We start from the raw sequence: 115,343 nt of genomic DNA on the forward strand, positions 1-115,343 counted from the left end.
ATTCCTGAATCCAGATTGCGCGGTGCCCCTCATAGCGCGGCGTCTCATCCGGCCCGCGATTGTTGACGATATAGGCTTTGTCGCCTTCCCAATAGATCGACGGGTCGATCCCCTCGAACGGTAGCCAGATGGGGTCGGACCAGGGGCCGGCGGGGTTCTTGGCGGTGATGACGAAATTGTCCCGGCACCCCACGCAGGTGTTGACGATGTAGAAGGTGCCATCATGAAAGCTGATGTCCGGCGCGAACACGGCTTCTGACACGCCCCGGCCGGCGAGGTTGAGCTGATCGGGCCGGTCGATCGCATTGCCGATCTGCGTCCAGTTCACCAGATCCTTGGAATGCCAGACCGGAAGCCCCGGAAAATGCGCGAAGGATGAGGTGACGAGATAATAATCCTCCCCCACCCGCGTAATGGAGGGATCGGGATAATAGCCTGAGAGGATTGGGTTGCGGTAGGCGCCGGGCTTGACCGTCACCTGCTCGATGGACTGCCCATCATAATCGAAGCTGGCAAAGCGGGCCTCCGGCCCCGCCCATGCCGCTGCAGGCATCAAGGCCAGCGCTGCGGCCATCCATCCACGCGCCCACAGTCCCGCCGCGATCTTCATCGTCCCTCTCCTTTTGGCGGCACGCTGATCCTGTGCGGATTCGCTGCCCGAGTCATATTGGTAGCGCTCCCATTTCTCCTTGCCCAGCCTGTTTTATGCGCGCGAGCGCGTATCTTGCTCCAAACAGGGCAAATTCATGCCCGAGCGGAATCCATTTGACCGCCCCGCATCCATAATGGTAGCGCTACCTTAACAACGCCGCACAACCATAAGCGGCGCGCAAGATAAACGAAGGAGAGCCCCCTTGTCGAAAGTCCCGATGCTCCGGACCAGCCTTGTCGTGCTTGGTCTCGCCACCGCCCTTTCCGCCTGCTCCTCGGATGAACCGGCCGCTGCAAACAATGGCGCGACTGGCGCGGCGCATGAATCGGATGGCATCTCGGCTGACGGCAAGCGCTTTCTCGCCCAGCCGCTCGTGACGGAGATTTTCACCGCCGATCCTTCGGCCCATGTCTTCAACGGCAAGATCTACGTCTATCCCAGCCATGATGTCGACGCCGGCATCCTGGACGATGACCTGGGCAACCAATATGCCATGCACGACTATCGGGTGCTTGAGATGGACAAGATCGGCGGCCCGGTAAAGATCGGCCCAGTGGCGCTGGACGTGAAGGATGTGCCCTGGGCAGCCAAGCAGATGTGGGCACCCGACGCCGCGTTCAAGAATGGCACCTACTATCTGTACTTCCCGGCCAAGGACAAGGACGGCATCTTCCACATCGGCGTGGCGACCAGCAGCACGCCCATGGGTCCGTTCAAGGCCGAGCCCAAGCCGATCGCCGGCAGCTTCTCCATGGACCCCAATGTGTTCACGGACACGGATGGGACCAGCTACATGTATTTCGGCGGCATCTGGGGCGGCCAGCTCCAGAACTGGGCCAAGGGCAAATATGATGCCTCGATCGGCGTGACCGACCTCAAGGCCGACGATCAGCCCGCGCTCATGCCCAAGGTCGCCAAAATGGCTCCGGACATGAAGAGCTATGCCGAAGCGCCCCGCGACGCGGTGATCCTCGATGAGAAAGGCAAGCCGCTCCTCGGTGGCGATCATGATCGCCGCTTCTTCGAGGGCACCTGGATGTACAAGCGCGGCGACACTTACTACCTGACCTACTCGACCGGCGACACGCACTTCCTCGTCTACGCCACGGGCAAGACGCCTTATGGTCCGTTCACCTATCGCGGCAAAATCATGGAGCCGGTGCAGGGCTGGACCACCCACCACTCGATTGTGGACTGGGGCGGCAAGACCTGGCTCTTCTATCATGACACGCAGCTGAGCGGCAAAAACCACCTGCGCAACGTGAAGGTCACCGAGCTGACCTTCAACGCCGACGGCACGATCCAGACGATCAATCCGTTCCGCGACTGACCGGCATGTTCCTCGGCATCGACATCGGCACCTCCGGCGTGAAAGCGGTCGTCATCGACCAGCATGGCGCCGTTGTCGGCCAGGGAACGGCAGCGCTCACCGTGCAGCGGCCGCAACCGCTCTGGTCCGAACAGGACCCGGCGGCGTGGTGGGCCGCCACCACCGCAGCCGTGCAGGCCATCGACCCCGCCGTGCGGCGCGCCGTGCTGGGCGTCGGGCTCGCCGGCCAGATGCACGGGGCCACGCTGCTCGGCGCCGACGACCAGCCGCTGCGGCCGGCAATCCTGTGGAATGACGGGCGCAGCCACGCCGAATGCATCGCGCTGGAAGACAAGACCGACGCCTTCCGCACAATCGGCGGCAACATCGTCATGCCCGGCTTCACCGCACCAAAGCTCGCCTGGGTGGCCCGGCACGAGCCGGAAATCTTCGCCGCGACGCGCACCGTGCTGCTGCCCAAGGACTATATCCGCCTGCAAATGACCGGCGACAAAGCCACGGACATGTCCGACGCCGCCGGCACCTTGTGGCTGGATGTCGCCGGGCGGCGCTGGGCGGAAGCACTGCTGGACGCGACCGGCCTCAGCCTTGCGCACATGCCGGCGCTGTACGAGGGCACAGAGCTGACCGGCACGTTGCGGGCGGAGGTCGCTCAGCTCTGGGGCATGTCTCCCGTTCCGGTCGCCGCCGGGGGGAGCGACAATGCCGCCGGCGCTGCGGGCATCGGCATCGTCAGCGATGGCGACGGGCTGCTCTCCCTTGGCACATCGGGCGTGATCTTCATCGCCAACGATCAGTTCAAACCCAATCCAGACCGAACCGTGCACGCCTTCTGTCACTGCCTGCCTGCACACTGGCATCAGATGGCCGTGCACCTGTCGGCGGCGTCGTGCATAGACTTTGCTGCACGCCTCTCCGGTGCAGCCGGCGCCGCCGACCTCTTTTCCCGCGCGGAGTCCGTTGGCGCCGCGTGCGGTCCGGAACTGTTCCTCCCCTATCTCTCGGGCGAGCGTACACCGCATAACGACCCGCAGGTGCGTGGCGCCTTCCTCAATCTCGATCATGATAGCGGGCCGGAGCGGCTGGCGCAGGCGGTGCTGGAAGGCGTCGCTTTCGCCTTCGCCGACGGGTTGGATGCGCTGCGCGACGCCGGCAGCGATGTGCAGGAACTGGCCGTGATCGGCGGTGGCGCGCGGTCGCGCTATTGGGGCCAGATCATCGCCGCTGCGCTCGGCACGCGCCTCAACTACCTCAAGGGCGGAGAGGTCGGTCCGGCGATGGGCGCGGCCCGCTTGGCCCAGATCGGCGTAACCGGCGGCGCACCCGCCGACATCTGCACAACGCCGCCGGTCGCCCATGTGATCGAGCCCGACCCGCTGACCGCCGAACGACTGGCCCCCAAGCGCGAGGCCTTCCGCCGCGCCTACCCCGCCATTCGCGCCGCACAGAGCTGACATTCTTGAAACCGACAGGGAGCGCCTGATGGCCACCGACTATTTCGCAGACATTGCCCCCATCGCCTATAAAGGCCCGGATACCGACGACGAGCTGGCCTATCGCTGGTATGACAAGGATCGCGTCGTGCTCGGCAAGCGGATGGAGGATCACCTCCGCTTTGCCGTGTGCTTCTGGCACACATTCTGCTGGCCGGGCTCGGACGTGTTCGGCGCAGGCACCTTCAACCGCCCCTGGCATGCTGGCGCCAATAACAGCGCCGCTGCGGCCCAGAAGCGCGAAGTCGCCTTCGATTTCTTCAAGAAGCTAGATGTCCCCTTCTACTGCTTCCACGATGTCGACGTGATGGCGCAGGCCGAAGGCGTGGCCGAGCATCGCCGCCACATGGCCGAAGCCGTCGATCATCTGGAAGAGCTGCAGGCCGCAAGCGGGCGCAAGCTGCTGTGGGGCACCGCCAATCTGTTCGGCCATCCCCGCTTCGCGGCTGGCGCTGCGACAAATCCGGACCCGGAAGTCTATGCCTTCGCCGCCATGCAGGTGCGCGATGCGCTGGAGGCCACGCATCGCCTGGGCGGCGTCAACTATGTGCTGTGGGGCGGCCGCGAGGGTTATGAGACGCTGCACAACACCAACTTGAAGCGCGAGCTCGACAATTTCGGGCGCTTTCTCACGCTCGTGGTCGAGCACAAGCACAAGATCGGCTTTACGGGCACGGTCCTCATCGAGCCCAAGCCGCACGAGCCGACCAAGCATCAATATGATTTCGATACGGCCACCGTCTACGGCTTCCTCAAGCGCTATGGCCTCGAAAATGAGGTGAAGGTGAACATTGAGGCCAACCACGCCACGCTCGCCGGCCATACCTTCGAGCATGAGCTGGCCACGGCGGCGGCACTGGGCATTTTCGGATCGATCGATGCCAATCGCGGCGACCCTCAGAATGGCTGGGATACCGACCAGTTTCCCAATTCCGTGGAAGAACTCACCGTCGCGATGATCGAGGTGATCCGCGCCGGCGGGTTCACCACGGGCGGGTTCAACTTCGATTCCAAGGTCCGGCGCCAGTCGATGGACCCGGTGGACCTGTTCTACGGGCATATCGGCGGCATCGACACGGTGGCGCGTGGCCTGCTGAATGCCGCCGCGATCATCGAGGATGGCCGCATCGATGCCCTGCGCAACCAGCGTTATGCCGGCTGGGATGGTCCGCTCGGCAAAGAGCTCGCTGCGCTCGACCTCGCCGGGATCGCCGACCTCGCCGTAACCCGCGCGCTCGACCCCAAGCCTGCCTCCGGAAGGCAGGAGCGGATCGAAAATCTCGTCAATCGCTTCATCTAAGCCATGCCGGACCCGGGCGCTTCCTCTTCGCCGGGTCAGGTCACTGATGAGGTGGTCGCTACGGCGGCCACCTCTTTTTTTGCTATCTTCTCGCCCAGGCGCTAACGAAACCGAAATTGCCGTGCCCCATAGGATCGGCACGAACAGACGATAACGACGCGGAGCCAAAGCAAGATCGCCCCCTCATCTTATCTGTTGCGGTGACCGCACGATATTGGGAGAGGTCTCGCCCGGTTCCGGATAGGAAGGCGAACAAGTCAGGCGATGGTCACCAACCGCAGTTCCCGCTCGTCCCGTCGGCAGAGCTCTGGCCCCAAGATCGAGGATGTCGCCCGCTTGGCCGGCGTTTCGCCGATGACCGTGAGCCGCGTGATCAACAAGGGCACCAATGTCCGTGAGGACAAGCGCCTTGCGGTCGAGGCCGCGATTGCCGAGCTGAACTACGCGCCCAACATCGCCGCTCGCACGCTTGCCGGCGGGGAGGACACACGCATCGGCCTGCTCCACTCCAACCCGAGCTTTGCCTATCTCAGCGAGTTTCTGGTGGGCATATTGGCGGAGACCAGCCGCACCGGCGCGCAGCTCATCGTCAAGGAGTGCAATGAGGAAGGCGCAGAGGACAAGGCGATCGAAGCGCTGCTCAAGGGCCGAGTGGACGGGATCGTCCTGCCCCCGCCGCTGAGCGATTCCCCCTCTGTGCTCGCCGTGCTGGAAGGCGCCGGCGTGCCGGTCGTCGCGGTCGCCACCGGGCGCGCGCCGGACTGGGCGCTCTCGGTGAGCATCGATGACAAGGCGGCGGCCCACGCCATGACCGATCACCTGATCCTGCTCGGGCATCACCGCATCGGCTTCATCACCGGCCACCCCAACCAGACGGCCAGCGCCGAACGGCTGGAGGGCTATCGCTCCGCGCTGGAGAAGCACGGCATCGAGCCGCAGCCCGAGCTGATCGAGCAGGGCTTCTTCACCTTCCGCTCGGGGCTGGAGGCAGCCACGCGCCTGCTCGACCTGCCCGAGCCGCCAACGGCGATCTTCGCCTCCAACGACGATATGGCCGCAGCTGCGCTGACCGTCGCGCACCGGCGTGGTATCGATGTGCCGCAAATGCTGACCATCTGCGGCTTCGACGATACCGCTCTGGCGCTCACCAGTTGGCCGGAGCTGACCACGATCCGCCAGCCTATCACCGATATGGCGCAGCAGGCGGTGGCGCTGCTGACGCGGGAAATCCGCATGCGCAACGCCTCATCGAAGGGCGTGGACCACCCGCATGTCGTGACGCCCTACACGCTGATCGCGCGCGAGAGTGACGGACCCCCGCCCCAGCCCTGAAAAGCGAACGGCCCGGCGACGCATAAGCGTGACCGGGCCGAGCGTATGATTGGGTGAGCGATCAGCCTTCCATCTGCTCCAGTTCCCGCCCCTTGGTCTCGCGCACCATGGCGCGGACGAAGAAGAAGGAGACGGCGGCAAAGAAGGCATAGCCGAAATAGGCCACCGCAAGGCCGGGGCTGATCACCAGCGAGGGGAAGCTGACGGAGACCAAGGCGTTGGCCAGCCACTGCGCCAGCCCCGCCACCGCCAGACCCGAGCCGCGGATCTGGTTGGGGAACATCTCGCCCAGCATCACCCACATGATCGGCCCCCAGCTCAGGTTGAAGAAGATCACGTAGAGATTGGCCGAAATCAGCGCGATGATGCCATTGCTGCCCGGCAGCACCACGCCGCCATCGGCGCCCGTGACCGCCGTGGAGAAGGCATAGGCCACGATCGCCAGCGTGACGGCCATGCCCGCCGATCCGAACAGCAGCAGCGGCTTGCGGCCGATCTTGTCCACCAGGAACATGGTGGCGATGCAGGCGCCAATGGAGAGAACGCCCGAGAGGATGTTGGTCTGCAGCGCATAATCCTCCGAGAAGCCGACGGCCTCCCACAAGGTGGCGCCATAATAGAAGACCACATTGATGCCGACGAACTGCTGGAAGATCGCAAGGCCGATGCCGGTCCACACGATCGGCCGGATGCGCCCGGTCGTCTTGTCGATGAGATCGGAGAGACGCGGGCGATGGTGATCGGCGGCGAGGCTGTCGCGGATCTCACCAACCTTGCGCGTCGCTTCCTCCGGCCCGAACAGCCGCGAGAGAACGGCGTGGGCGCGCTCTTCCTTGCCCTTGACCACCAGATAGCGCGGGCTTTCGGGAATGATCAGCAGCGCCAGGATATAGATGGCCGCAGGGATCGCCTGCAGCAGGAACATCCAGCGCCAGGCCGGCAGATCGAACCACAAGGTCGCCGTCGAGCCGCCGGCATAGCGCGCCAGCACGAAGTTGGCGACGAACGCTCCGGTAAGGCCGGTGATGATCATCACCTGCTGGATGCTGGAGAGGCGCCCCCGGATCGAGGCGGGCGTCACCTCGGAAATATAGACCGGCGAAATCACGCTGGCCGCGCCGACGCCGAGGCCGCCGATGATCCGCGCCATGATGAACATCGCCGAAGACCCGGCCGCACCGGCCAGCAGCGCGCTGATGAGGAAGAGCAGGCCGGCCAGCATCATCACGCCGCGACGGCCAATGAGGTCGGACATGCGCCCGGCGAGAAACGCGCCCAGTGCGGAGCCGACCAGAATGGCGCCGACATTGATACCGATGCCCAGCGCGCCCAGGTCAAACGCGGATTCCAGCCCCTTCTGGGTGCCGTTGATCACGCCGGAATCATAGCCGAACATGAAGCCACCGATGGTGGCGATGGCCACGATGGCGAATATGAACCCGATGTTGGTTCGCCCGATGGCGTGCGTTTCAGCGCTCATGCCGAGCCCCTCCTCTCTCTCAAAAACTCTGCCGACTCCAGCCGAGGCCGGGACGGCGTTTCTTCTGTCAAATATCTGCCGGGGTAACCGGCAATCCTGAAACCTTGGGATCGAATGCGAAGACGTGGCCGGCCAACGGCTGTGCCTCACGCGCGGCGGCATCCAGCCCCTTTTGCGCGGTGGTGGCATAGGCGGTGCGCAAATCCGGCCCACCAAAGGCGATCTTGGTGACATTGGCGACCGGGAAGGAGATGGTCTGCATCAGCGAGCCCTGCGGATCATAGCGCCGCACGCCCCAGCCGCCAAACAAAGCGACCCACAGGCAACCTTCGCTATCCAGCACGGAGCCGTCGGGCCAGCCCGCGCCATCCTCGATAGTGATGAACAGCTCGCCCGCGCCGACCGTGCCGTTCTCATCGACGGGGACTTTCCAGATTTTCCGGCCAAGCGTGTCGGTGTGATAAAGCGTGCGCCCATCTGCGCTGATGGCAGGGCCATTGGTGATCTCGACAGCAGGCACGGCCGTGGCGGCGCACTGCCCGCCGGCGAGGCAATAGAGGCGCCCGGTATGGGCGGCTTCGCTGTCGTCCATGCTGCCGAACCACAGCCGCCCTTGAGTATCGGTGGCGGCGTCGTTCAGCCGATTGCCAGGCAGATGCGGCTCGGGATCGTGGAACAGCGAAAATGCCCCGCTTTGCGGATCGAACCGATGCAGGCCGGTGCGCACGCCGGTCATCATGTCGCCGCTGCGCGTAGGCAGCGCCCAGCCGATCTGGTCCGGCGCATCCCATACCGCCAGCGCGCCGGTGGTCGGCACATGGCGGTAGAGCCTGTGCGCCTTGATGTCGACGAACCACAGAGCATCGCCCCACCAGACCGGCCCTTCGCCGAGCGTCATGCCCAGGGGAAGGATCGGCTCGGGCTGCATCTCAGCGCCAGCCTGCGTCGACGAAATATTCGTGCCCGCTGCACAGCGCTCCGTCATCGGAGGCGAGGAACAGCGCCAGCGCGGCGACATCGCGCGGCTGGATGCGGCGCGGGAGGCACTGGGCCTGCAGGATCTCCGCCTCACCTTCCGGCGTGTACCACTGCTTCTGGCGGGGGGTATCGACATTGCCCGGCACGATGGCGGTCACGCGGATATTGTCGCCGCCCAGATCGCGGGCCAGCGCCCGGGTCATGCCTTCCACGCCGGCCTTGGCCGTCTGGTAAAGAACCAGTTCCGACATGCCGAGATGCCAGCTCACCGACCCCAGATTGATGACCGCACCGCCGCCCCGCGCGCGCATCGCCGGAACTACAGCCTGCGCGGCGAAGAACTGATGGCGCAGGTTCGTCGCCATGCGCTCGTCCCAATAATCGGCGGTCACCTCGTCATAGCGATGGCGGTCGTCATTGGCGGCATTGTTGACCAGCACGTCGAACCCGCCCATTTCGCTCTCCAGCGCTCGGACGGTCCGCTCCAGATCGGCAACATTGCGAAGGTCGCAATGGCGAAAGCGCGCGCCGGCGAGATCCCGCGCCAGATCGGCGCCGGCAATGTCGTTGAAATCGAGGAAGGCGACATGCGCGCCCTGCCCCGCAAACGCCGCGACAATGGCCGCCCCGATCCCGGTCGCCCCGCCAGTGACCAGCACGTTCTTGCCCGCCAGGCTGGGATAAACAGCGTATTGTGTTTGCTCAGACTTGTTCATGCCGATTCCAGAAGACCGCGCCGCTGCAGATTTGCGTAGAAGGCGCCAATACCCAGCTGCCAGGGCGGTGCATCGCGCGAGGTGACGACCCGATTGACCAGACGCCCGAGCTTGTCGGAGGCGATGGTGACAACATCGCCCACCTTGTGGGTGAAGCCGCGCCCCGGCTCGTCGCGGTCCTGCACGGGCGCGAACAGCGTGCCGAGGAACAGCGCGAAGCCATCGGGATATTGATGCTCGCTCACCGTCTGGCGCACCAGATCAAGCGGATCGCGGCTGATCTCCGCCATGTTGCTCACGCCCTCCAGCACGAACCCATCCTCACCGGCGATGGTCAGCCGCACTTCGGCACGGCGCACATCATCGATGCTGAAGCTGTCATCGAACAGCCGCACCAGCGGGCCGATGGAACAGGAGGCGTTATTGTCCTTGGCCTTGCCGAGCAGCAGGGCCGAGCGGCCCTCGAAATCGCGCAGATTGACGTCATTGCCGAGCGTCGCACCCACGACGGCGCCGAGGCTGTCCGCCAGCAGCACGATCTCCGGCTCGGGGTTGTTCCACGCAGAATCCGAACGGATGCCGATCGCGGCGCCGGGCCCCACGGTGGAGAGCACCGGCGACTTGGTGAATACCTCCGCATCCGGGCCGATGGCGACCTCCAGATATTGCGACCACAGCCCGTCCTCGATCAGCGCCTCCTTGAGAGAGGCGGCTTCCGGCGTACCGGGCTGGACGGAGCGGATTTGTCCGCCAATGCGCGACTCAAGCCGCTCGCGGATCGAGGCGGCCCGGCTCCAGTCGCCCCGCGCCCGCTCCTCGATCACCCGCTCGATGGCGGACAAAGCGAAGGTGACGCCGCAAGCCTTGATGCATTGCAAATCGACGGGGCTGAGCAAGCGCGTGGATGCAGGATCGAAACGGCCCAGCGACGTGCCGCCAGCGCCTGAAAAATCGCCGCTTTCTACAAGGGCCGAGACGGTCGGCCAGACGTGCGCCATATCAAGCAGCTCACCCTGCCGGACGAGCACGGGGCTCGGGCCATCGCCAAAATCGGCTCGCCCCAGAAACATGCTCTCTTCCCAATCGACGGGCAGCATCGGGCCGGACTCGTCTGGATGTATCACTTCCTCTCCCTCGCCCCCGAGGGCGCCCCTGTGTGTTAGCGCTATCAAGAGCTATTGCGCTTGTTTGTCAAGAGGGGCTACTCCTGCGCCTCTAATGCATTGACAAGAGAGACGATGACACCCGGCCCGATCCTCTGTTTCGGCGAAATGCTGCTCCGCCTCTCCGCCGTCCCCGGCGAGAGCCTGTTCCAGAGCGAGCGGCTGGATGCGCGATTCGTCGGTGCGGAGGCCAATGTGGCGGTGGCGCTGGCGCGGCTGGGCATTCCGAGCGCCTTGATTACCGCGCTCCCGCCAGGCGCGGTTGGCGATGCGGCGCTGGACGCCCTGCGCCGGCCCGGCGTGGACGTGCGGCATGTGCAGCGCCAGCCGGGGCGGATGGGGCTGTTCTATCTCATGCCGGGCAGCGGCCTGCGCGCCCCTGCGATCAGCTATGATCGCGCCGGCAGCAGCTTCGCGATCACCCCGGCCGAACGTTATGACTGGGCCGCGGCGCTGGAGGGCGTGGCCATGCTGCATCTTTCCGGCATCATCCCCGCCCTCTCGCCTGACGCTCCCAAATTGTCCCTCGCGGCGATGGAAGCGGCGAAGGCCGCCGGCATTCCGATCTCCTTCGACGGGAATTTCCGCGCGACGCTCTGGGAAAGCTGGTGCGACAATCCCGCGCCGATCCTCGCCCGCCATGTCGAGATGGCCGATCTGTTCTTCGGCAGCGCGCGGGACATTGCGATGCTGCTCGGCCAGTCCTTCGATGCGCAGGACGCGGACGGACGCCGCGCCGCAGCCGAGGCAGCCTTCGCGCGCTTCCCCAATCTGCGCCAAATCGCCTCCACCCATCGCGTGGTCACCCATGCCGGGCTCCATCACCTTTGCGCCCGCCTCGATACACTGGATGACAGCTTCGAGACGCAAGTTATTGAAGTCGCTTGGATCGTCGACCGAATCGGCACCGGTGACGCATTCGCCGCCGGGGTCATCGCGCATATCGATGCCGGCATCGCCACCGCAGCCGAGCGCGGTCTGGCGCTCTGTGTGCTCAATCATTTCGTTCATGGCGATTTCAGCCCGATCAGCGCGGAGGAACTCGCCGCATTCCGCCCCGGCCAAACCGGCGACGTCCGCCGATGAGAAAGCGAGCATCCCTGTGACACAGTGGTTCGATCAGATCGCCGACATGCCGCTGGTGGCGATCCTGCGCGGCCTCACCCCCGAGGAGGCCCCCGCGGTCGGGGCTGCGCTCATCGAGGCGGGCCTGCGCTGCATCGAGGTGCCGCTCAATTCGCCCCGCCCGCTGGAGAGCATCGCCGCCCTCGCCAGCCTGCCCGGCGGCGCGCTGATCGGGGCCGGCACCGTGCTGCGCGTGGACGCGGTCGATCAGGTCGCACAGGCGGGCGGGCGCATCATCGTCTCGCCCAATATGGACCCACCCGTAATCCGCCGCACGAAGGCGCTCGGCCTGCTTTCCATGCCCGGCATCGCAACCCCGAGCGAGGCCTTCGCTGCTATCGATGCCGGGGCCGATGCGCTCAAGCTCTTTCCCGCCGAGATGCACAGCCCGGCGGTGCTCAAGGCGATGAAGGCGGTGCTGCCCGCCGACATTCCTGTGCTGGTGGTGGGCGGCATCGGGCCGGACAATATGGCCGCATGGCGCAGCGCCGGCGCGGCTGGGTTCGGCATTGGATCATCGATTTATCAGCCGGGGCTGGATGCGGCGCAGGTCCGCCAGCGGGCCGATGCCATGGTCACGGCGTGGCGCGCCCTTGAGAACTGAGCGCCTGAGGTGGCGTGTTCGGCAAAACCCTGCCCCACCCCCGCCGTCACCCCGGGCTTGATCCGGGGTCCAGCTTCCTTCCGGACCGACTTCTCGCCAGGGTCTGCCAGACGAAATGCGCCGAAACAGGTTAGCTGGACCCCGGGTCAAGCCCGGGGTGACGGTTGGAGGGGTGGTTAGTCTCACCCCTGCTTACCGCTCCGCGTTCGCCAACTCATGCGCAGCGTTCGCCAGTTCGATAAATCCCGCGCCGGCCGAGATCACATATTCATTCTGCCCCCAGAAGAACGGCCAATCCTCATGGTTCTCCGGGAAATCGGGCTTGATAATCAGCGCACCCGGCACAACCCCGCCAGCGATAAAGCTGAAGTCCGCACGATTGGTCCCATAGGCCACTTCCTTCGACCGCGCGCCAACCGCCGAGACGAAAGAAATATCCGAGCCAGGATGGTTGCCGAGCAGATAGTCGATGCTGCGAAACACCGCATCGCTCTTCACAATCTCCGGGAAAGCCTTGTGCAGTGCATAAGCGGCGAGGCCATAGTCGATCACCCCTTCGTTCCCCGCCCAGCCGCCTTCCGAGATCGGCACGCCATAGGGATTGGCGGCGGCGATCTTGTCGCTCTGCGCGGCCCATTGCCGCACGAGCGGCTCCATCGCCGTGCGGTAGGAAGGCGGCATGAACGGCAGGGCTTCGGTCGCCAGCGCAGCCTGAAACCCGAAGAATTTTGAGACGGATGGCCACAACGCCTCGATCTGTGCCGCGTAGCGCTTGTCCCGCGTGGTCTTGAGCAACTGCACGGCGGCCGCGAACTGCTCGACTTCGAGCGGCCCGCCGGTCGTATTGCCATGCTGGAAGACATAGGGCGGATGGCTCTGTTCCTCGGCCCACACCCGCGTCGCAATGGCCAATGCCTTGTCGGAGAGCGCCGGGTCCAGCGTCTTGAGGGCGCGACTGGCCGCAGCCAGCGCCGCGATCGAACCGTAATTGAGCGCCGAGGACCGACTGGTGAAAGCCCAGCGATCATCGGGCGTGCCGCTGCGGTCCCCCTTCACCTCATAAGGCTTGAGCGCCGGATCGTAGATCTTGCCGTCGGTCTTGGTCACGGCGTCGCCGAGATGCGTGTACTGCCCCACGTCGGGCTCCACGATGCCGTGGATCGCATGGCCGACCGCATCGAATTGCGCGGCGAGCTGGAGCGTGCCGTGGCGGATTTGCTGGAGCAGGTCGGGCTGACCATCCGGCACATGGATTTCCACGCGCCGTGTGGCACCATCCACGCTGGTCGTGTCGCGATCCAGCCCGAAGCCCTCCCAGCTCCGCACCATGGAGCGTATCACGGCATATTGCGTCTGCGTGCGGATGTCATAGTCGCCGGCATCGTACCATCCGCCGATGTTGAGGCCGGGAATATGCTCGCCGGGCTTGAACCGCGTATCGGTGGTCGGACCCTGCGCATACAGGTCGATATGCTCATGATTGAGCGGCGCCTGCCGGGCATCGTCCTGGTGGGACTCGCCGTGCCAGATCCGATAGGCCTCGTTGACGGTCACATGGTCCATCGCCACCGGGAAGTAGACGTCCAGTGTCGGATGCCAGGCATCTGCAAACAGATCCTGCGCGATGCGAAACGGCGCGGTCTTACTGTCGCCATAGGCCAGCCGATAGAGGCCCGGCGCGCGCACGGTGCTGAAGTCGAAACGCAGATAGCGATAGCGCAGATAATCCCCCGCTTCAGTCGGCGTGCCGCTGAGAACGGGCACCTCCTGCCCCGAAGGCTCGACGCGCAGAAGGGTCGCTTGCGCGCGCCGGGTGTCGGCGCGGTCGATCTCGATCGTCGCGACCTTCGCCTGCCCCGGCGTGTAGCCAAGCTGCGAATGGCCGATGGACGGCGGCCGCAGCCAGCCGGGCGTGCAGGTCGGCGAGAGAGTCCACTGCACCACAACGCCCGTCTTGCCTGCCGGCAGCAGCGACCGAAGGACGAACCAGCCATTCTGCGCCTGATTGCGCCCGTCATACAGCGCGATGGGCGTCTGCGAGCGCAGGCGGACCCGGCGCGCGGCATCCGACGGGGCAAGGACGATGTCGCTGCCTTGCGCCAGAGGGAGCGCTTCGGCACCGGGGCCATCGCTGCGTCCGCTGGCGGGATTACGCTCCGGCGTCCGCGCCATCGCGCTGGCCGGATAACGCGGGAAGGCACCGGCCTTGCCATCCACCATGAAGGCATTGTGGTAATAAGCCGTGGGCAGGAACTCCAAATTCAGCCCCGCCTTGCCCACCAGCGCCGCCGGCAAGGCGCGCGGCAGTTCGACCGTCAGGAGAAGGTCCGCGCCGCGCGGAACGGCGCGGATGATGTAGCGAAAATCATGCTCGGGATATTCCAGCACCGCCTCGATGGTGCCGGTCCGCGCATCGACCTTGCGTTCGATCATCCGCCCGATGGCATCCCACTGGCCCGGTGTGGCGGAGAGGCGGACATCGCCATTGGTGGCGATGCGCCGATCCTGCTGGATGATCTCCACACCGCTGATCTTCGAATCGGCGAAAAGCCCGTCATACCAGTTGCTGAACACCAGCACATTGGCGGCAGGCGCCTCAAAATAGCCCGAGTCACCAAGCTGCAGGGCCGGTTCCTCGCCATGCGCAGCGGGCATCACCGAAGCCATAAAAACTACGACAAAAGATCCAAGCAAAGCCCCGCGCCGCATCCATCCCTCCTGATTTTGTTAACGCTAACATAGCCTCGTGATCTTCTGATTTGCAACAAAATTGTGCGATAACGCTGACTTACGGACTGTTGGGCAACGCTCAACGATTGAAACTGCTCGCTATTTTTGTCTGACAAGTTGACGTTTGAAGAAATCAACGATTATCCTGCAGCCATCGCATCGGGGGACTCGCAGGTCCGCCGCAATGTCGTATCGAGGAGCAGGCAGTCGGCCTATCGACCGCCGCTGAACCGGGGAGGAAAGTCTTGAACATCTCGATTCGTCATGCGTCCGTTCACGCCGTGCTGTCTGCGATGGCCCTGGCCGTCGTGTTTCCTGCCGCCCTGTCACCTGCCGCCGCGCAGGATGCGACCGTTACCGCCATTCCCGCGCCGGCCGAGCCGGGCGCCATTCCGCTCGGCACCGGCCCGGTCAAGGGCGCCACGGCGCCCGAAAGCTGGTTCCGGCAATATGGCGTGCCGATGGCCCGCAATGTCTCCTCCGCCACGCTTACACCGGTGCTGCCGGCACCGGGCAAGGCCAATGGCACCGCGGTCATCGTCGCACCAGGCGGCGCCTTCCTGCTGCTCTCCATGGAGAATGAAGGCTGGCGGGTTGCCCGGGCGCTGGCAGACCGGGGCATCACGGCTTTCGTGCTCAAATATCGCCTGCGGCCCACGCCGCCCGCGCTTGCCGATTTCGATAGCCAGTTGCGCGCTGCCTTCGCCAATGTCGGCCGGGCGGAGACGCGCTCCAGCCCGGACGAAGCCGTGGCCGGCCTGCCGGAGCAGATTGCCGATGCCGTCGCCGCGATCACATTGGTGCGCGCGCGGTCCGCCGAGTGGGGGATCGATCCCAAGCGCGTCGGCATGATGGGCTTTTCCGCCGGGGCCATGACGACGATGGTCACGACCCTCGCCCGCCCCGATCTCGACCTGGCGTTCATCGCGCCCATCTACGGCTCGATGGAGCGGGTGACCGTTCCGGCCAACGCGCCGCCGCTGTTCGGCGTCATCGCCTCGGATGATCCCCTGTTCGCCAAAAAGGGCTTCGGCCTGCTCGATGCCTGGCAGGAGGCCGGCAAACCGGTTGAATTCCACCTCTACGAGCGCGGCGGCCATGGCTTTGGCCTCGGCAAGGACGGCACGACCAGCACCGGCTGGCTGGATGCCTTTGTAGCGTGGCTGGACATGCACGGGCTGCTGAAACCGTCCTGACCTGCCCCGCAGGTCTCTTGCGGGCTGCGCACGCCGCAGCCCGCCCTTGAAGGAATGACCATGATCGCGTCCAAGGCCATATCCCATGTGCGTTGCTGCCTCGCCCCGCTGGTCCTGCTGGGCACCATGCAGGGTGTCGCAAGTGCGGCGGAGAGCGCCGGCACGCTCGCGCCCTATTTCACGCCTGCCGGACGCGCCCCGGCCAGGCCGGATGCGGACGGGTTCATCCGCCGCTGGCTCATCCTGGAGCCGATCACCAAGCCCAACCGCACCAACACGGTGTTTACCGGCAGCTATGTACGCAAGACGCTGACCGCCTATCCCTTCCCCACCCAGACCAACGGCCTGCCACGCGCGGGTGAGACTGTGACCGTGGGAGGGCAGACGCTCGCCTGGCATGCACTCGATTCAAGCGCGTTCGACGTGAAGCTGTTCAATTTCGCCCAGTCGCTGGGCAAGACCAAATATGGCGTGATCTTCCATGTCGCGACCGTCGTGGACAGCCCGCGCGACATGGAGGTGCGCATGGCCGTCGGCTCAAACTCGGCCTCCATGTGGTGGGTCAATGGAGTCGAGACGGTCGTTCTGTTCAACGATCGCCGCATGGTGATGGACGATGTGGTCTCGCGCCGCATCACCCTGAAAAAGGGGCGCAACACCATTCGCGGCGCGATCATCAACGGGCCGGGCCTGAGCGATTACTGCGTCCGCTTCATCGATGAAGCCGGGCGAGGCATCACCGATCTCGCCGTGACCACGCTTTGAACGAGCCAAGCGCTCCAGCCCCGCTGCCCTTCCTCCTCCTCCCCTTCGCCCGACGAGGTGATCGTATGAACCGCACCATCGCAGCCACCGGCCTCGCCCTTGCCCTCCTGTTCCAGAGCCCCGCCAGCGCGCAGCTTGCAGGCGAGCCCTATATCCACGATCCGTCCACCATCACCTATTCGGACGGCAAATATTACACCTTCGGCACCGGTCAGGGCGGCCTCGTGTCCGAAGATGGCTGGACGTGGCACAGCGGCGGCAATCGGCCGGGCGGCGGCGTGGCGCCGGATGTCATCAAGATCGGCGATCGCTATTATGTCTCCTACGCCGTTGGCGGCGGCGGCATGTCCGGCGGCCATGCCAGCGACGTGAAGATCATGTGGACCAAATCCCTCGATCCCGCCTCGCCGGACTTTGGCTATCATGAGGTGGGCACGGTCGCCTCCAGCGATGGCAAGGAGAATCTCGACGCCATCGATCCGGCCTTCCTCTATGTCGATGGCCGCCTATGGCTGAGTTACGGCACCTATTTCGGCGCGATCCAGATGATCGAGCTGGACCCGGCCACCGGCGCGCGCAAGGCCGGCAACAAGGCGGTGGATATCGCCATCGACATGGAAGCGACTGCCCTGCTTCATCGCGATGGCTGGTATTATCTGCTCGGCACGCACGGCACCTGCTGTGACGGCCCCAATTCCACCTACCACATCCGCGTCGGCCGCTCGCGCGATCCGCTTGGGCCTTATGTGGATCATATGGGCATTCCCCTGCTCAAGGGCGGCGGCAAGATGGTCGTCAACGCGCGCGGGCGGGACATCGGCCCCGGCCACTTCGGGCAGATCGACCTGGGCGAAGGGGTCGAGAAGTTCTCGATGCACTATGAGATCGACATGAACCGGGGCCGCAGCGTGCTCGGCATCCGCCCCTTGCTATGGAAAGATGGCTGGCCGGTCGCGGGCGACAATATCGCCGAGGGCACCTATGAGATCGAGGCCGAGCGTAGCGGCTATGCCCTCCAACTTGCCGCCGACTTCGTGCGGATCGATTTTGACGCCCGCCGCAGCTTCTTCGCCCCGCCCGGCACACCGCCTGTCAACGTACCCGACCAGACCTTGGGGCAGGTCGAACCCGGCTGGCCGGACGGAGCCGTGCCCGTAGATATGGGCGACTATATGGTCCGCCCCCAGCAGCTTTGGACGGTCGCCCCCGTGCCGGGCGCCGGCGGCGTGATGGGCGCGCCTTATTACAAGATCGTCATCGCAGGCACGCAACGGGCGCTGGCGGCGACGGCCACAGGTGAGGTGGAAGCGGTGCCGGCCTTCACCGGCGCGCCCGAGCAGCTCTGGCGGATCGACCAGCTCACCGACGGCACTTACCGGATCATGCCGAAGGCGACGCCCGGCACGGGCGAAGCACGTGCGCTCGTTGCCATCGGCGGTACTACGCCGGCGCTGGTCAAGTTCGATCCCGAGAGTCCGGCCGGCCGCTGGACGTTCAAGAAGCCCTGAAGATCGGCGTCAGGCGACCCGACGCAACCTTAAGCCATCATGATCCGTTGGAGGAGACCGGACGCTCTCGTCCGGCTTCTTCAGGAGGCCCCAATGGCTGACATGACGCTCGATGACCTGTCCGAGAAGATGGGCAAGATCGATTTCGGGATGCTCTCCACGCGCACGGAGGGCGGCGCGCTGGCCAGCCGGCCGATGAGCAACAATGGCGAAGTCGCCTGGCGCGGCGACAGCTTCTTCTTCACCTATGAGGCGGCGCGCACCATCGCCGATATCGAGCGCGATCCCGAGGTCGGCCTCACCTTCACCGGCGCGGTCGGGCTGCTGGGCGGACCCCCGCTGTTCATCGCCGTCGAGGGTCGCGCGGAGCTGATCCGCGACAAGGCGCGCTTTGCCGAACATTGGAACAAGGATCTCGAACGCTGGTTCGAGCAGGGCATCGACACGCCGGATCTCGTCATGATCCATGTCCGCGCCCGTCGCATCCATTATTGGAACGGCAGCGACGAGGGGGAAGTCCCCCTCTGATCTGAGTGGGCGCCGCGGTCTGCCCGCGACGCCCGTTGTCGCTGCGTTTAACTGAAAGCGAGAGCCACCTTGCGCCGCCGCATGGTGCTGCCGATCAGCGCGAAGCCGCCCAGCATCATCGCCCAGGTCGCCGGCTCCGGCACCGATCCGGCATAGCTGAGCTTGACCAGATAGGACTGGTTCGGCCCGTCGCCATCGTCGCTCACGAGGTAGATGTTACCGGCATCGTCGAGGGTCAGGCCCTCGAACTTGCCGCCTTGGTTGGCCGGGTCGACCAGCGACTTGAAGCCGGAGAGATCATAGCTGCTCACGATCTGGCCGGCCTGCGTCACCTCGAGCAGGTTGAACGAGCGGCCGCTGAGGATCAGCAGATTGTCGCCGAACGGCGTCGCGGAGAAGATGCCATTGGAAAGCACCGCGATGTCAGACAGCCGATCGAGGCCCGGCAGCGCCGCAATATCGAACAGCTCGGTGACCGTCGCCGTCTCAGTGCCGAAATTGGCGCCGGAGATCTTCCAGATCGTCTCGGGGCTGCGTTCCTTCACGCCGAAAAAGTCCCCAGTCACCTTGTTGTAGGCAATGCCCTCCAGGCCGCTATTGCCCGCATCGGAGCCGACGCTGATCGTCGGCGCATCCGGATAGGCGGTGTAGGTGCGGGTCGTGCCGTCCACGCCAGTCTGGCTGAGCAGCGCGATATCCTGATAGCGCTCCTCGGCGACGACATATTGGCCATTGCCCACATAAGTAAGACCCTCGGCGTCGCATTGGGAAGAGCCGAGCGAGAGGCAGCCGGAGAGGATGATGGTGGCGGTCTTGTTGCCATTCACATCATATTCGCCCCAGATGTTCGTACCGTCATCCTCTTCCTCGTCATTGGTGACCATCAGCGTGCGCGTGTCCCAATTATAGGCAACGGCGCTGGCTTCCTTGGTGTCGATCGCTTTGCTGAAGCCGACGACATAGTTGTCGAGCAGGCCAGCCGCGTGGGAAGACGCAGCAGAAAAGGCGAACATCGCAATGCCCGCACGCAGGAACATCATCTTCATGGCAACCTCCGAATCATGCCCTCCCCCATGGAGGTCGCCCGCCTATCGGAGGCGCGAATGACAGCATGATTACATTTGAATAACCATGATGCCGGCTGCGGAGAGGACCGCACCAGATCGGGACATGCGCCTGCGCCACATCAAAGAGCGAATGCAGCAAGCAGCCTAGATGCAACCTCGCAACGTTCCCAATGCAGGATCTCAACTCATGCCCGACCGCCTCACCCAAGCATCAACGGTGCCGGAGATCGTGACCCCCATGCAAAGCATGGCCTCCGGGCCAGTGCTTGCCGGCATGGAGCGGGTCGGCATTCGTACCGATAATGCGTTGGGGCTGAGCAACCCGGTTTTGCGGGGCATCGCCAAACAGATCGGCCCTAACCATGAACGCGCGATGGCCTTGTGGCAGACTGGCATTCGCGATGTGCGGGTGCTGGCGATCTATACCGCCGAGCCGGCGCGGCTGACGGCGGGGCAAGCCCGCGCATGGGCGGACGATTTCGAGTCCTGGGAGATCGTGGACATTGCCGCCGACCTGTTCGTGGAGGCCGGGCTTGACGCGCTCATTCCCGTGTTCGCGGCCGACGAGCGCGAATTCGTCCGCCGCGCTGCCTTTGCCATGATCGCCGGCATGGCGGTCCATCGCAAGGCCGAACCGGATGCAACCTTCATGGAAGCGCTGTCCCTGATCGCGCACCACGCACAGGATGCGCGAAACTATGTGCGCAAGGCGGTGAACTGGGCGCTGCGCAACATCGGCAAACGCAACCTCGCCTGCCACCAGCCCGCCCTGGCGCTCGCGGAGCAGCTCGCCGCATCGGACGACAAGACCGCACGCTGGATCGGCAGCGACGCACGCCGCGAACTCTCAAGTGAGAAGGTGATCGGAAGGCTGCATCACAAGCAGCGATCAAAATTGTGAGATTTTGGTGCACCCGACTGGATTCGAACCAGTGGCCTTTGCCTTCGGAGGGCAACGCTCTATCCAGCTGAGCTACGGGTGCGTGGAAAGGTCCGCTATCAGTTTTGATGCAGCCGGCCAAGAGCAAAGGTAGGCCGCCCTCCGATTATTGGCGGGCGATGATTGGGGCGCGATTATTGGTCGCTCGGCGCTGCCTCTTTCTCCATCAGCCACCGGGCAGCGACGGCGGGGGCAACCGGGCGATCCGGGCGGTCGACCATCAGATTGGCCGCGCGCATCCGCTCGACCGGAATGGCGCCGATCAGCGGTTTGAGCGCCGCCATCAGCCGCGCATCCGTCTCGCGGCCAGGCGCCACCATCACGATCGCGTCATAGGGCGGGATGCGCTCCAGCGGGTCTGCGAGCACCAGCAGATTGTCCGCTGCGATGCGCCCGTCGCTTGAAAAGGCGGAGATCACATCGACATCCCCATCCTTCACCGCGCGATATAGGAAGGTGGATTGATACTCACGCGTCCGTGCGAAGCGCAGGCCGTAGCCCTCGGTCAGCGACGTCCAGTCCGGCCGCGTGAAGAACTCGAAATCGCCGCCCATGACAAAGCGCGGGGCGTAGGGCGCGAGGTCGGCAATCGAGCGGATGCCGAGTTGCTGCGCCTTGTCGGCCCGCATCGCCAGCGCATAGGCATTCTCAAAGCCAAGCGGACCGACCAGCGTCACGCCATGTTCGCGCTTCAGCCATTCCGCCATCTGGGCCAGCATCGCGGCGCGCCCGGGCTGATCGGTACGGCCCATCACATTGGCCCAGACCGTGCCGGAATAATCGACATAGACGTCCACATCGCCCTGCGCGAGCGCCCGGAAGACCACGGCCGATCCCAGCCCGCTGCGCACGGTGGCCGTGCCGCCCTCATCCGCCAGCCGCTGGCCGATAAGATCGGCGAGGATGTATTGCTCGGTGAAGTTCTTGGCGCCGATCACATAGCCGCCTTTCCCGGCGGGAGCGAACACACTGGCCGCCGCCGTGGCGATGCCGAGGCAGAGGATCAGCCCGCCGGCCCAGATGCGCCTGCGCGTGCGCCGGGCGATCCCCGTCTCGATCAGACCGAGGAGTTGATCCACGGCCAGCGCCAGCGCCGCAGAGACGCCGCAGCCGAACAGCACCCACACCCAATTCTCGGTCTGGAGGCCGGAGAAGATATAATTGCCGAGGCTCGTCTGCCCGACCGGCGTCGCCAACGTGGCGGTGCCGATCACCCAGACGGCGGCGGTCCGCACCCCGGCCATGACGACCGGGGCGACCAGCGGCATCTCGACCTGCCACAGGCGCTGCCGGTCGGTCATGCCCACGCCATGCGCCGCCTCGACCAGCGCCGGATCGAGCGTGGTGATGCCGGTGACGATGTTCCGCACGATCGGCAGCATGGAATAGAGCGTCAACGCCAGCAGCGCAGGCAGGAAGCCGAGCGCCGAGAAGCCCTGCCCGGTCAGTCGCAGAGAGAGCAGCGAGAGCGCTAGCAATAGGGGGTAGAACAGCGCCATCAGCGCCAGCCCCGGAATGGTCTGCACGAGGCTGACGAAGGAAAGGACCGGCCAGCGCAGTCGCGCGCTCCGGCTTGCGGCGATGGCGAGCGGGAGGCTGAGCAGAATGCCAAGCCCTAGCGCGGCCGCACTCAGCAGCACATGAAAGCCCAGATATTCCGGCAGGACGCGCAGCGCGCTGGAGAGGGAGCTGTCCATCGCTCAGTCGGTCCCCTCCGGCCCGGTCGCGATCAGGCGCCGGACCTGTTCGGCCTGCCGCATCGGCATCGCCATCAGCGCGCGCACGGCCTCATTGGGCGGATCGGTCAGCAGCCGGTGCGGGGTATCGTCGGCAATGATCCGGCCGCCCTCCAGCATGACGATCCGGTCGGCGAGCAGCACGGCCTCGAAGACGTCATGGGTCACCAGCACGGTGGTGAGGCCCAGCGTCTCGTGCAGGCGGCGGCAGGCGCGGCCGAGCGTGTCGCGGGTGATCGGGTCGAGCGCCCCGAACGGCTCGTCCATCAGCAAGATGCCGGGCCTTGCCGCCAGCGCTCGCGCGATCCCGACCCGCTGCCGCTGACCGCCCGAGAGCGCATCCGGCATGCGCGCGCCATAATCCTCGGGCAGTTCGACCAGCGCCAGCAGCTCGCCTACGCGGCGGGCGATATCCTGCGCCGGCCAGCCGAGCAGGCGCGGCGTCAGGCCGATATTCTCGGCGACGCTCAGATGCGGAAACAGGCCGATGCCTTGAAACACATAGCCGATCTCCCGCCGCACTTCATAAGCGGGCCGGTCATTCACCGGCTCGCCGTGGATGCGGACGATACCGCGGTCCGGCTCGATCAGCCGGTTGATGCACTTGAGCAGCGTCGTCTTGCCCGAGCCGGAGGCGCCCACGAGCGCCACGAAGCTGCCCGCTGTAATGTGCAGATCGACATCATGGGTGGCGAAGGTCCGACCGCCATCGAAACTCTTGGCAACGCTCTCCAGCGCGATCGCATCGGCTTGGCTCATCGGGGCATGATGGCGGCGCCAGGCGACAATAGAAAGCGAACTTTCCCCGGCCCGCCGCAAATGCGGCGCGATGCCAGCATCCCACAAACGAAAACGGAGGCCCTTGGGCCTCCGCTCACATCATCCCGCGGGATGATCGCTCGCCATCGCCTGATGGCTTTGGGCGCGTCACCGCACCCATAAGGCTTATGCCTCTTCGCGAGTGTCGCGACGCTCGGCGATACGCGCACGCTTGCCGGTGCGGCCACGCAGATAATAGAGCTTGGCACGACGCACGACGCCCTTGCGGACGACCGTGACGCTGTCCACGTTCGGCGAGTAGAGCGGGAACACGCGCTCAACGCCCTCACCGAAGCTGATCTTGCGCACGGTGAAGTTGGAGCCCATGCCCTTGTTCGAACGCGCGATGCACACGCCCTCGAAGTTCTGGACGCGGGTGCGGTCGCCTTCGACGACCTTCACGCCCACGCGCAGCGTGTCGCCCGGACGGAAATCCGGAATATCCTTGGAGATGGCGGCAATGTTTTCCGCCTCAATGGTCTGCAGCAGGTTCATCTGTCCTGTCTTCCTTCGTCTGCGTCGCGCGCCAGAGGCAGGTCAGTCCCGAGCGTTCCTGTAACGCTCCCAGAGGTCCGGCCTGCGTAACCGTGTGTCATCCTCCGCCCGTTGTTTCCGCCAGGCGGCGATCTTCGCATGATCCCCCGATCGCAACACTTCAGGGATCATACGCCCTTCCCACTCCTGGGGTCGGGTATACTGCGGATATTCAAGGAGGCCGTTCTCAAACGACTCCTCGACACCGCTAGAAGCCGCGCCCATTACGCCGGGAAGCAGGCGAATGCAAGCATCCAGCAGCATGAAAGCGCCGATTTCTCCGCCCGAGAGGATGATGTCGCCCATCGACACCTGTTCGATCGGCCGCCCTTCGAACAGCCGCTCGTCAAAGCCCTCGAAGCGCCCGCATAGAATCGTGGCGCCCGGCCCCTCGGCCAGCGTGCGAACCCGCGCCTGCGTGATCGGCGTGCCGCGCGGCGTCATTGCCAGCACCGGCAGGTCAGCGCGCGCATCCAGCGCATGATCGACCGCCCGGGCCAGCACATCGGCGCGCAGCACCATGCCTGCCCCGCCGCCTGCCGGCGTATCGTCCACGCTCTTGTGCTTGTCCGTCGCGAAGTCGCGGATCTGGATGGGTGCGCAGGACCACGCCCCCTCCCCCAATGCCCGACCGGCAAGCGAAATGCCGAGCGGCCCGGGAAACATCTCCGGATACAAGGTGAGAATCTGTGCAGTGAAGGTCATGATTTAAAGGCGATCAGCGGGATTGCGGACGTGCGGGACGATCGGCGATGCACACCAAAAATTCGGCCTCCCCGCCGCCCAGAAGCGCCGAGAGGAGAGACTTGACCCGCAGGAGACGCTTCGCGACCGGCCAGCGCCTCGTGCGCAGCCCGCGCGTCCGCATGATCTCTTCCGAAGCGCCCACCATGAAATTGAACTGCCGCGAGCTGGGCTTGGCAAAAACCTTGGCGGACCGCAGGCCATTGCTGACCGCCAGCTTTCTCAGGGCGCGCCTGGTGAACAGATGCAGATGCCGGGGCGTTTCCAGCCCCCGCCAATGTTCCCCAAAATGGCGGTGCCCCAGCGCATCGACGTTCGGCGTGATCATCACTAGCCGCCCGCCTGGTGCGAGCAGTTCACCGCACCGCGCAATCGTGCGACCGGGCTCGGGGACATGCTCGATGACATTGTCGAGCAGGATGCCGTCGAACCTCTTCCCATCAAATCGCGGATCAAAAATATCGGTCGCGAAGACCTGTGCGCCGCGCACCTGCGACGCCACGGCTACCGCCTGTTCATCGAAGTCGATCCCGACGGCGCTCCAGCCCGCCTCGACAATCGACCGCAGGAACCCGCCGGACCCGCAGCCGACATCCAGCATGACGCCGGGCTTGCGGTGCCCGAAGTAATTGAGGCCCGACTGGTAATGATGCTTCCACCAGGGCAGCAGGCCCAGAAGCCGATAGCGCAAAGCCGGCGCATGCGAGGCGGCCCCCTCCGGCGCCACGATTACCGGTGCCTGGTCATGGGTATGGTAGGATTGATAGAGCGTCGCCAGGCTCTGCCGCGTGGGCATGGGGTCGATCCACCCAGAGCCGCAGTGCGGGTTGCGACAGATCCTCAGCCCCCAGCGTCCCGGCGCGCCGAACATCGGATCGCGCAGATCGCGATAGTGCTGAGTGCCCGATTCGCCGCACAACGGACAATCCGGCGCGGGCAGGCAGCCAATACCCTCATTGTCCAAAACAATCGCGTTCATGCGGCCCTGCGCTCTTGGAGGTGATCGATCGAGACCGATCCATGTGGGCAAGCAAGAGGCCCGTCCTCATTCGCCGAAGCGGAATGCCCTGTCAGTCTGCAAGGAAAAGACTGCTCAGGACAAGTCTTTCCTCGTTCCAGTCGAGCACCGCTTCCGGCTGCATGGGGACCATGAACCGTTTTCCGCCGGGCTTCTCGATTTCGATGACGTCACCGGCCCCGAAATTCTCGACAGCCACGACCGTCCCCACCGCTTCAGCCGATTCGGCAACGCATGGCAGGCCGATCAAATCGACATGATAATATTCGCCGGGTTCGAGCGGGGGCAGCGCTGAGCGCGGAACGGTGAGTTCCACGCCGCGCAAGGCTTCGGCGGCATTGCGGTCGGCAATTTCCGCAAAGCGCGCGACGGCGCCATTCGGGCCATCGCGCACCGTCTTGAGCGTGAGGGTGCGACCGCCCGCCTCGAAGCTCTGGTAGCGCTTCAAGCTCTCCGGCCCATCGCCGAAGAGCTTGAGACGCACTTCTCCCGTCACGCCATGCGCGCCGATGACAGCCGCGAGCGTGACGGGACGATCCACGGGCAAGATCAGCCTTCGGCCTGCTCTTCAGCGGCAGCCTCGGCAGCGGGTGCTTCCTCGGCGGGTGCTTCAGCAGCCGGCTCTTCAGCCGGAGCATTGGCGGCTTCTTCCGCAGCCTTGCGGGCTTCCTCGGCCTCGGCCAGCTTGGTGGCCTTGTCCTCGGCGCGGTCCTTGGCCTTCTGGCCCGGCTCTGCCTTGTTGGGGTTGTTGCGCGCAGCGCGCTCCTTGACGCCTGCGGCATCGAGGAAGCGGGCGACACGGTCGGTCGGCTGGGCGCCCACGCTCACCCAGTGCTTGGCGCGCTCGGTGTCGAGCACGACGCGCTTCTCGTCATCCTTGGCGAGCAGCGGGTTGTAGCTGCCGATGCGCTCGATGAAGCGGCCATCGCGCGGCGAGCGGCTGTCCGTCACCACGATCTTGTAATAGGGGCGCTTCTTGGAGCCACCGCGCGACAGGCGAATGCTGGTTGCCATCTGTAACTTACCTTACCTTTCTTCTGAACTCTGAACCTGAAATTCGTTACGTTACTTCTTGAGAAAATTCTGAAAACCCGGCGGAAGCTTGGGCATGTCCGGCATCCCCGGAAGTCCCTTGAGGGCGCTGAGATCGCCCTGCCCCGCTCCCGGCGCACCGCCGCCACCGCCGAGCCCGCCGCCGCTACCGCCGCCCGCAAACATCTTGGCCAGTCCCTTGAGACCGCCCATTTTCTTGATCTTCTTCATCGCGGTTTCCATCTCCTTGTGCATCTTGAGGAGACGGTTGACGTCCTGCACCTGAAGACCGGCGCCCTTGGCCACGCGGATCTTGCGCTTGGCGTTGAGCAATTCCGGCTTCTCCCGTTCCTTGAGCGTCATCGAGCCGATGAGCGCATCGAGGTGAACGAGTGTCTTGTCGTTGACGCCGGCATTGGTCATCTGCGCCTGCGCCTTTTTGAGGCCGGGGATCATGCCCGCGAGCATGCCGAGGCCGCCCATGCGCTGCATCTGGCTGAGCTGCGCGCGCAGATCGTTGAGATCGAACTTGCCGGCGGCCATGCGCTTGGCCAGCTTGTCGGCATCTTCCTGCTGGATCGTCTCCGCCGCGCGCTCGACCAAGCTGACGACATCGCCCATACCAAGGATGCGCTGCGCGACCCGCGCGGGATGGAAGGGCTCGATGGCATCGAGCTTTTCGCCGGTGCCCGCGAACTTGATCGGCTGGCCGGTGACGGCACGCATCGAGAGCGCCGCACCGCCGCGCGCATCGCCATCCATGCGGGTGAGGACGACGCCGGTCAGCGGCACCTGCTCGGTGAAGCTCTTGGCGACGTTGACCGCGTCCTGGCCGGTCAGGCTGTCGACGACCAGCAGGATTTCAGCCGGCGTCGCGACATCCGCGACCGCCTTCATCTCGTCCATCAACGCCTGATCGACATGCAGGCGCCCGGCCGTGTCCAGCATCAGAACGTCGAAGCCCTGCAGCTTCGCCGACTGGAGCGCGCGACGGGCAATATCCACCGGCTGCTGACCGGGCACGATGGGCAACGTCGCGACATCGGTCTGCGTGCCGAGGACGGCCAGCTGCTCCTGCGCCGCTGGGCGATTGACGTCAAGCGACGCCATGAGCACCTTTTTGCGCTCTTTTTCCTTGAGGCGCTTGGCGAGCTTGGCCGTGCTCGTCGTCTTGCCCGAGCCCTGCAGGCCGACCATCATGATCACGGCCGGCGGCGTCACGTCGATCAGCAACTCGCTGGTCTCGGCGCCCAATGTTTCGGTCAGCGTGTCGGAGACGATCTTGACGACCATCTGTCCCGGCGTAACCGAACGCAGAACGTCCGATCCCACCGCCCGCTCGGTCGCCTTATCGACGAACGCGCGCACGACCGGCAAGGCGACGTCGGCTTCCAGCAGGGCGATTCGGACCTCGCGCATGGCGGCGCGCACGTCCGCCTCGGTCAGCGCGCCGCGCCCCCGAAGCTTCTCGAACACCCCACCGAGCCGATCGCTCAGACTATCGAACATCACCACCTCATTGCGGCCGAAGCCGCTGAAAAACCAACCAAAACGCCGCAACGCACAAAGCGCCGGTGGGCGAAACCTCGCCGACCAGCGTCTATCCTTGGACAGTGAAAATCCAGGACTGTCAGGGCGCCCGGGCAGTTGGACAACCGCGCCGGAACAGCGGCTCCTTAACGAAATCCGCCGGTTAAGACAAGAAGGCAGGCATCCGGGCCTGTGCTGGACGCACGGAGAGGCCGAGTCAGAAAGGCTTTGGCAGGAATTTGCCGCTATCGCGCTTGCAGTTTGGAAATCCGCTCTTAGCTGCTATTCTGCGCGACAGAGCCAAGGAATGAGGGTGCAGTGGCAGCGGACGACGTGAATTCAGTTGCGGTAGAGAGCGAGCCTACCCCGGGCACACTTAGCCGTCGCCATCTCCTCATGGGCGGCGCCATGCTGGCCGTCAGCGGCCTTGCCGTCGCGCGCGAGCCGCAACAGCGCTATCGTGATCTGTCCGACAAGCAGTTCGAGGCCCTGTTCCCCAAGGCGTTCGGCGATTGGAAGACGCTCCCGGTCAGCGAGCTCGTGTTGCCGCCCGAGAGCGACCTTGCCAACAAGCTCTATCAACACATTCTCACGCGTACCTACGTCAATTCCAAGGGCGTGGGCGTGATGTTCCTGGCGGCTTACAACAGCAAGCAGTTGAACAACGTCCAGCTCCACCGCCCCGAAATCTGCTATTATGCTGGGGGCTTCGCGATCGAGCATAGCGAACCCATCAGTCTTCCGGTCGATGTCGCCGGCCATCAGACAGTCATTCCGGCTCGGTCGGTGACAGCAGTGCTCGGCTCGCGCAACGAGAACATCCTGTACTGGACGCGCATCGGTTCCGACTTCCCGCAAAGCTGGCTGATGCAGCGCATCGCGATGACCAAGGCCAATATCGCCGGCTATCTTGCCGACGGGTTGCTTGTCCGCATGTCGGTGATCGACAAGAATTACGATGAGTCCCTGCACAACATGCAGAGCTTCATCGCAGACATGCTCAAGCATTCGGGCGAACCGACCCGGGACATGGTCGTCGGCGACGCCTGATCCCGACGTCGCTAGAGCCGGCCTTCCAGCTCGGCGATCCCGGCGACCAGCCCGGCCGCGAAAAGCCCGTTGCGAAACTGTGGCAGCATTAGAATGTCTATGATCGCCTGGCAGTCATCGTCCGGAATGGCGGCGGCAAGGCCCTGCCCGACCGCGATGCGGACCAGCTGTTCTCTCGGCGCGAGCAGGATCACGATCCCCTCCGCCCCCGGCGCACCCACGGCCCAGCGATCCCCAACCTCGCTCGCATAGCGGGCAATGTCTTGCCCATCGAGGGACGGCACCGTGACGACGATGGCTTCCCGCCCCGTCGCGGCCTGCAGCGCGACCAGACGGCGCTCGATCTGGTGACGCTGATCGGGCGTGAACAGCGCCGCAGCGTCGGTCACCCAGCCATCGCGCGCAATCGGCAGGCTGGATGGAAGAACGACCCGGGCGGTCTCGGTCGGTTCACCGGCCGCAGCCGACTCCGCCATCAGCCCCGCCGCCACGCACAGGGCCGCGATGCCAAGGGCGGAAAGCCGGCGTGTCAGGATCACCCAAGCACTTTCGCGAAGGCGGCAACACCGGCGCGCGGCCCATCAGGGTGGTTCCACACCGCGCCACTCACCGCGAGAAAATCGGCGCCAGCCTCGACCAGCGGCGCTGCATTGTCGGCAGTGATGCCGCCGATGGCGACGCAGGGAATTTCAAAGATGGACGACCACCAGCCCAGCAGGTCCGGTTCCGCATGGTGGCTGACCTCCTTGGTGGTAGTGGGATAGAAGGCGCCGAAGGCGACATAATCAGCCCCAGCTTCCCCGGCTTCCATCGCCATATGACGACTGTCATGACAGGTCACGCCAATCTGGGCCGAGGGGCCGAGCACGCGCCGGGCCTCGCGAGGATCCCCGTCCCCCTGCCCCAGATGAACGCCATCGGCGCCGAGGCGCTGGGCCAGCGCGATGCTGTCATTGACGATGAAGGCGACATCCCGCTCCGCGCACAGGCGCTGGAGCGGTTCGGCCAGCCGCGCGACTTCTTCCTCGCTCACGCCCTTGAGGCGAAGCTGAAACGCGGCGACACTGCCACCGTCGAGCGCCCCGGCAAGGCGAGCGGCGAAATCCTCTCCGATCACCGGCGGGGAGATCAGGTAGAGCTGGCAGGGCGGAAGGCTGAGCGCCTGTGTGGTCTCGGTCATTCCGCCCCCATAAGCCCGGTGGCCGCGCGGTCAACCAGCCGCAGCGGAACCCGACAAGGCTGCCTCGATCGCAGCGACGAGGTCGCCATCGTCCGGCTTGGTATCCGGCGAGAAGCGCGCGAGCACCGTGCCATCACGCCCGACGAGGAATTTCTCGAAATTCCAGAGCAGTTCCGGCGGATCATTCGGCGTGCGATTGCCGCTGCTGAGCCGCTCACGAAATGCGCCATCGTTTCGCGCTTCCGGCTGTGCCTGCGTCAGCGCGGCGAAGAGCGGATGCTTGTCCGGCCCGGTGACGACCACCTTCTCGAACATAGGGAAGTCCACACCGAAATTGGTTGTGCAGAAGCTCTCGATCTCCTCATTGGAGCCCGGCTCCTGCCCCGCAAAATCGTTGGCGGGAAAGCCCAGCACGACCAGCCCATCGTCCTTATATTTGCGATAGAGCGCTTCCAGCCCCTCATATTGCGGGGTGAGGCCGCATTTGGACGCCACGTTGACGATCAGCATCACCTTGCCGGCGTAATCGCCCAGCGACGCATCATCGCCCTTGATGGTCTTGAGCGGAATTTCGTCCAATGCAGTCGTCGTCGCGGTCATGGTCATCCTCCAGATGAAAAAGGGCAGCTCGCCCAAGATAGGGAGCCGCCCTTCATCTGTCATCGGGTGGAGACCGCAGGCGGCGCAATTGGGCGCCGCCCCGTCGTGTCGCGTCAGGCCGCGACCTTGTCCGTCGAGGCTTCGTAGATCTCGTCGATCGCGCTGGCGAGCGAGGCGTTGAATTCCTCATCGCTCATCTGATGACGCAGATCTTCCAGCAGAGCGCGGCTGAAGCTGGCAATCATGCCGCGATTCTTCGCCAGTTCGGCGCACGCCTCGGGACGCTTGTAGCCGCCCGAGAGCGCCACGACGCGCAGCACCTTGGGATGATCGACCAGCGGACCGAACAGGCCGGCCTTCTCGGGAATCGACAGCTTGAGCATAACCTGCTGACCCTCGGGGAGCGCATCGAGCGCCTTGAGGATTTCCTCCAGCAGGATCTGATCGGCCTGCGCGCGCTCGGCGCTCTTGATGTTCACTTCCGGCTCGATGATCGGCATCAGACCCGCCGCCAGCACCTGCTGGCCAATCTCGAACTGCTGCTTGACGATGGCGGCAATCCCCTCGCGGTTGGCGAGATTGACGACCGAGCGCTCCTTGGTGCCGAACACGCCGAGGCTCTTGGCACGCTTGAGCAGCGCGTCCAGTTCCGGCATCGGCTTCATCATCTGCACGCCATTGGCCTCGTTTTCCAGGCCCTTGTCGATCTTGATGAACGGCACGACGCCGCGTTCGATAAGCGCGGCCGGCGTCGGCTTGCCGTCCACGGTGCCGTCCATGGTCTTCTCGAACAGGATGGCGCCCAGCACCTTCTCGCCGGTGAAGGCGGGCGAGGTGATGATGCGGCTACGCATCTGGTGGATCAGGCCGAACATCTCTTCATCGCCCGAATAGGCGTTTTCTTCGATGCCATAGCCCTTCAGCGCCTTGGGCGTGGAACCGCCGCTCTGGTCGAGCGCGGCAATGAAGCCCTGCCCCTTGGCAATCTTCTCGGTCATGTCGGAGTCCTGCATCATCCTGTCCTGTTTTTCGAAGTGGTGCCAAAATCGGCGGTGCTGTGTGGCACGCCTATGCCGCGCCTGCGCCGCATATTGCAAGCCGGTCAACCATCTTGACGGGCGCACTGCCCGGAACGAAAGATGGTTGGAAGGGGGGACGATCGATGCGCTCAAAATTCGCGGCCGTTGCCGCACTGATTGCGATCATCGGCATGAGCGTGGCCCGGCCAGCCCACGCTCAAAAGATCAAGGTGGGCGACCTAGCGCCAGCGTTCACGCTGATGCTGGCTGATGGAAGCTCGGTTTCGCTGGCCGATCTCAAAGGGCAAGTCGTCGTCCTCAATTTCTGGGCGACATGGTGCGGACCATGCATCAAGGAACTGCCGACGTTGGACGCCTTTCACGACATCCTGAAGGACAAGGGGCTGCGCGTTTTTGCCGTGGCGACAGAAGATTCCGTGCCGCTCCCCAAGCTCAAGAAAATGCTGGCCGGGATGACCATCCCGATGGTTCGACGGGTGAAAGGCCCCTATCGCCATCTGGGCGCGCTCCCCACAAACTTCGTGATCGGGCGCGACGGACGCGTTCGTTATGCCGCCACCGGCGCCTTCGACCTCGATCAACTCAACCGCGTAATCATTCCGCTGATGAACGAGCGGGCGCCAACGGCTCCCGCTCGCTCGCGTTGATCAACCGCGCGTAAGCGCCGCGACGCCCGGCAGTTCCTTGCCTTCCATCCACTCCAGGAAGGCGCCGCCTGCGGTCGAGACGAACGAGAAATCCGCAGCCACGCCGGCATGATTGAGGGCGGCGACCGTATCGCCGCCGCCGGCAACTGACACCAGCGAACTTTCCGCCGTCAGCGCCGCGGCGGTGCGGGCCAGCGCAACGGTGGCCGTGTCGAAGGGCGTCAGCTCGAACGCGCCGAGCGGGCCGTTCCACACCAGGGTCTTGCAGGTCTTGAGAACGTCCGCCAGCGCCTCGACAGCCGCCGGTCCCACGTCGAGGATCATTTCGCCATCGGCCAGCTCGTTCACGTTGCACACGCGGTAGCTGGCGGGATTGGCAGCGAATTCGGTCGCGACGGCGACGTCATAGGGCAGGTGCAGGGTGCAGCCCGCTGCTTCGGCCTTCTCGAAAATCTCATTGGCCGTAGCGACCAGATCATGCTCGCACAGCGACTTCTTCACGTCGACGCCGCGCGCCGCGAGGAAGGTGTTGGCCATGCCACCGCCGATGATCAGATGATCGACCTTGGCGACGAGGTTCTCGAGCACGGCAAGCTTGGTCGAAACCTTGGCGCCGCCCACGACCGCCGCAACCGGCTTTTCCGGCTGACCCAGCGCAGCCTCAAGCGCGTCCAGTTCCTTCTCCATCGAGCGGCCGGCAAAGGATGGCAGGCGATGCGCAAGGCCCTCGGTCGAGCAGTGCGCGCGATGGGCGGCGGAAAAGGCGTCGTTGACATACATGTCGCCAAGCGCGGCCATCGCATCGGCGAGCGCCGGATCGTTCTTTTCCTCGCCCGCATGGAAACGGGTGTTTTCCAATATGGCGATATCGCCGCCCCGCATCACCGCGATGCCGGCAGCCGCCGCTTCGCCCTGGCAGTCAGGAATGAACTGCACGTCGCGGCCCAGCACCTGGCTCAGCCCGCGCGTGACGAGGCTGAGCGAGAGATCGGGCGACTTCTGGCCTTTGGGGCGACCGAAATGCGCGAGGATCAGCACTTTCGCGCCCCGGTCCGCCAGTTCCAGCAGTGTCGGCACGGCGGCCCGCAGGCGCGTGTCGTCGCTCACCGACCCTTCCGACATCGGCACGTTCAGATCCTCACGGACCAGCACGGCCTTGCCGGCGATATCGCCCATGTCGTCCAGCGTCTTGAAGGGTTTGGCCACGTCGTCACTCTCCCATGCGTGAATCGGGCCGAGCGTGTGTGAACATGCCCGGCCCGAAGAAATGTCAGCGGTGTTCCGCAATCCTCAGATCAGGCCAGCAACAACCTTGCTGGTGTCGATCATGCGGTTCGAGAAGCCCCACTCATTATCGTACCAGCTCAGCACGCGCACGAGCTTGCCGTCGATGACCGCCGTCTCGAGGCTGTCAACGGTGGAGCTGCGCGGATCGCCATTATAGTCGATGGAGACCAGCGGCTCGTCCGAATAGCCGAGCACGCCCTTGAGCGGGCCGTTCTCGGATGCGGCCTTGAGGAGATTGTTGACCTCTTCCTTGGTCGTGTCGCGCTTGGCGATGAACTTGAGGTCGACGACCGAGACGTTCGGCGTCGGCACGCGCACCGACGAGCCGTCCAGCTTGCCCTTAAGCTCAGGCAGAACCTCGCCCACCGCACGGGCAGCGCCCGTCGTGGTCGGGATCATGGAGAGCGCAGCGGCACGGGCGCGACGCATGTCCTTGTGGATCTGATCCAGCGTGTTCTGGTCGTTGGTGTAGCTGTGGATCGTCGTCATGAAGCCGCTCTCGATGCCGACCGCATCGTTCAGCACCTTGGCGAGCGGCGCGAGGCAGTTGGTGGTGCAGCTCGCGTTCGAGATGACGATGTCGTCAGCGGTCAGCGCATCATGGTTCACGCCGAACACGATGGTCTTGTCGACGCCCGTGGCCGGTGCGGAAATGACGACGCGCTTGGCGCCCGCGGTCAGATGCGCGCTGGCCTTGGCCTTGTCCGCGAAGATGCCAGTGCATTCGAGCGCGATCACCACGCCGAGCTCGTCGTGCGGCAGATTGGCGGGGTCACGCTCCGCCGTCACCTTGATGCGCTTGCCGTCCACGACGAGGCTGTCGCCGTCGACCGAGACCTCGCCCTTCCAATTGCCATGCACGCTGTCCCGCTTGAACAGCAGCGCGTTCGACTTGGCATCGCCGAGGTCGTTGATCGCGACCAGCTCGAAATCATGATCGGTGCGCTCCAGCAGCGCGCGCGCGACGAGGCGCCCGATCCGTCCGAACCCGTTGATTGCTACCTTGATCGCCATGTCCTGCACTCCTTAGCTCAAAGTCAAACCAGCGCGGCGGAAACCCGTGCCGCGACACTCTGGGCGTTCAGCCCGAAATGATCGTAAATTTCCTGCGCCGGCGCCGAGAGGCCGAAGCTGTCGATACCGATATTGATGCCATCGGTTCCCGTAATCGTCGCCCAGCCGAAGGTGGTGCCGGCCTCGATCGAGACACGCAGCGCGCCCTGCGGCAGCACCGAAGCCCGGTAGCCCTCTTCCTGCGCCAGGAAGCGCGACATGCTGGGCATGGAGACGACATTGGTGGCGACCCCCTGCGCTTCCAGCAGCTTGGCTGCGTTCACGGCGATCTCCACTTCCGATCCCGTGGCGATCAGCACCACCTTGGGCGCGGTCCCGCTGGTCACGAGGGTGTAGGCCCCCTTGGCACAGAGATTTTCCGAAGCGTCGGTGCGCAATTGCGGCAGGTTCTGGCGGCTGAGCGCGAGCAAGGACGGCGTGGACTCCTGCTGCAACGCAAGCGCCCAGCACTCGGCTGTCTCGATGGTGTCGGCGGGACGGAAGACCTCCAGATTGGGGATCATCCGCAGCGACATCACATGCTCAATAGGCTGGTGGGTGGGGCCATCTTCGCCCAGGCCAATGCTGTCATGCGTCATGACATAGACCACGCGCAGCCGCTGCAAAGCGGACATGCGGATGGCATTGCGCGCATAATCGGAGAAGACGAGGAAGGTGCCGCCATAGGGAATCATGCCGCCATGGAGCGCGATGCCGTTCATCGCGGCCGACATGCCGAACTCGCGGATGCCGTAATAGACATAGCGACCGCTGTAATCGTCGCGGCTGAACGCGACCTTCTGATCCTTGGACTGGGTCAGGTTGGATCCGGTCAGGTCCGCCGAGCCGCCGAACATCTCGGGCAGCTGCACGTTGATGGCATCGAGAGCCATCTCGCTGGCCTTGCGCGTCGCGACCTTCTTGGGCTCGGCGATCAGGCCATCGAGATAGGACTGGATGGAGAAGCCGGCCGGCAGCTTGCCCGCCATGCGCCGCTCGAATTCATCCTTGTCAGAATAGCTTGCAAGGCGGCCCTGCCAATCGGCATGAGCCTTCTTGCCGCGCGTGCCGGTTTCTGCCCAGGCGGCCTTCACATCATCGGGCAGCTCGAACGGCGGCAGATCCCAGCCCAGCGCCTCGCGGGTCGCCGTGATTTCATCCTCACCCAGGGGCGATCCGTGCACCTTGTGCGAGCCGGCCTTGTTGGGCGCGCCCTGGCCGATGCGGGTACGACAGGCGATGAGTGAGGGCCGCGGATCGGCCATGGCCTCATCCATCGCCCGGCGGATATCGCCGAAATCATGGCCGTCGCAGGCCGTCACGTGCCAGCCTGTCGCGGCATAGCGCGCCAGCACATCCTCGCTAGAGGAGAGGCTGACAGCGCCGTCGATGGTGATCTTGTTATCGTCCCACAGCACATTCAGGCGCCCGAGGCCCAAATGACCGGCAAGACCAATTGCTTCGTGATTGATGCCTTCCATCAGGCAGCCGTCGCCCGCGATCACCCAGGTGCGGTGATCGACCAGCGGATCGCCGAAGGTCGCATTGAGATGCCGCTCGGCCATTGCCATGCCGACGGCCATGGCCAGGCCCTGACCCAGCGGACCGGTGGTGGCTTCAACGCCCGCCAGCTCGAAATTCTCGGGGTGGCCGGCGCAAGGGCTGCCCGTCTGACGGAAGTTGCGAATGTCCGCCATCGTCGGTCTGGTATAGCCGGACAGGTGCAGCAGCGCATAGATCAGCATGGAGCCATGGCCAGCCGAGAGCACGAAGCGGTCGCGGTCGTGCCAGCCCGGCGCTGCCGGATCGAACTTCAGATAATCCTTGAAGAGCACCGTCGCGACATCGGCCATGCCCATCGGCATGCCTGGGTGGCCGCTATTGGCGGCCTGCACGCCGTCCATGGAAAGGACGCGAATGGCGTCGGCGAGCCGCTTTTCGGTGACTGACATGGGCGAGCGCCCCTTCTTCTTTATCTGGCCCGCAGGCGTGTTGCTCCAGAGCGATCAAGGACCGAAGATGGTCGATGAACGGCCGCGCCGGCGCCGAGAGAACGGGCCATGAGTCGCCGCGCGGTCTCCATGTCGTCTAGCGGCCCGAGCGTCAACCTGCGGGGCGCCCCACAGCCTCAAAGGCACGGTGATTCTGGCGCCGTCACGCTCAATCCGCAGCTGCGCAACGAGTTTTTGCATTCGCTCGGGAGCGTGATAAGGGTTCGCGCATGGCAAGCAAGGCGATGATGCAGGCGATCGAGCGGCTGGAACGCGCCGTGACGCGCGCCGAGGGACTGGCGCGGGAACTGACCGAGGCGCGTGCGCAGGAAATCGAGGCGCAGCTCGCGGCCGGCAGCATCGAGGACGATGGCCCGCCGGTTGATATCGACCCCTTCTCGCGCGACAAGGCAATCGCAGCGCTGAAATCGCTCGATGCGCTCATTGGCGATCTTCAAAAGGCCAGGAGCGAAGCCTGAATCATGGCAGAAGTACGAATCATGGTCGGCGGGCGGCAATATGCGGTGCATTGCCGGGATGGCGAGGAAGCGCGTTTGCACGAGCTGGCCGCATTGATGTCCGAGCGGGTCCAGCAGGTCAGCAGCGGCAGTCCCGGGCTGACCGAGGTGCGACAACTGCTGTTCGCCGGCCTGCTACTGGCCGATTCCCTCACCGAAAAGGCCCCTGCCCCGGCAGCCGCGCCACCACCGCCCGCCGAGCCGGAGGACGAATCCGCGACTCTGGACGCGCTCGATGCGCTGGCCGAGCGGATCGAAGCCTTGGGCGACAGCCTTGCAGCCCAGCTGTCCAACGCCTAAGTAAGGCGGGACGGGTACTGCCCGGTGCGCGCATTAGCGAACATCCCTGAGGCGATAATCACATCCAAGGGGGCTGTCCCTGGCCGGACCCAGGTCCGAACTACATGGTCCCCACCTGACGTTGAGGCGTCAGAGGATTTTCCGGCAAACGGCCACGGCGGTCCCGTCACCCCGCCGGCATCTCGGACAGGACCCAAAGAATGACCGATACTGATCGCGCCAAGCTGCGCTCCTCTTTGCTCGCCCGGCGCTCCGCCTTTGTCGCCGGCCTGCCGCCTTCAGTGCGCACGCTGGCCTTCCGGGCTCTCCCTTCCCCCGTGCTTGCCCGCATGCCCCCCGGCTCGCGGGTCGCCATCTACCGGGCCATGGGCTCGGAAGCGCCCACCGAAGCGCTGATCGATTTCCTCCACGAGCGCGGCTTCAAGCTGTGCCTGCCCCGGCTCGGCAAGACCACCGCCGAGGACATGGAATTTGCCGACTGGTCGCCGGACGACATTCTGGTGCCGGGTCAGCTCCGCATCCCCCAGCCGGCCCCGCAGGCCGCCACCGTCACGCCGGACGTGGTGCTGACGCCGCTCGTCGGGTTCGATCCCGCGCTCAATCGTATCGGCCATGGCGCGGGCTATTATGACCGCGCTTTCGCCAAGCTGCCCAACGCGCTGCGAATCGGAATGGCGTGGAGCTGCCAGATGGTCGATGCGTTGCCCATCCAGCCCTGGGACGTGCCCCTGCACATGCTATTCACCGAGCAGAGCGTCATCGAGGGAGAGGCCGCGTGAACGACGCGCCGCAACCGAGCTGGCGCAAGCCGGCGGGCATGTTCGCCATCCTCGGCATCATCGCCGTCTGGGCTGCCATCATCGGCTCCTTCTCGGAGCAGATCGCGCGCTGGCCCGGCGCCCTTCAACTCGTCTTCTATGTGATCGTGGGGATCATCTGGATCTTCCCGACCCGACCCATCCTGGTGTGGATGGAGACAGGCCGCTGGCGCGCCTGAGCGCCAGTTCCAAATCCATTTTATAGAGGCTTGTCCCGCTCCGTTCAGGAGGGGGAAGCCAGCGCGATGCCATTCTCTTCATTGAAGAAAATGGCGCGAGTGACGGGGCTCGAACCCGCGACCTCCGGCGTGACAGGCCGGCACTCTAACCAACTGAGCTACACCCGCGCTTGGCTGAGGAGGGCGCAGGTATAAGAGGGCGCCGGCCCTGTCAACACGCTTCGCGCGATCAATTGCGATATTCTTCCTGCGGGTCCGATGGCACGCTGGTGAGCGTTCCGGACTCGAACAGGAAACCGGCGATATCCGGCTTACCGGCTGCCGCCAGCACCGTCTGGATGATGATCAACAGCGGCACCGCCAGCAGCGCGCCTGCCGTGCCCCACACCCACGTCCAGAAGCTCAGCGAGACGAGAATCATCAGCGGACTGAGCTTCAGGCGCTCGCCGAGCACCAGCGGCGTCACGACATTCGCCTCGATAAGATGCAGCCCGGTCATGATGATCGCTGGCATCAGCGCCCAGCCGACCGTGGAAAAGGTCATCAGCCCGCCCATCGCCAGCAGGATCGCCGCCACGAAGGGGCCGAAATAGGGAATGAAGTTGAGCAGCGCGACGAATCCGCCCCACATGAACGGCGTGGGCATCCCGAACAGGCTGAGCGCGATGGCGACGGTGAATCCGAGCAGCACGTTGATGAGCGCGATGGTGAGCACGTAGCGCGAGGTGGCATCGACGACGTTCTGGATCACCCGTGCGATGGTCAGCGCGCCCGAGAAGCTGCCCCGCCCCTGAATCGTCCGCCGGCGCATGCGCGTCCAGCCCGAGAGGAAGAAGAAGATCACCAGCAGCCCGAACACGACATTGATGACCACGCTCGGCGCGGCGGTGGTCAGCATGTCCAGTAGCGAGCCGGGGCGCGGCACCTCGCCGGGCACCGTCGGCGCCCTGCGGGTTTCCGTGACCAGCTTGAGCAGGCCGTCAATGAAACCCTGCGCCTCGGTATAGAGGCGGATGACCGGCTCCAGCGTCGTCTTGATCTGGCCGATCCGCTCGGGAAGCTGCGCGATCCAGTCGACCGCCGGCACCACGATGAGCACCAGCGCGGCATTCACAGCGAACAGGAAGGACACGAGCGCGATCAGCGCGGCCAGCGGCGACGGGATGCGCCGCCGCTCCAGCCACTCGAGGAAGGGCACGAGGCAGATCGCGATCACCAGCGCGACCGTGAGGGGAAGAAAGAAAGCACCACCAGCCCGAAGCACGAACGGCAGGGCCAGCAACACGCCCAGCCCCGCGAACAACGCGATCGAGGCAACGAGCCGGTTGCGCTCCCAGGTACTGCGGTCAAAGCGCTCGGCCGAGGGCTGATCGCCCGCGCCTTGCTCTGCAGGCAGATTTTGCTCGTCCAGCGGCACCGAGAAGCCCCTTAAACCGCGACCGGGGCAGCGATGCCACGTTGCGGCGCATAGTCCTCGACGACGAAGTCCTCGATACGATGCGCGAAGATCGTATCCGGTCTGCGCAGGATTTTCAGCTTGGGCGAGCCGGACGGCGTCCGGGAAAGCTGCTCTTCGACCAGATCGGCGTGATTGAGATAGAGATGGACGTCCCCGCCCTGCCAGACGATCTCGCCGGCCTCCAGATCGCACTGCAGCGCCAACATCCGCGTCAGCAGCGCCAGCCCGAAGATGTTGAAGGAAAAGCCGAGCCCCAGGTCGCAACTGCGCTGGAACAAAAGGCCGTTGAGCCGCCCGTTCGAGACATGGAACTGATAGGTCATATGGCAGGGGGGCAGGGCCATCCCCTCCAGCTCGTCGACATTCCAGCCAGTGAAGAGCAGCCTGCGCGAGCCGGGATTGTTGCGAATGGCATCGACAAGCGTCGCGATCTGGTTATGCCCGGTCGCCGCGCGGCGATAAAGCCCCTCCCCGGCCTCCGGCGCCAGCTCATAATGCGGCCAGTTGACCCACTGCCGGCCGTAGACGGGGCCAAGATCGCCCCACGCCTGCGCGAAGGCATCATCGGCCAGAATGCGCGCCTCGAACTCCTCCATGGAGATCATGTCGCCGGTTTCGCGACGGTAGCGATCCAGCGGCCAATCGGTCCAGATATGGACCCCCTGCGCCACCAGAGAACGGATGCTGGTGTCCCCGGAGAGGAACCACAGCATCTCCCGCGCGGCGACCTTCCAGTAGACGCGCTTGGTCGTCAGCAGAGGCACGGCGTCATCGGCGAGCGAGAATCGCATGGTCGCCCCGAAAATCGACCGCGTGCCCACGCCGGTGCGGTCCACCCGTTCATCGCCCGCATTCCAAATATGCCGCATCAGATCGAGATATTGCTGCTCATAATGCGGCGAAGCGCTCGTTGGCGGGGCAGACTCGGCGAGGGAGGCAGATGAAAGCATGGATCGAGCTTAACCGCGCCGCCGCGCGAGCGCCAGCACATGCCATCTGCCGCCCTGATAAGCGCGACCAAACGATCCCGCAGCCAAGGGTTACCGCACTGTTTGACGATTTCTCGATGCAGCGCTTGCCAGCACGCAAACCCCTGACTATAGGGCAGCGCCTGTCTTGCCGGCGCTTCAAGCGTCGGCCCGGTCGGGGAGTAGCTCAGCCTGGTAGAGCACTGTCTTCGGGAGGCAGGGGCCGGAGGTTCGAATCCTCTCTCCCCGACCAAATTCTCAACCGATTAGCGACGGAAATCTGCCATTTTCGGAGGAGATGACCGCCAAGATCGACAGGGGTTGGAGGTTTAGTTTGAACCTCACTCATGTTTTCTGGGTCGGCGTTGGACGGAATTGGCCGCTTTCTTGAGGTGTCCGGGTGAGTAGCGAGCATAATGTTTTTGCGTTGTGCGGTCGTCGTCATGCCCCATGAACTGCGCAAGTTCAGCCATCGACGTTCCAGCTTCGGCGGCCCACACTGCTCCGGTATGGCGTAGCATGTAGGGGGTCACCCGAAAGCCGCAGCGCAAGCTTGCGGCTTGAAAGGCCTTCTTGATATTGTCGATCCGTCGGCCACCCCGCTCGATTACATATTGAGTCTGGCGCGCCGCAAAGGCGTTGAGCAGCACCTCAAAGAGAGCATCGTTGATCGCGACTATCGGACGGAACTTGACCGTCTGCCGGCGACCAGGAGGATTGAGATCGATCTGTCGTAGATCAAAGTCGACCTGATCCCAGGTAAGGTCCAACAGCGCTGTAGGTCGAGCCATCGTATACAGCCCCAGCAAGACATATAACCGCGCATGCGGCGCTCGCACCACCTCGAAGAACGCCTCGAACTGGGAGTGGGTGAGATGCCGGATTTGCCGCTCTGGCTTAGGCGGCAGCCACACCTTGGGCTTTTCGGTATAGCTGGCCTTTCCTTTGGCCCATTCCAAAGCGGTCGACAGCAATTGCAGTTCATAACGAGAGGTGGCATCGCTCACAGCGCGCGCTTTGTGATAGCCCTCGCACATCGTGTCATCAATGCGGCTTGGATCGACATTATCCCAATATGATCTCATGGCCTTCCACGCATCTCGGCGACGCTGAAGTGAAGGGGGAGCTGTCTCCGCCAACTTGTCAATGTAGCCGGTGACAATTCGCCCTACCGTCCATGGGGCGGTATCGGCTTCCTGCCAGAGCTGGCGCGCTTCTGCCTCCGCGCTTGACCGATCCGTTGAATACAGCCGGCGGCGATGGCGCTGCTTACCCTCGTACCAGACCATGGCGAAGGCACCGCGAAAGCTTTGCACGGTATATGGCATCAACGACATTCGAATCTCGCCACTTCAACTGCGGGAACACGAATGAGGTCGCCGACGCGGAAGTGCCTCAGCGCGCCAGTCCGGATGAGGTTGCGGACAGCCCCCTCAGAGCAATCCCAGCGCTCAGCTAGCGCGCGGACCGTGAAAGGGGGCTTAGCTGCTGGTGATGGCTCAGCCCCGGCCTCGGCGACAGCCGCTATGCGTGGCGCCAGCGCGCGATCGAACGTCGTTCCACTATCGGGTAAGACGACCTCGAACACCTCAGCTCGCCGTATCTCGTCCTGCCTATTATGTCGGACATGCGAGACCGCTGGATCGGTTCTCGGCCGCCCTTTGCGGCAAAGTAAGTTGTCGTGAAGACTCAATTTTTCCTCCTGGGAGTGCCTATGCGACACCCCAGGAAGTCAATTTTTAACTCGGTTGAACGAGATGCTGCTTCGGCAGCTCCACCTTATCTCCGAGGCTCCCATGTTCTAACGAGGAGCCATCTTGCTTGTCGACCGCAGCGCTACGGCTCTCAAATTCGCTTGTCGCGAGAGTTGACACTTTACTGAAGCGCGACCGTGCAATCTGCAGGTCGATTACAACGAAACCCTGTTTGCTGGTCCCCAGTGCTCCGAATGCGCATAATTGGGAGAGACACCAAGCTAAACTGAAATCTGATGCCGAATATTTACCTTCGTGTTCTGGCGAAACATGTTCCAGCGCATCGTTTAAATTCCGGTGGTGATCGAACTGATCTCTGAGATTCTGGCGGGTGAATTTCGAGCCTGGAATACCGTTATTGGTTACGCGCGCCACGAGATCGATCACGGCGAGCCAAGTTTGGTTCACGTCCGTGGGTGGCAGCCTTTCGGAACGGTCATTCTCACTCTTTGGCTTCACGATCCGCTCGAATATGCTTGGAAACTGATCAGTCACGTCTTTGAATGCGCCGTTGTCTTTCAAGCGGATCAGCGCGCGTGGCCTGAGATCGGCACCGACTGAATTGGCCTTTGCCGTCGAGAGGAACAAGACATCTCGCATTTCCAGATGTGGGTACCGAACGAGCACCTGTTCGACATTGTCGTTTGAGGTTGCGCAACGAAGTTCGATGACCGTGCGCGGCGTTGTCGACCACATCGCGGAACCACGCAGGCGTTCAACAGCTGGCTCGTCGACCTTCTTCCCAGCGTCCTTAGGCGTGTGCCCAATGATCGCCCAGAACATTTCTTGACGACGAGACATTCGGTTCAGGTGAAACAGAAAGTTCGTCGTCGCTTCGGATTGCGACATCTCGAACCCGGCCATTGAAACGGCCGAGTCTAGAATGACGCCCACGAAACGATCTTGGGGACGGCTCGCAGCATCCGCTTCTGCGTTCGCGTCATCCAAAAACTTTTCGATATGAACAAGTGAACTGGTCGGCTGCCAATCGCCGTCGGCACCACGCTCGAACATTGAAGGATTAAGCTCTGAAAATTCACTGCGGCTCATTGATAGAAATGGCATCACGTGAATTCGAGCGCAAACTTCCTCAACTTGCTCGCCACTCCAACCATTTTCCTCACCCATTTGCCAAGCGATGCCGCCGATGCGCTTGAACAGATGTTCGCGCAGGTCTTCGGCGGATAGCACCAGTATTTTTCCGGTAGCTCGCACTTCCGCTCCGAGCCAGTCTTTAGTCTCGGCTATGCCTTGGGCCGCAATGTGGGCTCCAAGCCAGAGCAACAGCTGCGTTTTGCCTGTGCTTCCTGTACCAAAAAGAACTGTGGCGCCTGTCGCTGGAAGCAATCCTTCGACTGCCCAGTCCATTGCAAATGGGTTTCTGGCAGCATCCCGGGCACTGTACTCACCCCGCCTAGCTAAAACGGTCCAGTTCTCATCGCTCATTCTGATTTCCTCCTAAGGGTCATGACCGACTAGGGAGCTTGAGTTAACCGAATGCTAGCCCTGCTATTTTTCCTCATTTCCAGAAATTTTAACCCTTTATAAACGCATCCCTCTCAATAAGTCGGCTTGGGGGTAAGGGGGTAGAGCAAGAGAGAGGGTGCTGTGCTCCCCAGCTCTTGCTCTACCCCCTCCACCCCATTTGTTGCATCGCCTGATGACGGACGCGCTCGTTGCATTTCTTGCATTCGCCGCCGGACGCCTTCTTTTCGCGTCCTCGACATTATCGGTTCAGACCGTTGCGGAGAGCCAGATAATAGGCTTGCTCCTCGATCGAATAGCCCTCGAGATCATTACCAACCTTCACTGAAGGCGCTTGCGTCGGAATAAGATCCTCCTTTTTCTCATCGAGTTGCGGCGCCCTGGAATCTGCTTCATTCCTCTCACGTGCTTTCCACGTCCGATCTATATCTTCATACGCTGCGTGTAATTCCGGATGAGTTGGCCATTCGCTCACAGCCGCTTTGAATTTTTCGCTGACATGGGTGACGATCCAACGATCACCGTCCCGTTCTAGCGGTCTGCATTTCGACATCCTCAGCTCGTCGATCATCTTACCGCGATCTGACCTTCTCTCGCGTTCCAAAGCAGCAGCCCAACGCTCCTTGCTGGCCACTTTCACTGAAGCCTCACCCTCAAAACTAAGAACGCTGATGCACCAATCCGGCATTGTCGAAGCATCGACGCGATGCTCGCCATCGATGAAGTCAATAACGACGCCAGGCTCTGTTAGAATTGCGTGGGCAAAGGCCAGGATTGCTTCCTTTCTAGCGTCATCGCTTTTCGGGTCGTGCACCGCGTAACTAGTAGGTGTACGGGAGACGCTCACCTCGTCAGATAGCTGTCCTGATGAAATGGCGGCAGTAGAACGTGCTGGAACAACCGGCTCTTCCGCACGCGCCACCGCGATCGGGGAAGCCTTGTGCGGTGCAGTCTCCTGCCGGGGCGGATTTACGAGCTTACCAGGCGAAGCGCTCTGAATATACGCTTCGGCCCGATCAGAAACGCGATTACATTCCTGATTGGTACTAGCCTGCAGTTCGATCTCCGGTCGCTTATATGCGGCAAGCGGTCGGCTTACTGCCTTCCTACGCTTGCTTTGGACCTCCGCAATGCCTTCCAGACGTTTCTGAACCCACACAAAGCTGCGATCGGCCGAGAGAGTTTTGAACTCTTCCCGGCTGATACTCGGCACGCGGAAGAAGGGTGCATTCTCGTCAGGGGCTAGAACGAGCATGTCCTCGGACATAATGCGGCGCAGGATGATGTCGATCTCGTCCCGGGGCGTATCGACGTTTTGTGAAGCTTTTTCGGCGACGGGTTCTTCTCTCCGCTCTCCGCCAGAATGCAACTCAAACGCACGCGTAACCAAATTATCGGTTTCCTTGAGCACGCTCTCGATAATCCGCCTGGCTTCCTCAACCTGATCTAGGATTGGAGCAATACTGGTCATGCTCTGATCCATTATTTCTCGAATGGTCTCTCCGAAGGCTTCTGCTGCAGCTTTGCGTTCCCGAATAAGATATTCATTCGCTCGATCGGACCGTGTCCCTTTTCCAGCTTCTAAAGTCTCTAGGAGCCGCGAGCAGGTCGCAATGGTTTTATCCGGACGGGCATAGGCCATCTCAAGTGTGACGCGAAACTCATCCATCTCGAGCTCATGTGCGTCGAGCAGCAAACTTTGTGTTCTAATTTCTTCGGCCTTCGACAAGAGACTGTTGCTCTCCCCGATTAAGTTTTTAGCTGCGAGGTGACCGGCAGCGTCCAGCAACCGTTTCAACTGGTTCTTCCTGGCGACGCGCCGTTTTTCGTCAGCCTTAAGCGCAGCCCACAGCTCAGCTGTCCATATTATCTCGGCATTTCTTCGTCCCGCAGGCGTTGAAACTCCGGCTGCCTCGAGGGGCGCGGCGTTTCGGCCTAGCGGTTCGGTGGGGTCTCGATCGATCCCCATTTCCGAATATTTCCTTGGATCAAATAGGCGACTGATCCCGACCTGCCTAAGCTCCTCGTTACACAGCTCCGCGAAGCGCTCACGCCAACCGTAGATCATAGAGGCCCGGTATTTGCGATAACTGCCACCTGAGGGATCTCGCCCAAGTTCCGAGATTTTCGGCTGACGATATGGATAGCGAAAGCGCTCATGCTGGCCTGCTACTTTTTCCCGGATCTCGAAATCCCACATTCCAAGTTCAGGCACGATCGAACAAGGACGATCATAATAGGCCAAGTGCAAGTGGTGATTTCTTTCGTCATTATATCCATCGGGAGCATGGATGGCGGCCGTGTACATTGCGCCTAGCTCACCAAAATCATTGCAAAACCTTTGGGTAATCCTGACTCGTGCGGCCGCATCGATGCCGAGCGGAAACTCGGCAGTTAGCCTGAACTGCGTTCTGCCATTGCGGCCCCTTACAACCTTCACGCCTGGCTGTTTTGCGTTCCAGCGATCTCCGCAGACCATTTGCATGGCGCCACAAATCTTCCGGCATTCTGCTGCATCCAGTTCGAGGGTGACTTTCGGCTCTTTCGCCTCAATCAAGGGCGCTTGCGCCAGATCCTTCGCGATCTCTCGCACTTTAACCGGCAGTGTCGCCTCATCAGAGATATCTTTCCAGCTTTCAGCGGGAAGCAGTGCGCGACTAAAAACGAGGTGATCTGGCTTGCCACTACGCTCATGCTTGTGAACGGCGAGCCAGAACTTTCGACGAACTTCAGGGTCCTCACTAATATTTGAGAAGACCGCAGCCTTGTCCGCCTCAATTTCAACGGCAGAATCTCGCTCGGCATAGTTGCCAAACTTGGAGGCCGAAATGGTGAGCACTGCGTCTGGACGCGCCACATATCTGTCGTGCTTCGCGGCAGCATTTCCCCCCAACAGTTTATGCCCTCTGGCTGATGTGATCAGTGATCCACCACTCGCAAGCTTGGTGACCGTTTGCTCGGAAAAGTGGAAAGTGACGCGTCCTTCTGCAGACGTCGGTCGGATGGAAGCAAATGGTCCCGGCACATTAAATGACGGTGCGATCATGAACCTGCCGCCCATTGACGCTTTCTTCTCTTGGTCCGGATCATGTGGAATGCGGATTGTCCAACGCAGAGCTGCTTCTTCCTCGACAGCGACTGCTCGTCGAAGCTTTGCAGAGCAGTGGCCGATTGGACCCAGAGTACGCAGGTTCATTGAACACTTCCTTTTTGACGTGTTCAATATTGTGCTTGATTTGTTCTCTCTTCGACAAGCCCACTTTCAGATTTATTTTCACCTTCCCGAAGTTGAATCGACAACGAACGGGCCCATGCGTATGCATGCATAAGATGAAGCTGGCGGACCCTCGCCGCATGTCTTGATTCCGCTGAAAGCGGCGCAGCAAAACAGAAGTTGTTCAGTTTTGCTTTATTGCGCCTTACCTTTAACCTCCTGAAATATCCGCTTCAGATCAGATCGTCAGTACGTCGATGATCAATCAATCTTGCAATCAATTGACTGTCCTGAGATCGGAACTGAAAGCACATTGATCTCGGGCTAAATGTTTAGGCTGAGCAGCTGGTACAGCTCAGATTACCCGTACGATCGGACGGCAGATGATCGTTTCGAAGCGGCCAAAGTTGTTTAAACGTGACGCCCCTCATCCTGCGGATTTTCATGCAGCGTTGCAAAGCGGCGCGTTGCGTCGCTGATCCACGTCCCGACAGCGGCCGTGCACTCATCCGCATCGCACTCAACAGTGTCGGACGCTTTCAGGCTGGGTAAGCTTGCAGCCTACTTCTTGCCGCGAGATGACGACCCGGCGGTCATCGGATCGGGTTTTCGCGGCGGCTTCCAACCAGGCGGGGGTTGTATGCGTGGCTAGCTAGTTCCCAAACCCATCGCGCCCGGCTGCTGACGCTCCAAGCCCGCGAAATCAGCCTGCGCCGCGTCAACGGCGCTGGCGCCGCTCCGCATCAAGCTTATCCTGTCACGGCAACGCTTTGCTTCCTCAAAATCCAAGGCGCGAGCCGCCTCTTCCATTTTATGCTGCAGGCTCTCTAGGGTCTCTTCCATCCCCCGAAACGCGCGGCCCCGGATAAGGCTGCATACGCCAACGTAGCTGCCATTCGGCCGTGCAAAACGGCTCCCTGAAATCTGCCCTTCGTTCACCAGGCTGTCGCGGGCAGCTATCGACCAACGTTGGGACAGTCCTGCCATTCCCGCGCGATAGGTTAAACAACAGTTGTTGCCAGGAGCCGACATTCAGCGGTTTCCTGATAGGAAACCCAGAATGACAGCGCATCCGGCCATTCGTCATTGGCTCGCGATCAAAGCTGGACAATTCGCGCGCTTGGGCCGCTGTCGCACGAGTTGGTTTATCCATTTACAGTTGTGATAGTATGTTCATGGGAGAATACCATCGGGGAGGCGAGTCTGAGCAAGATCACGTCGGCAGTTCGGTTCTCACGCCATTTCGGCATCGACCCTGCGCGGCTCGAGCCCATCGGGGTACTCGACCCCACGCTCAACGTCGATACCGCGCTGTTCATGGACCCGATGCTGCTCGAGCACAGCAGCCACCCAGAGATCAGCGAGGGTGGGCGAAAAACCTATGAAACGCACTTCGACAGGTCGATCAAATTGCTCGCCGCCAGCCGTGCAATCGGCGACATGGCTTGGCGTAACGCTAAACGGCTGCTCTCTTTCCCCGAAATCAACGGCACCTGCCTCGGCTATGGAACCAGTTCGGTTGCGGGCAGCGGCTCCGGGCCGCAGGCGACCGCGAGCCTGATCGAAACGGCGCGCGATATCATCGCGCTCGGCATCACTGACCCGGATCTTTTCGCTGCGATGGCCCTGTTCGAGGAAGGGTTTGGACCCGATCGCATCAGCGACATGACTACCAATGTGATATTCGAGGACCTTCTTGCGTTCAACGCGCGGGTCCTCGCGACACTTGACGTCCCGCTCCATGTGCACATGATCCGCCTCAAGAATGGCAAGAGCTATTCAGCACGATTGCCGTCCAATCCGTTCATCCGCGGCAATGGCCCCATCATTCTCGTTCCCGCCGATATCCTGCGGGCGCTCCCGGTCGCCAAGGATTGGGCCGGCATCAGCGATGCGGCCTCGCACAACGCCGAGCTGCGGTCGCAGGTGAACGATCACGTCGCTAAACTTTGGCGGACCCGCACGCTGAAGGACAAGGACGAGCTCAAGCGCTGGGCAATGTCTGGCGCGAACGCGTTTGAGACTGTACTTGAGATGCTGCGCGGCGCAAATCCCAAGCCTTACGATATGGCGGGCGACCCGTTTGGTGAGCTGGTTTGGCGAAGGATCGCTGAAGAAATCGCCGTCAGCGAACCCCGATCGATTGCGCCGTTGCAGACGCCCGACGTTGCCGGCGTATGCGGCGTTGTCCAGGACATCATCGCTCAGTTCCGTTTCCTGATTGAGGATCGCCGGCTGTCGGAGGAACTCCATTACCAGGGGAAGCCGCGCCCGGAGAAATCGGCGCAGCGTCTGTTTTTCGCCGTCGCCTATGCATATTGTAAGGCGAATGATATCGACCTCACGCCTGAAGCCGACACTGGAAATGGTCCAGTCGATTTCAAGTTGTCGGCCGGGTTTACGGGGCGGGTTCTCGTCGAGATCAAACTCTCGACCAACACCAAGCTGGTTGCTGGCTATACCAGGCAGCTCGAACGCTATCGGGAGGCTGAGGAGGCCGCCGCAGGCTATTATGTCGTGCTTGATGTTGGTCAGATGGGCCGCAAGCACGAACGGCTGATTGCGGCGCGCAACGAGGCCGTGCTTGCCGGGCAGAAGGTGTCACCGATCGAGATCATCGACGGAAGTCGCCGGGAGTCGGCGAGCAAGCTCTGAGGCTACGTTTCCTAAAGCTGCCTAATTAGGTAGCAGCTGCTATGGTTCTGATCAGCAAGCGAGCGACCGGATTTGGGACGGTTTGGCGAGAGCCGCCGTTCTCGCAAGCGTCGGGGCTCGGATCGGTTTGAAACCTGCCCTACGTTCATCAAAATGTCGTGCGGTAACGAGCGACCAAATTTGGGGACGAATCGGTCGTTCGCTAGCCAGAGGCCGAAGGTCAGCTGTTGGCGGGAGCGGACAATCCCCATGCACTTCAGAAGCCTGGAGGATGGCAAAGAATGGTTTCCGTTGATGCTTCCTTCGTGAAATTCAGCGAAAGACCGCTCTTGATGCGCTAGCTGTTCGGGAGGGCCGCTATACGGGGGACAGCTTCCGGGATCGTTGGTGCAGCATCGCCAGCACCAGAGTGGTCAGGCTCGCGAAACCCCGAACAACATCGCGCCGGACGTGCCGGCGCGATCGACCACGATGCCGCCAGCCAGAGCGACGAGGCCGAGCGCGGCCTGTGTAAGGCAGACGAACAAGCCCTGCATCGCCTCCCGCAAATCAGGCGCATCGCCTTACAGCCACATTTGCATGGAGATTGCCTGCATGCCGAGTGAGAAACCCCACACCCTCACCAGCCCGATCGCGAGGACGGGCGAGCTAGCCAGGATCGGGAGCAACAGGATCGCGCCGATCACGAGCGCAGCAGTCGTCAGCACCGACCTGTAGAGGCTACCTCTGGAGATCCAACCGCCTGCCATGTTGCCGAGGAAGCGAACGACGCCGTTGGCCAGGAAGAAGGCGCTGAGAACCGCACCGGAAATGCCCGAATGCTTCCTCAAGAAGGGCGCGATGTAGGTATAGGCGCCGTAGTTCCCGGTATACATGATCGATGCCGCAACCAAGCTCGTCACGGCCAAGCCGCGTCGCATCAGCACAATCATCGCGTGCAGACCGGTTGACAGGCTAAGCAGGAGCAAGAGGAGAAGCCGAAGCTCCAGCTGGCGACCGTAGTGGATCGTGAGCGGTGTCGCGATCGGTGCCATTGTCATCCCGCGATCGAGAGCGAAGCTGAGAGGTCACGGTGCGCGTCAATCTGAATCTGCAATGTCTTGAGCTTGTCTTCGACGCCAGCCATCGCGTCAGCGCCCGCAACAAAGCGCAGCGGCATCTCGTCGGAGTCTGACAAGGTGACTAGAGCTGCTGCCAGCTTGGCGGGGTCGCCGCCCTGCTGCCCGTTCATGCCCGACCAGGCCGCAATGGTTTGTGCAGTTCGCTCGGCATAGTCATCAACACTCAGCTCCGGCCAGATTGTCGAAGAGCCCTCGACCAGCAGCTCGGTTCGGAAGAAGCCGGGCTCGACGATCATCGTGTCTATGCCGAACGGCGCCAGGTCGAAGCGAAGAGATTCCATCCAGCCTTCGAGCGCGAACTTCGAGGCTGCATAGGCAGCAACGAATTCCTGACCAACCAAGCCCGCGAACGAGGTGACAGTGATGACTTGCCCACTGCGCTGCTTGCGCATGACGGGCAGGACTGCGCGGGTCACGTTCAGCGGCCCGAAGAAGTTGGTTTCCATCTGCGAGCGGAACTGCTCAGCGCTGATGTTCTCGAAGTAGCCCGCGTAGAAATTGCCGGCATTGTTGACCAGCACGTCGATGCTGCCGAACCGATCGATCGCGGTATCTATCGCGGCGCTTGCCGCGTGCGGATCGGTGATATCCAGCGCTACCGTCAGCAGGTTCTCATGGGCACCGATTGCCTTGAGAACCGCATCAGGATTTCGCCCAGTCGCAACCACCGAGTGTCCGGCTTTCAGTGCCTGATGGGCAATGTCGACGCCTAGCCCTCGGCCGGCACCCGTTACAAACCACGTCTTGCTCATATTCAATCCTTAGTGCTGAAGTGGGTGTCAAATGGCTTGCGGCACCCCGTGACCTAGTCTCAAGCGGTCGCGAGCTTGCTCTTGAAGAATGGTGCAAGCTTGGCCGCTGCGGTGTCGGCGCCTGCTCCGTCGTACAGGTCCATGTGCGTCACGCCCGGAAGGACGACGAGTTCTTTGTGCTTCGATGCCGCCTTCGCGATCAGCTCCCGGCTATGCCAAAGCGAGCCGGCCTCGCTGCCCGCGATCATTAGCAATGGCTGCGTAATAAAGGTATCCGCACCCTCGAACCCGGTGAACGATGCAAGCGTGCTGACGCTCGTCATCAGCATTTTGTTCGTCGATGTTGGATAGCGACCGCGCGCCGTCAGGTAATAATCGGCTGCCTCCTGCAGATCGCGCGGCGCGCTCTTATCCCCGAGCTGGGGGACATAAGGGACGTAGACCGGTTCGGCGCCAGCGGCTTCGGCTGAGCGCTGCTTCGCAACCGCGTCGAGCGTATTCAGGATTTCAGACTCAGATGCCTTGCCGTCCCAGCCCTTGCGGGTAGCTGCACCAACGTCGACCGCGCTGACCGTCGCGATTGCCTTGATCCGGCGGTCGGTCATTGACGCCTTCACCGCAATACCACTGCCTGCGCATGCGCCCAGAGCACCGATGCGATCGCCGTCGACATATGGCAGTGACACTAGGTAATCGATCGCGCTGTAAACGTCGGTGACACGCTTCATGGGATCATCGACAAAGCGGGGCAGCCCTCCGCTTGCGCCCTGATGCGCGGCATCGAATGCGAGCGTCACAAAACCTTCAGCCGCCATTTTCTGCGCGTAAAGGCCTGCCACCTGCTCCTTCACACCGCCGCCGGGGTGAACGACGACAATCGCCGCATATTTGCCGCCGGGGCGAAAACCCTTGGGCAGGTAAAGATTGCCCGAGAGGACAACGCCGTCATTTTTCTTAAACGAAACGCCACGCACAGTGACGTCACCGATTTGGGTTGTTTCCCCGGCAGCCCGGGGGGTCGAGGTGAGCGCGGCCGAGGCACTGCTCGCCATCAAAAGCCCTGCCGCCGCGAGCGATCCACTAAGGATCAAACTGCGTCGGTTCAATCCGGTCGAATTGGTCTTCATGATCCACTCCTTTGAACCGGCGATGCACCGGCGGATGCTTTGGGTAGCCAGCGCTGCTACCGCTTCGAAGTTGGATATAGTCTTCCACCTTTGCACGTATTAGAGAGGAATATGTGCATGGACCTAGAAGCAGGATCACTGAATGCGACGTGAGGAAATGGCAGATCTGACGGCCTTCGTTGTGGTGTCGGAAGAGCGCAGCTTTACGCGCGCAGCCGCGAAGTTGGGCCTGTCTCAGTCTGCGCTAAGCCAAATTATACGCAGGTTAGAGGCACGCCTGGGGCTACGGCTGCTCACGCGCACAACGCGCAGCGTCGCACCGACGGACGCTGGTCTTCGCCTCCTCCAGACGCTGACGCCCGCACTTGAGGATCTGGACGCCAGCGTTGCAGCATTAAGCGAACTGCGCGACAAGCCCGCCGGGACGATCCGGATCACATCGGTCGAACATGCCACCAAAGCCTACCTCTGGCCGGCGCTGAAGAAGCTTCTGCCCGACTATCCGGATATCTCTGTTGAGATCGTCAACGACTACGCCTTGGCGGACATCGTGGCAGACCGGTTCGACGCGGGCGTGCGGCTCGGCGAGCAGGTCGCCAAGGATATGATAGCGGTCCGTATCGCACCCGACATGCCGATGGCGGTGGTTGGCTCACCAAACTATTTTGCAAACCATCCGCCACCGATCGTCCCCCAGGATTTGGTACAGCACCGCTGCATCAATTTGCGTTTGCCGACATCGGGCGGGCTATATGTGTGGGGCTTCAATCAGGACGGGCACGAGTTGAAGGTTCGGACGGAAGGTCCGCTGGTGTTCAACACGACGGAACTGACGCTCGATGCTGCCCTTGAAGGTTTCGGCTTGGGCTATCTTCCCGAGGATCAGGTTCGCGACCACGCAAATGACGGACGCTTGGTACGCGTCCTTACCGACTGGACGCCTAGTCTGCCGGGATATCACCTCTACTATGCCAGCCGTCGCCACCCCGCACCCGCATTTACACTTCTGGTTGATGCGCTTCGCTATCGACCTTAGCCCGGGCTAATTGACAATCTTGAACGATTGACTGCCTAAGGAATCGGCCCTGTTCGCTGTAAATGTTGCAACCTAAGAGCATAGCTGCCGGTCTGCTCGAAGAACAGTAATGGAAGGTTTTGGTAGGAGCAGCCATTCGCACGTCAGTTTGGGAACGGCGAGACTTGGTCGGCAGCCGCAAGTATATCCGACATCCCAACGCTTCAAAAGGCTATCTAAACCCGCCATTTGTTCAGCATGCTATCGCGGCCTAGGGTATGTCCGCCTCATCACTAATACCGTCACATGCATGGCGGTGTTGATTGACAATCTAACCGTTTCGCCCGTCGTCGACTTAGCAGGGGAATTACGCTCGACCGCCCGCTCGAGCCGCTAACTCCCGTGCTGGGGCAGGTTGTTTCAGAGTTGTGATCAGGGCACCCTGATCGGGAGATCACCGTTGCCTTTGATGTTTGGAAGGATCTCGACGTCGACCACAGCAGGATGAGTCAACTTTTTCCCAACCTGCTTGCGAATGCGCTCACGCATAGCGCCAAAGAGCTGCGGGTTCGTGCCGAAGCGTCAATTGTCGATGACCATCTCGAAATCCGCACAGTGAATGGTGGTGAGCCTATTCCTGCGTCAGTGATTAGCTAGCTCTTCGCGCCATTTTGACGTGGCGACGTGCGTCCAGGCCAAGAGGGGTAGGTGTTACACTTTATATCGCATCCCATATCGGTAACGCACATGGTGGCACCATGACGGCGCGATCAAAGCACGGTGAAACGATATTTGCGTTCAGAATGCCAATCTAAGCCATTGAAACAGGTCTATCAAAATGCCCGTGGATTTCGCATTGGTGTTTGTCGATCAAGCTTTAGCGGGCCTGATTACATGCCGAGGGTTTCGGCACGTCACAATGGCATCCGCCAACTGGGCCCAAACTTATCTAGAATGCACAAAATAAAGGCGCGGTTTTCGACACCGCGCCTTCGATAGTTATCCGTGATCGGTCAGCTCAAGCAAACGTCACCTGCGCCGAGCGACGACGCATGGACGCGCCGACAAGACCGAGGCCGGCAATCATCATCGCCCAAGTCGCAGGCTCTGGAACCGCTGGCGTCGGGTTGGCGAGGTTGCGGATCCGGACATCGATCCCGGCCGACATGTTCGAACCCGATGTGCTCATGGCCGTGTTGTAGATGTCGACATAGGCCGAAGCGCCGTTTGCGAAGGTCACCAGATTACGGGCGTAGAAGCCGTTGAGATCCCAATTGTCAGCATTGGCCCAGCTTACAACGCCGTTATTCAAAAAACCGCTGAAGGTGAAAACCGTCTCAGAGACCGCACCGCCTTGGTTGAATGAAGCCGAAGAAGGGCTAGTGAAGTTGAAAGCCAGATTTATGCTATCTGTTGCAGAACAGCCGAGGGCGCATGACCAGCCTACAGGGTAAGTAGAGTTGAGGGTAATGACGTTGTTCAGAAGCTGGCTCTGACCGACATTGAGATTGTTCGTCGTGAACGATGTTGGGTTCGTGCCGCTGCTGACCGTGAGACCATTGTTGTTCGTCTGGCTGGAAAAGGTGATGTTTCCGGCGAATATGGCAGCGTTTGCACTCCCAGCCATGAGCATGGCGCAGGCAGCTATAGCGAACTTCTTCATTTTAATTCCCTTATTCAAGACAGAAGTTCGGGGGCTTCAGTCATGCTGCGGCCACCGATCCGAACTCTGCATTCCCACATTAGAATGAAGCGCTGTGGCTATCTTCCAAACAGCGACTCCGACAGATCTGAAGCACGAAAGAGGCCCCCGTCGTGCTCCAGTAACTTTTCTTTAACCAAGGAATTGCCGATATCAATTTGAAATCGGGCGGGAAAAAACTGCCGTTTCAAAATGGGACGCCATCATAGCGCTTCCGCGCAGCGCGCCGCAGTTAGGTCGCTCGGCAATGCAACGACGCGACAACTGGCGGGCGCCAGCGATTTCGCTCAATCGGATGAGGATCCGCGAGAGCGAGCGATCTGGATGGCCTTAATGGAGGATCTTTCTGAATATCCGATTGTGGGTGCCCCTCGGCAAGTCTTGCCAGAAGCGGACATCTGCCGGCGGCCATCTGAAGACCGTTCCTGGTCGTACGCTATAACGAGAGCACCGCATTTGCATGACCGCTGTGTTCCAATTGTGGTCATTTAACCTCTAGGGTCATGAGAGGTGCGTAGTGGAAGTCTAAGCGAAGCAATCTCGTGTTCATCTTCAACTTGTTGAAATGTCCTGAAAGGCGAGAAGGGAAGGAGAGGAATGAGGATTTATCCAATGCAGTTTTGCTGGTTTGCTACGCTAGGTCTGGTTTCGGGTGCGTCGGCGTTTGCTCAGTATGCGCCGGTGGATCCCATGCCGACGGGTCAGGCTGCGGTGAGTGTAATGGCAAATAAAATTTCAGGAGACATTGCGAGCGGGAACAGCCGATCAAATTCGATATCCAGTCGCTGCTTTGCAGATTTCGGCCCAGGGCCCGAGCGCCGAGCGATGGAGGCAGAATATGCGCGACGGTTGAGCTCTGGTGGGAAGGCAAGTGCGGATGCCTGGCGGGCCGAGCAGGGCCGGTCGTACCGCGCTGGATTGGTCGCAGCTGGAAAATGTCCGCCCGGCACAGAAGGCCGCCAAGGCCGTTAGATCTATGGACGCGCTAAACTTATTCGGATGGAAGATTATGACGAAGCTCGAACGTATGTGTACAACCATTTTGCTGGCCGTGGGTGCCATTTCAAATACGGGGTGGGCGCAGGATTACAACTACGTGCCGGGTTGGGCGAATACCACCAACCATCAATATAAGGGCGAAGAGAGTGGCGAATGGAAGGCTAAAACAGAGCTTTTCAAGGTGCTGGGCGCCCAGAGTGCCGCTTCGCGCTGCACTTTGCAAAATCTGTCTGAAGCAGACGGGAATGTGATTGTGAACCAATACCGAAGCCGGGAGCGAAAGACTGATACGCCCACTGCGCTCAAGGTCGCTCAACAGCAGGTCAATGCACATCACAAGCGGATGCGAGCACAAGGGAAATGCTGAGCACGAACTTGCCCTTAAACGCCGACATTTCTGCCGTTCTTCAAAGGAATTATTTAGTCTGGTAGAGGACGCTGGTTCACGTTGGATCGCCGTCTAGAGGAACGTGCCCTGACCATGTTAGCTGATCACGATGCTTATATATCCGAGGCGCCTGAAAATCTCCGCCCGTTGCTGGTTCAATTGCGCGCACAACTCGTCGACGCGCTGCCCGACGCCGAAGAAGTCATCGCCTACAAGATGCCGGGGTTCAGGATCGGACAATCCATCATCGCGGGTTACGCGGCCTTCAGCAAGCAATGCGGCCTCTATCTATCCCCTTCCGCAATCAAGTCGCATGCTACCGACATTGCCGCAGCCGGGCTCAAGTCTACCAAGACCGGCGTCACATTCTCACCGAGCCAGCTGATCCCTAACGAGCTTGTCAAAAAGCTCGCCCTCGCCTCCCGAAGAGGTCAGAATCTCTGAGCGATCGGTGCGGCAACCGCCAACATCGCGGCCATCCGCAAACACGCCAAGCTTCCCTGATAGCGGCCATCGGTTCATAAGTGAGTGAGATCCGCAGCCGTTTTCGGCCACGTTGACGTCCAGCTTGCGCGATTGGGGCTCGACAATTGAAGTCCTGATCGGCCTTGGATTTGAGGTTAGCAACGTTGTATTTCGCGAAAGTCAGGAATATTTGTCATCGCCATTGAACGCATCGCTCATTCAAAAATGGCCATGACGCCGATAATTCACATACGGATCTGGGGGAACAAGTGGATAGCGTCACGATACAATCGAACAACCTGGAAAATATCGTTGTGGGGGCTCTCGATGCTAGATGGAGCGCGCGCGGTGATCGTATTCTGCGATACTATATTGATGTTCGGCACAGAAAACTGAACCTTCACAAAGAAGTAAGCGCTCCAGAAATCTTCATTCTCCAAAGTAAGCTAGATGCCTTGATCGCAGGCTGGGACGACAAGTATGCAACCTACCAGAAGCGACAGAATTTGCTGTCCGGCCAAGCTGCAGCCGACGAACTGACTGCCGATGCGATCCAGAAACTTCAATCCTTGAACGGAATCCTCGCTCATACATTGCGCGTCGATGATGCGATCGACTGGGAAACCCTCAAGGACCGGTCGCAATATGAGTATCCGAATAGCTTTCCCGAGCCAAAGCCCTCGAGCACCGCAGCACTGTCGCCCACTTACACGGAGCCGACAGTCAGCTTCTTTCAAATGCTCTTCGGTAAGAAGGCAGCGATTCTCTCGGAGGCTCAAGACGCACATGCGGTCGCGATGCAAGAATGGCATGCCTCAGAAGTCCATCGCAATGAAGTGCTGACTCATTCAGTCAATGAATGGGAAGGTCGGCGCAAGATATTCTGGGAGGATCACAAGGCGCGAGAAGATGCGTTCAAAGCTGAACAGGCAGCCTCTCATGCCGAGGTTGATCGGCTGGCGAGCGCCGTGGCGAGCGGTGACGAAGAAGCCGTCATCGAGCATGCATCACTGGTACTTGAGCGCTCGGATTACGACAGCCTTTTCGAGAAATCCTATCTGCTGCAGTATGACCGTCCACGCAAGCTCATGAAACTAGCCTACGATCTGCCCTCGATCGAGAGTTTACCCGCTACGAAAGCTGTGAAGTTCGTCAAGTCGACGGGCGAACTCAACGAGACATTGATCGGCGAACGGGATCGGAAGGCTAATTTCGAGGCTGTAGCCTATCAAATCTGCCTCCGGACAGTTCACGAGCTTTTCGAGGCGGACGACGCCGGAAATATTGATGCCATTCTGTTCAATGGATTTGTGGCGTTCATTGATCCAGCAACGGGCTTGGAGAAACGGAGCTGTCTGCTGTCTCTCCTCGTGGATCGCCCGACATTTTGCGGGATCGATCTTGCTCGTGTCGAGCCCAAAACCTGCTTCAAATCGTTGAAAGGTGTGTCCGCTGCCTCATTGGCATCGCTCGCCCCGATTGCACCGGTGATGGAGCTAGACACTGAGGATCGGCGCTTTGTGGACGGGCGCGAAATCGCGAGTTCGCTCGATCAGGGCACGAACCTTGCTGCCATGTCATGGGAAGATTTCGAACATCTCGTGAGGGAATTGTTCGAAAAGGAGTTTGCGGCGCGAGGTGGGGAGGTCAAGGTCACGCAATCGACCAGTGACGGTGGCGTCGACGCGGTTGCGTTCGATCCGGATCCGATCACCGGCGGCAAAATAGTCATTCAGGCAAAGCGTTACACTCGAACGGTCGGCGTCTCAGCCGTGCGTGATCTTTATGGCACGATGATGAATGAAGGAGCGTCGCGGGGAATACTTGTGACCACTGCCGATTATGGCCCCGACGCCTACAAATTCATGAACGGTAAGCCTATCACCCTCATGAACGGCGCCAACTTGCTACATATGCTTGAGCGCCATGGCTTCGCAGCCAACATCGATATCGCGGCGGCAAAGTTGGCGTCTGCTTAAGTTAGTCAGTCTTCAATTCGATGAAATGCTAAAACTGCAATCGCCGACAAAGTGCTCATTTCCAGGGCATTTGCATTCGTAGAGACCAGCCCTCGTTCATCTCGCTGAGCAAGACAGCATTTGTTATTTTCGGTCGGCTCTAATTGCAATTGACGACTAAAGGTGTCGCTGGTCCAATGTGAAAATCGGCCGCGACCCGCGAACTGGTAATTTACAAAGCGACATGTGAGGCGTCAAAGCTCAATAGCTCGTTGATCGCCTCGCTGACGAATCGAGCTGAAACTGCGCAGCCGTAGTCGTGGTAACGGTCATCTTTGTGCGGATTTGCTAAATCTACGACAGTCTTCGCGGCGAAGATGATGCCCCCGCCGTCGTAAAAATCACGTGCAGTGAGTAACATCGAAGCCACTTCCATATCGAGAGCAATAACCTTCCGGCCCTGCTCTGCAATGAGCGCGCCAACAGCAGGATCTGCTACAACTTGGGATCCAGAAACCATCGTGCCAACTTGGATAGGCGCGTTTACCAACTCCAAATGTAATAAACCATTGCGCAGAGATTTCGAATATTCAGAATTGGCTTTTTGAATCAGCCGCGTGCGAACATTTGGCGGTATTTGAACTTGCAGCAGGTCGGGGGTAAGCTTGCCTGCAATGAATTTGCCACTTTGATAATTCCAGCTGAGATCGGGCACGATGAGCGCGCCAAGTTCCGTTTCTCCTTCACGACCGCCACAAATCCCCGACATCGCGACGGCACTCGGACGAAATGTCATAAGAGCTTTTGTAGTCACCATGGCAGCACTGATCATACCAGGCCCGGGTTGCACGACGATCATTCCTCTAAACTTGCCAATACTAATTAGCTGGCAGTCTAGCCCTACCACTACGCTCTTTTCGCCGAGTATGCTTTTCGTGTGAACGAACCCCTGCCGCTCCTTTTCGAGTGCACAAACGATTAGAAAGTCGAGCGGCCGAGTTGAATAGGTTTCACGCAGTTTTTGGGTGAATGGAACATCCCATCTGCTTGACGTTTCGTACTTGATTACCGCCACATTGTGACGTGCGAAGCTCTCACGCGCTAAACCAGCTATCTCAGCATAGGCTGTCATTACAATCCACGAGGCCGTTCGGCCGACCAAATCATGCTCAATGAGCTCACACCACTGATTGGTCGCATCCACAGGGTCACCGTTGCGGATCTGAGGAAGCATAAGATCCACTACAACCAGATCGAAACGACCTTCGCCGAGCTTCACAAGGGTGTCATTGATCGTCTCTGTGCGAACTATCTCAGCACCACCATCAGGAATTGCTATGGTAATTAGTTCTTTGATGCTTTCGACCTTCGCATCATCGTCGTCGACAATCAGAATTCTCACATTAATACCCTTAAAAGCCCCGTCAGCGTATCTCGCCACGTCCCGTCGTCAGAAAACAATATTACAGCATCGACATTTGTGACGCTATCCTGGTGAAGGACGCTCATAAATTCCCGAAGCGGCACATGGCTCCTATTATATTCAATTGTGGGATACTGGGTCAGAACTGCAATGCGCTCGGCACGCTCCATGGTGGCTAGAAAAAGTAAAACATCAAGGCCGCCCACAGGCTGAGAGTATGTGTCAATCGCGCCTACGTCGCTGGTATGGCTTGGAATTGCCATGTCCAGAACAACGAGATCGAAGATACCCTCCTCAAGTGCGGTCATCGCACTTCGCAGCGACATCGCTGTTTTGACTTCGGCCATCTCCGCGACTCTGTTCACCAAAAACAGGATTGCTTCTAACTTGAAGCTGTCATCCTCGACGATCAGAATTTTCATTCCACGAGACCGGTGTAGGCAAAGCGCAGATCCAACCGTAGGCCATTGGGTTCGGCAGGACACCCATCAACCGCGAAATCTAGAAGGCTCCGTTCGGCCTTCATTTTCATCAGTTTCCTAATGCCACTCAGGCCTTCAGTGACATCAGCGCCAATCGCTCCGCCTATTGTCGCGCGCGCGATACTACTTTTCGCCGAGTGGACCGAGTCACCTTGCCGCAACTGACTGCTCACGCTGATACTAAGCGCTTGGCCTTGCCCTGCATCGTCAATCCTCGATTGTATCACCAACCGCCCAGGATGATTCCCATGCTTAGCAGCATTGCGTACGGCGATCGTGAGGGCGTCGTAAACATGATAGTAAATTGCACCACTCAAGCGCAGATCGTGCGCTCCAACCAGTTTGAGTTCGGGTGTGAATGTCGCATACTCATCACTTGCTTCTTTCAGTACTACCTCAAGAACATATCCAAATTCAGCAACAGGGGATATATTCGGTGGTTTCCTGAACCAAGAACTCACCGTATTAAAATGGTCGCTAAGCGTTATGTTTACCAATCTTTCAAAAGGGGCAGCGGCAGTATCGTAAGCATTATACCGCAGCTTGAGCGTGCCCCACTTAGATCTTGCGTCAAATATAGCTGCCTGTACTCCCGAAAGTTCATACTCTAATATGTACCAGCAATATTGCTCGATCATTACTGGTATGTCTAGGATGCCAAGGTCTTTCTGTGCTTGCTCGAAGATAGCCTTGAGGCCCACGAGACAAACTTGCCATTTCGGGACGGAATCGATGTCGGCACTAATGATAGCATCTCGATGTGCGCTCTTGTCTTGAAAGTGTAGTCGAGAAGCGAAGCTATCGATCGAGGCAGATAGTTCGCGGACCCAATTCTGATACTGATCGAGCACGCCTTGCTGAAGGTCCACGTCCGCACGGTCGGTAACGTCTTTGAGTAGTGTGCCACGTAGTGTTCCATGCCGGATCCGGCGGCCCAGAAATGACGCAATCCCATAGTCCGCGTTCTTACAGAATTCGGAGTAGCACTCCACAAACGCGAGCATTGCGCGCAACGGCGGCTCGCGATGCGCTGCCAAAAACAAAGTCTGCACCTTGGAGCGATCTGTAACATCTGCCAATGTAGGGAGATCGGGTGCCTTTTGGCGGATGAAATCGGAAAATTCGGTCAGCTTGTTTTGTTCGATCCATTGGCGAAACCGAACGGAATCGATATTAATGCGGGTCTCATTAATTGCGCCTCGTACAGCCGCAATTTTTCGGTCGAGGCGCAATGCTTTTGCCTTGTCACGTATGATGGCATCCCCACTGAAGTCTGCAAACCACTCTAATAACTGAGCACGCGTCTCATAAATCGAATTTGAAGACTCCATTAAAAATGCCATCTGGCTAAGCAACGTCTCGTCTAAAAGTTCAATATAGTACTGAACGATATTTGAATTTAGTTGCCTTACCTTCTCGATGAACGATAAAATATTTCCGCCATGATGTTCTCGGACATACTGTTGAAACAACGACTTGAAATTGAAACTGTCCTTCGTTGCAGAGCTATGCGCCCTCAATAGGGTCTGAAGAATTAATTTAACAAAGGGATCTGCTGCGGTCGCAACAGCATTTCGCAAGGTGCTGGTGGACAACAATCTATCTATGTCCGCAGTTCGCCCCATCAAACATGCCATGCTTTCGGCGGTCATCTGAGAGAAATCGGGGTTCTGCTCGCACACCCACACGACAGCACAACTCCGCGCAAGGTAACCGGCGGCTTCGTTATCGAAACGCTTTGGAAGAGCCGCAATCGGCGGAGTGTGAACCGGTATTAGCTGGTCTAAGCGATTGATCCCTGAAAAGAAATGCTGTGGAAAAGTTAGGTCCCGTTGTTCACGGTCTCGAATTTCTGGTAAATCATAGAGGGGCTGGAGAGAGGCACGAAGCGTTCTGAATGCAGGATTTTCTAAAAAAGCAGGCGCAGCGCGAAAGGCATTTGAGTCTGCGGAGCTGTCGCCACGTTTAAAGTACTCAAAGACGTCGAGTGGGTACGCAGCCAGTTCGGCCCAGCTCTCTTGAAGCTCCGGCTGAAGTTCGAGGCGGGATGTATCAAAACCCAGATCCTGGTGGACTAGGATAGCAAAAAGTGCGTCAATCGCACTGACAGCATAGGACGCAGATACTAAGGGAACAAAATCATCTCGCCTTCGGGCGATGGGGTAGAAGCACAAATGAGAGATTTTTCGAGATGTGGTCACACCGTACTCGAGACTTGCGAAATCGCGGAATCGATATTTCAAGTCAAGGTAGTTAAACTCTCCTCCAATTGCATCCAATGTCGCCATGACGCCGAAATTCCGCTCTTTGGCGCCATAGGAAGCTGTCAAATTCGAGCAGATTTGGTAGGATAAAGTGTCTTTGGGTAGAAAGCCCAACACAAAGGCTGCTTTACGAAGAAGCGTTAGAGAGTGGCCTGATGTTTGTAGTACGGAATTTATTGCGGTTACGATCGATGCGTCGTCTCGCGAGAATATCGCTACGTTCAGCGCCCTAAATCCGCTTATGGCCGCAGAAATGTTGCTAAGATTCGCCCCGATGCGATGAGCTATATAAGAAAGCGTTATCGGCTCTGGCGGTACGAGAGAGTTAGCGCGAATGCTTCGAAACGGGGAATCGGAAGGAAATTCCGAAGCAATCTCTACATGTTGAAACAGACGATCCGACCGTAACAACGTATCTATCGTGATAAGGTCATCCCACTCGATATCATCTAATAGCTTCGACAAAATAAGGCGTACTTCACCTGGAGCCAATTTGCGACTTAGCAGCCCCCTCAAAAGATCTCGCGTTTTAGGATTTTTTACCGAGCGAATGGAAACCAGATTAGCTGCTACCATTCGCAAAACCCCATTTTATCAAATTGCCCCGGTCAGGTAATGCTACAATGGTGTCAACAATTTGGAAATAGATCTGTCTCAATTGATTTGGCTTATAATCATCCAATTGACGTCCGCAGTTCTTCAAGAAAACTAGGCGATAGTCGTTACGGCCCGCCAGCCTTCCTCTCGTCACTCAACGATTGGGGGTTGGATAAGTTTGCGCGGAAATTTGCAAACGCGCCACTCCCACTTAGTTCAAATAGGCTTCTGGATGATTGCCCGAGATACGGTGCTGCGCGTTTGGACGGAACCGACGGTTCTACACAGATACATCATCTTCGCCGAGGAATGGCCAGTTCGTCAGTCTGAACGAACGGCAAAAAATGTAAGATGACCACTCCAAAAGCCGCCGTTCGGGATTGTCCGACAAAGCGGAAATGGTTACCTTGATCGCGGTTGAGCCGCTCATTCCGCCGAACCATGTTCAAGCGTACAGCGCCCTCTATCCACACCCCTGCTGCGGCGAGAGAACAGGCACGTTCCAACATGAAAGTGAAACCCCTTTGGACAAATGAAGTCGCGCAAAATCGTCAGAGCTATTCCCCCGCAAATTCACCTCTACCCATAATTTACATGAGTCTGCCCTAGGAACGTGAACACCGCCGCGTCATCCTCGCCGCTCTCTAGCGCACGAAGCCTCTTCCTCACACTATCCGGCACAAGGGCAGACGCGCCAGGTCTAAGCCTGTCCAGTTGGTTCAACCCTTGTGCGACTGTGGCGGCGTCAGCTTCGTCTCGGCTGAGCATCCGCGAGAGCATCCGCCGCAATTCGGACCCGTTGCGAGCAAGCGAAACGTAGAGTGTGACTGTGAGCCCCGCCCCCGTCACATAGCTATCCAGATATGCAACCCAGATACTCTGCGGCTTATTAGACGCCGGACTTTCCTCCAGCTCCCATGAATAGGCGGTGATGTCCTCTTCTTTGAGGGTTTCACTTGCCAGCATCGCACGGGCCTGATCGACCAGCAGCTGATACTCGTCAATCACCCTTTCCCCTCGACCGGCAAGCGCTCGGACAAGCTGGATGGGTGGCCAGTAAGAATCATCCTTTGGCATCGGGCAGCTCCTGTTCTTTCGCCCCAGATCCGGCACAGTCGACGGCGTTGAGGATGGCAGCAACGAGCGTCCACACGCCTTCGGCGCGGTGATGATTTTCAAGGGTGAGTTCTCGCTCCCAACCCTCGATGCCGATGACGGGCGCAGGCCCTTGGCTGATCGAGACGGAATATGAACTAACTGGTGAGAGATCACTCTTATTGGCAGCCGTGATCTCGCCGACCAGATAGGCGCGGCTTTGATCACCGCCGGGCCAAATTTCGGCACTGACTACAAGCATCTTATTTTTCCTTCTTGGAATGTGCGGGTTGTCTTGCTTTCCCGCCTTGCGCTTTGACTTAAGCGTCAAGGAACGCCGGCATCCACTGGGCGAGCTCATCAGCCAGGATCTGCTTGCCCTGGTCGGTCGCGAGGGGCCGCACGAACTCGCAGAAGCCGAAGCTGCACAGCTCCCGTGCTGGCATCATCAGATGCACATGTGGCGGGTTGGTGGACCCGACCAGCACGGGCAGATGCATGGCTGCCACCACCGCAAGATGACGCTCGATGCACAGCCGCTCATAGGCAAATGCGCGGACCTGCTCCCAGACATGATGCAGCGGCCCTGGATAGGGAAAGCGCAAAGTCGCCATGACGGCTAAATCTTTCAAACCAGGACAGGCTTGTTCCTCGTAGAGGTCGCAGAGCCGTTTCGGGTCACGACACACCTCCGGTGCATCGGGCGGCAAGAGCACGTCCCAGCGATAGCAGCTCGGCTGCCAGGCTTCCGTAATCGCGACGGTTGTTCCAGGACACAGCCGGCGCAAGATTGACTGGCCAACCGTCTGTATCGGTCCAACGCCGATCTGCCGGCGTGAGACGCCGAAGGTCAAGTTGTCAGGGCCGCCTGGTACTGGCACGAAGTCGAGACCGCTTGGAGCCACGCGCTTGGCGTGGATACTCTTGTTGGCCATGGTTCAGATGCTCCAACGCGCGAGGTCAGAAAGGGCGCGATGTGCCGCGTCCAGCCCAGCCGAACGCGCCTGCGCGCTTGCGAACGGAAAATGGACGCGCTCGAAGAGGCCGCCTGCCACCTCGATTGGGTGCAGTGCTGCTTCACTAGGCACGAGCCAAAGCTCGCCATTACCGCACCAAGGGAGATAGGCCTGAAGCCAGCCATCCTTGTGCGTCAGGCAAACATCGAGCCTGATCCCCTGCCCTGCCTCACAGCGCAGCAGCAGCATGTCGCAACCGAGCAGTCGGCCGACCTGATCAGCTTCATCGCGCAGCAACGGGCTCGCGCAACTGGTGCCAAGGATCACGAGCCGGGCATGCGGCATGTGGACGCAGCCTGCATCGATAAGGGCTCTGCCAGCAGGTGAGAGATCGACCTGACCATCGAGCAGTCTGGCGAGGCCGAAGACCTGGCTCTTCACGATATTGCTGGGGCGTGGCAGCAAGGGATGACGTTCATCGAAGCACGCCGCTGGTAATAAGTGCATTCTCTATTCCTTCCAGGCTCGCGGGTGGGCCAACCCGCGAAAGCCTTCAGTTTTTCATTTAAACACCTGACCCACTGGACCTCCCTTCCCGCTTCATCTCTCGTCCAAGCCCTGCGTATGACGTCAGGGCATGAGCCTGTTGGCACTTGCCAATCCAGCCTGCAGCTCAACGTCAGTGCGCCATGGTGGCGCTGCGGCAACCGGCCCTGTCGGTCCCAGTCGGAAGACCACCAGTTCGGGCTCGCCCATGTCGGGGTCGCTCAGCAGCCACAGGCCGTCCGCTTCATCGAGCCAGAGACGCAGACAGTTATGTTCGTGGAACCTACCTCCTGCGCACAGACGCAGTTGGGCATAGAGCGTGGGGTCACCCCCCATCGAGCGTCCCGCGTTGATCAGCAGCGCACGACAGCGCAGCTCATTCTGGGTCGTCACAAGGCCGGCAGGCCACCCGTCGACGGACGGCAGAACCAGCAGGTCTGCACGCGCCACGTAGAAGCAGTAAGTATCGCGGATACGGATGAGGCTGGGATCTTCAACAAGCGCCCAGCCCGTCACAGCCGCAATAGCGCGCACGGCGTCGAGCAGCCGCGCTTCTTCTGCGCGGTACAACGCATTCTTATATTTCATGGGTATTTCCTTCATCGGCTTGATTGCAATCGGCCGACGTTGAAAAACCTTTCCGTCATAGCCCTGCGAGCGCTGGGCGCTCGGGTACACTCCTGGCGCAATCGAGCGGTGCTCACAGATGCGAGGAATTTCGGGTGCGGAAGGCCCGGACCGGCCAATGGGCTGGGATCAGCGCCTAGATCATTCGTTGCGGCGACCAACGAACGTTATGATCTAAACCGGCTCAACGCCCGCTTCCATTTCCGCTCATCAGGCATAGCCAGCACGACAGTGGGCGCGTCCTTTGCGAGATATAATCGCGCTTGCCGGACAGGTTTCCCTTCCGTCGTCAGGCACGGGATGCACCGAAACCGCATGGCGGCAGCTGACAACTGTCGTCCCAACCTTTGCGCTGGAAAAGCCACCAGAGGCCATGGGGATGGAATAGGGCATGGTGCCCGCAACGGCCACACACCGGCTTCACCGAGTAGTGCCAAGCTGCCGCCTCAAAGATACGCATGGCAACCTTGAGGCCGTTCGCATAGCGGGCCATCGCTCAATAAGGCAGGTCGTCGTCCGTGAGATCCTGCAGGCCATCAAAGAGCGGCAAAGGCCCCGGTGTATGTTCAGCGAGCGCGGCAGCCTCAAAGAGCGACACGGCGGCCCATTCCACCCTCCAGTCGTGCTCGATCCTCTGGCCGTCGATGCGGGTCAAGCCCGCGCCCTCTGTCGCCACTCGGAAACTATGTTCTGAGCCGCTATGACGCCCTTCCAGCAACGTTCCGTCCGAAAGGCTAACCCAGTAGCGAAAAGCGCTTGAAGGGAGTGTAAGGACAGTCTGGATGTCTCCGGTAACGTGAAGTGACTGGTGGTCCGTGATGATCTGAATGCTCATAGCTCGCCTCGAATCGATGGAGAGAGCTTTTAGAACATAAAGAGAACATTTGGAAACCGGGGTGCGGTGAGTTGGTCCGCTCAAAAGCCCTGAGGGGTCCCACCTCCATCGAGCGCACCGGTGGCTAACGCTAGGCCGCGCTGCTATCCTGCTCAGCAGGCTACAATCACGCCTGACCTTGTGGAGATTTGAGACGTGGAGCGCTTAGACGCGTGGTTAGCCAAGACAATCTTCTGGCCCATCATCATCAAGATTTGTCAGGAGACAGGCTGCACCAAATGGGCCTTTGGGCGGCTGTGCGCGTTCCTGTGGATTTGCGGCGTAATCCTGATGACCAAGAACTGGACTTGGTTCTGGAGCATCTTCATCGCAATAATTGCTATTTCAGAAACCCTCTCGCTCGGCCTGCGCAGGGACTCCCCTTACGGACAGAGCGGCTTCGCCCGTGCGGTCTTCTGGATCGCTTTGGCCTTTGGCATCTTCGACGCAGTCACGGGGGATGGCCATCCGGCCCAGCCTGCCTCGACGCTTGCGATGCTGTTCAGCCTCTACGCCGCCACCCTTTCCACCGTGCCTCCCAAGCGGCGCAGGGAGAACAAGAAGGCCAGTGCTTCCCGCGCGGGTGTTGCCAGAGGCTAGACTAGTCGCCGCGTGGAGCCTCGGGCAGTAAGGGCTTCCGCGATGTTCGCGGCCACCTAACAATCACATCTGCCAGACTGGCGAGCATCCGGGGCGATGCTTCGATCAAGGCAAAGAGGTGTGGCTTGCCTGCCAGCAGACAAGCCACCCAAAAAATATTGGTTCGGACTTCAGATCAGCGGCCAGACCTATACGACTCCCTGGCCTTCTCAGAGAAAGGCCACCCACTCACCTGCGCCCGCAGCTCGAATGGAACATGCGGTTCTACATTTGGCCGACGTGAATCCTTCTCGCCCCACGCGATGGTCAATTCGGTGCCTTCGGCAGCAAAGGCCTCATCAACCGATGCGATGGATACCATCGCGCCATCGGGCGCAAGGAACGCGGTGTAAGTCGATACACCCACCTGATTGCCCTGCTTGTCCAGCACTGTGTCGTAAGGATAGGCGGCATAATGGGCGAGGGGCAGTTCCATCGCCTTGCCATTCTGGCCGGGCGTCAACTGACTGCGATACAGAGTGGCCAGGTCATCCCGGTTGAAGACGAGCGACACTTTCTTGCGGTGCGTCTCTTTCTCCATCTTGGCGAGCGCATCACGACCGACGAAGTCATGGTCGAACCGGATCAGGCGACCATAGTCCAGATCCCAAGGGGTGAAATAATAGTCCTCGATGCGATCGGACACGAAGCTGCCGCCGAGACCGACAACGCCATCGAAACTATTGGCAGGCAGCCATTCGCGAAACGCACGACAGTCGTCACCGGAGTAAAAGGCGGGAAGCGGGCAGGCCATCCAGCCGGAATCCGCAGCAGCACTGGAATATGCGCGGGCGCCGACCTGCTTGAGATCGAACTCGACGCCAGCTTCAAGGATGGCGGCTTTCACTTCATCATAATGATCGAAGTCGCCCCAGAATTCGAGGCCAGGGGCGCCGCCCATGCCATGGCGCAAGGACTGATATGTGCGCCCAGAAACATTGATGGTGCCCATCTGGAAGAAGCGCGGAACATCGACGGCGCTGCCATTCAGCTTTTCCAGAAGTTTCCAAGCCTTGGGTCCCTGAATTTCAAAGCGAAAATTCTTGCGGGGTTTAGCATTGTTGACGGTGCGCTCATCACGCTCGCACCAAACGTCCATGTCCGTGCGGGAAACCTGATACTCGATCCAGTTTGCAACGCTTGGCTTGCCGACGAGGTTTACCGTGTTGTCGGCGAGGCCGAAGATCACCATGTCGCCGATGAGATAGCCGCTCTCGGCGCAGGCGATGAACTGCTTGGCTTTGCCTTCGCCAAACTTTTCAAAGCTGTTGACAGCGAATTGCGAAATGAACCGGAAAACATCCGGCCCCTTCACATAGAGATCCACCATGTGGAAAGACTGGTCCATAAGCGCGACGCCTTCGCGCCATGCGTGCTGCTCAATCCGCCAATTGGTGAATTCTGACTGGACCGGAAAAACATAAAGACCCGCCTCCGAATTGCGCAGCATTGGCAGCGCGCCACCGGCCCGGTCGATTTTCTCCTGCAAATTCGCTACCATATGATCACTCCAATATCTGATAAGCCATGGCTATCGCGAAAGGCGGCTCCCTGTCTTTCAAGCCCGCGACAGGGAGTTTGACAAAGGCGTCTGACCCGCCTTCTGGCGTCACACCGGTCGCAAAATTACTGCTGACACAAGCGATGCGCGCGGTGCTCAGGACCTGAAGCCAGTGTCCAGTCGGTCAAGCTTGCGCAACCATGCCTGCCACAGCATCGAGCCCGCTCCCGAGAAGGCGCGCAAATCCTCGATCACTTGTTCAGCAGCGCCTGGAGGCGGAGCGAGCAGATCATCCAAAGACCCCACGCTCATCAGGCATTGCGCCTGACAAGCGCGCTCCAGCGCGTAAATTCTCGAAAAAGCGTCCGCAACACTCGCGCCCGTCGCCAAGGTCCCATGATTTCGGAAAATCATGACCGCTGAATTCCCAAGATCAGCGACGATCCGCTTCTTCTCATCGTCTCGCGTCGCGATACCCTCAAAGCTATGGTAGCCGATCCCGCCTGCGCTCGCGATCATAGCGGTCTGCGTGTAGGGCAAAAGTCCGCATTTCATCGCTGAGACGGCCTGCCCGGCAGGTGTATGCAGATGGATGACTGCCCGCGCATCGTGCCGCGCCGCGTGAATGGCGGAATGGATGACGAAGCCAGCGGGATTGACCACACCTTTCTGGTCGCCAATCTTGTGGCCCTCGAGATCGATCTTCAGAAGGGACGAGGCAGTCACTTCTTCAAACATAAGGTCGAGCGGATTGATCAGAAATGTGTCGGTCTCGCCAATCCGGACGGACATGTGCGTGAAGATCGCATCGTCCCACCCGAACATAGCGGCCAGCCTGAAAGCAGCCGCAAGGTCTACCCTCAAGGCATTTTCTGCAAACTCAGCTTCATTTGCCATCATGTGATCCTTCTTTCGCTGCACGCCTCTTTCAAAGCATTGCGATGAGTGCCTTGCGGTCGATTTTCCCGACCGAATTTTCAGGAAGAGCGGCGAGCACGATTACGCGCGCCGGCTCATGAATGCGCGATAGCCGCGCGCGGACGTGCGCACTGATCTGGGCGATGTCGATCGCGTCTGCGCTGGTCGTAACGAACAGCACCGGGACCTCCCCCAAATCCTTATGAGGCGCCCCGACCACGCAACATGCATCAACATCGGCAAGCTCAAGCGCGGCGGCTTCGATCTCCGCCGGGCTCAGATTCTCTCCGCCACGGATGATGATGTCTTTCAGCCGCCCGGTAATCCGCAGATTACCTGCCCCATCAATCGTGCCAAGGTCGCCTGTTCTTAGCCATCCCGAAACGATCGGCTGGTCAGCGGACCCGACATAACCTTGCATGAGCGCAGGGCCGCCGATGCGGATTTCCCCCTCCCCACTCTCAAGCTGTTCGTCACTACCAGGGCGAAAAATCGCCAGTTTCTGGCCACGCAGTGCGCGACCGACACTGCCGATGCAACGATCGTCGGGCACGTTCATCACAGAGGTGCAGGTCGCTTCCGACAGGCCATAAGAGACGATCAGCGGCGTCTTAAAGCCCGCTTCTATCTCCCGATGCAGTTGCTCGGTCAGCGGCGCTGACCCGCACCGCAGGAAGCGCAGCGATGGAAAGCGCTTACCCTGCACCAATGGCAACATGCGCGCGAAGATGGTCGGCACCCCGGTCATGATCGTAATGTCATTCTGCGACAGGGCATCAACCGCGCGTTCGGCTTTGAACCGGGATTGGAGCAGGATGGACGCACCGGCCAGAATGGGGGCGATGATCTGATTGTTGATGCCGTTCGTGTGGTGGAGCGGCATGATGTGGAGGAGCCGATCGTCGGGCGAAAGCCCCGTACGATCGAGAATGCCCGCTGCGTTGCAGGCGAGATTTCCTTGTGAAAGCAGGGCGCCCTTCGGCTTTCCGGTGCTGCCTGACGTTAACTGGATCATGGCGAGCTTGTCTGGCTCTGGCTCGGTGATGCGTGCGCTGGCCGAGGGAACAGGCAATTGGGACGGCGCGAGAGGTGGCCGCTTAACACCGCACATGTCGAACTGCTGCGCCAAAAGCTCTTCTGGCGTGCCCGGATCGAAAATCAGTGCAGGCGCTCCGATCCGCAGTGCGGCGAGAAACAGGATGACCGTCTCAGCCGTACGATCGCCACGCAGTGCGACAACCTCACCATCCGCTATGCCCGCACCCGCCAAAGCATGGGCAGTGGCTGCAACGCGCTCGGCAAGCTCTCGATAGCTCAGACTCTCCGTATCCGTTGTCAGGGCGTTGCGCGCAGATCTGCCGTGCAGCTCCAGCGCTTGCGCCAGCATCGATCCGATGGCGATCTCGCCGCTGAATGCAGCTTCAGGACAAATGTACATTGGCATTCCGTGCATGGCGGCCATCGAAGTCGAGCGCAGCCAGAGCTGCAAGCTCGCGTTCAGTTGGTGGCGCAGTAGGACCAACATTATCAGTCGACAGCGCAAAACCTGTCCGCTCCGCAACCTCGTGCGCCGTCACGTCAGGATGATGGGACGTCATCTCAAGACTGCCATTGCGCAGTTCCAGCACGGCGATGGGCGTGACGATGCCGGACATACCGCCCGATGCTGTCTGGAAGTCGAGCTTCTCGACCAGCGTCCTTGGTGTATGCTCCGTGCGCCATGTGTAGGCGCGCCGTGCCGTTGGCAGCATCACGGCTGCACCGCCGCCGCCCGGCAGTCGCACCTTGGGTTTCGCCCAGTCACCAATCACGGAATTGTTCGTGCTGCCGGATTTGTTGATCTGTGCGGCGCCCAGGAAGCACAGATCCATTTCGCCACGCGTGCAAAGATCGTAAAAATCTTCGTTCGAAAAGATCGAACTGGAGCCTTCCGCCAGGACCGGGTCCGAGCTTGACCATGGAATGTGCGACGGTATCGGATCGACACCGCCCGCCACGTTGATATAGGTGAATTCGAAATCATAGGCCTGCTTGGCGAGCAGGCATGACAGCATCGGGATGGTCGAATTAACCCCGCTGAATGTGACTTCCCCTGCGCGAATGAAGCGCGCGAGGTTGATGACGATATAGGAAAACGGGTCCCAGCTCTCGCTCATGACTCATCTCCCGCGCCTTCGACATGGTCGATGAAGCTGGAGACATCGCGATCTTTGGAATTCATATATCTCTCGATCTCGGCATAATCGATGCCATAGTCCGGCCAGCAGGAGCCCGGCCATGCGCCGCGCTCGACCACGGTAAATCCATCGACCATGAAGTGGGGCGCAAGTGTGAGCTCCGGGCGCTCCTGAAACACCTTGGCGGGCACGCAACGCTCGGCCACGACCAGCACGGATTTGGCTGCGCGGGTCATCAGCCGATCCCAGTGACTGGTGCCGAACACCCGGATATCACCTTCTTCGCTCACCTCATTCACATGGATGATCGCGAAGTCCGGCTGAATTTTCGGGATGAGAAATGTGGATTGGCCGCTTCCATAGGGGTCCTCCACTTCCTTCCAGCCGTTGATCACGGCCAGTTCGGAGCCGAAAATTCCGCCGCATGGTTGAAACGGCGCGCCAAAGGCTGCGGCACGCAATCCTGCCGTGAGGCTGGCGCAGGCATGCTCTTCCAGCGTGATTTCGCCCGCCTGCACGGCATGGCGATACCAGGGCGCAAGGCCGAAATAGCCTTCCATCGCCACGATGCCGACACGCGCTTTCTTCACAGCGCCAGCGCGGCAAAGCAGATCGATGTCATAGCCCGGCGATTGCTTGATGATCTCCAGATCGCGGCGCCCCTGCCGCACCAGTTCGCGCACCATCGCAAAAGGCCCGCGATGGAGAAAGCTGCCGCCAAGCGCGAGGCTCGCGCCGTCGGGGATGCGGGCCGCAAGATCAGTAAGAGAGAAGCGACGGTTCATCAGCGGCCTGCCACATAGGATTGAAGCTTTTGTTTGAAATCTGGCACAGCGGCGGAGCGGACCAGATCAGCAAGGTCTGCATCCCGATGATCACGCTTCGTCACGGCCAGCAGACGGCCATGCGTCAGCGGTTCGATTGGTTCGAGCGATGCAGCGATGCTTTCCACACGCGCTGGCCAATCCTCGACCGGCGCAATTTCAGTCGCAATGCCAAGCGACAGGGCTGCCGTGGCATCCAGCTTTTCCGTTGTCGAAACGATCCGCCATGCCGCATCATCGCCCACCCTTGCAGCCAGCCGACGCGTCCCCAGCACGAGGCCAAAGCGCGGTCCGGGGAACATGAAGCGGGCGTCCGGCGCCGCGATGCGATGCGCGCACGCTGCAAACAGATCAGCACCTGCGCCAAAGCAAGGCCCGTGGCCAAGTGCAATGACGGGAGTTGGCGCGTGATAGACGAGCTGGAGCAATTGCTCGATCTCGACGAGGCGGAGCAGCAGATCGCCATGGCTCGCCTCTTCCAGATCGGACAGATCGAACCCTGCGCAAAACGCCTTACCGCGCCCATCGAGCACGATCAGGCGGCTACCGTCATGAAAGGCCGTTTCGAGCGCGGCACTCAACGCCCGCACGAGCTCGGGAGCCAGCGCATTGCGGCGCTGGTCATTGGCAAGCGTCAGCCGCGTGATGCCATCCTGCTTTGTGCTTTCCAGCATCAGCCAGCCACCTGTGCCTGCTTCTCCCGCAACGGGTTCAGCAGCTCGGCATTATGCTCGCCAAGGCGCGGTGGGCTGCGGCGCACGGTTCCACCCACACCGCCAATCGTCAGCGGGCTGACGAATGTCTTGGTCATATGGCCGCCCGGCAGCTCCAGCGGTTGCACCCAGCCCATATGGGCGACCTGTTCGTCGGCGAGCGCCTGCGAATAAGTGTTGATCGGCGAGCAAGGCACGGCCGCTTCACGAAGACGTCGCAGCGCTTCATCAACGCTCGTATCGGCAAAGGCGGCTTCGATGATCTCGACGAGCTCGGCCTGATTGGCGCAGCGCAGCCGGGTCGATGAGAAGCGCTCTGCATCGGCCAGATCTTCCCGACCGATTGCCGTGCAGGTGGATTTCCACAATTTGTCGTTACCCGCCGCGAAAGCGATATAGCCATCCTGCACCTTGAACGCCTGATAAGGCGCGTTGCGCGGATGCGCCGAACCCAGTTTGACCGGATCCTTGCCGCTGCCAAAATATTCGCTGGTCTGCAGAGCCGCGATCGCCAGCGATGCGCCGAACATCGGCACGTCGACATGGCTGCCCTGCCCCGTCTGCTCCGCTTGCCGCAGCGCTGCGATGGCGGCCATAGCACCATAAAGGCCGGTCGCGAAATCGGTGAGCGGCACGCCGCTTTTCACGGGCGCACCACCGGGCTCGCCCGTCACGCTCATCACGCCGCTCATGGCCTGAAGCGTCAGATCGAAGCCGCCTTCGGTCGAGCGTGGCCCTTGCTGACCAAAAGCCGAAATCGAGCAATAGACCAGCCCGGGCGATTGTGCGCTCAACGTCTCATAATCGAGCCCAAGCCGGCGCATCACACCGGGACGATTATTCTCCACGATAATGTCGGCATCGCAAGCCAATTGGCGCGCGAGTTCGGCGTCCAAAGGATCTTTGAGATTGAGCGTGACCGACCGCTTGTTCCGATTGAGCGACGCGAAATTCTCGCTGTAGCCATCTGTGATCGGTGGCCACTCCCGCATGGAATCGCCACCGCCGGGATGCTCGACCTTGATGACGTCCGCGCCAAGATCGGCAAGCAGCATCGCGCAGAATGGCCCTGCAGCGACACTACAGAATTCGACGACCTTGACCCCGTCAAGCAGCTTCATGAAATCTTCCTTTATCTAGTCGAGCGTCTGGCGAGATCGAAATCACCGCCAGTCATGCGGGAGACGGCGCGCGCGGCCGCTAATACTTCTGAAGAAAATTGTTCCCGCTTAATCGCTGTCATGCGGTCGGTCGGTCCCGACACGCCAATCGCTGCGATACAACGCCCGGTTGCATCGAAAATAGGAGACGCGACACCACCGACGCTCTCGCGCCACTCACCCATATTCACGGCGTATCCACGCTCGCGAACCTGCGCGAGCTCCTTGCTCAGATCGGCGCGTGTCGCACGTGTGTTAGAACTGAATGAGGGCAGCGGATCAGGTAGCGAATTGAGATTGTGAGACCCTGAAAAAGCCAATTGTGCCTTGCCTGATGCAACGCAGTGCGCAGGCGCCCTGCCGCCTATTTCGGAGTAAGCACGGACTGGCTGAGGACTTTCGATCTTGTCGATATAGATGACTTCGATCCGATCGAGGATCGACAGATGGATCGTCTCTTTCGTGATGTTGGCGAGGCGCTGCATCTCACCAGCGGCGATCTTGCGAATGTCCTGACGGCCGAATGCAGCATTACCAAGTTCGAAGAGCTTGGATGTGCATTCATACAACCCATTCTCATCCTGTTGCACGAAACCGGCATGGATGAGGCTTTGCAATGTCCGATGCGCATTGCTTTTCGGAACGCCAAGGGCGCCAGCGAGATCCGTGGTTCCGCGCGCCTGGGGCGATCGCGCCAGAATTTCGAGGAGCTTGAGCCCTTTGAGTAAGGTCGTGTCCATCAGCCGGTTTTACCCTTTCCAGAGTTATCTTGAGGCTGAGAGTGGTGGACTGGGGAAAGGCTCATCGTCAATCCAGACGCAGATCGTGCGCGGCCGCCCAGACGCCGTGAATCTGCGGGGCAAGGCGGAACGGCAAGATGGCGCGGCCACATTCCTGCATCGTCATCGCATCGACGATCAGCAGTTCGCCCCGCATCTGAGGGACATTATGGGTCGCGGCGATCAGATAACCATCGCCTTCGAGATGGCTTCCGGGCCGGGGAATGAAGCTTGGCTCCTGGACGACCTGACCCGCACCGGCGTGATAAGCCACACATTCACCCGTCTCCAGATTGAAGCGGGCAATATGATCCGTCGCTGCATATTCCCCCGGCGCGCGACCGCGCGTCATCCCTGAGGATTCCCTTGAGGGATCCTCGCACTGCACCCAGGTAAATTTGCTGTTCTGGCAAGCGAACCGATCATCGATACGCGTAAAGTTGGTGATCGTCTGATTGAACAGGATCTGCTCTTCAATCTCGTTGGCGGGGTTATCAAGATCGATCGTGAAGCGACGGATCTTGTGCGCCACGGTGGCCGGCACTGACTCATCGAGCGCTGGGAAGAGTGGGAACCAGCTGTTGCCCTCGGCGGCGGGCGCATCCAGCGTCAGGACATTCCCGTTCGACTGACCGTTAATCGTGTGAACAATGGCACGCAGTGGCCCTTCGATCACGCGCAAGTCTTCCGGACGACCGTGCCTCGGGATCACGAGATAATAATTTAGGCTGTCATTATCCCACGCCCAATGCGGATATCCGGCCTTCAGGCGCTCCATGCTCGTCATGGTGCCGCCGCCGGGAATGACGATATGGCCATTGGTCAACCACATGTCGTGCATCAGGCAAGTATAGGGCGCCTCGATTTTGCACTCCCAAGTCTTCTTGCCGCTCCGGTCGAAGCAGAAGAGGACGACATCGCGGCTGCACAAGCCAGAGGCTTCATAGCTGAACGCAAATGTCTCACCGGTCGCGGGGTCGACCTTGGGATGTGCGGTGAAGGTCATCGCATCGACCTGCCCGTCAAAGTCGTAATAGTCTTTTGTCTCTAGCGTGATGGGGTCGATCTCGAAGGGAAGCGCATCCTCCTTCGTCGCGAGCAGCTTGCCTGCCAGCACGACCGGGGTGGTGTTCGATGCGGTGCTCCCGCGCGGAGAATCAAAATTGCGGACCGACTCGTCGTCAGTGAACGGGTTGCGATAGGCGCCGAACAATTGGCGCTGCGCCGCGATCTGACTGCGGTAACGCTCATTCTGCACGTAGCGGCCACGATAGGAAACATGGCCATCCTTCACGCGGAAGCGACTGATGTAGCCGTCGGCTGCGAGGGCATTGAACCCTGCGGGCGGATAAAGAAAATCCGCTGACAGGCGGAAGAATGCGCCATCAAGGTCAGCAGGGATCACGCCTTCAACCATGCAGTCCGCGACGTCAGCATCGAAGCGATTGGGAGCGAAATATCCGTCCCCTCCCCATTTAGCGACCATTTGCTTCCCTCACTATTTGCAGAGCCATCGCAATTCCAAATAACAGAACATAGTTCTATATTATGCGTTAACGGAATGGGCTTGAAATGTCCATCTTTGACATGACCGTTTGAAAGCTTTGGCGTGAGCGGCAACTGCCTTGTTCACGCCAAACTCCTCCTTCTATCGATCGCGAAGGCTGACGATCATGGTCGCCTTCATTTGAACGAACGACGCACAGTGAACATGAAGGTGCGCGGTTCGCCCACAACGCCAAGCCCTGTGAAATAAGGCGCGCCGGTCAGCACATAGGCGGCATTATAATAGAATTTATCCAGAAGGTTAGTGACGGAAGCCTCTGCATGCCACTCATCTGCCTGATCGCGCCATGTCAGCTTGGCCGAAACGAGCGCCCGGCCCGGAAGCGAACCTCTCGGATCATTCACCGCGCGTGTTTCAACCCGAGAACGATAGGCCATATCGACACGTGGCGTGAACGAACCGATCTTGCCAGCTTCCAGACGATACTGAATTCCTGCGGAACCGGTCCACTCGGGCGTATATTCGTTGGTCATGCCGGGCAGAACGCCACTGCTTGGATTGATCCTTGTATATTCGAAGTTGAGATAGCCCAGAGATCCATCCAGTTTCAGGCCGTCGATCGGCTCTGCCGTCAGCTCACCCTCGATACCCTTGATCCGGGCGTCACCAATATTCGTTGTTTGCGAGCATGGCGCTGCGGCAAAGGGTGAAATGGAATCGCAGCGGGTCAATGTGCCCTGGAAGTCCTTATAATCATTGATGAATGCTGAGACATTCAGCGTCACGCGACGATCAAAGAAGCGGCTTTTAAAGCCCACCTCATAGGATGTGAGCGTCTCAGGCTCATATGGAAGCGCCTGACTTGCGAAATATGGCCGTGGGTTGACGCCACCGCCCTTATAGCCAGTGGATAGCTGCGCATAGGCAAGCAGGTCCTGAGCGAGTTCCACATCAGCAGCGATGCGATAATCGACGCGTTCACCCTTGAACGTCACATTCACACCGGTCAGCCCGCCGAGGCTGGTGCTGTTTGAGCCATCAATGTTGTAGCGATGGAAGGTGAAGGATTTGAAATCGTCCGTGTAGCGAACTGCGCCGGTGATGTTCACGCCAACAATGGGGTGCAGGACGGTGTGGAGAAACACAGATTTAGAGCGCGTTTCAACCGGATCGCTGTAAAGCGCGTCGAGATTTACGCCGCCGCCGCCCAGGGCCACGCCGCCGGGGATCGTCAAGCGTCCAGTCGATAGCCCCTTGGCATTGTAATAATAGCCGCCCGCCGTCCAATCGAGCAGCGCGCCGAAGCTGCCGTTCAAACGAAGCTCCTGCGAAAACTGTCGGTGCTTCATGTTCCAGATCTGATCGAGGATGGAAGCAGGAGTCCCATCAGCCGCAGACTGGATCGAGATTGTCGTGCGACGATAGCCGGTGATGGACGTCAGCGAGACATCACCCAGCTTGATCTTGAGCGTGTTGGAAATGCCCCATGAATCCACAGGCGTTCTGTCCGACATGTAATATCTGCTACCGGCGGCAACGCCACTGGTCGGGCGAACCTCATAATTTTCGTAATTGGTGTAGCTCTCCGGACCGGTGATATAATTTGCCGTGCCAGCCCATGCGGCCGACTGGGTCAGAGTTTTGACGGCCGGATTCTCCGAACGATCATGGGAAACGTCAGCAACGAAAAGATTTTCGATATCTGCTGAAGGCGTCCACAGCAGCGAAGCACGGCCAACGAAGACGTCGCGGCCACCCTGTTGCCCAAGCACGCAGCTTGTATCGGTCCGCTTCGTCGTGGCGAAGGACGTGCCTGTCGCGCAGGCATAATCCAGCCGATCCATATAGCCTTCGCTATGGCGTACGCCGAAGGCAACGCGGCCGTAGAGGGTCTGATCAGCGATGGTCACATTGGTCGCGCCCTTGGCGACCACACTGTTGCGCGATCCCGCTCCGACCTCGATGAAAGCGTCAGCATCCGGGCCGGGTCGTTTGGAGAAGAGGCGGATGGCGCCGCCGATCGAGTTCTTGCCTGCCAGCGTGCCTTGGGGACCGCGCAGAATTTCAACGCGCTCCACGTCCACCATCTCAGTGACCGCGCCGGGCATCACGCCATAATAAACTTCATCCACATAAACGCCGACGCCCGGCTCGACCGCGAAGTTCGGATCGCGCTGGCCCACGCCGCGAATGTAAATCGCCGCCGTGCCGCCATATCCGGTCGCATTGTTGGAAAGCTGGACGTTCGGCGCGAGATTTGCAGCACCGATGATATCGGTCACGCCTTTCTGGGCCAGCAATTCAGCGTTCAAAGCCGAAATTGCGAGAGGTGTCTTCTGCACAGTTTGCGACCGAAATTGCGCTGTGACGATGATGTCGCCATCCCCTCTGACAGGGTCCGCTTGCGCGCTCTGGCTTGGCTCTGCCGGTGGTGCGGAGGGATCGGATGACGTTTGCGCGTGCGCCGCGCCTGACGCGACGATCGCGAACAGCGACACGGCCAGTGATGATTTAAAAGCAACTTTCATGACTTTATCCCCTCTCGGAAAACGCTCTTTGGCGATTTTCACATTGTACTTTTCGGCTCGATCCGCGTCTTTCACCTACGCGTCTGCTGCTTGACTGATTTGGACATCCGGTCGCCTTTGCGCCGCGTCGGTACAGAAGGATCGCGGACACATTCCAAACTTTTGCGAGAATGATCGGCTGAAATAGCTGGCATCATTGAAGCCGACGGACATGGCGACATCCAAGATGCAGCCCTGTGTCAGTCCGCCTCGTCTCAGCAGCGCCGCTGCGCGATCCAGCCGCTGCGAGCGGATGAACGAAGCCGGGCTCTGACCCACATCGAGGAAGGCCCGTTGCAAGCTTCGCGGCCCGATTCCAAGCGACCGGGATACGGCACCGACATTGAGTTCGGGATCAGCCAGATTTGAATTGATGTAATTCATCGCGTCGCGGCGGATCACCGAGCGTTGCTGTGTGGCCCCCTGCACGGCATTAGGCGCCACCACGCCGTCATACAGCATCTTTACGCAGTCCAGGATTAAGCCTGACATCGTATTGCCAAGCTCGATCTGCACTTGGATCTCAAGCGTGCGGTAAATCGAACGGATGACATCGACGGCCATCGCAACCATCGGGTTGGTTGCCAGGAAGGTCTGGCCTGCCAACAAAGAGGGATCACTCACACGCGTAAGCAGCGCGGAATAGGGGATCTTGACCATGAGGCGATCAATTTTCTCCACGCTGTCATGCGCCCAGGGTTTGGTGAGATCGCGAATGAACAGGTCGCCCCGCTCAAGCTTGAGCGCCTTGCCGCATTCCTGAAACACCCGCTCGCCTTCGGAGAGGACGAGGAGAAGGGAATCATTCTCGCAAGAAGCCCAGCGGCCAACGCCGCCTTGCAAAGCAATGGCGCGCGCTGGCGTCGATTGCACGCGGATCAGGCCGAGCGGCCCGATTGCAATTCTGGAAATAGTGCCGGCAAAAGGCGCGCTGCCAAGTGGTTGTATCTCGACGGGACCGAGCGTCTGCGCGGTGAACCGGTTCCATTCAGGAACGGCTTGCGTCGCGCGCAGCCCTGCAGTGGAGAAACTCTCCCAAGCACTTTGCGTCATGGTCCTCTCCTACACTCCTCACTCCGGGTCTGACTCGCTTGCTGCGCAGCCCGGTTGAGACAGGACTAGACAAACCAACCAGACCTTGGCAATACCTTTTAGAACAGCGTTCTGATATACAGAACTTAGGAGAGGTTTTCGTGAGCTTCAAACATTATGTCGGTGGCGTTTGGCGTGAGCTGGGCACTGAAAGCTCGCCTGTCTTCGATCCAGCGACGGGTCAGGAAATCGCCCGCTGCCCGGTGATCGATCAGGCTGGCCTTGAGCTGGCCGTGCAATCAGCTACTGCAGGGTTCGAGAAATGGCGCCGCGTGCCGGCGTTTGACCGACGTGCAATCCTCCATCGCGCAGCAGCATCCTTGCGCAACCGCGCGGATCGTATCGCCGCTCTTATTACATCCGAACAGGGCAAGCCGCTGGCGCAGGCGCGCGCCGAAGCAATGGCAGGTGCGGACATTATCGAATGGTGCGCGGATGAATGCGTGCGCGCCTATGGCCGCGAAATACCATCGCGCGATCAGCGAATATTGCAGTCTTCGATCCGTGAGCCGATCGGGCCTGTAGCTGCCTTCACGCCGTGGAATTTTCCGATCAATCAGGCCGTCCGCAAGCTGGCTGCTTCGCTCGCTGCGGGATGCTCCATCATTCTTAAAGGCCCGGAAGAAACGCCTTCGAGCGTCGTCGAACTGGTTCAGGCTTTTCTGGATGGGGGCATTGAGCCGGAGGCGATCAATCTGGTCTTTGGTGTGCCTGCCGCCGTATCGACCTTCCTCATCTCCCATCCTTCCGTCCGCAAAATCTCCTTCACCGGCTCCACGGCTGTCGGCAAGGAGCTTGCAGCGCTGGCAGGCAGGCACATGAAGCGCATGACGATGGAGCTTGGCGGTCACTCCCCCGCCCTCGTGTTCGATGATGCCGATCTGCACTCCGCCGTCTCAATTCTTGGCGCCAACAAGTTCCGCAATGCGGGCCAGACATGCGTGTCGCCCACGCGTTTTCTGGTGCAGGAGCAGGCCTATGAGCAGTTTCTCTCCGGGTTCGATGCGATTGCCGCATCTTTCAAGATCGGCGCGGGCACGGATGCCGAAACGACGCTTGGCCCTCTGGCCAATTCGCGTCGCGTCGATGCCATGAAAATGCTGGTCGATGATGCGGTGGCGCAAGGCGCGACGCTGCATCGTGGTGGACGGCGCGCGGGCAATGCCGGCTATTTCTTCGAGCCGACGATCCTGACCGATGTGCCGCTCAATGCCCGCATCATGAGTGAGGAGCCATTTGGCCCGATCGCGCTGATCCAGAAAATGCCGGACGAGGCGAGCATGATCAGCGAAGCCAACCGGCTGCCTTATGCCCTTGCCGCTTATGCCTATACCAAAGATTCCGGCCGCATCTTGCGACTGCGCGACCAGCTTGAAGCAGGCATGGTATCCGTCAACCATCATGGCGTAGGCCTGCCGGAGACACCCTTCGGCGGCATCAAGGATTCAGGTTATGGCAGCGAGGGCGGGAGCGAAGCGTTGGAAGCTTATCAGAATGTCAAATTCGTTTCCGTGCTGGCAGCCTGAACGATGATCGTCTCCCCGCGCGCCGACGCACAAACCCCGTCTGACAGCGATGCCCCGCTGGCGATCTCGACAAAAGCCGTCGGCGGCTGGCGGGCATGGGGAACACTTATCGTCCTCACGCTGATCTCCGCCGTGAGCATGCTCGACCGTCAAATCATCACCATCCTCGCGGTGGACATCAAGCGGGATCTGCAAATCGGCAATGCGGAAATCGGCCTGATCTACGGCACCGTCTTCTCGGTGTTCTATTCGCTGTTCGCGATCCCTATGGGACGGCTTGCCGATGGATGGGTGCGAACCCGCCAGATCGCAAGCTGCCTCGTCGTCTGGTCATTCGCAACGATCGGGTGCGGCTTGTCGGCTGGCGTCGCGCAACTCGCAACCTGGCGCTCGGTGGTGGCCGTTGGCGAAGCAGGGGCCGGCCCCGCCTCCAATTCCATGGTCGCCGATCTGTTCCCCAAGTCATTGCGCGGGACGGCCTTTGCGATCCTGATGTCTGCAGCAACCCTCGGGCTTGGCCTTTCGACCATTTTCGGCGGTCTCGTCATCGGCTGGTGGAATAGCCAGTTCCCAAGCGGAATCGGCTGGTTCGGCCTTTCTGGCTGGCGTGCGACATTCATCGCGGCGGCCATTCCCGGCCTGATCCTTGCTATCTTTGTGCTCTTCCTGCGCGAGCCTCGCCGTGGCGCTGCTGATGGCATCGTCACGCCACCGGCCAAAAAGCCGGTTCGCGCTGCTGCCTTCGAAATCCTGCCGCTGCTGCCGGTCCTGAATGTCTGGGCTGCAGCAAGAAGCGGCGCCGATCAGGCGCGGATCGTACAGCTGATTTTACTCCAGCTCGGCATGGTCCTGTTCGCGGTCTTGTGCGTGAGCGCTCTTGGCCTGATCGCACCGGTCGATGCCAGCGATGTCTATGGTCATCTGCTGGGCGTGCCCGTGACATCCCATCTCGTGCAGTCAGTGATGCTGGCCTTTGGGCTTCATGCCGCTTGCAGCTGGATGCTTGCCCAACGACGCAATGATCCCGCTGCTTTCGCGACAATGTGGTCGAAGCCTATTTTCCCCAGCCTTGTCATCATCGTGACGGCGCAAGTCTGCATGGCCTATGGCTTCAATGCATTCGCTGCGCCCTATGCCATGCAGACCTATGGCGCGACCCCGGCGGAGGTCGGCAAGCAGATCGGTCTTGTCACGCTGGCCTGTGGCTTTGCAGGAACGATCCTCGGCGGCATGCTGGGCGACTGGATGAGCCGCCGCACGGTGCTCGGTCGCCAGTTGGTCATGCTCGTCTCCATCCTGGGCGCACCTCCCTTCGCCCTCATGGCCCTGAACCAGACCAACATTGCGGATTATGTGATCTATTACGGGATCTTCCTGTTTCTCACCGGGGCCTGGTATCCCTGCTGCATGGCCAGCATTGCAGATACGATGCCGCCTCATCTGCGTGGTCTTGCGACCGCCGTCACTTATCTGTCCTTCACGATCCTTGGCCTTGGCATCGGGCCTTATGCGGTGGGCCTCACGAGCGACGCCACCAATGATCTTGGCTTCGCAATGGCAGCGATCTTCCTCGTCACGCCCTTGTCCATCGCTGCCCTCGCCGTGGTGATGAAGGCCACGAAAGCGAGCGCAAACGCGCGTTGATCGCTCTGCTGAGAGACTTTCCAACTCTGGAGGATGGTGTGCATATCTCGGAAGATGTTTGGCTTACCTTGTCGGTCGATCTCACGACGCGTCATTCCCTTGGCAGCGCTCAAGGTTTTGAACGTCGCTGCGTAGAGGTTATCGGCGGAACGGCGACCGGCAAATTTGAGGCCGAGATGCTACCAAGCGCTGACTGGCAGACGGTCTGGCCGGACGGCACGACCGAACTGGACGTGCATTTCATGTTGCGCACGACCAGCGAATCGCTCGTTGAGGTTCGGGGGTTCGGCCTGCGTTCGGGGGCCGTTGACGTCATGCAGGCTGCGAATTCGGGCAAGGCCGTCGATCCTGAACAGATTTATTTCAGGGCCGTCTATCGTTTCATCACCTCCGATCCGGCGCTTGCCGACTTCAACCATCGCCTGTTCATCGGCGTCCCAAGGCGTGATCCACCCGCCCGATTGTACATGGACATTTTCAGCATTGAGTAACGCAAAAACGACAAAGCAAAACGAGGACCAAGTGCAAAATATTGTCGCCGTCACCTGCAATAAATTTGCGCCGCTCGCCGAGTGGACGCGGCTCTTCGAGGCGGCTGGCGCCAATGTGCGCGTAGTCGATATTGATGATGCGTCCATCGAGGTGGAAGATGTCGCCTATGCACTGTGCTTTCGGCCGCAACCGGGCCGGTTGGCGCAGTTTCCCAATCTGCAGCTCATCATAAGCCTCGGCGCCGGCGTGGATCATCTCACGGCCGATCCCAGCCTGCCGGACACTGTTCCGATTGCACGGATGTCAACGGATCAGACCCGTGACCAGATGGCTGATTACGTCGCATGGGCATGCCTCTCCTTACTGCGCGACGTGCCCCGGATGATGCAGGCGCAAGCTGAGCATCAATGGGACCATTTTTCCATCGGTCGCACCGCACATGATTGCCGGGTCGGCATTCTGGGCCTTGGCGCCATGGGCATGAGTGCCGCCACTTGCCTCGAAAAGATCGGCTTTCAAGTGAAGGGTTGGGCAAGCCGAGCCCGACCCGAAAGCGCGATTGCCTGCCTGTGGGGAGAGGAAGGTCTGCAGCAATTAGCGGCGCAAAGCGATATTCTCGTCTGCATGCTGCCATCCAGTCCCGCGCTGAGCGGCATCGTCGACCAATCCCTTTTCGCGCTCATGCCGCGCGGAGCGGGAATCGTGAACGTCGCGCGCGGCGAGCATGTGGTCATTCCGGATCTTCTGGCAGCTTTGGAAACAGGGCAACTTGGCGGCGCGGTTCTGGATGTTACGCCGCAGGAACCCTTGCCTGCAGGCGATCCACTTTGGGATCATCCGCGCGTCATCGTCACGCCGCATCTTGCCTCTGTTGTATCCATGTCGGCAGCGGTCGGGCACGCCCACACTCTGATCGGCGCCGTGGAGCGCCGGGAAACCCCAACCCACCTGTTCGACCGCGTCAAAGGCTATTGAGCCAGCCCTATTCAGCGCTGCTCGTGATTGCACCTTGAAAGGCTTTGGCGGCAGCGCTCACAGCGCGATCCTTGTTGCTCAGCATGAAGAAGGCGCGCGGCGGCAACTGGCAGGGGATTTCGCGCAACACGCCGGAATCGACACGGCCCCTGCCCGCGAGGCAAGATGTCACTGCGATCAGTCCGCCAGCGCGCGCCGCTTCCAGCACAGCGCCATTAGACGGTAGCTCCAGCAATATATCGAGGTCGGACGGGGCGACTCCATAAGTGCCGAGCGTCGCCATGAAATGATCTCTCGTGCCTGATCCGGGCTCGCGCAGCACCCAGCTTGCGCCCAGAATGTCGTCCCGGTCCAGATGCTTATTGATCAAAGGATGGCCTGCCGCCGCATAAAAGCCCAACTCGTCACCACCAATCGCAACCCGCTCCAGCTTGGCGTCGTGATGATCGCCCTCAATGAATGCGAGGTCGGCAGCGCCCGAGATGACCGCCGTCACGGCCTGGCTCGTGTTGCCAACATCCAGATCGATCGAAAGCTGGCGATGCGTCGCGGCAAAGGTCGCGATCCGGGGCGGAAGCCAATAAGTCGCGACGGTCTGGCTGGCGAAAATACGCAGTTCGCCGGTCAGCAGCCCGGCAAGGTCGGCGAGTGCCTGGCGTGCCACAGCGACATCCTGCAGAACCAGTTGAGCGCGCGGGAGCAAGACAAGCCCGGCCTGCGTCAGCTCCAGCCCCTTGTGCACGCGGTCGAACAGGGCGGTGCGATACCTTGCCTCAAGAGCGGCAATGGCAGCGCTGACCGCCGGTTGGGACAGGTTCAGCTGCTCGGCAGCCCGCGTCATGTTGCGGGTTTGGGCAACGGTCACGAACGCACGGAGCTGATCAAGTGTCATAGTATAAGCATTCTTTATCGCAATTAGAAGATCTATCGATTAGACCTTTTCTTACTCAAGTTTCACTGCAGGGCAATGATAGTTTCGCTTTCACCGCCTAGCCGACTGTCGGTTTGGGAAAGGCGCCTTCCGGGGCTCATTCTTTGTCTGATCGTGGCCTGCGCCGCTGTCGGCATCGAGCGCCTGGAGGTTGCACTGCTGGGCAAGGCATGGCTCGACGCAATTGTCATTGCCATCCTGGCCGGAACAACGATGCGCACCGGCGGTCTGGTTCAGACAATAAGCCATGCCGGTATAGATTTTGCAGGGCGTTTTCTTCTTGAAGTCGCTGTCATGCTGATGGGGACTTCGATTTCGTTCAGCCTCCTCGCAGGGGTTGGGCTGCCCCTTGTGGGAGGCATCGTCGCGCTCGTCATTCTCATGATTGTCTGCAGCTTTGCGATTGGCCGAATGCTTGGCCTGCCCACGAAAATGGCCGTGCTGGTGGCCGGGGGAAATGCGATTTGCGGCAATTCGGCAATCGCTGCCATCGCCCCTGCAATCGAGGCAGATTGTGAAGATGTCGCATCGGCGGTTGCCTTCACCGCCGTCCTTGGCGTCATTCTCGTGCTGCTGCTGCCAGTCATTACAGCCGCGCTTAGCCTGAGTAGCGTTGCAGGCGGAACGCTCGCCGGCTTGACCGTCTATGCCGTCCCACAAGTGATTGCCGCTGCGGCGCCGCTCGGCGCGGTCGCCGTGCAGTTCGGAACGGTCGTCAAGTTGATCCGGGTGATGATGCTTGGGCCTGTCGTTCTTGTGTTGTCGCTGCTTTATCGCCGTCGCATGGCCGACAACGCCCAGCAAAATGCTGGTCGCAACGTCGCATTGATTCCCTGGTTCATCATCGGGTTTCTCGGGATGGCCGCACTCCGGTCAATCGGCATCATTCCCGACTGGTTTGCCGAAATCAGTCATTCGATTTCCATAACCCTTACGATCATTGCGATGGCAGCGCTGGGCCTCTCGGTCGACGTGCGCGACATTAGGGCAGCCGGTGCGCGCGTCAGCCTCACCGTCATTCTCTCCTTGACCCTTCTCATCATCGGCGGGGTCGCTGTCATTCATGCCGTGGGACTGCATTGATGGTTCCGCTCGGTATCCGGAACGCATTCATCAATGCGGAAATCTGTTTGCTGGCCATGCGATGCGTCGCCGTCAGCCTGTTTAAGGAGACCTCTGATGGACCGGGCTGATTCTGTTCTGGCACTGCGCCTCGCGCGAAGGCGGCTTCTGGCGGTCGCGGCGTTAGGGAGTGCCGGGGCTGCGATGGCAACGACGGATCGAAGGATCAGCGCGCTGACGCCGTCGCCTGCGCCGCTGAGCAACGCGTTCCCCCAAAAGCGCGGCATGATCGTCCAGCGAAACCGGCCTCCTCTGCTGGAGACACCGCTATCCGCCTTTGACGGGCAGGTCTTCACCCCCAATGATCGCTTCTTCGTGCGGTGGCACTGGTCCAACATCCCGCTGGAGGTCGATGTCGAGAGCTTTCGCCTGACGGTGAGTGGCAAGGCCGGGCGTCCGCTCTCCTTGTCGCTCAAGGACATATTGGCGATGCCGCGCGTCTCTATGGCAGCGGTCAACCAATGCTCGGGCAATTCCCGCGCCCTGTTCAACCCGCGCGTTCCCGGCGCCCAGTGGGCGCATGGTGCGATGGGCAATGCGCTGTGGGAAGGCGTGAGCCTGCGCAGCGTTCTGGATCGCGCTGGCGTGCAGAGCGATGCGGTCGCTGTGCGTTTCGGCGGGCTGGATCTTCCGCTGACCGATGTCGATCCGTTCGAGAAGTCACTCGCCATCGATCATGCGCGGGACGGCGAGGTCATGCTCGCCTTCGCCATGAACGGTGAGCAATTGCCCATGCTCAACGGCTTCCCTTTGCGCCTCGTCGTGCCCGGCTGGTACTCCACCTATTGGGTCAAGGCACTTAACAGCATCGAGGTGCTGAGCGCTGAAGATCAGAAATATTGGATGGCCCAAGCCTATCGCATTCCCAAAACGCCAAATGCCAATGTCGCGCCGGACGCCAAGGGCTTTGCGACGGAGCCGATCAATCGGATGATCCCCCGCTCGTGGATCACCAGTATCGAGCCGGGCAGCGAGGCCGCCTATCAGCCCGATCTCCCTGTTCGCGGCATTGCGATGGGCGGCACGAGCGGCGTTCGCCGTGTCGAGATTTCATCGAACGGGCGGGACTGGACCGACGCGAAGCTGGGCTCCGACGAAGGTAGTTATGGCTTCCGCTTATTCTCGGGCACCCTTCCGGTTCCGGGCCGTGGCGCCCTCATGCTGATGAGCCGCTGCACCAATGCTGCAGGCGTCACTCAAGCGATGGAGCCGAATTGGAACGCAGGCGGTTATATGCGCGGCTGCGTCGAGCAAGTTCCGGTGAGGATTTCATGACGATGAAGACCTATCTTTTCATATCGGCCATCGGTCTGGCTCTGGCCACTGGCGGCGCGTTGTTCGTGGAAACAGGTGTCGCATCCACAACCCCGCCCGCAATTACAGGCCTGAAAAGCCAGTCCATCACCCTGCCCGAGGATGTCGTCATGTTCAGCGGGCCAAAGGCGGACACGCTCAACAATGCTTGCCTGGCCTGCCACTCGGCGAGCATGATCTCGTCGCAGCCGCCTCTCAACGCGGAGCAATGGCGCGCGATCGTCCACAAAATGCGCGACGTTTATAAGGCACCGATTACCGATGAGGATGTCGAGCCGATGGTCAATGAGCTGGTATCGGGCGTCACTACAGCAGCGGCGCCATGATCAAGCCGGTTCAAACCCTTTGACCAGCGCTTGTAAGCCAGTCTCGAAGCTCGCGTCGAAATCCATCATCGCCGCGAGATAGGCATGCATCGATCCATTCGCTTCAAAACTGGACCAGCCCAGTGCGAACGAAATGACTGAGGCCTGGAAGGACAATGCATGGGGCATATCCAGCCCCAGTGCCACGAGCGGCGCCGAGATGCCCCGGGCCCGCTCGTCTGGCGAGGCAACATCAGGCGCAGAAACCGTCGCGCACAGGCGGGCACCATCCCGATGCGCAACAAATGTCCGCCGCAACGCCCGGCCAAGTTCAATCAGCCAGTCGCGCCAGCCAAGCGATGCCGGAATGGCAGCATAAGCGCCCGCGTAAATCTCTTTCGCCATCATGCGCAGCAACGCGCTCTTGTCGGGCACGTGCCAGTAAAGCGCTGGTGCCTGCACGCCCAGCCTGCTCGCCAGCGGGCGCATGCTCAGCCCATCAAGGCCAGTTTCTTCCAGCTGCGCAAAGGCGGCGGCAACAATGCGCGCGCGATCAAGGGCAATAGTTTGAAGGCGCGCCATCGCGATATGGATTGACTATTTAACAGTGTTAAGTCAACCTGCCCGCCAGGAAAGTTGAGAGAATGGAAAGTCAATGAGCAACCTCACCACGCCTTATGTTCGTGACGCATGGTATGTCGCTGGCTGGTCGCAGGATCTCGCCCCATCCAAGCCATTTGCAATCACCATATTGGGCGAACCGATCGTCCTGTGGCGATGCGAAGCTGGCACCATTCACGCACTTGTCGATCGCTGCATTCATCGCCTCGCGCCCCTCTCTCTCGGCCGGTGCGAAGGGGAGCGGCTGCGCTGCATGTATCATGGCTTGCTGTTCGATCCGGATGGCAAAGTCGTTGAAATTCCGGGGCAGGATTTGATCCCTCGCGATGCGCGGGTCAAACGCTATCAGGTCGTCGAGCGGCATAGCTGGGTCTGGGTATGGATGGGCGAGGCAGAAGATGCTGATCCGGCCCTCATTCCCCCTGCCGTCGGTTTTGATGACCCCGACTATATCCTCGGCCACGGCCATCTGGATTATGCCGCCGAGGCACGGCTCATCAATGATAATCTCCTCGATTTCAGCCATTTAAGTTATGTCCATGCGCAAAGCTTCGGCTCCACCCCCGATTTCGCGAACAACCTTCCGGTCGTGAAGCCGCTCGATCGTGGCGTGCGGTTCGAGCGCTGGATCACGAACACGCACGGCTCAAGCATTCGCAAGTCACCGACGCTCATCGACAGCTGGCAGACCTATGATTTTCTCCTGCCCGGCATTCTGCTGATGTGGAGCGGCACTTATCCCCTGGGCACAGCCGAAAAGCTTGGGTACGCCGCGCCGGAAAAAACCGATGCGATCGGGAATTTGAACTTCACCAGCCAGGCCGTCACCCCGATGACCGACAAGACAGCGCGCTACTTCTTTTCCTGGGGGCCCCATCGCAGCCATGGCGATGAGAGCGTGCGCGACGGCATGATGCGCATGGCCGATATGGCCTTCGCCGAAGACAAGGTGATGATTGAAGCACAGCAACGCTCGATCGACCAGGCACCCGGTGCGCGGATTATGCCGACGAGCCATGATCGGGGGGTGACGCTCTTCAACCGGCTCGTTGCGCGGCTCGCTAGCAACAAGGAGCCTGCGCAAGAGCAAGAGGCAGCGAACGCGTAAAGCATGCTCTTGCGGACCTCGCCTGCTCTCAATAAGCCTTGCGCGGGGACGGCTACCCCTGCGCGGGAGCTGCATGAGCGAACAGACCGGTCGTCCACAACCTGCCTCTTCAGCCGCTGTCACTCAGATAATGGTCGCAGGCCCTTAAGAGCGCCCACACACATGGCGCTTGTCACACCATCTCCCGGTCCATCATGGCCTGCAGGATGCGGCGCCCCTGCACAGTCGTCGCATCACTTTTCAGCATGAGTTCGGGAGGCAGTTCGTCCAGGGTGCTGATGATCTTCTCGATCTGCTCGGTTGCAAACTTGTCCTCTTTCAGAACCGGTTCAAGACTGATTTTAGCGCGAGACAGGTCCTCAAGGGAACGACCGCTCATGGCGAAAAAATAGTTGCAGCTGTTCTTCGTCGCGGGCGTCACGGCGTGCCACACCCGGCTCGTGCGAATGATCTCGCCCGCCCGCTCATGATCATGCGGATACTGCATTTCACCAATGCCTGCGTGAAACCCGGGAAAGAAAAAGTCCATTCCCGAGACGCGATCGACCAGCCCCTGATGCCCCGTCAGGCTGCGATGCATGGGCGGGATCTCGGTATCGCGGATGTAGCGGCGACTGGACAGCCGGCGGTCACTCAAATCGCGCACCTCGGGTGTCGCAGCATCATCGGGCGTCCCGATCGAGCTGCTATGCAGATATCCAAGATGGGTCAGGTCCAGCAAATTGTCATTCAGCAGCTGATAGCGGCCATCGACCGGCATCGAATAGAAAGCCTGAGGTATCAAGCCCTCTATATTGAACCCAATTTCATCCAGCGTTGGCAGCAAAGCTTCATCGCATTTCTCTGCGTCACCCATCCATATCCACGCCCAGAGCCCCCGCTCCACAAGCGGGTAGGATCTGATGGAATAAACGCCCGGAATGGCGGTCTGGCTTGGCACGAACGTGCACTTGCCTGCCGCATCGAATGTAATGCCATGATAGCCACATTGGATTGCGTCGCCAATGCGCTTGCTTTCACCGAGCGGGAAGTGCCGATGCGGACATCGCCCTTCAACGGCAACAGCCCTGCCATCCTCCTTGCGATAGAGCACGACCGGCTGGTTGAGGATCCACCGGCTCAGCAATGCCTTTCCGATCTCCTCGCAGAACCCCGCGACATACCACCCATTTTTAGGCGCATAACTGCCAGCTCGAAATGGGTACATAATGCCTCTCCGGGGACTCAACTGAACAGCGTTAAAGTGTGTGAGTGCGTTTAATCCATGTCAAGGGAGACCCCCATCGCAGGCAATGCAAGCTAATCAAGTTAACGATGCAGAGGTCATTGGTACTTCCTGCGGCGAGCGTCGATATCTACGGTCCGTCGCCCCCAACGGCGACCAACGTTCAATTCCCCCCGACCGGATAGTACTGGCCAATGGATTCCGTTTTCGGGAAGGCGACAGGGGTTCAGGTTCGCACTGAACCTTTAGCATGAACGAAAAAAGAACAAACGCCCTCATCCGCCCAACTACATCACACCTCAAATGGTGGAAATAAGCCGAAAGTTCATGGGAGCACTGTCTTCGGGAGGCAGGGGCCGGAGGTTCGAATCCTCTCTCCCCGACCATTTAATTTCGCCGTCGGCCCGAGATGGATCGGGCGACGGACACAATCACATCGCGAAAATCAGCATGAAAAACGGCGTGACCCGCAAGCCACGCCGCTCTGACAGACAGGTCCGGTCCGTTTAAGCGGCGGCCTGACGCTTCTTGCGCTCGATCTCGATAAGACGGTCGGCCATCTGCTGCCAGGCGGCCTCTGCGCGCAGGCAACGCTCGCGGACATTGGCCAGATCGGCCTTGCTGGCGGCATCGGCACTTTCCGCCGCGCGGGCGAGATAGAAATCACTGGTCGCTGACATTGCACGCTCCTTGCCGGCTGTGCACCGGGGCCGCGGTGGCCCCAGCGTGAACTCTGATGGGAAGATTGGCGTTTTGCCGTCTCCCCTGCCCCGCCCGGAAATCCTTGCGAGAAATCCCGACTGGACGAGCCAGCCAGGGGCGAGCGTGCTGCTCAGGCTTCTTCGAGCTGCGTCGCCGAGGCCCGACCGCGCTGGTCGGTCGTGATCTCGAACTTCACGCGCTGATTCTTGTCGAGCGTGTGCATACCGGCCTGCTCGACCGCGCTGATATGGACGAAGCTGTCTTCACCGCCATCGTCGGGTGCGATAAAGCCATAGCCTTTGTCGGCGTTGAAGAATTTGACTGTGCCAATGGGCATGGGATCATTCCTTTTACATAAGAAACCCACCGAAACGCGCGTCCCGGTGGCGCTGGCCGAAGTATCAAAGGAAGAATCCGCTGCAATGGCATCAAAATCCGTCGAGGTGCGACGTTAGCGGATATTAGATGGTACCGATTGCCCAAAATGTCAATATTTTGGCATTTTTGTTTGATAACTTTAGCTGTCTTATCGTCATATTTCCCCTCAAACCGCGCTGGGTGCCAACTCGACTTTGCCAATCGAGCGCGGCCACCTCATGCCAGCCATGTTCACGCCAGCGAAGCGATGATAGGTCGGGGCGACCACTCATCATCGCGAGCGAACGGCACCAGCGCATGACGGATCTTTCCCGCACCGACCTGAAGCTTCTCCACGAACTGCAGCAGGACGGCCGCATCACCAATCTGGCCCTCGCGGAGCGCGTCGGCATGTCGCCCAGCCCGTGCCTGCGCCATGTGCGGCGGCTGGAGGAAGAGGGCATCATCACCGGCTATACGGCGATCGTCGATCGCAAGCGGGTGGGCCTTGGCATCCTTGCCTATGTAGAGGTGAAGGTGCCCCAGACGCCCAGCGGCGCTGCCAAGGGCTCCTCTGGCTCCTCGATTATCGAACAGTTCAAGCAGGCCGTGCTGAACGAGCCGGCGATCGTAAGTTGCGTCATTACGGCCGGGCAGTTCGATTTCCTGTTAAAAGTGCTGGCGCCGGATATGGATGCCTATGCCGAACTGGCCCAGCGCGTGTTGCTCAAGCTGCCGGGCGTCCGGGACATGCGCACCACCTTTGCACTGGATGTCGTCAAGGACAGCCCGGCGTTGCCGCTCAATGCGGCGTAATCGACCGCACCTGGTGCCAATGCGGGCTATATCCACCCGATAATCTGCTAATTTCGGTGTATAAAGATCATTCATGCCCGCATGAAGGTGATAGTCGTTCCTTATGAGCGCGACCGCGATTGACTATGGAGAGACCTGATGTGCGATGACCATCCTTGGCCCCAGGAAGGCCGCACCCGCATGATCGTGCCTGCCCCGGTGGGCAGGATCGGCACCGGCATGCCTGATCCGGAGCCGGACCTCATTCGCCAGATGGACGAGGATCACGTCTTCATGATGGGCGACAACCCCGCGCTGCCGCGCATGCCGAAACAGCCCAAGCTGATGGATTTCTTCAAATATCGCTTCAACGATATTGCCATCCGCCATCTGCTGACCAGCGCCAAGCGCGCGCTGGACGATGGGCAGGAAGAGAAGATCGTCCTTGCCTGCCTGCTGCACGACATCTCCAATGGCTGCTTCGTGCGCGCCGACCACGGCTATTGGGGCGCGCAGATGATTGCGCCTTATGTCTCCGAGGAGATCGCCTGGGCCGTGCAATATCACCAGCCGCTCCGCTATTTCGCGGATGAGTCGGTGGGATATGAATATCCGGAGAGCTATGATCGCTTCTTCGGGCCGGACTATGTTCCGCCCGAATATATCCAGCGCGATGCCGAATATGCCCGCAACCACAAATGGTACATGAGCTCGCGGCTGGTCACGATTTACGATTATTACTTCTTCGACCAGTCCCCACCGGTCGATCCCGAAGAGTTTACCGACATCATCGGGCGGCACTTCCGGGAGCCAGAAGAAGGCCTGGGCTTCGATCGCTCACCCACCGCGCACATGTGGCGCACGATGATCTGGCCGAACAACTTCCTTTGATCGGTGAGCATAGCGCCCACCGTTCATGCTGAGTAGGGTCTGAGGTGCGCCGCGATACGCTGCTTCGACAGGCTCAGCAGCTACTCAGGACGAACGGAGGGCACGACCACACACCGCCAAACAGGAGCGGCGCCCTTCCCCGAGAGGAAGAGCGCCGCTGTGTCAGCCTGCCCTTATAAGGCAGTGCCAGTGGTGATCAGAAGTTGAAGCCGACCGAGAAGATCGCCTGCCGGGGCGCGATATACGTCTCGAACCCTTGCGAGCTGCCATAAGGGTCGGAGAAGCGCGAGTTCACGCCGGTCGTATCGAACACATTGGTAACCGAAGCGCTGAAGTAAACCGGCGCATCGTCCAGCGCATATTTCACGAACAGGTTGACCGTGTCGTAGGACGGCGTCTTGTCGTAGAAATCGTCGTTGAACACACGATAGAAGAACTGGCCGCGATAGAGATATTGCGCCCGCGCCGTGAGTTCGCCGGCCCCGAGCTGATCGGTGTAGGTGACCGCAATCGAGCCCTGGAACTTGGGCAGCTTGGGCACCCGGTTGCCGTTGATATTCTCGCGAGCCGCTTCACGCGCCAGCACGGCGGGGTAGAAGTTACTCCAGAACAGCCAGTCGGGATAGCCCGCCGCCGTCTGCGCTTCATCGGCCTTCACCGGATCGAGCGCGAGATAATCCTCGTCGAACTTGCCGCGCAGGAACGAGGCGGAGCCGTCGATCTTCAGCTTGCTGGTGACCGCCCAGGCCCCTTCCAGCTCCAGGCCGTAGATATGCGCGCCGGGGGCGTTGGCCGTACCTTCGCCATACAGGATCGCATCCTCGTCGAGGAACTGCATGTTGCTGTAGTCATAATAGAAGGCGGAGGCGTTGAAGGTCAGCGCATTGTTGAAGAAGCGGTTCTTGGAACCGATCTCGAACGAATTGACCGTCTCGGGCTTGTAGGTCGGTTGAATACCGGTCGCAAAGCCCAGCGACGAGGAGCTGTTGCCGCCTGCAGCCGAACTGTTGATGCCGCCCGGTTTGAAGCCACGGGTGAAGCTGGCGTAGAGCAGATTTTCCGGCGTGATCTTGAAGTCCAGCGCCACCTTGCCTGTCCATTCCGTCGTGCTCAGGCCGTCCGTGGGGGTCGGCTGGAGAAAGGCGCCGGACGTGTAGCTTGCGGTGTCGCTGTTGCTGGCTCCCTGACCGCTATATTTGTCGCTGTTGTAACGGATGCCTGCCGTGAGGCTGAACTGCGATGAGAAGTCGTATGTGCCCTGCACATAGGCCGCCCAAGCTTCACGCTTGATCGACGAGAGCTCCGCATAAGTGAGATTGCCGACCAGCGGGTCGTTATAGGGTGTGGTAACCGGCAGGACGGGCGGAACGAGATTGTCGTCACTGCCGCGATATTCGAGAATATACTGGTCGTTGGTCGACTGCAGATACACCGCACCAGCGATCCACTGGAACGGCCCCTCGTGCGTGGAGGAGATGTTGAACTCCTGCGTCCAGCTCTTGGTGTTGCTCTCCCACATGGCCACGTGGTCGTAGCGGGTGCCGCCGAAGGTAAGCGGGCTGTAGGTCAGTGCCTCGAAGAGGTCGGCCGTCAGGCCGTCCGCATCCCAGCTCTGCTCGCTGTGGACCTTCTGGTAGCTGGTGATCGACTTCACCGTCGCGAAGCCGGCATCGAAAGCAACCACACCGTAGTAAAGCTCTGTGTTCACCACCGACCGACCGGGATAATCCTGCGTGAGGCGCCGTGGATCGGGCTCAGGATCGAACACGTTCTTCTGCGCCGTGCCATGGGTATTGCTGCGGTACTGAATGGTGTTCAGGCTGACGGAGATGCTGTCAGTCGGCTCCCAGAGCAGGGCCGCCTTCCAGCCGGTCTCATTGGCGTCATCCAGTTCATATTGGCCGAAGCCCACGACATCGGTCGCCACGGCATAACCGTCATGCTTCTGGTGCTGCCCGGCGACGCGCAGGGCGAGCGTATCGCCCAGCGGCACGTTCACGCCGGCGTTCATCTTCAGCATATTGTAGTTGCCGATACCGATCTCGCCGTTCGCGCTGGATTCGCCCAGCACAGGCTGGCGGGACACGACGTTGATCGTGCCGCCCGTCGAGCCCTGACCGAAGGTCGTGCCCTGCGGGCCGCGCAGCACCTCGACCTGGGCCACGTCGATAAACGCCGCATTGGCAGCGATGGAGTTGAAGATGTAGACGCCATCGACATGGTAAGAGACGCCCGGCTGAGTGTTCGTGTTCTCCGGCGTTTCCGAGCCGATGCCGCGGATGGTGATGATGCGCTCGGCGCCGCCGCTCTTGGCGACCACAAGCCCGGGTACCGAGCCGTTCAGGCCGGTCACGTCCGTGACGTTGGCCATGCTCAGCGTCTCTGCCGTCACGGCGGACACCGAGAGGTTGGCGCGCTGCAGGCTTACATCCACCTTGGAGGCGGTGATGACGATCTCGTCACCATCATGTGCGCTCGCGCTGTCCGCAGGCGCTTCCTGCGCGAAACCCGCGCTGGTCATCAACGCGGCCATCGCCGCACCCGCCATGAAATATCCGTATGTCTTTCCCAGTCTGTCGCTCATTGTCGCGGTCCCCTTCTCGGCCTGACCTCGCGGCTCCTCTCCGACGATTGTTCCGGCCCCGGTTTTCCCTGAGTGCCGCTGAGCCTGCATTGAGCCAGTTTTGGGGAACTTAATCTTGAGGCGGGGCGCAGAACTTGTTGATGCAAATGCGCCATGCTGCATTGCAACACAGCCCGGGCGGGCGCTCGACCTGCGCGCCCTATATAAGAAGCATCACCACCGGCTGGTCGGCGCGAATGCCCGCGATGCGCCCAGGCACGCGTTTGATTCGCGCACCGGACACTAATTTTGCATGTGCTGCCAAGACGGGAAGAAAGGGACGCTTTAGTCAGGCAGGATCAGACCCAGACGACGATAATGGCCTTGCAAGAGGAGCCGCGCTGACCATGTCCACAACGACGACCATAGCCCTGGAACCGGTACGGACCGACGCCGCCTGGCGCGGCGATACGCTGTCCCAGTCTCAGGATTGGATCTACCGGCTCTCGGAGGATCAGGTTGCGGAACTGGAAACGCTGGGCACGCGGTTCGTAGAAGCCAATCCTGACCTGCGTTTCGTCTCCAAGCAGGATTATCCGCTGGTTGCCTGCGCCGACGCTGCCGCCGAATGGGGTCGCGATGTCGATTACGGCCGGGGCTTCGTGCTGGTGCGCGGCCTGCGCACCCATCTCTACTCGGACGCGCTCTCGGCGGCGATCTACTATATTCTGGGCCTGCACATGGGCGACCCCATCCGCCAGAACGAAATGGGCGACCTGATCGACCATGTCTATGCGACCTCCGACAAGACGATGGACGATCCCACCGCCCTCTCCTCCAAGGTGCGGGACAAGCTCGTCTACCACTCGGACAGCTCGGATATCGTGGCGCTGATGTGCCTGCGTCCGGCCAAGGAAGGCGGCGCATCCTGCCTCGTCTCGGGTGCGCAGATCTACAATGAGATCCTCGCCCGCCGGCCCGACCTGGCGCCCCTGCTGCTCGAGCCGTTCCATTGGGACTGGCGGCGGCAGGACCATAATGCGCCCGCCAACACCTACACCTCGCCCATCATCAGCATGGAAGAGGGCGTGTTCAGCATGTACGCCGGGTCGCTCTATATCCTCACCGCGCAGGACTATCCCGAAGCGCCGCGCCTGACGCCCGAGCAGATCGAAGTGCTCAAGCTGTTCGACGACATCACCTATGAGCCGGGCATGGCCATCGAGATGGATTTCCGCCCCGGCGACATCCAGTGGCTCTCCAACTATGCCGCGCTGCACGCGCGCACATCGTTCAACGATTTCCCTGAACCGCAGCGCCGCCGCCACCTGCTTCGCCTGTGGCTGCACCGGGATTCCGGACGGCCCGTGGTCGAGAATTTCGGCAAGAACGGCGTCGTGCAGCACCGCGAGAAGCCGCGCGACGGCGGTGAGGAGCATCCGGACGCACGATTCACCGTCGGCGCGATTTCCGTCCCCAGGCTGCTGTCCTGACCTGCATGCTTCTCCCGCAAACATGAAGAAACCCCGGAAAGCACTGCTTTCCGGGGTCTTTTATTGCCGAGAGACGGGACGATCAGACCGCGGGAAAGCCCCCTGCAAAGGCGAAGTCCGCCACGGGCTTGCGGTCAGAGGGCTGCTCGCGCTCGCGCAGACCTTCGGGCAAGGTCGATGCATCGCCAATGCGCCCTACCGCAACGGCCGCCTCGATGCGAAAGTCTTCCGGCACGCTCAGCTCACTGCGGACCTTGTCGAAGTCGACTCCGGTCATGCCGTGCGTGTAAAGCCCGCTGAGCGTAGCCTGCACAGCGAGCATGCCCCATGCCGCGCCGGCATCGAAGGAATGGCTGTGCGATGCGGATTTCGGCGTGCCGTCCGGATTTCGCATCTGCGTGTCGGAGAGGATGATGATCAGCGCGCCGGCGCTTTCCGCCCAGCTCCGGTTGAACGGAATCAGCAGATCGAGGAACCGCGTCCAGTCCGCGCCGTCGCGCACGGCGTACAGGAACCGCCAGGGCTGCGCGTTGAACGCCGACGGCGCCCAGCGCGCGGCTTCGAACAACCGCAGCAACTCGCTTTCCGCCACCGCGCTGCCATCAAAAGCGCGCGGAGACCAGCGGCGGGTGAAGATGTCATCGATCTCGTGGTGGGTCGTCCTCGAGCCAGCGTCAGTCATATGTCAGCGTCTTCCTTGCTTTACAGCATGTTGATGATGGACGTGCTCTCGCGCACGTCCGCGAAATTGAGGCGCAGGTTGAGCAGCGCTGCGTTGTGCTCCTCATCCGTCACCGCGGCCATCGCGTCCAGCGCGGCAATGACCTTGTAGCCGCGCATATAGGCATCGCGCGCGGTACTTTCACAGCAGACATTGGTCAGCGTTCCGGCGATGACCAGCATCTCGATGCCCCGCTCGCGCAGCTGCGCCTCAAGCTGGCCAGCCGGGCAGGCGAAAGCGCTATAGCGATATTTGTCGAGCACCACATCGCCCGTCTCCACCGCCATAGCCGGATGCAGGCCATGCGCCGGATGCCCGGGGGTCAGGGCCTCCATGGCGGCCTGCACATAGGGATCGGCCCGATCATATTGCCAGGGCGTCATGGCGAGCGGGGGATCGTCCGAGACGCTCTGCCGGGTCCAGAGGATCGGGCAGCCGGCTGCCCGCATCGCTATGGCGAGGAGGTTGACCGCCGGGATGATGTCCATCCCATGCGGATTGCCGAACACCGCGCCGGGGGCCAGGAAGGCCGTCTGCATGTCGATCACAACCAGCGCAGTCCGCTCCGGAACGATCGCCGAAAAGCTGTTCAGATAGCGCCCGCGCTCGATGGCCCATGCCGGCAGGCGGCTGTCATGCATCGGCGCTTGCCATCTCCTCGGCCGGGTAGGCGATGGAGAGGGAATAGTCCTTCCAACGCTCCATCTCTGCGCGCAGCAGATCGGTCTGCCCTTCGGCATAATGCAGCGCATCCTCACCCAGCAGCAGGTGCATGGGCGGCTGCGGCGCGTCCAGCGCGGCGAGGATTGCGGCGGCGGCGCGGATCGGATCGCCCTTCTCCTTGCCGACGCCTTCCTTGAGCGACTGGCGGGCGAAATGGGCCGAGCCCTCATAATCGGCGATCATCCGGTCAGCGAGACGCAGCGATCCGCCCGCGAAATTGGTGCGCAGGCCACCCGGGGCGACATTGGTGACCTTGATGCCGAGCGGCGCGACCTCCTGCGCCAGCGTCTGCCCTATGCACTCCAGCGCATATTTGCTCGCCCCGTAGATGGACGTCCCCGCCCAGGGCGCGAGGCCACTGACGGAGGTGATGTTGACGATATGCCCCGCCTTCCGTGCGCGCATCGCCGGCAGCACCGACTGGATCATCGCAATCGCACCGAAGAGGTTGACGTCGAACAGCGCGCGCGCGTCATCCAGCGTGATTTCCTCGACGGCACCGATCAGCCCGTATCCGGCATTGTTCACCAGCCGGTCGACACTGCCCATGGTCTCCTCAGCGAGCGCCACGAGCGCGGCCGGCGCGGCCGGATCGCCGAAATCGAGGCCGTGCGCAAAGGAGCGCCCCGGCGCCAGCGCCGCGAAACGGGCGCACGCCTCGACACTGCGCGACGTGCCGAAAACCTGGTCGCCCCGGTCGAGCGCGGCCTGGGCCAGCGCTTCGCCGAGACCGCCGCCAATACCTGTGATCAGCCAGTTCACCATGCGTCATCTACCTTGTTGAGAGTTGCTGCGCCCTGTGTACGCCCGTGGCGGCGCAGCGCTTTGCAAGGCAGACCGCAATTGTTGTCAGGGAGCGCACGCCGGCGCGCGGCGCATTGTGACGGGGCGCCGATCATGGTTGGGAGCGAGGCAGTTCAGAAGGAGGCCGGCATGGCGGTGGTGGTAGCAGGATCGATCAATGTGGACCTGATCCAGTCCGTGGATGCCCTCCCCCGGCCCGGCGAAACGGTGCTTGCCTTGCAGTCCGAGCGCCTGCCCGGCGGCAAGGGCGCGAATCAGGCCGTCGCCGCAGCGCGCGCAGGGGCGCAGACGCGCATGATCGGTGCGGTCGGCGAAGACGAATCCGGCGTCTGGATGACTGAGCAGCTCTCCGCCGCTGGAGTCGACACCCTCGCAGTGGTCGCCGTCGAAGGAGCGGCGACCGGCACAGCCTACATCACCGTCGACACGTCCGGCGAGAATCAGATCATCGTGGCGTCCGGCGCCAACGCCGCCTTGGCGCCCGCCATGGTCGATACCGTGGCAGACGCCGATATCCGCGTCGCTCAGCTGGAAGTACCAGTCGAAACCGTCGCGGCGTTCTTTGCCGCATCACCGGGAAAGCAGGCGGTGCGAGTCCTCAATGCGGCCCCTGCGGTTCTGGAAGCCAAACGCCTGTTCGCCTCGACGGACGTGCTGATCGTCAACCAGCATGAGCTGGCCGTCTATCTCGGCCAGCATGAAGAGCGAGCGACGCCGCAGGCCGCGCTGGCGGCCCGAGCGTTGATCAGCCGAGACGATCAGCTCGTCATCGTCACGCTCGGCGCATCCGGTTCGATAGCGGTGCGGGCAGGCAGCGCGGTGCATGTGCCGGCCTTTCCGGTCGTGCCGCGCGACGCGGTGGGCGCTGGCGACTGCTTTGTCGGCGCGCTGTGCGCCATGCTCGATCGCGCCGGCGACGCTCGGCCAACGGACGAGGCCCTGCTGATCTTCGCCAATGCCGCGGCCGCCCTGTGCACGCAAAAGCCCGGCGCCGTGCCCGCCATGCCACTGCGGAGCGACGTGGAAGCCTTCATCGCCGCCCATCCGAACGAGGGCCGACCAATATAATATGCGCGAATGATCAAGAACGGATCGGTCGGCGCGATAAGGTGGGCGTGCCAATAAGGTCACGGGATTGAGATTATGAGCGAGATTACGCCGACGCCCTTCGGGTTGCCCTCCGACACAGGAGGAAAGGATTTGGGCGTGTTCCTTCCCATCGCCAACGGCGGATGGATCCTCTCGAAAAACAAGCCGCACATCGATGCGTCCTACAGCTACTGCCGCGATGCGGCGGTGCTGACGGAAAAGCACGGGCTCGATTTCGCGATGGCGATGGCCAAGTACCGGGGCTTCGGCGGTGAGACCGAGCATTGGGACTATCAGCTCGATTCCTACCTCACCATTGCCGGCGTGGCGGAAGCGACCAGCCGGGTGAAGGTGTGGGGCACGGTGCACACGCTGCTGCAAAATCCGGGCGTCGTCGCCAAGATGGTCGCCACGCTGGATCAGATCAGCGGTGGCCGCGCCGGCCTCAACATCGTCACCGGCTCCTATAAGGACGAGTTCGCACAGATGGGCGCGTGGCGCGACGATGTGAACCATGATGAGCGCTATGACCTCGCTTATGAATGGATCCAGGCGATCAAGGCGCTGTGGACCGGCGAAACGGTCACGAAGGAGGGCAAATATTTCTCGCTGGAGGATTGTCGCTCGCTGCCGACACCCTCCACCCGCCCCTTCCTCGTCTGCGCCGGCACCTCCGGTAAGGGCATGCGCTTTTCGGCTGACGAGGTGGATGCGATCTTCCTCTCCGGCGGGACGCCGGAAGAACTCAAGACCGCCAGCGAGAAGGCCAAGGCCGTCGCTGCCGACATCGGCAAGCCGATCCGCACCTATTCGATGATGACGCCCGTGTTTGGCGAGACCGATGCGGAAGCGGAAGCCTTTGCGCAATCCATCCGCGACGGCTTCGACGAAGGCGCGTTGCACGGCATGATGCGCGCCTACGGCTTCCTCGACAGCGAGATCGGCAAGGAAAACGACTTCACCCGCAAGAGCCGGGCCGGCTTCATGACCCCCCATGTCATCGGCACGCCCGAGACGGTGGTCGAGAAGCTCACCGAACTCTTCGAGGTTTCCGGCACGGACGGGCTGATGCTGATCTTCCCGGATTACATGAAGGACATCCCGATCTTCGGCGAGCGTGTCCTCCCGGTGCTGCGCGAGCGCTTCCCCGGCAAGGTTCCGGTCCATGCCTGACGCGGCGCTCGTGGACATTCCCCACGTCGCCGCCAGCGATCTGGCGGGGATGATCGCGCCCGAGCGCACCGCGCTCGTGCTGGTGGATATCCAGAACGACTGGGCCGCCCCCGAGGGCCTGCTCGGGCAGCATGGGGTGGATCTCTCCGCACCCCATGCTGCCATCGACAAGGCCGAGGAGCTGGTCGCCGCGGCGCGTGCCGCTGGCGTCACGCTCGCCTTCGTGCGGGTGGTGACGACACCCGAAACCGATTCCGAGGCACTCAAGACCTTCTACACGCGTCGCGGCGAACCCGGCGGACAGGTCATCTGCCGCAAGGGCTATGGAGCCGACTATTATCGGCTCTTGCCCGAGCCGGGCGATATCGAGGTCGAGAAGGTTCTCTACGATTGCTTCCACGGCACCGACTTTGAAGCCCAGCTCAACGAGCGCGGCATCGACACGTTGCTGATTACGGGACTGAGCACTGACTGCTGCGTTGACGCCGCAGCCCGCTCGGCCTTCCACCGCAATTTCAATGTGTTTGTCGTATCGGACGCCACTGCCGCCTATGAGCCCGGACTGCATGAAGCGACGCTCAAGGTGCTCAGCAAGAACTGCGCCCTGATGGTCACCACACAAGCCGCCAAAACGGCCTGGACGCTATGACCCCGCCGCCGGCGATCGCCCTCGACGCCGCGAACGGCCCTCTCAGCGAAGCGCCCGCACTGAACAAAAGCAGGACCGGCGTACTGATCGCCGCCACGGCGGGCAATGCGCTCGGCAAGACAGCCACGGTTCATGCAGTTTTCGGCACCTTCCTCGTGCCCCTCTCTCTTGAATTCGGCTGGGCGCGATCGAGCATTTCGATGGTGCTGGCGATCCTAGCCGTGGTGAGCGCCTGCATCTATCCGCTCGCCGGCCGCTATGCCGATCGGCATGGCACCCGCAATATGGTGCTGCTGGGCAATGTGCTGTTCGCCCTCGCCGTCGCCTGCCTCGCGCTCACGAACGGCAATCTGATGCTGTTCTACCTCAACTTTCTGGCCATCAGCCTGTTCGGCTCGCTGCCCGCCACCTCGGTCTTCTCGCGCCTGGTGGCGGAATGGTTCGACACCAATCGGGGCACCGCGCTTGGCGTGAGCGCAGGGCTCGGCAACGGCATTGGTTCGGTCTGCGTGCCGATCATGACCGCGCTGATCGTCTCCACAGCCGGCTGGCGCGCGGGCTATCTGGGGATCGGCGCACTGATCCTTTGCGTCGGCTTTCCGATCTTTTTCTTCCTGCTGCGCGATGCACCGCGCCCGGCAGCGCCGAGCAACCCATCGGAGACAGCCTCCCCCATCGTGGACGGCATGACCTTGCGTGAAGCCATCGGCACCGCACCATTCTGGCTGATGCTCATCGCCATCGCGGCCGGTGGCGGGACCATGATCGCGGTGCTGAGCCATGTCGTGCCCATTCTGGCGGATCGTGGCTATGGCCTTGGCACCGGCACCGCCATCGTCAGCATCTTCGCGCTCACTGGCTCGCTCTGGCAGATCTTCACCGGACGCGTGCTCGACAAGAGCCGCGGCCCGCGCGTGGTCGTGCCGATGTATGCGCTCGCCATTCTCGGCCTGCTGCTGCTCGAATTCTCACCCTTCGGCGCCCTGCTGCCCGTTGCCGGCCTGTGTCTTGGCATTGCGCTCGGCGCCCAGTTCGGCGCGCTGCCTTACTTCATCGCCCAATATTTCGGGCTGCGCAGCTTTGGCGTCATCATTGGCGTCATGTATTCGGCCGTCATCGGCGCGCAGGGCATCACGCCGGTGCTGATGGACCTGAGCTACGACATGATCGGCCATTATCGCGCGGCAGTGGTCGTCGCGGTCGGCGTCATGGCCGTCGGCAGCCTGCTGCTTTTTCTGCTTCCGCCCTACGCCGCGAGCACCGGATCGTCTGCTCCAGCCGAATGAGACGGGACGGCGGCGCGCCAAGCGAGAGGACGCCCCACGTCAAGACACCGGCACACCCAAACCGGCATCTTCCAGGCACTTACTCCAGATAGGCGAGTCGCTGCATGACCTATGAAGGACGGAAAAAATACCTGGCGCTGACGGCGTTCTGCCTGCTGTTTTTCATGCTGAACGCCTTCACCTTCAACGGGCTTGGCGTCGTGCTTCCCTATATGGTCGAGGAGATGGGCTGGCCCTGGGCCGTCGCTGGGCTGGGCTTCACCTTCCTGGGCGTGGCGTGCGGCCTGTCCAGTCTTGCACCCGCTATCTCGATCCGGCGCCTCGGCGTTTCCCGCACGATGATGATCGGCGGCGCGCTTCTCCTCATCGGCTTCACCTGCCTGGCCGTCACCAAAACGGCGATGGTCTACTTCATCGGCACGGCGTTTGCCGGCGTCGGCTTCTCGATGTGCGGGACCACGGGCGGCGTGAACGTCATTTCCCACTCCTTCGAGAAGCGCTCGACCGCCATGGGCGTGTACTTCACCGCGGGCGGCATGGGCGCGGTTGTCGGACCGCTGATCGCGTTTTCAACGCAGGCGATCACCGGCGAGTGGCGCCATTACTGGTGGACGGCCGCCATTGCTGCCGTGCTGCTTTCGATGTTCGCTGCCCTCGTCACCAGCGACCGGCCCGGTGATGCCGAGGTTGCGCCCAAGCCCCGGAAAGCCATGGCCACGGACGGCTGGACGGCACGGGCCGCGATGCGCACCGCGCAATATTACATCGTGGTCGGCGTCTACACCTCGTTCCTGCTGATCAACACCACCGTCCACGGCTTTGCGGTGAAGCATCTGACCGAGACCGGCCTGACCATGGGTGCGGCCGCCACCGTGATGAGCGGCATTGCCCTCGTCAGCGCCGCCGGATCGATGATCGCCGGCATGGCGGGCGAGAAAATCGGCGCGCGCGAGCTCACCTTGCTCTCCATCACCTCCACCTCGCTCGGCGTGCTGGCGCTGATGATCGGCGGCAATCTGTTCGTCGTCTCGCTGGCCGTGATCGGTCTGGGTGTCGGCTTCGGCTTCAGCTATGTCAGCACGGCCATGTTGATGCTCAACCTGTTCGGCAAGCGCGCCAATCTCGAGCTCTATTCCACGATGAGCCTGATCTCCACCGCTGCCGCCATCGGCCCGGCGCTGGGCGGCGTCATTCGCGACGAAACGGGCGGGTTCTCGCTTGTCTTCCTCGGCTGCGCCCTGCTCGGCTTCATCTTCGTCGGAGCCCTGCTCTTGCTCCGCACCCCGGAGCTCCCCCAACAAGACACAGCGGAGGATGCCGAGCCCGCCTTGGCAGCATGACATGACCCAAGCCCAGCCCAAACCCGCTCCGATGTTCGCCAATCCCGCCACGGCTCCCTATCAGGTGACCGAAGCCGAGAAGGACGCGCTCGCCGCCGCCATCGATTCCGATGAGCTGGTCGCCCTCGCCCTTGAACTCGGCAACATTCCGAGCCGCTCGCGTGAGGAAGCCGCCGCCGCGCAATATGTCTATGACTGGATGGATCGCGAAGGCTTCCAGCCCCGCCGCGCCGGCGCCACACCTGAGCGACCCAATATCATCGGCGAGTATGGCGGCTTGGGTACGGGCGCCAACCTGCTCTTCACCGCCCATCTCGATACGGAAAGCCCGAGCGGCGACCTCTCGCAGGACAAGTTCCGCTATCGCGAAACGACGATGCGCGATCCGGAATGGACGCAGTGCTGGCTCGATGAGGATGGGCGCCTGCGCGGCTTCCCCATCTCCAACGATCGCGGGCCGATGGCCTGCTTCCTGATGGCAGCCAAGGCGCTCAAAAAGGCGGGGATCGGCCTGGCCGGCAAGACCTGGCTCACCGCCTGCCCCGGCGAGATCGGCCCAGAGCCGATCGAGGAATTCTCCGGCATCGACTATCTCGGCAAGGATATCGGCGCGCATTATCTGTTCCACCATGGCGGCGTCGCGCCCGACTACGCCATTGCCGCCGAAGGCACGGATTTCGGCCTGACCTGGCAGGGCTGCGGCTATGCCCTCTTCCGCGTACGCATCTTCGGCACGGGCATGTTCACGCCGATCCTGGAAACGCCTGAGACCGTCGCCCAGCATCTCAACCCCATCTACAAGCTCGGCCCTGTCATCGATGCGCTGCACCAATGGGGCCGGCAGTGGGAAGCGCAGGGCGTGTTCGAGACGGCCGGCGGCCTCTCCCTGCCCAAGACGCAGATCGCGTCCGTGCGTGCTGGCGCGCCGACCGACTATGGCGCCGGCACAGAGGTGTGCGCGGTCTATGTGGAAGTGTGCCTCGCACCGGGACAGAAATCCGCCCAGGCCTATCACCAGATCGTCGCGGCGATGCGCACGCTCGATCTCGACAGCTTCGATGTCGAGCCGATGGTCGTGCGCCACGGATTTGTCGCCGATGCGGACGAAGTCGCCCCGCTCGCCGGCGCGGTGGATGCCGCTACGCGCCTCGCTCGGCAGGCGCCAGTGGAGCGCGCGCATCCGGTCTATTCCAGCATGTGGCGCGACCATAATGTGTTCAACATGCAGGGCATTCCGGCCATCACGACCGGCATGCCACGCTGGCGCCCGACGCCTGAGGATCTGCACTCCAGCGCCCTCATCTACGCGCTGACCATGTTGGCGGTGTGCGGGCGCTCCGAGCATGCGCCGAATTCTGCTGCGATTTCATCTGTTTACGGGGGCAGGGATGACCCATTCTGAAACAGCCGCCGCGTGATGGATTGACCGGGCTCTCTCAGGCGCGCATCTTGGCGGGCATAAAGACCCGGGAGAGGCGCACCAAAACATAGAGAACCGCCGTTGCGCTCGACTACAAATGCCTACCCCAAGGAGCAGCGACTCAGCGCATGGAGCTTTGCGCTCAAGCGCGTTTCGATCACGCTGGAAGCGGCCGACGAGGCTACGCTCTACGGCGAGCTTATCCAGTTCACCAGCAGCAACGGCATCGTGTTTGTGCGCCTGCTGGCGACCGCTCAGGAATATACCGTTGATTTTCGCGATGAGCCGGGCTGCTTCTGGCTGGCCGTGACGCTCGATGCGCCAAGCGTGGCGCGCAACGCCACCACCAGCTTCACCCTCGATGATGGTCACATGGTCTGCGCGCGCAGCGAAATGCCGATGTCGCTGCAGTTCACCGGCGATCACCGCGTGCTGCTGCTCAAGATTCCGCCGCGCGCGCTCGATCAGCGCCTCAAGGCCCTGCTACCCGAAAAGCCCCGGCACCTTTCCGCCGACAGTGGCCCTGCCCGCCTGCTCTCGACCGTGCTGCGCTCGCTGGCGGACATGGGCAATGACGTGACGGACGAGGAACTGCGCCCCGTCGAACTGGCCCTCCCCGAGTTTCTGCTGGCCAGCCTGCTCAACGATGCGCCCGCCCGCGCGCTCGGTGGCGCGGCGGGGATGCGCGCCGCGCTGCTGGAGCGGATCTTCCAGACCATCGAGATGCGCCTCTCGGACCCCAATCTGAATTACCAGCAGGTCGCGGCCGAACATGGCATTTCCCCGCGCTATCTGCAGAAGCTTTTTGAATCGATCGACGACAGCTTTGGCCATTATGTGAAGGTGCGGCGGCTGGAGCGCTGCCGGCTCGACCTGCGCAGCCCGCTTCATGTTCAGAAATCGATCTCGGACATCCTGTTCCAATGGGGTTTCAACGATTCCGCCTCGTTCAGCCGCGCCTTCCGCGAGCAATATGGCATTTCCCCGCGCGACTATCGCAAGATGCCGGCCGTGGACGAGGCCGATCATGGCCCCGACACGCTGCGGCGCGGCCGTTCGACCGCCAAGCGGGCGGTCAGCGACGAAGCCGCCGTCGCGCCGGTCGAGGAGTTGGAGATCGGCGAGGCGGACGCAGACGGCGTCGAGGCCAATGTCATCCCGGCGATTGGCGATGAAGGCACGGTGCGGCATCATCATCTGCCGGTCAGCCCGCGCACGGTCCATTGGGGCTATTTCAGCTCGGCGATCAAACCGGCGCTGATGGTGCGCTCAGGCGACTTCGTGACGGTGGAGACACTGACCCACCACGCCAATGACGATCCCGAGCGCATGGTCGAGGGCGATCATGGCGCGGAGAGCGTCTATCGCTGGGACGAGACAGGCCGGGCTATCGAGCGGCGCGGCGCTGGCCCGATGAGTGCCAGCGAGTTCGGACGCGGCCCCGGCGAGGGCTTTGGCGTGCACATCTGCACCGGGCCGATCGCCATTCAGGGCGCGGAGGCGGGCGACATCATCGAGGTGCGCATCCTCAGCCTGGAGCCGCGCCGCAGCGGCAATCCCCGTTTTCAGGGCAAGTCCTTCGGCAGCAATGCCGCGACCTTCTGGGGCTTCCACTATAACGATTTGCTCACCGAGCCGAAAAACCGCGAAGTCATCACCATCTATGAGGTAGAGTCGGGCGGCGAACGGCGACCGACCGCCCACGCGGTCTATTCCTACCACTGGACGCCGCAGACCGACCCTTCGGGCACCGTCCACGAGCGTTATGATTATCCGGGCGTGCCGGTCGATCCCGAGACGATCGAGCGCAATTATGACATCCTGCAGAATGTCGAAATCCCAATCCGCCCCCATTTCGGCGTGATCGCGCTGGCGCCGGCCCAGGCCGAGCCGGTCGATACCATCCCGCCCAGCGCCTTTGGCGGCAATATGGACAATTGGCGGACCGGCCCCGGATCGAGCGTGTTCCTCCCCGTTCAGGTCTCCGGCGGACTGCTCTCGCTCGGCGACCCGCATGCCTCGCAGGGCGATTCCGAACTATGCGGCACTGCCATCGAATGCTCGATGACCGCGCTCATTCAGGTGATCCGCCACCCCGCCGGCGAACTGACCGGCAAGCTGCGCGACCTCGATTACCCCATGATCGAAACCGAGACCGAATGGGTCATCATGGGCTTCAGTCATCCCGATTATCTGAAGGAACTGGGCGAGGATGCGCAGAGCGAAGTCTACAAGCGCGCATCCATCGATGCCGCCATGCGCGACGCGTTCCGCAAGGCGCGGCGGTTCCTGATGACCACCAAGGATCTCTCGGAAGACGAAACCATCTCGCTTCTCTCGGTCGGGGTGGATTTCGGCATCTCGCAGGTCGCCAACGGCAATTGGGGCGTCCACGCGATCATTCGCAAGGAACTATTTACCGCCTGATCGCTGGCTCCCGCTCGGCAAGCACGGCCTGCGCTGCCTGATCGACGAGGCCCCGCAATCTGATCGTGCGATCCACGAAGGCCGGGCCGACCAGCACATTGGTCATGACGATGGCGACCAGATTTCGGCCGGGATGGACGAAGAAATAGCTGTTTGCGGACCCCGACCAGCCGCCGGCGCCGGCCGGCATCCCGCCGCGCTGCTCGCTGACCGCATCGCCGAGGCCCAGGCCATAGCCGAACAGGACATTCTCGTGCGGCTGCCCGCCAGTCTCCAGCCGGGGCTGGAACATCTGGTCCACTGTCTCGGGCCGCAGCAGGCGCTTGCCCTGCCAAGTCCCCCGATTGGCCAGCATCTGCGCGAAGTTCAGATAATCATGCAGCGTGCCGGCTAGCGCCCCGCCGCCGTCGAACGGCCGGGCGGGGTCGCGATATTCGGACGTCGCCGCCGGCTCGATAGCCTGCAGGCCGCCGTCCACCGCCGCATAATTGGTGACGAGCCGTGTGGCGCGCGCATCGTCCACCACGAAGCGCGTGTCCGTCATCTCGAGCGGATCGAAAATGCGGGCTTGCAAGAACGCATCGAGGCCCTGCCCCGTCACCCGCTCGATCAGCGCGCCCAGAATGCCGGTGGAATTGCCATAAGAGAAGCGCGCGCCGGGCTGATGCAGCAGCGGGGCCTTGGCGAGGCGCGCGATCAGCTCGTCCATCGTTCTCGCTGGCGACGCATCATCAGCATTCTGCCCGACCCCGCCAGCGCGCATCACCCCATGGCGGCGATAATATTGCTGCACCGGGCCATTGCCGGTGAAATTGTAAGTTACCCCGCTGCTATGGGTGAGCAGATCGCCAATGGTCACCGGGTGGTTCAGCGGCTCGGTCACCATCGCATCGAGGCTGCCGCTCTTGTAGACCCGCAGATCGGCGAATTCCGGCATGTAGCGGCTGAGCGGCGCATCGATGGCGATCTTGCCTTCTTCCACCAGCATCATCACCGCGACGCTCGTGATCGGCTTGGTCATCGAATAGAGCCGGAAGATCGCATCGGCGGGCAGTGTGCGGTCGGCTTCGAGGTCCAGCTTACCGATCGAAACGCGAAGCCGCTCCCGCCCATCCTTGACGATCACGGCTTGCGCATTGGGCAGCTCTCGCGCCTCGACCATGGCTTGCAGCCCCGCACGCAGGGCGGCCAGTGCATCGGTCGGCGCGACGGCCTCTGCTGTAGCACCGGCCCTGGCCGCGAGCGGCGTGGCCGTCAGCCAGAGACAGGCCAGCGCACCAGCCGCCAGTCGGGCGGCGGCCCGCATCAGTACGGCCGGTCGCCTGCGATCGTCACCCGATAGCCCGAGCGTGTTTCCGGGAAATAATCCCAGGTCGCGAAATGCTGAGTGCAGCGATTGTCCCAGAAGGCGACCGAATGCGGCTGCCAGCGGAAGCGGACCTGGAAATTCGGGTTCTTAACATGCTCGGTGAGGAAGCGCAGCACCGCATCTCCTTCCTCGGCCGAGAGGCCGTTGATCTTGATCGTCTTCGACTTGCTGATGAACAGGCATTTGCGCTTGGTCACCGGGTGGGTGCGGACGACAGGGTGGGTGTTGCGCGGGTAGACCTTGTCCACATCCGGGAACAGCTCGCGATAGATGTGGTTGGAATCGTGGACCGCCGTCAGCGGTTCCAGAAAGGCCTGCATGGCCGGCGACAGCGCGTCGTAGGCGGCATACATGCTCGACCACAGCGTATCGCCGCCCGTGGGTGGCACGGTGTGCATGTAGAGGATGCTGCCCATTGGCGGTTCGGCATCTTCACTCAGGTCCGAATGCCAGTCCTCGCCGGCGATGAACTTGCTGTTCGCGTCCGCATGGATCGCCACGATCTCGGGATGCTCGGCAAGGCCGGACACACCGCTGTGCAGCGCCAGCTCGCCGAAATAGCGGCCCAGGCGCTTGTGATTGTCGTGCTCCAGATTCTGGTCGCGGAAGAACAGCACCTGATGTTCCATCAGGGCATCATGCAGTTCGCTGACGACCTTGTTGCCGAGCGGGGCGTTCAGATCGACCCCGAACACTTCGGCACCGATCCGCCGGGTGACGGGGCGGATATCAAGAACATCATAGGACATGGCGAACAACCTCGACTGGAACGTAACCCTTGGCATGTGGGCTGCGCGATCATGCGCCAGCGGCGCACACACGTCTTGTCAGCCCGCGAAAGCTCGATTGTCCGGCAGCGCCTGCCGCGCATTGGCGCGGGTCTGGCGGGGCGCCTCCTCGAAGCGCTCGCGATAGGCCCGGCTGAAATGCGCCGACTGGTTGAAGCCCCAGCGGAAGGCGATCTCGGAAATGCTCAATTGCGCATGGAGCGGATTGACCAGATCGGCCCGCGCGCGCTCAAGGCGCCGCCCTTTCACATAGCCGGTCACCGTCTGCCCTGAGCGCGCAAAGAGCTGCTGGATATAGCGCACCGACACGCCCTCGCTGCGCGCAACGGACTGCACCGAGAGGTCCGCGTCGGTCAGATTGGTTTCGATCGTGCGGCAGATCCTCTCGAATTGCCGGGCGCGGTGCGCGGCGGCACCACCTTTGGCCTCCACGCCGCCGGCATGGGCGATCACTGGCACGAGCAATTCGATCAGCGCAGTCTCAAGCGGCGCGAATTCGCGCGCCCGGCCTTCCGAGAGCGAGTCGGCAGCGCTGCGCAGCAGCATCAGCAGCGCGTGAGCCACCATGCTGTCCGGCTGAATAACGCCGATGCGCCGCGCCAGCGGCGCCAGCATCCGCGCATCGATCGCGACGCTGGGGATGCGCACGAAGAACTGGCGAAACTGCGTCTTGAACCGCAACGCAGCATCCACGCCCGTCGCGC

Annotated in this window: 105 protein-coding genes, 3 tRNA genes and 1 pseudogene (2 of these 109 running past the window's edge); 42 read left to right on the forward strand and 67 right to left on the reverse strand. The window is 61.2% G+C overall.

Annotated features, from left to right (window positions below; genetic code table 11):
- Positions 1–610 carry the beginning of a glycoside hydrolase family 43 protein gene (locus M2334_RS11210; RefSeq protein WP_413716443.1) on the reverse strand. It extends 1,052 nt beyond the left edge of the window, so the window shows 610 of its 1,662 coding nt (coding positions 1–610); its start codon is at positions 608–610; its stop codon lies off the left edge, out of view.
- A 259-nt stretch (positions 611–869) separates the two neighbouring features.
- Here M2334_RS11210 and M2334_RS11215 point away from each other — a divergent pair, with 259 nt between their 5' ends.
- The 4 genes from M2334_RS11215 to M2334_RS11230 all read left to right on the forward strand — a co-directional run bounded on the left by M2334_RS11215 (position 870) and on the right by M2334_RS11230 (position 6,107).
- A complete protein-coding gene (locus M2334_RS11215) occupies positions 870–1,982 on the forward strand; it encodes a glycoside hydrolase family 43 protein (protein WP_264606080.1) in 1,113 nt (370 codons plus the stop codon).
- A gap of 5 nt (positions 1,983–1,987) precedes the next feature.
- Positions 1,988–3,436: a xylulokinase gene (gene xylB / locus M2334_RS11220; RefSeq protein ID WP_264605443.1), complete on the forward strand. Its 1,449-nt coding sequence runs from the start codon at positions 1,988–1,990 to the stop codon at positions 3,434–3,436.
- Between the two features lie 28 nt (positions 3,437–3,464).
- Positions 3,465–4,775, forward strand: a complete 1,311-nt coding sequence (gene xylA / locus M2334_RS11225; protein ID WP_264605444.1) for a xylose isomerase — start codon at positions 3,465–3,467, stop codon at positions 4,773–4,775.
- A 264-nt stretch (positions 4,776–5,039) separates the two neighbouring features.
- Positions 5,040–6,107: a LacI family DNA-binding transcriptional regulator gene (locus tag M2334_RS11230; protein ID WP_264605445.1), complete on the forward strand. Its 1,068-nt coding sequence runs from the start codon at positions 5,040–5,042 to the stop codon at positions 6,105–6,107.
- Positions 6,108–6,168: 61 nt separating this feature from the next.
- Here M2334_RS11230 and M2334_RS11235 read toward each other — a convergent pair whose 3' ends face one another.
- The 4 genes from M2334_RS11235 to M2334_RS11250 form a co-directional block, all read right to left on the reverse strand.
- Positions 6,169–7,587 carry a sugar porter family MFS transporter gene (locus M2334_RS11235; protein WP_264594816.1) on the reverse strand — a complete coding sequence of 473 codons (1,419 nt, stop codon included), beginning with the start codon at positions 7,585–7,587 and terminating at the stop codon, positions 6,169–6,171.
- A gap of 67 nt (positions 7,588–7,654) precedes the next feature.
- The gene (locus tag M2334_RS11240) at positions 7,655–8,515 is read right to left on the reverse strand and encodes an SMP-30/gluconolactonase/LRE family protein (protein WP_264594817.1); all 861 of its coding nucleotides are present in this window, start codon (positions 8,513–8,515) and stop codon (positions 7,655–7,657) included.
- Between the two features lies 1 nt (position 8,516).
- Positions 8,517–9,281: an SDR family NAD(P)-dependent oxidoreductase gene (locus tag M2334_RS11245; RefSeq protein ID WP_264594818.1), complete on the reverse strand. Its 765-nt coding sequence runs from the start codon at positions 9,279–9,281 to the stop codon at positions 8,517–8,519.
- Complete coding sequence (locus M2334_RS11250; protein WP_413716460.1) at positions 9,278–10,378, reverse strand: fumarylacetoacetate hydrolase family protein; 1,101 nt, start codon at positions 10,376–10,378, stop codon at positions 9,278–9,280. Before M2334_RS11250 ends, M2334_RS11245 begins: the two co-directional genes overlap by 4 nt.
- A gap of 141 nt (positions 10,379–10,519) precedes the next feature.
- Between M2334_RS11250 and M2334_RS11255 the strand changes: the two genes are divergently transcribed.
- Both M2334_RS11255 and M2334_RS11260 read left to right on the forward strand, forming a co-directional pair.
- Positions 10,520–11,530: a sugar kinase gene (locus M2334_RS11255; RefSeq protein ID WP_264594819.1), complete on the forward strand. Its 1,011-nt coding sequence runs from the start codon at positions 10,520–10,522 to the stop codon at positions 11,528–11,530.
- 46 nt (positions 11,531–11,576) lie between these two features.
- Positions 11,577–12,173, forward strand: a complete 597-nt coding sequence (locus M2334_RS11260; protein ID WP_264595411.1) for a 2-dehydro-3-deoxy-6-phosphogalactonate aldolase — start codon at positions 11,577–11,579, stop codon at positions 12,171–12,173.
- A gap of 192 nt (positions 12,174–12,365) precedes the next feature.
- Here the strand turns inward: M2334_RS11260 and M2334_RS11265 are convergent, their stop codons facing one another.
- The gene (locus M2334_RS11265) at positions 12,366–14,828 is read right to left on the reverse strand and encodes a glycoside hydrolase family 9 protein (protein ID WP_264606082.1); all 2,463 of its coding nucleotides are present in this window, start codon (positions 14,826–14,828) and stop codon (positions 12,366–12,368) included.
- Between the two features lie 320 nt (positions 14,829–15,148).
- Here M2334_RS11265 and M2334_RS11270 point away from each other — a divergent pair, with 320 nt between their 5' ends.
- The 4 genes from M2334_RS11270 (at position 15,149) to M2334_RS11285 (ending at position 18,900) form a co-directional block, all read left to right on the forward strand.
- Positions 15,149–16,099, forward strand: a complete 951-nt coding sequence (locus tag M2334_RS11270) for an alpha/beta hydrolase (protein WP_413716444.1) — start codon at positions 15,149–15,151, stop codon at positions 16,097–16,099.
- A gap of 60 nt (positions 16,100–16,159) precedes the next feature.
- Positions 16,160–16,864 carry an acetylxylan esterase gene (locus tag M2334_RS11275; RefSeq protein WP_264605446.1) on the forward strand — a complete coding sequence of 235 codons (705 nt, stop codon included), beginning with the start codon at positions 16,160–16,162 and terminating at the stop codon, positions 16,862–16,864.
- A gap of 65 nt (positions 16,865–16,929) precedes the next feature.
- Positions 16,930–18,372 (forward strand): family 43 glycosylhydrolase, encoded by a 1,443-nt coding sequence (locus M2334_RS11280; protein ID WP_264605447.1) that lies wholly within the window; start codon positions 16,930–16,932, stop codon positions 18,370–18,372.
- A gap of 93 nt (positions 18,373–18,465) precedes the next feature.
- Positions 18,466–18,900: a pyridoxamine 5'-phosphate oxidase family protein gene (locus M2334_RS11285; protein WP_264584691.1), complete on the forward strand. Its 435-nt coding sequence runs from the start codon at positions 18,466–18,468 to the stop codon at positions 18,898–18,900.
- A 47-nt stretch (positions 18,901–18,947) separates the two neighbouring features.
- Here M2334_RS11285 and M2334_RS11290 read toward each other — a convergent pair whose 3' ends face one another.
- On the reverse strand, positions 18,948–19,946 hold the full coding sequence (locus M2334_RS11290; protein WP_264605448.1) for an SdiA-regulated domain-containing protein: 999 nt from the start codon (positions 19,944–19,946) through the stop codon (positions 18,948–18,950).
- Positions 19,947–20,154: 208 nt separating this feature from the next.
- On the opposite strand from M2334_RS11290, the gene M2334_RS11295 reads away from it, so the two are divergent.
- Positions 20,155–20,868, forward strand: a complete 714-nt coding sequence (locus tag M2334_RS11295; protein WP_264605449.1) for a DNA alkylation repair protein — start codon at positions 20,155–20,157, stop codon at positions 20,866–20,868.
- A 5-nt stretch (positions 20,869–20,873) separates the two neighbouring features.
- On the opposite strand, the gene M2334_RS11300 is transcribed toward M2334_RS11295, so the two are convergent.
- From M2334_RS11300 to ffh, 9 genes are all read right to left on the reverse strand, one after another.
- Positions 20,874–20,950, reverse strand: a tRNA-Arg gene (locus M2334_RS11300).
- A 91-nt stretch (positions 20,951–21,041) separates the two neighbouring features.
- The gene (locus M2334_RS11305) at positions 21,042–22,604 is read right to left on the reverse strand and encodes an ABC transporter permease/substrate-binding protein (RefSeq protein WP_264594826.1); all 1,563 of its coding nucleotides are present in this window, start codon (positions 22,602–22,604) and stop codon (positions 21,042–21,044) included.
- 3 nt (positions 22,605–22,607) lie between these two features.
- Complete coding sequence (locus M2334_RS11310) at positions 22,608–23,402, reverse strand: ATP-binding cassette domain-containing protein (protein ID WP_264586882.1); 795 nt, start codon at positions 23,400–23,402, stop codon at positions 22,608–22,610.
- Positions 23,403–23,588: 186 nt separating this feature from the next.
- Positions 23,589–23,957 (reverse strand): 50S ribosomal protein L19, encoded by a 369-nt coding sequence (gene rplS / locus M2334_RS11315; protein WP_181559181.1) that lies wholly within the window; start codon positions 23,955–23,957, stop codon positions 23,589–23,591.
- 42 nt (positions 23,958–23,999) lie between these two features.
- Entirely contained in the window at positions 24,000–24,701 is a 702-nt protein-coding gene (trmD, locus tag M2334_RS11320; RefSeq protein WP_264605450.1) for a tRNA (guanosine(37)-N1)-methyltransferase TrmD, read from the reverse strand.
- 13 nt (positions 24,702–24,714) lie between these two features.
- Positions 24,715–25,611, reverse strand: coding sequence for a class I SAM-dependent methyltransferase (locus M2334_RS11325; RefSeq protein WP_264594827.1), 897 nt, complete (start codon positions 25,609–25,611; stop codon positions 24,715–24,717).
- Positions 25,612–25,810: 199 nt separating this feature from the next.
- Positions 25,811–26,305, reverse strand: a complete 495-nt coding sequence (gene rimM, locus M2334_RS11330; RefSeq protein ID WP_264594828.1) for a ribosome maturation factor RimM — start codon at positions 26,303–26,305, stop codon at positions 25,811–25,813.
- 2 nt (positions 26,306–26,307) lie between these two features.
- On the reverse strand, positions 26,308–26,772 hold the full coding sequence (gene rpsP, locus M2334_RS11335; protein ID WP_264574806.1) for a 30S ribosomal protein S16: 465 nt from the start codon (positions 26,770–26,772) through the stop codon (positions 26,308–26,310).
- Between the two features lie 51 nt (positions 26,773–26,823).
- Positions 26,824–28,299 carry a signal recognition particle protein gene (ffh, locus tag M2334_RS11340; RefSeq protein WP_264605451.1) on the reverse strand — a complete coding sequence of 492 codons (1,476 nt, stop codon included), beginning with the start codon at positions 28,297–28,299 and terminating at the stop codon, positions 26,824–26,826.
- Positions 28,300–28,638: 339 nt separating this feature from the next.
- Here ffh and epsI point away from each other — a divergent pair, with 339 nt between their 5' ends.
- Positions 28,639–29,370: an exosortase-associated protein EpsI, V-type gene (gene epsI / locus M2334_RS11345; protein WP_264605452.1), complete on the forward strand. Its 732-nt coding sequence runs from the start codon at positions 28,639–28,641 to the stop codon at positions 29,368–29,370.
- Between the two features lie 11 nt (positions 29,371–29,381).
- Here epsI and M2334_RS11350 read toward each other — a convergent pair whose 3' ends face one another.
- The 4 genes from M2334_RS11350 to M2334_RS11365 all read right to left on the reverse strand — a co-directional run bounded on the left by M2334_RS11350 (position 29,382) and on the right by M2334_RS11365 (position 32,163).
- Positions 29,382–29,909, reverse strand: a complete 528-nt coding sequence (locus M2334_RS11350; RefSeq protein WP_264605453.1) for a TPM domain-containing protein — start codon at positions 29,907–29,909, stop codon at positions 29,382–29,384.
- Entirely contained in the window at positions 29,906–30,550 is a 645-nt protein-coding gene (gene thiE / locus M2334_RS11355; RefSeq protein ID WP_264605454.1) for a thiamine phosphate synthase, read from the reverse strand. The genes M2334_RS11350 and thiE overlap by 4 nt, the downstream gene beginning before the upstream one ends.
- A gap of 30 nt (positions 30,551–30,580) precedes the next feature.
- The gene (locus tag M2334_RS11360) at positions 30,581–31,150 is read right to left on the reverse strand and encodes a glutathione peroxidase (RefSeq protein ID WP_264569849.1); all 570 of its coding nucleotides are present in this window, start codon (positions 31,148–31,150) and stop codon (positions 30,581–30,583) included.
- 113 nt (positions 31,151–31,263) lie between these two features.
- Positions 31,264–32,163 carry a fructose bisphosphate aldolase gene (locus tag M2334_RS11365; protein WP_264594831.1) on the reverse strand — a complete coding sequence of 300 codons (900 nt, stop codon included), beginning with the start codon at positions 32,161–32,163 and terminating at the stop codon, positions 31,264–31,266.
- A 149-nt stretch (positions 32,164–32,312) separates the two neighbouring features.
- Here M2334_RS11365 and M2334_RS11370 point away from each other — a divergent pair, with 149 nt between their 5' ends.
- On the forward strand, positions 32,313–32,837 hold the full coding sequence (locus M2334_RS11370) for a TlpA family protein disulfide reductase (protein WP_181559171.1): 525 nt from the start codon (positions 32,313–32,315) through the stop codon (positions 32,835–32,837).
- Here the strand turns inward: M2334_RS11370 and M2334_RS11375 are convergent, their stop codons facing one another.
- The 3 genes from M2334_RS11375 to tkt form a co-directional block, all read right to left on the reverse strand.
- The gene (locus tag M2334_RS11375; protein WP_264605455.1) at positions 32,838–34,043 is read right to left on the reverse strand and encodes a phosphoglycerate kinase; all 1,206 of its coding nucleotides are present in this window, start codon (positions 34,041–34,043) and stop codon (positions 32,838–32,840) included.
- 84 nt (positions 34,044–34,127) lie between these two features.
- Positions 34,128–35,138: a type I glyceraldehyde-3-phosphate dehydrogenase gene (gene gap, locus M2334_RS11380; protein ID WP_264594832.1), complete on the reverse strand. Its 1,011-nt coding sequence runs from the start codon at positions 35,136–35,138 to the stop codon at positions 34,128–34,130.
- A gap of 23 nt (positions 35,139–35,161) precedes the next feature.
- Positions 35,162–37,129 carry a transketolase gene (gene tkt / locus M2334_RS11385; protein WP_264605456.1) on the reverse strand — a complete coding sequence of 656 codons (1,968 nt, stop codon included), beginning with the start codon at positions 37,127–37,129 and terminating at the stop codon, positions 35,162–35,164.
- Between the two features lie 269 nt (positions 37,130–37,398).
- Here tkt and M2334_RS11390 point away from each other — a divergent pair, with 269 nt between their 5' ends.
- The 4 genes from M2334_RS11390 to M2334_RS11405 all read left to right on the forward strand — a co-directional run bounded on the left by M2334_RS11390 (position 37,399) and on the right by M2334_RS11405 (position 38,983).
- The gene (locus M2334_RS11390; protein WP_181559167.1) at positions 37,399–37,647 is read left to right on the forward strand and encodes a hypothetical protein; all 249 of its coding nucleotides are present in this window, start codon (positions 37,399–37,401) and stop codon (positions 37,645–37,647) included.
- A gap of 3 nt (positions 37,648–37,650) precedes the next feature.
- Positions 37,651–37,986, forward strand: coding sequence for a cell division protein ZapA (locus M2334_RS11395; RefSeq protein WP_264594834.1), 336 nt, complete (start codon positions 37,651–37,653; stop codon positions 37,984–37,986).
- A gap of 200 nt (positions 37,987–38,186) precedes the next feature.
- Positions 38,187–38,765: a 5-formyltetrahydrofolate cyclo-ligase gene (locus tag M2334_RS11400; protein WP_264605457.1), complete on the forward strand. Its 579-nt coding sequence runs from the start codon at positions 38,187–38,189 to the stop codon at positions 38,763–38,765.
- Positions 38,762–38,983, forward strand: coding sequence for a DUF2842 domain-containing protein (locus M2334_RS11405; protein WP_264569843.1), 222 nt, complete (start codon positions 38,762–38,764; stop codon positions 38,981–38,983). Before M2334_RS11400 ends, M2334_RS11405 begins: the two co-directional genes overlap by 4 nt.
- 91 nt (positions 38,984–39,074) lie before the next feature.
- On the opposite strand, the gene M2334_RS11410 is transcribed toward M2334_RS11405, so the two are convergent.
- The 3 genes from M2334_RS11410 to thyA form a co-directional block, all read right to left on the reverse strand.
- Positions 39,075–39,151 (reverse strand) — tRNA-Asp (locus tag M2334_RS11410).
- A gap of 61 nt (positions 39,152–39,212) precedes the next feature.
- On the reverse strand, positions 39,213–40,400 hold the full coding sequence (locus M2334_RS11415; protein ID WP_413714790.1) for an AI-2E family transporter: 1,188 nt from the start codon (positions 40,398–40,400) through the stop codon (positions 39,213–39,215).
- Between the two features lie 11 nt (positions 40,401–40,411).
- Positions 40,412–41,392, reverse strand: a complete 981-nt coding sequence (gene thyA / locus M2334_RS11420; RefSeq protein WP_264594835.1) for a thymidylate synthase — start codon at positions 41,390–41,392, stop codon at positions 40,412–40,414.
- Positions 41,393–41,586: 194 nt separating this feature from the next.
- Between thyA and M2334_RS11425 the strand changes: the two genes are divergently transcribed.
- Positions 41,587–41,663: transfer RNA gene (locus M2334_RS11425), tRNA-Pro, on the forward strand.
- Positions 41,664–41,751: 88 nt separating this feature from the next.
- Here the strand turns inward: M2334_RS11425 and M2334_RS11430 are convergent.
- The 4 genes and pseudogenes from M2334_RS11430 to M2334_RS16745 form a co-directional block, all read right to left on the reverse strand.
- Entirely contained in the window at positions 41,752–42,747 is a 996-nt protein-coding gene (locus M2334_RS11430; protein WP_264605458.1) for a tyrosine-type recombinase/integrase, read from the reverse strand.
- A 402-nt stretch (positions 42,748–43,149) separates the two neighbouring features.
- The gene (locus M2334_RS11435) at positions 43,150–44,610 is read right to left on the reverse strand and encodes an AAA family ATPase (RefSeq protein WP_264605459.1); all 1,461 of its coding nucleotides are present in this window, start codon (positions 44,608–44,610) and stop codon (positions 43,150–43,152) included.
- Between the two features lie 280 nt (positions 44,611–44,890).
- Positions 44,891–47,845 carry a MobA/MobL family protein gene (locus M2334_RS11440; protein ID WP_264605460.1) on the reverse strand — a complete coding sequence of 985 codons (2,955 nt, stop codon included), beginning with the start codon at positions 47,843–47,845 and terminating at the stop codon, positions 44,891–44,893.
- Positions 47,846–48,424: 579 nt separating this feature from the next.
- Positions 48,425–48,706: pseudogene (locus M2334_RS16745) on the reverse strand (UvrB/UvrC motif-containing protein).
- A gap of 243 nt (positions 48,707–48,949) precedes the next feature.
- On the opposite strand from M2334_RS16745, the gene M2334_RS11450 reads away from it, so the two are divergent.
- Complete coding sequence (locus tag M2334_RS11450; protein WP_264605461.1) at positions 48,950–50,518, forward strand: hypothetical protein; 1,569 nt, start codon at positions 48,950–48,952, stop codon at positions 50,516–50,518.
- Between the two features lie 413 nt (positions 50,519–50,931).
- Here the strand turns inward: M2334_RS11450 and M2334_RS11455 are convergent, their stop codons facing one another.
- The 4 genes from M2334_RS11455 to M2334_RS11470 are packed head-to-tail and all read right to left on the reverse strand — an operon-like array spanning position 50,932 to position 53,518.
- Positions 50,932–51,054 carry a hypothetical protein gene (locus M2334_RS11455; RefSeq protein ID WP_264605462.1) on the reverse strand — a complete coding sequence of 41 codons (123 nt, stop codon included), beginning with the start codon at positions 51,052–51,054 and terminating at the stop codon, positions 50,932–50,934.
- Between the two features lie 27 nt (positions 51,055–51,081).
- Positions 51,082–51,552 (reverse strand): hypothetical protein, encoded by a 471-nt coding sequence (locus tag M2334_RS11460; RefSeq protein ID WP_264605463.1) that lies wholly within the window; start codon positions 51,550–51,552, stop codon positions 51,082–51,084.
- A 2-nt stretch (positions 51,553–51,554) separates the two neighbouring features.
- The gene (locus M2334_RS11465; RefSeq protein WP_264605464.1) at positions 51,555–52,391 is read right to left on the reverse strand and encodes an SDR family oxidoreductase; all 837 of its coding nucleotides are present in this window, start codon (positions 52,389–52,391) and stop codon (positions 51,555–51,557) included.
- A gap of 59 nt (positions 52,392–52,450) precedes the next feature.
- Positions 52,451–53,518 (reverse strand): alpha/beta hydrolase, encoded by a 1,068-nt coding sequence (locus tag M2334_RS11470; RefSeq protein ID WP_264605465.1) that lies wholly within the window; start codon positions 53,516–53,518, stop codon positions 52,451–52,453.
- A 142-nt stretch (positions 53,519–53,660) separates the two neighbouring features.
- Between M2334_RS11470 and M2334_RS11475 the strand changes: the two genes are divergently transcribed.
- Positions 53,661–54,554, forward strand: a complete 894-nt coding sequence (locus tag M2334_RS11475; protein WP_264605466.1) for a LysR family transcriptional regulator — start codon at positions 53,661–53,663, stop codon at positions 54,552–54,554.
- Between the two features lie 997 nt (positions 54,555–55,551).
- On the opposite strand, the gene M2334_RS11480 is transcribed toward M2334_RS11475, so the two are convergent.
- Entirely contained in the window at positions 55,552–56,196 is a 645-nt protein-coding gene (locus tag M2334_RS11480; RefSeq protein WP_264605467.1) for a PEPxxWA-CTERM sorting domain-containing protein, read from the reverse strand.
- Positions 56,197–57,244: 1,048 nt separating this feature from the next.
- On the opposite strand from M2334_RS11480, the gene M2334_RS11485 reads away from it, so the two are divergent.
- The 3 genes from M2334_RS11485 (at position 57,245) to M2334_RS11495 (ending at position 60,066) form a co-directional block, all read left to right on the forward strand.
- Positions 57,245–57,601 carry a hypothetical protein gene (locus tag M2334_RS11485; protein ID WP_264605468.1) on the forward strand — a complete coding sequence of 119 codons (357 nt, stop codon included), beginning with the start codon at positions 57,245–57,247 and terminating at the stop codon, positions 57,599–57,601.
- A 114-nt stretch (positions 57,602–57,715) separates the two neighbouring features.
- Complete coding sequence (locus M2334_RS11490; RefSeq protein WP_264605469.1) at positions 57,716–58,066, forward strand: iron chaperone; 351 nt, start codon at positions 57,716–57,718, stop codon at positions 58,064–58,066.
- 290 nt (positions 58,067–58,356) lie between these two features.
- Entirely contained in the window at positions 58,357–60,066 is a 1,710-nt protein-coding gene (locus M2334_RS11495; protein ID WP_264605470.1) for a restriction endonuclease, read from the forward strand.
- A gap of 211 nt (positions 60,067–60,277) precedes the next feature.
- On the opposite strand, the gene M2334_RS11500 is transcribed toward M2334_RS11495, so the two are convergent.
- The 9 genes from M2334_RS11500 to M2334_RS11540 form a co-directional block, all read right to left on the reverse strand.
- Positions 60,278–61,447: a hypothetical protein gene (locus tag M2334_RS11500; protein WP_264605471.1), complete on the reverse strand. Its 1,170-nt coding sequence runs from the start codon at positions 61,445–61,447 to the stop codon at positions 60,278–60,280.
- On the reverse strand, positions 61,444–61,890 hold the full coding sequence (locus tag M2334_RS11505) for a hypothetical protein (protein ID WP_264605472.1): 447 nt from the start codon (positions 61,888–61,890) through the stop codon (positions 61,444–61,446). The genes M2334_RS11500 and M2334_RS11505 overlap by 4 nt, the downstream gene beginning before the upstream one ends.
- A complete protein-coding gene (locus M2334_RS11510) occupies positions 61,887–64,790 on the reverse strand; it encodes a hypothetical protein (RefSeq protein WP_264605473.1) in 2,904 nt (967 codons plus the stop codon). The genes M2334_RS11505 and M2334_RS11510 overlap by 4 nt, the downstream gene beginning before the upstream one ends.
- A gap of 600 nt (positions 64,791–65,390) precedes the next feature.
- On the reverse strand, positions 65,391–65,888 hold the full coding sequence (locus M2334_RS11515; protein ID WP_264605474.1) for a hypothetical protein: 498 nt from the start codon (positions 65,886–65,888) through the stop codon (positions 65,391–65,393).
- Positions 65,875–66,237: a hypothetical protein gene (locus M2334_RS11520; protein WP_264605475.1), complete on the reverse strand. Its 363-nt coding sequence runs from the start codon at positions 66,235–66,237 to the stop codon at positions 65,875–65,877. Before M2334_RS11520 ends, M2334_RS11515 begins: the two co-directional genes overlap by 14 nt.
- Positions 66,227–66,841 carry a hypothetical protein gene (locus M2334_RS11525; protein ID WP_264605476.1) on the reverse strand — a complete coding sequence of 205 codons (615 nt, stop codon included), beginning with the start codon at positions 66,839–66,841 and terminating at the stop codon, positions 66,227–66,229. Before M2334_RS11525 ends, M2334_RS11520 begins: the two co-directional genes overlap by 11 nt.
- Positions 66,842–66,844: 3 nt before the next feature.
- Entirely contained in the window at positions 66,845–67,327 is a 483-nt protein-coding gene (locus M2334_RS11530; RefSeq protein ID WP_264605477.1) for a hypothetical protein, read from the reverse strand.
- Between the two features lie 165 nt (positions 67,328–67,492).
- Positions 67,493–67,996, reverse strand: a complete 504-nt coding sequence (locus tag M2334_RS11535; RefSeq protein ID WP_264605478.1) for a hypothetical protein — start codon at positions 67,994–67,996, stop codon at positions 67,493–67,495.
- A 535-nt stretch (positions 67,997–68,531) separates the two neighbouring features.
- A complete protein-coding gene (locus M2334_RS11540; protein ID WP_264605479.1) occupies positions 68,532–68,870 on the reverse strand; it encodes a hypothetical protein in 339 nt (112 codons plus the stop codon).
- Between the two features lie 195 nt (positions 68,871–69,065).
- On the opposite strand from M2334_RS11540, the gene M2334_RS11545 reads away from it, so the two are divergent.
- Entirely contained in the window at positions 69,066–69,509 is a 444-nt protein-coding gene (locus M2334_RS11545) for a hypothetical protein (RefSeq protein ID WP_264605480.1), read from the forward strand.
- 175 nt (positions 69,510–69,684) lie between these two features.
- Here M2334_RS11545 and M2334_RS11550 read toward each other — a convergent pair whose 3' ends face one another.
- The 11 genes from M2334_RS11550 to M2334_RS11600 form a co-directional block, all read right to left on the reverse strand.
- Complete coding sequence (locus tag M2334_RS11550) at positions 69,685–71,049, reverse strand: aminomethyl transferase family protein (RefSeq protein WP_264605481.1); 1,365 nt, start codon at positions 71,047–71,049, stop codon at positions 69,685–69,687.
- Between the two features lie 156 nt (positions 71,050–71,205).
- On the reverse strand, positions 71,206–71,970 hold the full coding sequence (locus M2334_RS11555; protein WP_264605482.1) for a class II aldolase/adducin family protein: 765 nt from the start codon (positions 71,968–71,970) through the stop codon (positions 71,206–71,208).
- Positions 71,971–71,977: 7 nt separating this feature from the next.
- On the reverse strand, positions 71,978–73,429 hold the full coding sequence (locus M2334_RS11560; protein WP_264605483.1) for a class I adenylate-forming enzyme family protein: 1,452 nt from the start codon (positions 73,427–73,429) through the stop codon (positions 71,978–71,980).
- Complete coding sequence (locus M2334_RS11565) at positions 73,389–74,123, reverse strand: CoA-transferase subunit beta (protein WP_264605484.1); 735 nt, start codon at positions 74,121–74,123, stop codon at positions 73,389–73,391. Before M2334_RS11565 ends, M2334_RS11560 begins: the two co-directional genes overlap by 41 nt.
- Positions 74,120–74,929, reverse strand: coding sequence for a CoA transferase subunit A (locus M2334_RS11570; RefSeq protein ID WP_264605485.1), 810 nt, complete (start codon positions 74,927–74,929; stop codon positions 74,120–74,122). Before M2334_RS11570 ends, M2334_RS11565 begins: the two co-directional genes overlap by 4 nt.
- The gene (locus M2334_RS11575; protein ID WP_264605486.1) at positions 74,929–75,642 is read right to left on the reverse strand and encodes an enoyl-CoA hydratase/isomerase family protein; all 714 of its coding nucleotides are present in this window, start codon (positions 75,640–75,642) and stop codon (positions 74,929–74,931) included. The genes M2334_RS11570 and M2334_RS11575 overlap by 1 nt, the downstream gene beginning before the upstream one ends.
- Positions 75,642–76,802, reverse strand: a complete 1,161-nt coding sequence (locus tag M2334_RS11580; protein ID WP_264605487.1) for a CaiB/BaiF CoA transferase family protein — start codon at positions 76,800–76,802, stop codon at positions 75,642–75,644. Before M2334_RS11580 ends, M2334_RS11575 begins: the two co-directional genes overlap by 1 nt.
- An 11-nt stretch (positions 76,803–76,813) precedes the next feature.
- Positions 76,814–77,581, reverse strand: a complete 768-nt coding sequence (locus tag M2334_RS11585; protein ID WP_264605488.1) for an IclR family transcriptional regulator — start codon at positions 77,579–77,581, stop codon at positions 76,814–76,816.
- A 67-nt stretch (positions 77,582–77,648) separates the two neighbouring features.
- Complete coding sequence (locus M2334_RS11590) at positions 77,649–79,106, reverse strand: carotenoid oxygenase family protein (protein WP_264605489.1); 1,458 nt, start codon at positions 79,104–79,106, stop codon at positions 77,649–77,651.
- Positions 79,107–79,303: 197 nt separating this feature from the next.
- A complete protein-coding gene (locus M2334_RS11595; RefSeq protein WP_264605490.1) occupies positions 79,304–81,730 on the reverse strand; it encodes a TonB-dependent receptor in 2,427 nt (808 codons plus the stop codon).
- Positions 81,731–82,747: an AraC family transcriptional regulator gene (locus M2334_RS11600; RefSeq protein WP_264605491.1), complete on the reverse strand. Its 1,017-nt coding sequence runs from the start codon at positions 82,745–82,747 to the stop codon at positions 81,731–81,733. It abuts the gene before it with no gap.
- A 38-nt stretch (positions 82,748–82,785) separates the two neighbouring features.
- Here M2334_RS11600 and M2334_RS11605 point away from each other — a divergent pair, with 38 nt between their 5' ends.
- The 4 genes from M2334_RS11605 to M2334_RS11620 are packed head-to-tail and all read left to right on the forward strand — an operon-like array spanning position 82,786 to position 87,423.
- Positions 82,786–84,312: an NAD-dependent succinate-semialdehyde dehydrogenase gene (locus M2334_RS11605; RefSeq protein WP_264605492.1), complete on the forward strand. Its 1,527-nt coding sequence runs from the start codon at positions 82,786–82,788 to the stop codon at positions 84,310–84,312.
- A 3-nt stretch (positions 84,313–84,315) separates the two neighbouring features.
- On the forward strand, positions 84,316–85,956 hold the full coding sequence (locus M2334_RS11610) for an MFS transporter (protein WP_264605493.1): 1,641 nt from the start codon (positions 84,316–84,318) through the stop codon (positions 85,954–85,956).
- Complete coding sequence (locus M2334_RS11615) at positions 85,953–86,447, forward strand: DUF3237 domain-containing protein (protein WP_264605494.1); 495 nt, start codon at positions 85,953–85,955, stop codon at positions 86,445–86,447. Before M2334_RS11610 ends, M2334_RS11615 begins: the two co-directional genes overlap by 4 nt.
- The gene (locus tag M2334_RS11620) at positions 86,440–87,423 is read left to right on the forward strand and encodes a 2-hydroxyacid dehydrogenase (RefSeq protein WP_264605495.1); all 984 of its coding nucleotides are present in this window, start codon (positions 86,440–86,442) and stop codon (positions 87,421–87,423) included. Before M2334_RS11615 ends, M2334_RS11620 begins: the two co-directional genes overlap by 8 nt.
- 7 nt (positions 87,424–87,430) lie before the next feature.
- Here M2334_RS11620 and M2334_RS11625 read toward each other — a convergent pair whose 3' ends face one another.
- On the reverse strand, positions 87,431–88,315 hold the full coding sequence (locus M2334_RS11625; RefSeq protein WP_264605496.1) for a LysR family transcriptional regulator: 885 nt from the start codon (positions 88,313–88,315) through the stop codon (positions 87,431–87,433).
- A 75-nt stretch (positions 88,316–88,390) separates the two neighbouring features.
- Here M2334_RS11625 and M2334_RS11630 point away from each other — a divergent pair, with 75 nt between their 5' ends.
- The 3 genes from M2334_RS11630 (at position 88,391) to M2334_RS11640 (ending at position 91,116) form a co-directional block, all read left to right on the forward strand.
- Entirely contained in the window at positions 88,391–89,437 is a 1,047-nt protein-coding gene (locus M2334_RS11630; RefSeq protein WP_264605497.1) for a YeiH family protein, read from the forward strand.
- 96 nt (positions 89,438–89,533) lie between these two features.
- Entirely contained in the window at positions 89,534–90,751 is a 1,218-nt protein-coding gene (locus tag M2334_RS11635; protein WP_264605498.1) for a molybdopterin-dependent oxidoreductase, read from the forward strand.
- Entirely contained in the window at positions 90,748–91,116 is a 369-nt protein-coding gene (locus M2334_RS11640; RefSeq protein ID WP_264605499.1) for a cytochrome c, read from the forward strand. Before M2334_RS11635 ends, M2334_RS11640 begins: the two co-directional genes overlap by 4 nt.
- Here the strand turns inward: M2334_RS11640 and M2334_RS11645 are convergent, their stop codons facing one another.
- Positions 91,117–91,677, reverse strand: a complete 561-nt coding sequence (locus M2334_RS11645; protein WP_264605500.1) for a TetR family transcriptional regulator — start codon at positions 91,675–91,677, stop codon at positions 91,117–91,119.
- Positions 91,678–91,750: 73 nt separating this feature from the next.
- Between M2334_RS11645 and M2334_RS11650 the strand changes: the two genes are divergently transcribed.
- Complete coding sequence (locus tag M2334_RS11650) at positions 91,751–92,824, forward strand: aromatic ring-hydroxylating dioxygenase subunit alpha (protein ID WP_264605501.1); 1,074 nt, start codon at positions 91,751–91,753, stop codon at positions 92,822–92,824.
- Positions 92,825–92,996: 172 nt separating this feature from the next.
- Here the strand turns inward: M2334_RS11650 and M2334_RS11655 are convergent, their stop codons facing one another.
- From M2334_RS11655 to M2334_RS11665, 3 genes are all read right to left on the reverse strand, one after another.
- On the reverse strand, positions 92,997–94,031 hold the full coding sequence (locus M2334_RS11655) for an aromatic ring-hydroxylating dioxygenase subunit alpha (protein ID WP_264605502.1): 1,035 nt from the start codon (positions 94,029–94,031) through the stop codon (positions 92,997–92,999).
- Between the two features lie 524 nt (positions 94,032–94,555).
- Positions 94,556–94,729, reverse strand: coding sequence for a hypothetical protein (locus M2334_RS11660; protein WP_181559163.1), 174 nt, complete (start codon positions 94,727–94,729; stop codon positions 94,556–94,558).
- A 152-nt stretch (positions 94,730–94,881) separates the two neighbouring features.
- Positions 94,882–95,088 carry a cold-shock protein gene (locus M2334_RS11665; protein ID WP_181559162.1) on the reverse strand — a complete coding sequence of 69 codons (207 nt, stop codon included), beginning with the start codon at positions 95,086–95,088 and terminating at the stop codon, positions 94,882–94,884.
- 338 nt (positions 95,089–95,426) lie between these two features.
- Here M2334_RS11665 and M2334_RS11670 point away from each other — a divergent pair, with 338 nt between their 5' ends.
- Both M2334_RS11670 and M2334_RS11675 read left to right on the forward strand, forming a co-directional pair.
- Positions 95,427–95,924 carry an Lrp/AsnC family transcriptional regulator gene (locus tag M2334_RS11670; RefSeq protein WP_264594836.1) on the forward strand — a complete coding sequence of 166 codons (498 nt, stop codon included), beginning with the start codon at positions 95,427–95,429 and terminating at the stop codon, positions 95,922–95,924.
- A gap of 180 nt (positions 95,925–96,104) precedes the next feature.
- Positions 96,105–96,794 (forward strand): HD domain-containing protein, encoded by a 690-nt coding sequence (locus M2334_RS11675; protein ID WP_264605503.1) that lies wholly within the window; start codon positions 96,105–96,107, stop codon positions 96,792–96,794.
- Positions 96,795–96,990: 196 nt separating this feature from the next.
- On the opposite strand, the gene M2334_RS11680 is transcribed toward M2334_RS11675, so the two are convergent.
- Positions 96,991–99,378: a TonB-dependent receptor gene (locus M2334_RS11680; protein ID WP_264584633.1), complete on the reverse strand. Its 2,388-nt coding sequence runs from the start codon at positions 99,376–99,378 to the stop codon at positions 96,991–96,993.
- 386 nt (positions 99,379–99,764) lie between these two features.
- On the opposite strand from M2334_RS11680, the gene M2334_RS11685 reads away from it, so the two are divergent.
- Complete coding sequence (locus M2334_RS11685; RefSeq protein ID WP_264569838.1) at positions 99,765–100,850, forward strand: TauD/TfdA family dioxygenase; 1,086 nt, start codon at positions 99,765–99,767, stop codon at positions 100,848–100,850.
- Positions 100,851–100,932: 82 nt separating this feature from the next.
- Here the strand turns inward: M2334_RS11685 and M2334_RS11690 are convergent, their stop codons facing one another.
- From M2334_RS11690 to M2334_RS11700, 3 genes are read right to left on the reverse strand one after another with little or no spacing between them, the layout of a single operon-like run.
- Positions 100,933–101,532 (reverse strand): nitroreductase family protein, encoded by a 600-nt coding sequence (locus M2334_RS11690; protein WP_264569837.1) that lies wholly within the window; start codon positions 101,530–101,532, stop codon positions 100,933–100,935.
- Between the two features lie 20 nt (positions 101,533–101,552).
- Complete coding sequence (locus M2334_RS11695) at positions 101,553–102,212, reverse strand: cysteine hydrolase family protein (protein ID WP_264605504.1); 660 nt, start codon at positions 102,210–102,212, stop codon at positions 101,553–101,555.
- Entirely contained in the window at positions 102,205–103,059 is an 855-nt protein-coding gene (locus M2334_RS11700) for an oxidoreductase (RefSeq protein ID WP_264605505.1), read from the reverse strand. Before M2334_RS11700 ends, M2334_RS11695 begins: the two co-directional genes overlap by 8 nt.
- 168 nt (positions 103,060–103,227) lie before the next feature.
- Here M2334_RS11700 and M2334_RS11705 point away from each other — a divergent pair, with 168 nt between their 5' ends.
- The 7 genes from M2334_RS11705 to M2334_RS11735 all read left to right on the forward strand — a co-directional run bounded on the left by M2334_RS11705 (position 103,228) and on the right by M2334_RS11735 (position 112,482).
- Complete coding sequence (locus M2334_RS11705) at positions 103,228–104,166, forward strand: ribokinase (RefSeq protein ID WP_264594840.1); 939 nt, start codon at positions 103,228–103,230, stop codon at positions 104,164–104,166.
- A gap of 75 nt (positions 104,167–104,241) precedes the next feature.
- The gene (locus tag M2334_RS11710) at positions 104,242–105,360 is read left to right on the forward strand and encodes an LLM class flavin-dependent oxidoreductase (RefSeq protein WP_181559154.1); all 1,119 of its coding nucleotides are present in this window, start codon (positions 104,242–104,244) and stop codon (positions 105,358–105,360) included.
- Positions 105,353–106,009, forward strand: coding sequence for a cysteine hydrolase family protein (locus M2334_RS11715; RefSeq protein ID WP_264586867.1), 657 nt, complete (start codon positions 105,353–105,355; stop codon positions 106,007–106,009). Before M2334_RS11710 ends, M2334_RS11715 begins: the two co-directional genes overlap by 8 nt.
- Positions 106,006–107,295, forward strand: a complete 1,290-nt coding sequence (locus tag M2334_RS11720) for an MFS transporter (RefSeq protein WP_264594841.1) — start codon at positions 106,006–106,008, stop codon at positions 107,293–107,295. Before M2334_RS11715 ends, M2334_RS11720 begins: the two co-directional genes overlap by 4 nt.
- Positions 107,296–107,399: 104 nt before the next feature.
- The gene (locus M2334_RS11725; protein WP_264574787.1) at positions 107,400–108,635 is read left to right on the forward strand and encodes a CynX/NimT family MFS transporter; all 1,236 of its coding nucleotides are present in this window, start codon (positions 107,400–107,402) and stop codon (positions 108,633–108,635) included.
- A 31-nt stretch (positions 108,636–108,666) separates the two neighbouring features.
- Entirely contained in the window at positions 108,667–110,037 is a 1,371-nt protein-coding gene (locus M2334_RS11730) for a peptidase M20 (RefSeq protein WP_264605506.1), read from the forward strand.
- 99 nt (positions 110,038–110,136) lie between these two features.
- On the forward strand, positions 110,137–112,482 hold the full coding sequence (locus M2334_RS11735) for an acetamidase/formamidase family protein (protein ID WP_264605507.1): 2,346 nt from the start codon (positions 110,137–110,139) through the stop codon (positions 112,480–112,482).
- Here M2334_RS11735 and M2334_RS11740 read toward each other — a convergent pair.
- The 3 genes from M2334_RS11740 to M2334_RS11750 all read right to left on the reverse strand — a co-directional run.
- Positions 112,472–113,788, reverse strand: coding sequence for a serine hydrolase domain-containing protein (locus M2334_RS11740; RefSeq protein WP_264605508.1), 1,317 nt, complete (start codon positions 113,786–113,788; stop codon positions 112,472–112,474). The two genes, M2334_RS11735 and M2334_RS11740, sit on opposite strands and share 11 nt — an antisense overlap.
- Entirely contained in the window at positions 113,788–114,600 is an 813-nt protein-coding gene (locus tag M2334_RS11745) for a TauD/TfdA dioxygenase family protein (RefSeq protein ID WP_181559148.1), read from the reverse strand. The genes M2334_RS11740 and M2334_RS11745 overlap by 1 nt, the downstream gene beginning before the upstream one ends.
- Positions 114,601–114,678: 78 nt before the next feature.
- Positions 114,679–115,343, reverse strand: the 3' portion of a protein-coding gene (locus M2334_RS11750; protein ID WP_264586860.1) for a helix-turn-helix domain-containing protein. 355 nt of this gene lie beyond the right edge of the window; the window shows 665 of its 1,020 coding nt (coding positions 356–1,020); its start codon lies off the right edge, out of view — the gene reads right to left on this strand; it ends in the stop codon at positions 114,679–114,681.

The organism is Sphingobium sp. B11D3D (genome assembly GCF_025961755.1).
Lineage (GTDB): Bacteria > Pseudomonadota > Alphaproteobacteria > Sphingomonadales > Sphingomonadaceae > Sphingobium.

Coding starts and splice junctions, on each gene's coding strand:
- M2334_RS11215 (WP_264606080.1), top strand. CDS start 870: ATGCTCCGGACCAGCCTTGTCGTGCTTGGTCTCGCCACCGCCCTTTCC.
- xylB (WP_264605443.1), top strand. CDS start 1,988: ATGTTCCTCGGCATCGACATCGGCACCTCCGGCGTGAAAGCGGTCGTC.
- xylA (WP_264605444.1), top strand. CDS start 3,465: ATGGCCACCGACTATTTCGCAGACATTGCCCCCATCGCCTATAAAGGC.
- M2334_RS11230 (WP_264605445.1), top strand. CDS start 5,040: ATGGTCACCAACCGCAGTTCCCGCTCGTCCCGTCGGCAGAGCTCTGGC.
- M2334_RS11235 (WP_264594816.1), bottom strand. CDS start 7,587: ATGAGCGCTGAAACGCACGCCATCGGGCGAACCAACATCGGGTTCATA.
- M2334_RS11240 (WP_264594817.1), bottom strand. CDS start 8,515: ATGCAGCCCGAGCCGATCCTTCCCCTGGGCATGACGCTCGGCGAAGGG.
- M2334_RS11245 (WP_264594818.1), bottom strand. CDS start 9,281: ATGAACAAGTCTGAGCAAACACAATACGCTGTTTATCCCAGCCTGGCG.
- M2334_RS11250 (WP_413716460.1), bottom strand. CDS start 10,378: ATGCTGCCCGTCGATTGGGAAGAGAGCATGTTTCTGGGGCGAGCCGAT.
- M2334_RS11255 (WP_264594819.1), top strand. CDS start 10,520: ATGACACCCGGCCCGATCCTCTGTTTCGGCGAAATGCTGCTCCGCCTC.
- M2334_RS11260 (WP_264595411.1), top strand. CDS start 11,577: ATGCCGCTGGTGGCGATCCTGCGCGGCCTCACCCCCGAGGAGGCCCCC.
- M2334_RS11265 (WP_264606082.1), bottom strand. CDS start 14,828: ATGCCCGCTGCGCATGGCGAGGAACCGGCCCTGCAGCTTGGTGACTCG.
- M2334_RS11275 (WP_264605446.1), top strand. CDS start 16,160: ATGATCGCGTCCAAGGCCATATCCCATGTGCGTTGCTGCCTCGCCCCG.
- M2334_RS11280 (WP_264605447.1), top strand. CDS start 16,930: ATGAACCGCACCATCGCAGCCACCGGCCTCGCCCTTGCCCTCCTGTTC.
- M2334_RS11285 (WP_264584691.1), top strand. CDS start 18,466: ATGGCTGACATGACGCTCGATGACCTGTCCGAGAAGATGGGCAAGATC.
- M2334_RS11290 (WP_264605448.1), bottom strand. CDS start 19,946: ATGAAGATGATGTTCCTGCGTGCGGGCATTGCGATGTTCGCCTTTTCT.
- M2334_RS11295 (WP_264605449.1), top strand. CDS start 20,155: ATGCCCGACCGCCTCACCCAAGCATCAACGGTGCCGGAGATCGTGACC.
- M2334_RS11305 (WP_264594826.1), bottom strand. CDS start 22,604: ATGGACAGCTCCCTCTCCAGCGCGCTGCGCGTCCTGCCGGAATATCTG.
- M2334_RS11310 (WP_264586882.1), bottom strand. CDS start 23,402: ATGAGCCAAGCCGATGCGATCGCGCTGGAGAGCGTTGCCAAGAGTTTC.
- rplS (WP_181559181.1), bottom strand. CDS start 23,957: ATGAACCTGCTGCAGACCATTGAGGCGGAAAACATTGCCGCCATCTCC.
- trmD (WP_264605450.1), bottom strand. CDS start 24,701: ATGACCTTCACTGCACAGATTCTCACCTTGTATCCGGAGATGTTTCCC.
- M2334_RS11325 (WP_264594827.1), bottom strand. CDS start 25,611: ATGTTCGGCGCGCCGGGACGCTGGGGGCTGAGGATCTGTCGCAACCCG.
- rpsP (WP_264574806.1), bottom strand. CDS start 26,772: ATGGCAACCAGCATTCGCCTGTCGCGCGGTGGCTCCAAGAAGCGCCCC.
- ffh (WP_264605451.1), bottom strand. CDS start 28,299: ATGTTCGATAGTCTGAGCGATCGGCTCGGTGGGGTGTTCGAGAAGCTT.
- thiE (WP_264605454.1), bottom strand. CDS start 30,550: ATGACCGAGACCACACAGGCGCTCAGCCTTCCGCCCTGCCAGCTCTAC.
- M2334_RS11360 (WP_264569849.1), bottom strand. CDS start 31,150: ATGACCGCGACGACGACTGCATTGGACGAAATTCCGCTCAAGACCATC.
- M2334_RS11365 (WP_264594831.1), bottom strand. CDS start 32,163: ATGCAGGACTCCGACATGACCGAGAAGATTGCCAAGGGGCAGGGCTTC.
- M2334_RS11370 (WP_181559171.1), top strand. CDS start 32,313: ATGCGCTCAAAATTCGCGGCCGTTGCCGCACTGATTGCGATCATCGGC.
- gap (WP_264594832.1), bottom strand. CDS start 35,138: ATGGCGATCAAGGTAGCAATCAACGGGTTCGGACGGATCGGGCGCCTC.
- tkt (WP_264605456.1), bottom strand. CDS start 37,129: ATGTCAGTCACCGAAAAGCGGCTCGCCGACGCCATTCGCGTCCTTTCC.
- M2334_RS11390 (WP_181559167.1), top strand. CDS start 37,399: ATGGCAAGCAAGGCGATGATGCAGGCGATCGAGCGGCTGGAACGCGCC.
- M2334_RS11395 (WP_264594834.1), top strand. CDS start 37,651: ATGGCAGAAGTACGAATCATGGTCGGCGGGCGGCAATATGCGGTGCAT.
- M2334_RS11400 (WP_264605457.1), top strand. CDS start 38,187: ATGACCGATACTGATCGCGCCAAGCTGCGCTCCTCTTTGCTCGCCCGG.
- thyA (WP_264594835.1), bottom strand. CDS start 41,392: ATGCTTTCATCTGCCTCCCTCGCCGAGTCTGCCCCGCCAACGAGCGCT.
- M2334_RS11430 (WP_264605458.1), bottom strand. CDS start 42,747: ATGTCGTTGATGCCATATACCGTGCAAAGCTTTCGCGGTGCCTTCGCC.
- M2334_RS11435 (WP_264605459.1), bottom strand. CDS start 44,610: ATGAGCGATGAGAACTGGACCGTTTTAGCTAGGCGGGGTGAGTACAGT.
- M2334_RS11440 (WP_264605460.1), bottom strand. CDS start 47,845: ATGAACCTGCGTACTCTGGGTCCAATCGGCCACTGCTCTGCAAAGCTT.
- M2334_RS11455 (WP_264605462.1), bottom strand. CDS start 51,054: ATGCAGGGCTTGTTCGTCTGCCTTACACAGGCCGCGCTCGGCCTCGTC.
- M2334_RS11460 (WP_264605463.1), bottom strand. CDS start 51,552: ATGGCACCGATCGCGACACCGCTCACGATCCACTACGGTCGCCAGCTG.
- M2334_RS11465 (WP_264605464.1), bottom strand. CDS start 52,391: ATGAGCAAGACGTGGTTTGTAACGGGTGCCGGCCGAGGGCTAGGCGTC.
- M2334_RS11470 (WP_264605465.1), bottom strand. CDS start 53,518: ATGAAGACCAATTCGACCGGATTGAACCGACGCAGTTTGATCCTTAGT.
- M2334_RS11475 (WP_264605466.1), top strand. CDS start 53,661: ATGCGACGTGAGGAAATGGCAGATCTGACGGCCTTCGTTGTGGTGTCG.
- M2334_RS11480 (WP_264605467.1), bottom strand. CDS start 56,196: ATGAAGAAGTTCGCTATAGCTGCCTGCGCCATGCTCATGGCTGGGAGT.
- M2334_RS11485 (WP_264605468.1), top strand. CDS start 57,245: ATGACGAAGCTCGAACGTATGTGTACAACCATTTTGCTGGCCGTGGGT.
- M2334_RS11490 (WP_264605469.1), top strand. CDS start 57,716: ATGTTAGCTGATCACGATGCTTATATATCCGAGGCGCCTGAAAATCTC.
- M2334_RS11505 (WP_264605472.1), bottom strand. CDS start 61,890: ATGAAAATTCTGATCGTCGAGGATGACAGCTTCAAGTTAGAAGCAATC.
- M2334_RS11510 (WP_264605473.1), bottom strand. CDS start 64,790: ATGGTAGCAGCTAATCTGGTTTCCATTCGCTCGGTAAAAAATCCTAAA.
- M2334_RS11515 (WP_264605474.1), bottom strand. CDS start 65,888: ATGCCAAAGGATGATTCTTACTGGCCACCCATCCAGCTTGTCCGAGCG.
- M2334_RS11525 (WP_264605476.1), bottom strand. CDS start 66,841: ATGGCCAACAAGAGTATCCACGCCAAGCGCGTGGCTCCAAGCGGTCTC.
- M2334_RS11535 (WP_264605478.1), bottom strand. CDS start 67,996: ATGAAATATAAGAATGCGTTGTACCGCGCAGAAGAAGCGCGGCTGCTC.
- M2334_RS11540 (WP_264605479.1), bottom strand. CDS start 68,870: ATGAGCATTCAGATCATCACGGACCACCAGTCACTTCACGTTACCGGA.
- M2334_RS11550 (WP_264605481.1), bottom strand. CDS start 71,049: ATGGTAGCGAATTTGCAGGAGAAAATCGACCGGGCCGGTGGCGCGCTG.
- M2334_RS11560 (WP_264605483.1), bottom strand. CDS start 73,429: ATGGCCGCCATGCACGGAATGCCAATGTACATTTGTCCTGAAGCTGCA.
- M2334_RS11565 (WP_264605484.1), bottom strand. CDS start 74,123: ATGAGCGAGAGCTGGGACCCGTTTTCCTATATCGTCATCAACCTCGCG.
- M2334_RS11570 (WP_264605485.1), bottom strand. CDS start 74,929: ATGAACCGTCGCTTCTCTCTTACTGATCTTGCGGCCCGCATCCCCGAC.
- M2334_RS11575 (WP_264605486.1), bottom strand. CDS start 75,642: ATGCTGGAAAGCACAAAGCAGGATGGCATCACGCGGCTGACGCTTGCC.
- M2334_RS11580 (WP_264605487.1), bottom strand. CDS start 76,802: ATGAAGCTGCTTGACGGGGTCAAGGTCGTCGAATTCTGTAGTGTCGCT.
- M2334_RS11585 (WP_264605488.1), bottom strand. CDS start 77,581: ATGGACACGACCTTACTCAAAGGGCTCAAGCTCCTCGAAATTCTGGCG.
- M2334_RS11590 (WP_264605489.1), bottom strand. CDS start 79,106: ATGGTCGCTAAATGGGGAGGGGACGGATATTTCGCTCCCAATCGCTTC.
- M2334_RS11600 (WP_264605491.1), bottom strand. CDS start 82,747: ATGACGCAAAGTGCTTGGGAGAGTTTCTCCACTGCAGGGCTGCGCGCG.
- M2334_RS11610 (WP_264605493.1), top strand. CDS start 84,316: ATGATCGTCTCCCCGCGCGCCGACGCACAAACCCCGTCTGACAGCGAT.
- M2334_RS11625 (WP_264605496.1), bottom strand. CDS start 88,315: ATGACACTTGATCAGCTCCGTGCGTTCGTGACCGTTGCCCAAACCCGC.
- M2334_RS11630 (WP_264605497.1), top strand. CDS start 88,391: ATGATAGTTTCGCTTTCACCGCCTAGCCGACTGTCGGTTTGGGAAAGG.
- M2334_RS11635 (WP_264605498.1), top strand. CDS start 89,534: ATGGACCGGGCTGATTCTGTTCTGGCACTGCGCCTCGCGCGAAGGCGG.
- M2334_RS11640 (WP_264605499.1), top strand. CDS start 90,748: ATGACGATGAAGACCTATCTTTTCATATCGGCCATCGGTCTGGCTCTG.
- M2334_RS11645 (WP_264605500.1), bottom strand. CDS start 91,677: ATGGCGCGCCTTCAAACTATTGCCCTTGATCGCGCGCGCATTGTTGCC.
- M2334_RS11650 (WP_264605501.1), top strand. CDS start 91,751: ATGAGCAACCTCACCACGCCTTATGTTCGTGACGCATGGTATGTCGCT.
- M2334_RS11655 (WP_264605502.1), bottom strand. CDS start 94,031: ATGTACCCATTTCGAGCTGGCAGTTATGCGCCTAAAAATGGGTGGTAT.
- M2334_RS11660 (WP_181559163.1), bottom strand. CDS start 94,729: ATGTCAGCGACCAGTGATTTCTATCTCGCCCGCGCGGCGGAAAGTGCC.
- M2334_RS11665 (WP_181559162.1), bottom strand. CDS start 95,088: ATGCCCATTGGCACAGTCAAATTCTTCAACGCCGACAAAGGCTATGGC.
- M2334_RS11670 (WP_264594836.1), top strand. CDS start 95,427: ATGACGGATCTTTCCCGCACCGACCTGAAGCTTCTCCACGAACTGCAG.
- M2334_RS11675 (WP_264605503.1), top strand. CDS start 96,105: ATGATCGTGCCTGCCCCGGTGGGCAGGATCGGCACCGGCATGCCTGAT.
- M2334_RS11680 (WP_264584633.1), bottom strand. CDS start 99,378: ATGAGCGACAGACTGGGAAAGACATACGGATATTTCATGGCGGGTGCG.
- M2334_RS11685 (WP_264569838.1), top strand. CDS start 99,765: ATGTCCACAACGACGACCATAGCCCTGGAACCGGTACGGACCGACGCC.
- M2334_RS11690 (WP_264569837.1), bottom strand. CDS start 101,532: ATGACTGACGCTGGCTCGAGGACGACCCACCACGAGATCGATGACATC.
- M2334_RS11695 (WP_264605504.1), bottom strand. CDS start 102,212: ATGCATGACAGCCGCCTGCCGGCATGGGCCATCGAGCGCGGGCGCTAT.
- M2334_RS11700 (WP_264605505.1), bottom strand. CDS start 103,059: ATGGTGAACTGGCTGATCACAGGTATTGGCGGCGGTCTCGGCGAAGCG.
- M2334_RS11705 (WP_264594840.1), top strand. CDS start 103,228: ATGGCGGTGGTGGTAGCAGGATCGATCAATGTGGACCTGATCCAGTCC.
- M2334_RS11710 (WP_181559154.1), top strand. CDS start 104,242: ATGAGCGAGATTACGCCGACGCCCTTCGGGTTGCCCTCCGACACAGGA.
- M2334_RS11715 (WP_264586867.1), top strand. CDS start 105,353: ATGCCTGACGCGGCGCTCGTGGACATTCCCCACGTCGCCGCCAGCGAT.
- M2334_RS11720 (WP_264594841.1), top strand. CDS start 106,006: ATGACCCCGCCGCCGGCGATCGCCCTCGACGCCGCGAACGGCCCTCTC.
- M2334_RS11725 (WP_264574787.1), top strand. CDS start 107,400: ATGACCTATGAAGGACGGAAAAAATACCTGGCGCTGACGGCGTTCTGC.
- M2334_RS11730 (WP_264605506.1), top strand. CDS start 108,667: ATGTTCGCCAATCCCGCCACGGCTCCCTATCAGGTGACCGAAGCCGAG.
- M2334_RS11740 (WP_264605508.1), bottom strand. CDS start 113,788: ATGCGGGCCGCCGCCCGACTGGCGGCTGGTGCGCTGGCCTGTCTCTGG.
- M2334_RS11745 (WP_181559148.1), bottom strand. CDS start 114,600: ATGTCCTATGATGTTCTTGATATCCGCCCCGTCACCCGGCGGATCGGT.